Here is an 86,932-nt window from a genome sequence, read left to right on the forward strand (position 1 = left end):
ACGTATCCTCAGGCCCGGCGGGCGAGTCGTGCTGGGCTTCCTTCCCAAGGCGCATATGGATCGGATGAACATGCCAGCAGATATCTTCACCCCGCGAGAGCCGGAGGAGGTCCTTGCTGCGTTACAAGACGGTGGCTTCAGCGACACCGATGTCCGCAGCCGAACTCGGAAAGGGCATGGCTCATTGCGACAGGTTCGCGAAGATGAGCCCGGCCGGCCTGAGCCAGCGAGCGCATCGTCTGCCATCTCGGCCTTATTGATGTAACCCAAAGGTTTAAGCACGACGATACCTTGTCACAAATGGTCGATGTGAACCCCAATGTTACGACCGGTGATGTCGGCGGAGTTACATCAGCTTGGAGTATACCCTGATGCGACGGCATCTTCCACGATTTCGTGGGGATCGGCCGCTGCACGACATGGTCGATGTAATCTGAAGAAAATGTCCGAATTCGTGGTCTGCACAGGCACCTTGCAATCGGCCGCCTCGTGTCCTTTCTGAAAGTCAAAGTCGCCTTTTCGACAAACAGAAATAGTGCCTTCTGTTACCTTGCATGCCCTGAGAATGGAGGTCGGACATGAAACTCGCTGTTGTCGCCGCGACGATGGTTTTCTGCTGCGGTTCTTCCTTTGCTGCCGATGTGAAGGTCATCGATCCTGATGCCAGGTTTCCCGAGGGGCCTTTCGTCGAGAACGGGGTGCTCTACTATGCTCAATACGGCGCAGGAGAGATCGACAAATGGGATGGCAGTCAGCGGACTGTCGTCTGGCAGAAGGAAGGTTCGGGCGCCAATGCGGTCCAGCGATTTGGTGACGGCTTTATCATCGCAGGCTACGACAATGGCACCATTGTGCTGACCGATGCCGCAGGCAAGACCAAGACGGTTCTCGCTCAAGACGATGAGGGCCAGAAGCTACTCGGACCAAACGACATCGCGCTCGACGGCAAAGGCGGCGCCTACGTGTCCCTGTCTGGTCCTTGGGAAAGCGGCCCGATCGTGGGAAAGATCGTCCATGTCGCGGCGGACGGCAAGATCCGTGTCCTTGCTAAGGATATACACTACGCCAATGGGTTGGTCGTCTCCAAGGACGGTCAAACGCTCTACGTGAACGAGTCCGAGGCGGGCCGCGTTATCCAGTTCAAAATCGCCGGCGATGGATCTCTTTCGGATCGGCGGCTCTACCTGCGTCTCTACGAGCTAGGGGAACCCGCAGCGGCGTATCCGGATGGCATCAAGCTCGGACCGGACGGCAACTTGTACATCGGCGAGTATAGTGCCGGTCGAATTCTGGTGGTCGATCCGGCAACAAAGAAGCTGCTCAAAACCATAGATGTCCCCTCAGCCGCCGCTCCCAACCTAGCATTCAGTGCCGATGGCAAAACAATCTTTGTCACTGCCGTGGACGATAAATCCGCAGCGCCTTATGCGGGCAAGGTCTACGCCGTCACGAATTTTTAAGCATGGCGGCCATGCCTGCAGCCTGCCGTGGTTTGCGGCGCCAATTATGCCGCCGCGCTCAGCGCTGGCAAAGTCGATAGGGCTTGGCCGCACGCCAGTCCTTCCGCGCCAGCCAAGAAGGTGAAAATAACGATCTGGGGCGTGTTGAAACTTCGTCATCGCTGCTTTCGCACATACTGTCGGTTTTGCCTGCCGAGAAACACAGCACCAACGACTGAGGTGCTGTGTTTCTCGGCAGGCGTCTTCGGCTAGCGAAACCACACCTTCAAGGAACCATGCGTCGAAATCGATCGCAAATCCCGCATCAATTGGGTTCGGGCAACGAAGTTGCTGAGTTCCCAATCGGTCAATTCGCAAAGTGGAAAAGCTCGCCCTCGTTACCTGAATGACCTCGGATATCGAGTTACTCGGTCTGCCGAGCGTCAATAAGCTGCCGGATGCTTGGCGAACGTCCGACAGGGTAGGCGTCTGCGCGAGCGCAGGCATCTCCGCCCTACGAATGGAGCTGCGGCGCTACGCCATCGGCTGAGTTTGTGTCGAAGGCCACCGGTACGCCGTGAACGAGGGATAGGGTCGCCAGCAACTCCNATGGAGAGGAACCGAGCCTTGCCTCTTGAAAGAACATAGGCCTCGGTAGCTCTTTCAACCGTGATGGAGTGAAAAAAGTTGGTCATCGAGAATTCCTCCCTGAACCCTGACCAACTTGGTTTACGGCAGGACTTTGGTGGTCTCAGCCCTATGTCCGATTCCAGACGATCAGGCAGCCTCTATGCTGAACTGATGTTGCTCCCCTTCGCCATATGCACCATCCGTGAGTTTTATCATTCCGGTGCGGTCGACGATCGTGATCTCGCCGCGCTTGGCATGAACCAGCCCCCGATATTCGAGCGTTTGGAGGGCGGTGGTAACGCCCGGCCGGATCGTGTCCCGCAGCGTGGTGTAGCTGACGGCATTCGTCGCCGTGCTCTCCGGCATGGGCCGGGCTGATCAGCGCGCCACAGCTGGCAGGCTGATGAGGGGATCATCGCTCATCTGGCTGACCGTTCCAGCGTCATGTATCTTGCCCTCTGCACTGCCCATTCATCGTTCTGTTCGAGCAGATCGCGCCGACGAGGCGCACGATCGCATCGTCATTGGGGAAGATTCCGACGACCTCGGTGCGCCACTTGATCTCGCCGTTGAGACGCTCGATCGGATTCGTCGAGTGGATAGGTCATATAGGCCAGCACGTCGGGCTCGGCGTCGTCCATGATTGTCGCCAGCTTCGTCACCTTCGGCCGGATCTGGTCGGCAACGGCGCGCCATTGTACGGACGCGGCCTCGGGTCTCCTAGACGAAGGCGGTGGCGATGAAGGCCGAAACGACGCGGCGGCCGCTCTTGCCGGCGTGGGCCAGCACGTTTCTGATGAAGTGGACGCGGCAACGCTGCCATGTCGCCGACAGAACCTTGGTGACGGCGCTCTTTAGACCCTCGTGCGCGTCAGAGACGACGAGCTTCACCCCGCGCAGGCCGCGGCGTGTCAGCTTGCGCAGGAACTCCGTCCAGATCGGCTCGGCCTCCGACGTGCCAATCTCCATGCCCAGGACCTCGCGCCGGCCGTCCGCATGCACGCCAATCCGCGACGATGACGGCGATTCGCTGGCCCAGAGCCTCAGAAAAAAAACGGCGCGGCGAGACCAGCACGACATTGTCATCGCATCCCTCCGGGTCGTTGATGGTAAGCCCGCCCGGCTGAAGCCCTAATTCAAAGCGGTCGCCATGGGCGCCAGTTGTTGGTCAAACTTAACTGGTGGTAAGCGCGTGGCTGTGGCCCATCTCCAAAGCCAATGCTGCTCCAGGGCGCATTGCCGCTGTTCTGAGAATTGTCGCCTGTTCGCGCAGCTCCCCCGAGCGCTGCTCGTACTCTCTCGCGCTGTAGGTTTGTCCGGCCTGGGTGGCTTGCATAGCCATCTTTTCAAGAAGCACGACACGCTCCTCTATAATCCGTAGCGCAGTGCGGATCGCTTCGTCGACGGACGGCTCCTGTTCTTCGGCCAGGACCTCGGCAGTGAATGCATGGCCAACCTGGCACCGAAAGCGGAGAGGAGGACCGCTGCGCATCTGAGACAAGACGCCGCCGCACGAAGGGCAGGATATTGGCGTGACATCGGCGATGGTGGAAATCGTGGAGGAATCGGATCGTCTCCCCAGCGCGATGCGAACCTCCAGCTCCAGATCAGCGGGCACCTCGAACGATGTCTCGACGTCTTGCGTAACGAGCTCCGTTAGCACCGTCGCGAGATCGGCTGCTGATCCACGATAATCGACGTCCGTCCCGTAGAGCGCGCCAAGCGGCATATCGGAAGCTTTTGAGTCAGCCGGATTTTGTACCGCGGTTGCCCCGCCACACCGCGCGATTGCCGCTAGGCCAGCCGCCCCGTCGTTTAGAAGCCCACTGAGAATGACCCCTACCGCCCGCGGGCCATAGGAGATTGCGACTGATCGCAACAAAGGATCAACCGCAGGACGGGCCAAGTTCTCGCGAGGGCCCTTGCCCAGCCTGATTACCCCATCGACGACGATCAGATGATGGTCAGCTGCCGCAACGTAGACATGGCCCTGCTCCAGCATATCGCCATCCACGGCGGTGGTGACTGGAAGCCGCGAGTTGGGCTCAAACATTGCTGCCAAGTGGTTTAGCCCCCGTGCACCAACATGGATGACCATCAGCACGGCAGCAGGGAAGTCGTCAGGCAGCCCCGCGAGGAGATCCTTCGCAGCTTCGATCGCGCCCATCGAACCGCCGATCGCGATGATGTCTCGCTTCGTCATATACAGTCCTGCTCCTGTGCGGTTGGACCCGCAACGCGGGAGTCTCGCGATAGCGGCTGACGCTTGTTCAGCTTCGCCGTTCCTCACAAAAAAGTCCAACTCTTCGCTGGCAACGTTTTCACTTGACCGATCAGACGCGGCCGGCTCGCGTTTGTCGTCGCCCTTAATCGGTGTGGGGACCTTTCGTCTGGCCGACCATCTTCGCCAGTTCTGAAAACAATGGGACGTCGGTTTCGCCTTGCGAATGCTTCGCCATCAGCAGGAGCCGGATGGGAAAGGAAATGGCGTCACGGTTGGCTGGCAACATATCGGCGAAGGTTCGCTCCTCGTTCGTTATTGATTTTCCGCTTTCCTCAGCGCAGTGTCGATGTCGTCAATCGATAGCAGGCGCTATGAACCAGCACATTGTTGATTGATGCGATCGCCATCATCCACCCTTCCATAGCGACGTTCTTAGCCGACCTCTTTGCCTGCCCGGCGGGTTTTCCGACTGGTGGATCTTAGGCGTCACAGCTGGGCGACTCTGCGATAATCTTCATCTCCAGACATCCTGCGATCCTCCGTTAGTCCAGGAAAACATCCGGCTGCGCCGCGAGTTCCGTGACCTCGGACGATATCTCCGTGGCATTGGGAATGCGTGCCGCCGCCGCGTGCAGCAGGTTTGGGTGAGGCACCGCGGGCGACCTCGTGGCTGAGCGGGAGGAAGCCGGAAGGCGGAGTTCGCCTACCGCGAATTTCTTGCCGCCGAGCAGAGGCGTCGCTCGGAGGAACACCGTCGACCTGACGAACAGTCGGTTCGAGAGAGGGAGGAGCATGTCGGCCAAACAATGAAAGGCGTTAGCTCTCAAGGCGACAACTCGCCCGCATTTTCTGGGAGCGTACAATCCACCGGATTTCTATAACCAAGGCATGGCCATAATCATTTGACACCAGCTGCAGGTTGAGCCGATACACACGTCGCCCGGCGGAGCTTTGCTATCGAATAGGCAGCCATAGTTCCTGTAAGGAGTGTACCTCGCATCCAATCCTCTCGCGATTTCTATCCACATTGCCGGACGAGTGAACCGGGAGCCGACGCCGTATAGCGGCGCCGTTTAGGCGAAAATCTGCCTTAAACAGCCTCGCTCCATGAAAATCAGACAGCACGTCTAGAGCCGCGCCAACCGGCCGCCATCCACGTTGAGCGCCGCGCCGTTGACAAAGGCGGCGTCGTCTGAAGCCAGGAAAGCGGCGGCCGCGGCAATCTGCTCCGGCTTACCGACATCTTCCGGGCTGATGGTTTCGACGCCGGACTTAATGTTCGGATTTTCCCAAAGCATCGGTGTGTCGATGGCCCCTGGCAGGATAGCATTGGCGCGTATGCCACACGCCCGGCCTTCGATCGCTGTGGACCGGGTGAGCGACAGCAGCGCGGCTTTCGCCGCTGCGTAGGGAGCGACATGCGGCGTCGTTTCGAGCGCGTGCACGCTCGAGATGTTCACGATCGACCCGCCATGGGCCATGTGCGCGAAAGCCTCACGCGTGAAATGGACTGCCCCCAGCAAGTCCACACTCAGCACCTTCAGCCAGTCCGCGCTGGTGAACGCCTCGAGGGGCTTGAACATTATCAGGCCGGCGTTGTTGACGACGATGTCCAACCTGCCAAATCGCGCGAGGGCCAGTCGACAGCACTGCCCGACGGCAATCTCGTCTGAAACGTCGCAAACCGAGACGGCGGTGTCCGGCGCGCCGGCTTTTCGGACCGCCTGTGCGGCCGCCTGCGCACGGCCTCCATCGAGGTCGGCGATGATAACCCGGGCGCCTTCGGCGCCCAAGCGGGCCGCGATGGCCAGCCCAATGCCACTTGCGGCGCCAGTCACAATCGCGCTCTTGTCAGCCAGGCGCATCGGGTTTCACCTTGTCCTTGGAGGGTTCCAGCGGTTCGGCCCCAGCTTCGGCGATCCGGTCCACATGCAAAAGGCCCCGCGCATAGTCCTGCTGCGCGCGAACACTTGGGTCGTCCTGCTCGGACGGCAAAAAGACGGGCAAAGCGAGGCAGACACTTTGGGTGGCGAGTAGCTTGTTCCAGTTGGCGATGAGCGCCTTGTATGCGGTTCCCACCGCCCTGGGGTTGCGATCCAGGTCATAGAGGCCGACCGCATTGACCCTTCCGTTGTTCTCGCGCAGGGCGCTATCCCAGTCCACCTGATCGGTGAGCGAGTACCAAGTGAAGCCCACGATAGGTATGCCGTCGTTGCGGATCCTAAGCACGTTGGCCCACTCCTTCCACAACCAGTAAACGGCTTCGTCCCCGTTCGGCCCTTCCCGGATGTTTGTCTCTGTATGCATCACAGGCAGGCGATAACGGTTGAAATACTGGCGCGTAATCTCGTCATAGCCGAACACCTCGCCGGAAGCCGACGTGGTCCCGTCCGCCCAGACCCGGTGCTCGTTGGTCTGGTAATAGTCGGTGCCCATCACGCAATGCCTGCGCAAATGGTTTTCCAGGAAGAAGCTGTACTCCTGCCCGGTCATCCCGTTTTCGAGCAGGTAGCGATAAGTGCGCGCGTCGACGTCATGCCCGTAATTGAGGTCGAGCGATAGGAAGCGCTGGCTATTGAAACGCTCCGCCTTGCCGACGGCCTCCGGGGAGTCGGCGTGGAAGTATTCCGAGGATTCGCTTTGAATGAAGATAGCGTCGGGCCTCACTTGCAGGATTGCCCGCATCGCCACCACGTTGCCCTTCACGATATGCTTGAGGGCGGTGACGAAGGCGGTATCGGTGCTCAGTTGCTCGTTCCACCAACCCCAGCGCGCTGAAAACGTGGCGCAGATGAACATCTCATTGACGGGCGTGTAGAGCTGGATCCAAGGAAAGCGGGTCGCGAAGTCGTGCGCGTAACGTTCAAACAGCAGCGGAAAATCCGGGTTCTGGAAATTGCCCACCCAGTCTGGAACGCCGAAATGGCAGAGGTCGACGATCGGAAGAACATCCCTGGCCTTCAGGTCAGCGAAGGTCTCATCGGCGAAGGTCCAGTCGTAGTGTCCGTCGCCCAGCCAGGTCTTGTGAATTGGAGGCCCGTAGCGGAGAAAGCGAAGACCCAGTTCCTGGAGCAGTTCGAAGTCGGTGCGCCATTGCTGGTAGAAGCGACATTTCTCCATTTCGTCGACCCGCTCCCGTCCTCCCCTGATCGTGGGAGCGCTGTTTTCAATGCCGGTAGCAAAGACGAAATTGAACATGAAGGGACCTAGGCCAGCCAAGCTGCTAACGTCCAGCTTGCAGCGCAGTTCCGGCTAATCGGCTGCCCCAAACCCTAACCGTGTCGGCCGGAGGACGAGCGGACCGCTGGCGGATCATCGAAGCTGAGCTGTGGGATCGCGGCTCAGCTGTCACCCGCCGCGATAATGGTTGTGGAAGACGAATTGTTCATTCGCATTGACATCGCAGACACCCTCCGGGGCTTCCCTGGCCTCGAAGTCATCGAGGCAAGCACGGCCGACGAAGCCTGGAGCTACCTGAGGTCGAATGGCCCGCTAGATGTTCTGTTTACCGATCACCGGATGCCGGGTTCAATGACCGGGTCCCAGCTGGCGGTAATAGTGCAGCGAGAATATCCGGAGTGACGAAGGATCATCCATCACTGGGAAGCCAAACGAAGGGAGAACTCAAAAGTGTTGGCTCCAAGTCATCTGCATTGAAGGGGCTGGAAATGGACGAGAGCTTAAAGCCGGACCACCAAGGCGCACCACAAGGGGAATGGGGGGACTTAAGCTTTTCGTTGCCCGCCGCGCGGCTCAACATGTGGGCACCCGATGCCGCCACTAAGTAGTCACTCGCTCGTTTGGCCTTTGCGCACCATGTCCTAGCCTTCGCGTTTAGCCCAAGCAGGTCGACACCCCGGAAGGTGTGATGGGTGCTCCCCGAAAAGTTTCGTCTTGATGGTGACAATTGCCGCGACCGCTTTGCGAGCCACTCCACTTCCCGCCGTCTCCAGCTTCTCTCCGATTCCGCAGCACGGCCCCGAAGATCTCGGGTAGGCGTGCAACTCTGTGCGGATGTCAGGCCCGGTGGGTTAAGCATCTCCCAGCTTCTATGCGTGCCGCTTGCGAGCCGGTGAATGGCCTTCGCGGCCTGCACGATTTTGAATTCCTGGGTGCGGTGAGCGCCAAGGTCGTCTTCGATCAACGCACAATGGCCCAAATAGATGGCCAGCAAGCGGCGGGGCTCAATGCCGGCCTTGCGCAGCCGGGCGAACGCAACACGCGCTCTGTAGCCCGCTGGCTGGCCGCGCAGGTTCGCCTGCAAGAACGGAGGCTAGCTCCTGAATGGCTAAGGCAACTGCACCCTGTTGCGGGCATTCCGCGAGCCAAGCAGACGCTACGACGATATACGGAGCTCTGACGCGCGATATGTTTTGCACCAGGCGTGTGACGTCGAATGGCTGCGCCGGTCGTGTCCATGCTTCTCCAACTAGCCTGTCGTCTGCGCGCGCACATGTCCAAGTGTTGCGCAGCCCGAACTTGTTGGTCTCTGTTGACCATGGCTGTGTCGGACGGCGGAATGAGAGTCACTGGGCGGGCCTGTTCCGTTGGAGGCAACCATTTTGGTAGGCTGGCCGTGACGGTCGTGCGAATAGCCTCTAAAAAGCATTCCAGTTCAGTTTTCCGTGCTCAAGTGCGAGAGTGGACAGCGACCGGGAGACCGGCGCCGGCAGACTAGCGGTTTGATCCAGTGCTTGCAGCATATCCGCCTTTCCGGCAGCCCAGCGTTCGCGGATTGAGCCCGTTGTGAAGTCGAGCATCTTCAGCGCTGTTTCGTGCCGGCCTCCATTATAGGCTAGGTAGAGCAGTACCGTTGTCGCCAACTCTGCCTGGGGACTGATGCTCTGACGAAGGTCATACTCTCTGGTCAATGACTGGATTGCGTGGCGGGATTGACAGCTGAAAACAATATCCTGAGCGCGTCGCGCGGCGGCTCCGGTTGAGTCAGGCCGGTCGCCTTTAGCTGACAGCAGATCGAGTGCAATGCAGAATGCGTCTGAATTCGGCGGTTCTCCCAGGGCGAGACGGACCGGCAAATTGGCCGACAACCCACCATCGACAAGCCAGCGCCCACCGATCTCTATCGGGTTAAAGAGAACGGGCATGGCGGCGCTGGCGCGCAGGCAGTCAGGACCGATCGCCTCGTGCATCGTGTCGAAAACCACGTCCGAGCCTTTCTCGACGTCTACAGCCAATATCGTCAACCGTGGGTCTGCTTCGTTCAGAAGGTCGAAGTCGACCAGTTCGCAAAGGGTCTCGCGTGTGGCACAGGTCTCGAGAATGCTGACCTTTCGCCGTACTGGGCCGGAGATCGGCCACGCGGCAAACAGTTCGGGGCCGAAGAGCCCAGGCCTCCCGCTCACGATAGTCTGCAATGCCGCGAATGACTTTTCCAAGCGCTGCCACGACGGGTTAACCCACACGCCAGCTTGCGAACCGACAGTCGTCTGTTCGGCTTTTGCCCAAAAGGCATGAAGGCGGTTCAGTCGATCTTCTGGCCGGTTGCCGGCGATGATCGCGCCGGTAATTGCTCCAATCGAGGTGCCGACGACGTGCTTCGGCTGGTGGCCCTTCTCAACAAGCGCTTCGTACGCTCCGGCATGATAGGGGCCCAGCGCATTACCCCCTGACAGCACAAGAACGAGATTGTCTGATATGTTCATAAAGCAGGCCTGTCATGCTGGTGGGCGGATCGACTTTGTCCTTGCATATCCGGGTGCGGCCCATCGTTCTTTTTGTTATCGCTGTGCATCTCAGCATGCACGAAGCGGCCGCGCGACTACTATGCTGCGCGGACGATCTCAAAGCTGGTCTCTTCGAGATCAAGATCGAAGGCTACTAATCGACCACGCCTGACCGCAATTGCCGCCGCCAACTCCCCAAGCTCGTCATCCGTGTGCTCGCAAAAAGCTGCCACGTTCCTGACAAAGGTAACCGCATCCCGGGTCGACACGACGGAGAACCGCCTGCGGGAATTCACGAAGGCTTCAGCGACCTCGGCGACGGATGAAGCTCGGTCCAAGTTAACTAGCATGCTTGCACCTCTGCACCGACGCCACGCCAAAGCTCGGCCCGCGCAAATTGTTCCCGTTGGCTCACAATGCCGCCTTCCTTTCAAATGGTAATGCTGAGGCGGGGGCCAGGAACATGGCGGGCGCCGTCTGCCACCAAGAGTCGGTCGAGAATTCGTGTTCGACCGGACAAAGCTCACCTCATCCGCGAGGGATGGACACGACTATGGCTCGACGCCTGGAAGCGTGATCCGAAGATCGAACGCTGCCACGGCAAAGGGAGCAATCTGCATTCTTTCATCGTCATCACCCTGATTTCGCGCACGCGCTTCAGCAGCGCGCGGCACAGCGATCGCGCCTGTCGCCCTTAGCCACCAAATCGAGCAAAGCGATCCGTCGGGTGGAAACTGGCACGATGCGTGGCGATCGCGGCGCGATGTCAGGCAGCCAAAGCAGTCGCCTTACTAAACGATCTCGCCTGAATGATCGAAATGGATCGCGAGCCCACAAGCGACGGCTCGCTCCGCGATCATATTGACGAGATGGCTATCGCCTACCGACGGTGCCGGAAAGACCTGTTTCAGAGCCATGAGAGCATGCTGTGTGGACAACAGGCCCCTTCCCTTTCGGCTGCTCACATATTGGTCGATCACGGATTCCAGTGGCATTCGCCTGCTCTCCACATCTCACAGGATTTGCTTAGCTTAGCTGGCCAGCTGCAGCATTCACATTCGTTAAGGCGTTCCTCATTTCGGCGAACAACGTCGGACGTTCCGTCTCGGCGGAACACTACGTCCAGCGCCACTCATCGGGAGCGGAACATCGGCGCTTCTACACTATTCTATGTTGGTGGATGTTCCAGTCGACGATTGTGACAGCATTTGAATTCGTCTGTTTTTCTCGCCTGCCGGGGAGTCATCTCGTAGCGGTGTCCTCTTTTTTGGTGCTGCTGCGTGCTCTACAACGATATGGCAGCGGATCGCCCGCACCGGTGAGCGCGGGAACGCAAGACTTAGCCGCTAAATCGGCCAGAGCCGGGAGGCGATCCACGTTCGGAGTCGTGAGGCCGCTCTCGAATTCGGATGAACCCTTACTTTTACTCCCTGCGGTGTTCCCGCTGACCCGCTGGCTCTGGCCGGCGGCCTTTCCCGCCGAGGTGTCGCATGCAGCTCATTCTGTTTCCGACCGCGGTTCTGGTCTTCATGGTCGCTGGGACTGCGCCAGCTATGGTGGCGGCTCCAATGCTAGGGCCCAGTACTCCAGACTTGCTTCGCCGGTCCTGTCTTGGCATGGGCGGCCGGAACATCTGCGAGAGACCAGTGTTCGGAGGCAGGCCCGTCTACTCCCGGGCGGTCCTTCCCATGTGAACTGCCCGCTGGCCCAGGCCGGCGGGCTTTTTTTGCCTTGACCACCTCGGTCGGTGCCGCAGGACCTGCATGGAGGGCACGCCTGGGGGCGCCCATGAAGAAGATGTCCAGAGACCCGTTCTGAGCAAGCGTGCACGGCCTCCCGCTCATCGAGCCGATTGGCGGGCTTTGTGTTTGGCCGGGAATTTCCTTGCGAAGAGCAAATTGAGCCACGGCGGTCGGGTCCCCATCGGAATCTGCCGCCGACCAAAGCGAAGAAGGCTCGGCCAAGGCCGTGCGATTTACACTCGACGCCTTCATCTTTTCGACGAGGGTTCAAGACGAGCCGGAAGCGCTCAGCCGAGTGCGTTGCCTTTTGCAAAAAATTCGGGCTTCAGTGGGCCGTAAGACATGTTGTCGTGTGCCAGATGAGCTGTCTGACGTCGCGCCTGTCCACCGGCTGGCGACATCGCGCGCGCAGGGTCGTGGCCCTTCAGTGTTCCGGCGGGTACCTTGCCAATGCACCTGGCAAGCAGCTTACTCTGCGGCGTCCAGTGAGAGGCCTTCTGCCTGCAGCCTCCACATGCGGGCGAACAAGCCGCCATGGGCCCTGAGCTCCGCGGCGTTGCCATCTTCGAGCACGCGACCACCGTTCATAACCAGAATGCGATCGAAGCTGGAAAGGGTCGAGAGGCGATGCGCGACCGCGATCACGGTGCGATCTCGAAACATCTTGACCAAGGACGCCTGAATCATCAGTTCGGATTCCGTATCCAGAGCGGACGTCGCCTCGTCTAGAACGATCACCGGAGCAGCCTTGAGGAACGCCCGGGCAATCCCGATCCTTTGCCGCTGCCCTCCAGATAACTTCACGCCCCGTTCGCCGACTAGTGTATCATAGCCCTCCGACAGCCGCGAAATGAAAGCTTCGCAGTGGGCGGCGCGGGCGGCGGCGTAGACTTCGTCGTCGCTGGCCTCGGGGCGGGCGAACCGAATGTTCTCCATGACGGTTCGGTGAAACAGCAGGATCTCCTGCGGCACGACGGCCAGCGCTTCGCGCAGGCTGTCCTGCGTCACCGAGGCGATGGGCTGCCCGTCGATCAGGATCTGGCCGCCTTGGACGTCGTAGAGCCGCTGCACGAGGTGGACGAAGGTCGACTTTCCCGCTCCGGAAGGACCGACGATCCCGACTTTCTGGCCCGCCGGGATCGACAGGTCGAGATTGTGGATGGCGTCGATTTCGGTGCCGTAGGTGAACGAGACCTTGCGGAATTCGATCGCCCCGCCTCGGGGACGAATGGCCGGCGCCTGCGGCATGTCGACCACGGTCTGCGGCTGGCCGATGATGCGCAAAGTGTCTTCGATGAAGCCGAAATGCTGAACCATGTCGACGAGCGACAGCGCCATGTCGCGAGAGCCGTGCAGGATGCGGAATGTCAGGGCGCTGACCAAGACCACATCGCCGGGCGTGATTTCCCCTCGGCTCCATTGCCGGACCGCCCAGGCGAGCATGCCGCCGGCCATCACCCAAAGCGCGATGTCGTGGATGAGGCGGGCCTTTTCCGTATACATCCAGCTGTCGCGCTGCGCATCTGCTTCGGTTCGAAAACTCGCCGCGAGCCTGGCGTGCTCGCGCGCTCGGGCTGAAAAAGCCTTCACGGACCACATGTTGGTGATGACGTCGATGAGGCTGCCGCCCACCTCGTTGGCATAAGATGCGTAGGTGCGGTGCAGGTGCCTGCCCCGCTCGCCGAACGCAAGCAGGCCGCCCATGATGACGACGACAGCGGAAGCCAGCGCGACGGCCATGCGCCAGTCGACGACCGTAAACACGATGACGGTGCCGATAAAGTCGACGGCCGGCGGCGCAATCCGCCAGATGACAATGTTAGTCAGGGCGCCGAAATTGCCCGCCGTCGCGGTAACCCGCTGGCCAAGCGAGCCGGCGAGGTTCTCAGCAAAGTACTTCATCGGCTGGCCGTTCAGGAAATCGAACAGGTCGAGCCGCATCTGAACGCCGATCGCGAGGGTCGCCTTGCAGCCGAGCCAGCCGCAGAGACGCCAAAGGATGCTCTCCACCGCGATGAGGCTGATGAAAATGGCGAGAGCCGTCTGCGCGGCAGAGCTGTCGCGAGGGCCGGCCATGGCGTCGACCAGCACCTTCATCACGTACTGGATGGCGACGGCGCAGGACGCGGCGGAGATCACCAGCACGGTCAGGAGGATGAACTGTGGCAGCTGCCTGTGGACATAGTGCTTTATAAATGCAGCCGACCCCTCCAGAAACGGAGGCAGCGGGCTACTTGCCTGTGGCTTCAGATACCGCATAAGTCCCTCCGGCATATGGCCCTGGCATCAGTTCACGCTGAAGCGTTTGCAGTTTGCGGTTCTGCTCGATCAATTCGTCCGCCATGCGCTGGCACACGGGGCGGCGACCATGCTCCCCGATCGGACCGAGCAGGCCGACGTCGCACATCCGTCCATTGTCCCATCCGGGGTAGTCGATAATCGGATAGAGACAAATTCCCTCTATCTGGACGCCCCGCTGCATGGCCTCGAGGACTTCGGCGACGACATAGTGCAACCAGGAAGGCCTTGCCGTCCGCTCGGCGCCCGTTTCGGAAATCGCGACCGGGCGATCGTAGCGTTGGGCGACTTCGACGAGCATGTCGGCAAGCGGCTTATAGGCATGATGGCCAAAGGGAATTGTCGGGCCGTGCAGGAGCCATTGATTGTCGGGATAGAAGTTTACGCCGACAATATCGAGGTATTCGGGCCGTCCCCCCAATTCGGGCTCCTGCAGCCCGGCAAGCATGTCGAGTGCTTCGAACTGAGAGAGCCGGTAGCGCTCGGCCTCGAGTTGATGCTCGACGTCGTGAGCATAGCCGGCGACGTGTATCAGCGGTTCCGCGGTGATGAAGCGGGCCCGGGGATCGACTCGCCGGATCGCGTCGATGGCGGCGATGGCGGCTCTAACCAGGATGCGCTTCAACGCGCCTCCGAGACCGTTCGCGCACGGGTTGATCCGGCCGGTATCACCACCCGCCCACGACCAATAGGAGATCTCGTTCACTGGACAGAAATACGGCACCGAACCGATTTCATCGTGGATCACCCTTGCGGCGGCCTCCGCAAAATTGGCGAAGCGCTCCACGAAATCGGGCAAGAAGATGTCTATGTCGTCGGGCCATCCATAATGGCAGAGATCCCAAACGACCTGTGTGCCGGTGGCGTCGGCGGCGCGCAGCATCGGCAGAAAGCTAGACCAGTCATAATTACCGGGCTCTCTCTCGATAAGGTGCCAACGCAGGCCGTCACGGACGGTGCGGATATCGCGACGCTGGAGTTCACGGTAATCCGTCTCTGATGCTTCATCGTGACAGGTGGCGCGAAGCAGGTCGAGGCGGACGCCATCTACGCGCCGATGGCTCGAGCACTCGAAGCCACCAAGGAAAAAGCTGTTAAACGCGGTCGGTTCTCTCATCTTGGCCTCTAGGATTTTAGGTCGCTTACTCAGCTGCCCAAGGCAGCGGAGGTCTTGTTCCAGCGAACATCACGCTCACGCAGGAAGCGGCCCAGGCCGCTTGCCAGGGGAGGCATGAGTTGACCCCGTTCGCTGGCCAGTGCGGCGGGCGCGAGGGCCCCGCCGCCATGATCGGGCAGCACAAGGCTCGCATCGAGACCGACCGAATGGGCGACCTCTCTTGCCCATTCGTACCAACTGACCGCGCCGTCATTGGCGAGGTGCCATAGTCCCGTCTCGCCATCGATCAAGAGGTCGAGGGCGGCGTGGGCCAGGTCTGGAGCGTAAGTAGGTGAGCATACTGCGTCCGCCGGCAGTCGGAGGGCACAGTCGGCAGCGATTTCATCCAGGATCTGCGAAAGCATGTCGCCGGTGTCCCACGGTCCGAAGACGGCGCTGGTGCGGATTATGAGCGCACCGGAGCAATGCTTCATCACCATCGCTTCGGCTGCCGCGTTAAGGTTCCGGATGCCCGACGCCGGGGTGACTGGGCTGCTCTCGACCAAACCACCGGACAGGGTTTTGCCGACCAGTACATCCGACGACACCGTCATCAACGCCACGCCGGCCGCAGCACAGATGGACGCCAGCACAGCTCCGTTGGCCGGATCTTCCGCAGGCGCGTGCTGCCCATCGAAAAGGCCGTCGGCGCGTTGCGCGCTAGCCGCGTGGATGAATGCCCATGGCCGATGCTTGAGCAGCACGCGGCGCACGGAATGCGGCTCCGTGATGTCGAGCTGGTTGGCGGCAAGAGCAATGAACTCCAGGCCCCGGTGGGCAGCGATGCGGCAGAAGGCACCACCCAGTGCCGCGTCCTTGCTCAGGATGAGCACCTTGCGGGCGGTGCCTTCGGCACCGCGTTCAGCCGTCGTTTCCAGAGGCGGCTGGAAGAACCGCGTGTCCCTGCGCCACCAGCCGGGGCTGTCGAGAACCGGATGCGCCGGGCTCGCGCCAGACGCGATCTGCCGCACCGCGCTTCCCAGCGCGGTCAACCGCGGCGATGGGCTGCGGACGTCGAAAGCTCCTGCTTCGTAGGCAAAGTCCTCGCGCAACAGCAGACTGTTCCAGTCGACGCATCCCAACAGAGCCCAGACCGTGACGGCGGCGATGTTCTTTCCCTCGCCGGCCAGGCGATTGGCCGCGCTCCAGACCTCGTTCAGCCAGCGAAGCTGCTCATCCCGGCTGCACCCATGGTGAACCTCGGTGACGGCCACGGGCCGGTCATACCGGTCATAGACCTCGCGCAGACGCGGCTCGGGCCCTACCGACCCAAGCGGAAGATGCATTCGCACCGCGTCGAGATCCGCATAATGGTGCCGCCCATTGCCGCCGACCAGAGCCCCGGCGGGAAGCTCGGAACGCCGATGATCAAGGAAGCGCTCGCTGGTCGGATAGTAATTGACTCCGATAATATCGGGAGGACAGGGCTCATCGACGAAGGCCTGGAGTTCCTGCTCCGGAATCCCGTGATCGACGAGGCGCGAAAACCAGGCGTGGCTGCGGTCGACGCGGCCGAACAGCAGGTCGAACGTCAGCCAGCGGCGTTCGTTCTCATAATCTGCTTGGTAACCAAGCAGCGGAGTGCTGAACGTCTTGCCGATATCCTCGGTCTGGACGAGGGCAGCGTGTGGCGTCACTTCACGGATTGCCCGCATCGCAAGTACCACGCCGCGGCACTGGTTGATCAGCGCCCGCGCGAAATCCGGCAACCGGCGGCAGTGGGGATACCAATGTCCGTACAGGGCGCTGAACCGGGCGGTGGTCAGCGGCTCGTTCACCGGGGTGAAGCGGCAGACCTCCGGATAGCGCTCCGCGACGCGCCGGGCGTGCCGCGCCAGCAACTCGGGAAAGCCCGTATCGAGCAGATTGGTGTAGCGGGGGCCGCTTCCGTGGTGAAGCAGTCCGGCAATGACGTCGACGCCGAGTTCGCCCAGTTTCGCCATCCGCTCGTCGTGCCAGGAAAAGTCGGCGGTTTCGATGTCGTCCGGCGAGATCGACTCCCAGAGCAATGGGTAGCGGAGCGTTCGGATGCCCAGATCTCGGATCCGGTCCAGGTCGGCCAGCCTGCCGGCATGGCCCGTTTCGACAGTCTCGTCACGCCATCTGTTCCTCAGCCGAATGATGCTGCATTCGACTCCTCCCCAGATTTCAGGCGTTGCTTGCATGGTTTCGGTCTTCATGGTGCCAGCCGTCATTGAGTTGCTTGCAGAATGCCGCTCATCTTGGACACCGCCGTCTCAAGAGGAGCGCGGTTGGCACCGGGGACCGAGGCTTCTATTCTCCGGAATGTGGCTAAGGCCTGGCCGACGACCTGGTCCATGTTGTAATAGCGGTAGGTCGCCAGTCTGCCGACGAACCAGACGTCCTCCGTCGTCCGCGCCAGCGCCTCGTACTTCCTATAGCGATCCGCATTCTCGGCGGTTGGCACGGGGTAATAGGGATCGCCTTCCGCCGTCGGGTATTCGTAAGTCAAGCTGGTGCAGGGGTGCTGCTGGCCAGTGAGGTGCTTGTATTCGGTCACCCGCGTATAGTCGTGCTCCATCGGGAAGTTGACGACGCCAACCGGCTGATGCCACTCCTGCTCCAGCGTCTTGTGTTCGAAGCGCAGAGAGCGATAGGGCAGCCGGCCGTAACAGTAGCCGAAATACTCGTCGACCGGCCCCGTGAAGATCAGCCGCTTGTAGCCGAACTCTTCGCGCATCTGCGAATAATCGGTTTTGAGCATGACCTGGATGTTCGGGTGGTCGAGCATGCGCTCGAACATACGGGTGTAGCCCGCGGCGGGCATATACTGAAGCTTGTCTGTGAAATAGCGATCGTCGTGATTGGTCCGGGTCGGGACGCGCGCGGTGACGGATTTGTCAAGTTCGGACGGGTCCACTCCCCATTGCTTGCGGGTGTAGCCCCGGAAGAACTTCTCGTAGAGTTCACGCCCGACACGGCTCACCACCACGTCTTCGGACGTGAGGATATCCTCGACCGGCTCGGCGCGCGCGGCGAACCAGTCTTCGAGCTGCTCCGACGTAAGATCCAGTCCGTACAGCGTGTTGATCGTGTGGAGATTGATCGGCACCGGCACCAGCGTCTTGTCGACTTCGGCCAGGACCCTGTGTTCATACGGACGCCATTCCGTGAATTGCGACAAATGATCGAAGACCTGCTCGGAATTGGTGTGGAAGATGTGGGGTCCATATTTGTGGATCAGCAGGCCTGCCTCATTGTAGCAGTCATACGCGTTCCCGCCGACATGCGGCCGCCGGTCGACAACAAGGACCCGGTCTCCACGCTGGGAGGCGAGCCGCTCGGCGAGCACGCTCCCGGCAAAGCCGGCGCCGACAACCAGCCAATCAAACATAGCTGCTCTCCGACGCATTAATCGCGTGCTGACTAGATGTGTGCCGCTCTCGCGTTTCGGCGATCAGCGACAGCATTCCTTCCCAGGTGGATATCCAGGACATGCCGGCCAGGTGTCGATCCACCTTTCGCAGCCAGTCGTCCTTCGGGCGAGCCAGCAAATGTTCGGCCCGTGCTATGAATTTCTCCGCATCGTCCGCGATTTCAACCAAGCCGAGCTGTCCGTAGGGCCGCACCACATCCCGGATCGAGGTGGATATCACCGGCACGCCTGCGGCAAGAAATTCCGGGGTCTTGGTCGGGCTGATGAATTTCGTCGCTTCATTCTTGGCGAATGGCATGATGCCGACATCCCATCCGGCCAGATAGCTGGGAAGCTGCTTGTAGTCCCTGCCCCCCAGCCAATGAATATTCGGCCGGCGTGGAAGGCCTGCCGCGTCGATCTTCACCACCGGTCCGATCATCACGAACTGCCAATCCGGCCGCAACGCGGCCATCCGGTCCACAAGGTTCAGGTCCATGCGCTCGTCTATCACGCCGAAGAAGCCCAGCCTGGGGCCAGCGATCTCGTCCTGATCGGGAGACGGCGAATGTAAATGACGGGCCTTGCCGAAATGGGCCTTGTCGATGCTGCTTGGGAATGGGTGGATGTTGCGATGACGATGCTGCTTGGCTTCATAAAGGCTTTGGCCACCGGTGAAGACGACATCGGCCCGCCTGAGCAGTTCGCGCTCTAGCGCCATCAAACGAGGTGGAGCGCCGCGGAAGCTCGAAAGCTCATCCATGTTATCGTAGATGCAGAGCTCTGCGGAAAGATGCCTGCTGAAAGGCAGGGCCATAGGCGTATAATACCACAGCAGTGCCGGCGTTCCATCGAGGCCGTCTACCAGGCCGTCGACCAGCTTGCGTTGCGCGCGCGTGATCTGCGGCCCGTTGGAATGTCCTGGGATGTGCGGCGTTACGACTGTTATCCCGTCGGCGGTCGTGTAGCTTTTGAGGTATGGCGAGTTTTCTCCGATCAATATAGGCTCTTCGATGAAAAACACATCGTAGTACCGACTAGCTTGGGTTAGTATGTGCTGCGGCCTCTGGAAGACAAAATTCCACCTCAGATGCGAGAAACACACCAAGCTTCTACGCGTTTTCGGCCTGTAAACGTTTTCATTCTCTACAATGGCTTTCATTTTCGGATCCTGATGGATACATGGGAAACGTAAACTTGACACGATCCTAACCTGGCCATTTCGGGATTGTTCCGTGACAACGCGGAAAACGATAACCGATTAAATGACGGCTGCTGATGCCCGCGCATCGGCAGCTGGGTGTCGCCGAGCAAGCACCCGCTCTTCTCGGCGACGAATGCGGACCATATGCAGGAATGGACCGAGACTGCGGCCAACTGACAACTGATCAAAAGATGCTATGCATTCGGCAGTCCAGAGACTGGTCCGGCAGCTAAACCCCCACACCACTCATACGGCACTTACTAGCGTGTCGGCCCTCCAGGAACCTGGTAGCGTCGGCCTTAGCCTGACGATTGGGAACAGTCTTCCTGACGCCTCGCCCGAGGGTCGACTGCGGTTGCCGGGCACTGCAGGCTGGCGGTCGGTGCACATCGGAAGGAACATCTGCATCCCTCACTTGTTGGGCCGATATCGACGAAGCAATTCCCAACGTAGAGGCCGACCATGCAGACGGAACCTGACAGCACGCGCTTGGAAAATCCGTTGCCCAAGCAGCAACAGGACATGCCCGGCTCTACGGACGAGATGACGCCCCGGCCCGACCATGGCGAGGAAAGCTATCGAGGGAGCGGGAAGCTCGAGGGCATGGCGGCAGTCATAACCGGCGGGGATTCGGGCATCGGCCGAGCCGTCGCTATTGCCTTTGCGCGGGAAGGGGCGGACGTGCTGATCGCATATCTCAACGAAGACGACGATGCGCGCGAGACGGCGCGCTGGGTTGAGAAGGCCGGCCGCAAGGCGTTGCTCGTGCCTGGCGACGTCTCCGAGGAGGCACATTGCCGCGAGATCATCGACCGCGTCATTTCCGAATTCGGCCGCCTCGACATCTTGGTGAACAACGCCGCGCACCAAGCCACGATCGACCGCATCGAGGACCTCAGTGCAGAAGAATGGGACATAACTTTCCGAACCAACATCTACAGCCAGTTCTACCTCAGCAAGGCGGCTATCCCCCACATGGAGAAGGGCGCGAGCATCATCAACACCGCTTCGATCCAGGCCACCAAGCCGTCGCCGCAGCTGCTTGCCTATGCAACCACCAAGGGCGCGATTGTCAATTTCACGATCGGCCTTGCGCAGATGGTTGCGGAGCGCGGAATCCGGGTCAATGCCGTCGCCCCAGGGCCAATCTGGACGCCGCTGATCCCATCGACGATGCCGCAGGAAAAGGTGGAGCAGTTCGGGAAGAATACGCCGCTCGGCAGACCCGGCAATCCGGCCGAGCTTGCTGGCGCCTATGTGCTGCTCGCCTCGCGGGAGGGAAGCTACATTACCGGCGCTGCCATTCCGGTGACCGGCGGCAACCCCCTATAGCCGGCGCTCCGGCCTGCTGGCGATCGGCACGCCGCCTATGGGCAGCTACTGGCATGGGCATCAGCAAGATCGATTGCATCTCATGTAAGCGGCCGCCACTTGATCTCCAGCGGTGCCGGCGCTGATCTTCTTATTCTGCGGACGCACCGGAGACTTCAAAAAGCCCAGCGCTGGCCTTCGTAGGTGGAGCCAAACTGGGTGCCACGGTGTTGCTCATCCCCCAGCGCGGATCAGAATCGAGAAGCTGGTCGCCCCCACACGAGGCGTCAGACGGGCTGGACTGTATAGTCCCAGCCCGGCCGGCAGCGCGCCGATACGGTTGACTGCCGAACCAACTGGCCGGCTGGCCGGAAGGACGCGCCCCGGTCGAGTAATTCGTCTTTATTGTACGCCCGCCTCGAACCGTCTGACGGGAGATTTACTCGCCAAAGTGTCGAACACGCACATCAACAGGTCGAGTGCGACAAGATAGACGCTCCTGGGGTCATATTATAGTAGACGGCCGAACAGATGGGCGGGCGATACCGGTCTGTTCAGATGGCGATCAACGCTAAAGACGATCCCAATTTTCTCATCTCGTGCTCGCGAGGGTTCGATCCTTTGCAGAGCGGCGGGCTCAAAGCTCGGTGCTGCTTCGGCCCCTTTCGAAAACAGGGATGCTTTCCTCGTCCTCGTCGTCACTGGTCGGTAGGTCCTCGGCGTAGCTGCGGGTCAGCTCCTCCGTCTCGCCCAAGCCGTCAATCGTCTCATTGGCGCCTGCCCCTTCATCATGTCGGCCAGTGATCTCACTGCGCGGTCTGGCACCTATGGGCTGGTCGACATCGTCGGCTCCGACAAAGCCGGGATCGGCGCCCTGCCTATCCTCATGGCCCGCGGGGCTGTCCAATACCGCGGCATCCTCCCGGCGGATGGGCTCATCGTTGGCGAAGTCGCTAGGTTTCGAATTCGGGGTCTCGGTCGTGCTGGGCATCTAAGGCACTCCTGTTGGCCTGGGCACCTCCTGTTGGAAGGCCAACGTCCGCCGACGGCGGAAGTTGCACATGCACCGGGTCTATGCACCTGCACAACCGACCCGTAGGCAGGTCACCTGCCGGCGGCGATTGTCCTCGGTCAGGTCCTGCCCAGTTGCTGGGCGCATCTTTGGCTTCGCCATTCTTCGCACAGGAGGTCATGAGCATCAGAGCTTTTTGGTGCGCTGCCAGCTGGGCCTGGGCGTAGACTTCGTGAAATGCATGACTGCTGTTGTCACTCAGAGCTTTCAACTGGGGGGCAGGCTTGCTCGCGATCAGGCGCCACCGCGACGTCGTCCTTCTTTGCCACCGCCATGAGCTGCTTGAAAAACGTCGTATCCCTGATCATCACACGGGCGGATTGCTTTACGGCCGATGTCTGCGATTTCGGCAGCCTCAATTACTCGAGCGGATCTCGAAGAGCTCTGAACTCGCGGCAGCCGCGACACATTCCTGCGGGGACTTCGTTGCGGTCTGAGCCATCGCAAACGAGCTCAGACCGATGGTGATCGCAGCTACGAGCGTTTCCACGAAATGCATGTTGTTCTCCTTCGACGGTTCAGTTGACTGGGCCGAACCTCGCCGGTTGTCGGCGAAAGAGGGAAAGAGCCGCCCTATTTCTTGGTACGCGGCCCCCCATTCGACAGCGCCCGTAACTGCTTTGCAGCCGACAGCAAAGCTGCGCGGTCTCTTCCGGTAGCCTTGATTAGCTCGCGAACCTGTTCTGCTGTGACGTCGCTTTGTCTGGCCATGTCTTCGATCTCGTCTTCATCATCCGACAACATCCGCTTGCTTTTGTCATCTACCATTTTCTTTCTCCTTCGCTCGGGAGCAACGCACGATCAGCCCTCTCGTTGCGGGTTTCTAGGCAAAGCGGAATGTTTGGGCAGACCGGCAGAGAGATAACCGAAACAATCGGCCCGTTGTTTGCACCCATGGGATGAGGAAGGATTTTCGCGCATCCAAGCTTCCGAATCGCGATTGCGCTCCCCAGTACGCTGTCAGCGGTGCTATTGCTCGTCAGGACCTGCAGCTGTCTTCGACCTGGTCTGCGCAGTTTGCGCAGCTGTGCGTTCAGCCCCAGGAGCCGCCTCAGGAAATAAACGCTCGTGCGTTAATGCGAACTAGCAGCTGAAAGCGTGTCGGTTCTCCCATTCACTCAGGTTCGCCGGGGCTTTCCTGTTTGCGAGATCGACAGCAGGCGGCGCTCATACAGCTGCTGCCGGTATGGGTCATCGATAGCGAAACCTCTCGGCGAGACGGAGCCCAAGGGCTAAGATCGTCAGGGTGGGATTGGCCTGGCTAGATGTGGCCAGAACCGAGCCACCTGCGATGTGCAGGTTCGTCAGCCCATGGACTCGGCATTCAGCGTCAACAACTCCGTCATAGGGGCTGGCAGACATTCGCGTGGTGCCGAGATGATGACCATTCATGGCTCCTGATTTTCTTGCCATCTCGACCACATTGTCAGGCTCAAATCCAGAAATTGTGCCTCCGATCTTCTCCAACTTGCAACCCAGCAGCCGATAGGCGCGCGCAATGCTCTGGAGATCGTTGTCCGTGATTTTCCAATCGACCCGCAGCTTCGGCATACCCAATCGGTCGCGTTCGGTCGTCAACGTCAACCTACTTGCGTGGTTCGGCTCCTGCTCCGAATGGAACTCAAGGTTGACCAAATTGGAACGCGGCTCCAAAACCACAGAGGGTACTTTTCGGCGTGCGAATGTTCGATTCGCCATCCAGCCCGCACCGAAGCGCCCGAGACGCAATGGCGAAGAAACGACGTTCTGGATGTGCGCGAACTTTTCCTCCAGTGTCACTGAATTTTGCTGCTGACCTCTCAGGTGTTTTGGGAGAAATGTCCTCTTAACGAGATACATCGCGGAGAGGATCGGGTCATTATGGCTGGGGTCGGCAGGGTCCGGTCGATGGGTGCGAAAGATCTGGTTGAGCAACCCATGCTCCCGCTGCGCTTCGTCCGTGAGCGCCAGCCGCCTTCGGCAATAGATTCCGGCCGCGTCCCGCTCGTACCCAAAAGCAATTGCCTGAATGGCGTTCGGCAACCTTAGAGTTCCGACAGTGCCTCCGAGATGGGCCATATAGTAACGGCCAAGCTGGTCTCGGGCGTTGCCGATGCCAGTCTGCATCACATCATTCGAGGCGAGCAACAACCGGGTAGTCTCGAAGCCCCCGGCGGCTAATATGTAATGGCACGCTGTGACCTGACGTTTTGTGCCCTTCAGGTCAACAATATCGACGTGGTGGACGGAGCGCCCGTTTGGCGCCAGGCGAATTCCCGTTACCGCGGCGTTTAACCAGATGTGGATGTGCTGTGAGCACCGCAGCAACCTTGAAAATCGCTTCCACATGTTGGTTGGTGGGCTAAACCGCTCCAAGCGCGTTCTAAACGAATGGCCGTCGACACCTTGGACGAGTTCAGATGGAGAACCTGGTAGCGCACTTGTTGGATCGTAGTCGTATGGCCCAGCCTCGATCACCTCGTTTGCCCGACGATAGTAGGGCAGCAGGGTTTCGTAAGTGATTGGCCAGCCCGATTGCTTCACCCATTCGCGCTTCTGAAAGTCAATGCTATCGAAGGGCACGCAGCGGCCCCCCCAGGCTCGGCTCGAGCCACCCAGAGCGCGTATCCGGAAACTCTGGAGCGACGGGTGGACGTGGGGATCTGCAACAATGCCGTCATAGAACTCTTGCGACCGCTTGGTCTGCCACCTTCCGCCCGCTTCCAGAACGCAAATTCGAAGCTTCGTGTTTTCGAGAGCCGAGGCAATGGCCAGTCCGACAGTGCCACCTCCGATAATGCAGATATCATAGGTAAGTCCGTCACCCGCTGTGGTGAATTGAGCGATCAACCTTCACTCCGTCGCGAAGCAAGGGATTTGCGTGAAGCAGGACGGTGCGCTCCGAACGCCAAGCGCGCTCGAAACACACCCTAGTCAGGCTTGGGGAAGCACGTAGGGCGCGAAGGATCTGTGGGCAACTCCCAACTCGGTCGCATCTGAAATCCGCGATCCAAAGATGTTGTCCTGAGGTTTGCTGGGCTAGTCGGTATCACTAAGAACCCCGGTTATTTGCGCCGGCGGCATCCCGCTCTGTCCAGTTGCTCGTCGGGCCAGCCGCCAAGGACAGCTCAAGCAGGCCCGGTAACTTGCGGCCGTTCGTTCTGGCGCCGCGCGAAACGGTGCTGCGATTGCGATCGCGCATTTCGGGCTGGGAGGTACCCACGGCCGGCGCTCTTTCTGTCCACTTTACGCGCCCCGAACGTGCAAGAGGGCCGGGAAACATAGACGCATTAGGTGCCGCAGAATGTCTGTACGACGCGCTCATCCGGCCGGGGCGGTTCGGCGTAGCGCTCCATTCCCGGTTGCTCGTCGAAAGGCCGACCGACGACGCTCAAAAGCTCATCGAACGGTTGGAAGTCGCCGCCCAGCGCCGCCTGGATCATCTCCTCGATGCGATGGTTTCGAGGAATGAATTTGGGGTTCATGGAATGCATGGCAGAACGGCGCGAGGCCGTGTCGGCTGATTCGCTTGCGATCCGTTCGTGCCACCGGGCCGACCAAGCATCGAATGCGCCTGAATCCTGAAATAGCTGCCGCGCCGTGAGCTGACCTTGCGCCGCGTCAAGGTCGTCGGCCAGGCGACGGAAGCCGAGCGTAAAGTCCACTTCGCCGCGAGCCAGCACATCCAGAAAATCGGCCGCGAGCTGCAAGTCGCCTTCCGCCTCGGTCAGCAACCCGAGCTTTCTGCGGAAACCGCGCTGCAAAACAGCCTCATAGCAGGACTGAAACGACCTCAGCACATCTTCGGCTTCAGAAACTGCCTCATTCTCGTCCGTGTTCATGAGGGGCAGCAGCGTCTCGGCAAAGCGCGCAAGGTTCCATGTGGCGACACGAGGCTGGTTGGCGTAGGCATAACGACCGCCGCGGTCGATCGAACTGAACACCGCGCTGGGGTCATAGGCGTCCATGAAGGCGCATGGGCCATAGTCGATCGTCTCGCCCGACACCGCCATGTTGTCGGTGTTCATGACGCCATGGATGAAGCCGACCAGCATCCAGCGTGCCACCAGATCAGCCTGTGCGACGACAACGGCCTCGAGCAAAGCGCCGTACGGCCGTGCTTGCCCCGCCAACTGCGGGAAGTGACGCTGAATGGCATAGTCAGCGAGGATCTTGACCGCCTCGGTATCGTTGCGCGCGGCGAAATACTGGAAGGTTCCTATCCGAATATGGCTTGCCGCCACTCGTGTCAGAACGGCGCCGGGCAACCGGACCTCGCGATAGACCGGGTCGCCGGTGAGCACCGCCGCCAGGCTCCGCGTCGTAGGAATGCCCAGCGCGGCCATTGCTTCGCTGACGACATATTCGCGCAGGACAGGGCCAAGGGCTGCGCGGCCGTCACCGTTGCGCGAGAACCGCGTCGGTCCCGATCCCTTCAACTGGATGTCGCGCCGAATGCCGTTGACGTCCACCACTTCGCCAAGCAGCAGAGCGCGTCCGTCGCCGAGTTGGGGCACGAAATTTCCGAACTGGTGGCCAGCATAGGCCAGGGCGACTGGTTGCAAGCCTTCCGGAAATCTATTGCCGGCAAGCATCGCCACTCCGTCCGGGCTGGTAAGCTGATCGGGATCGAGTCCGAGTTCCTCGGCGAGTGGCCGGTTGAACCGGATCAGCCGGGGTTCGGACACCGGCTTCGGATCTGTTTGCGCGAAGAAGCGCTCCGGCAATTGTGCATAGCTGTTGCGCAACGCGGGAAGCTTCTGAGTTGCTCGGGATAGTTCAGCGGTCGCAGGTGTCGTCATGAAAATCTGGCTCTGAAGCGGAGGTGCCGGGCGGCTCACATTCGACAAGCCTGTGTTTCATATAGGGATGGAACGTCGCTGGTGCCATGCGGACATCAGGTAGGCACCGGAAAAGCTAGGAACCACCTGCTTCCATTGCCGGGCGGACTACCCGCGCGACCACGCAGGCAAGGTGTTTCGCCCTACAGGCGCAAACGAGACCAGGGAGCCTATGCCCGTACGATCATCCGGCACTGAACTGGCAAGGCCGGGCTACTGGCGGAACTCCGTCGCCGCGCTGCTCCTGTCTGTNCGTACGATCATCCGGCACTGAACTGGCAAGGCCGGGCTACTGGCGGAACTCCGTCGCCGCGCTGCTCCTGTCTGTCAGTCTCGCCCAAACCTGGGCAGCGCTTGCGGGGGACACGAACGCCGCGCCGCTACGTGGGCGCCGATGAGTCCATTGCTGGCTGTGTCCGTGCACTTGAGCAGGACTATGCCCACTCGATCCGGCGGAAGCTGTTCTGTAGACAGATCAGGTCGCCAGTCGAGGCACGACCGGCCTGGCGGAGGTCGGACCAGGACAGGTTTGCGGCTCATCTTCGCCGTTCAGGTCCCTGTTCAGTTTCCCTCTGTGCGCGCGGACAATCGGCCGCACGGCGAACGGAACCGATCTGGACCTCAACAATCCCGAGACCACGCCGCGGACCGGTGTGTTGCCCGAAATCGGCCCGGCGGTCACCCGAATAATGCAGCCGAGCAGCTGAAACCTGACGCTCAGGTGCAGACCGGCCTTTGTTCATCGCGGCGGGGAACACGCCCCAGCTTCCAGGTGTGGCGCGGCGGGCATCTTCCAGTGCCACGCTAGGATGCTGGCTTCACAACAGCATTCCCGGCCCGCCTCGGTGTCCCCTCCCCGAGGCGGCTTTTGATTGGGCAGTCGGTCGGGAGCGCTGTAGGCACACATCGGTCACGGTAATTAGGATCATTGTCACACAGACGGCCAAATGTGCGCGTTTGCTGGCAGGATCGCCAAGGAACTTAGCAGCGAGGTTACAGTTCGGCTCAGGACTTTGAAGCCCTACAGGCGCAAACGAGACCAGGGAGCCTATGCCCGTACGATCATCCGGCACTGAACTGGCAAGGCCGGGCTACTGGCGGAACTCCGTCGCCGCGCTGCTCCTGTTATCCTTCAGTCTCGCCCAAACCTGGGGGGCGCTTGCGGGGGATACCAACACCGCCCTGGTCAACTGGGCTAAGGCGAAGACGCTTTTTATCGAGCAGCTCGACCAGTCGCCCCGAACTGTGGATACGCGGTTCAATGAGCCGACCCTGATCCGTCGTCCGGCGCCGTTGATCGTGGCGCTATCAGACGACGAGCGAGAGAGGAATGCGGCGACCGTCGACCTATACTCGCAAACCTTTGGTGAGCCATCGCTAAGGAGCTTCCTGTGGACGGGTATAGAATCCGGCAACCCCTTGACCCGCGACGAAAGTTACCGATGGGATTCCCTGGACGACCAGGGCCTTTTTGATCACCAGCGGCGACGTCTCCTTGCTGCCCGCCTGATCGATCTCGGCATCCTAAATGTCAGGCTGGGCCTCTCGAATCACCTGATCGATCTCAAGCGGGAGGAGACCTGGCGGGCGCACGACCGGCTAATCGATGACCTCGACGGCTTGGGCCTGCGGGTCAGCCTTGATCTGCACCATTTCGGCATCGAGGACCGGTTCCGTGTCGTCGGACCGGACGGTCGCACCAAGGGACCCGCCAGCTACTACCTTAACCACGACTGGCCCGGCTACTTCGCTGCCTTTGCACGCGCGGCGATCAAGCGCTACGGCCTGAAGGTCAAGGCAGTGACCTTAATCAACGAGCCGGAAACGACCATTGGCTTCAACAGCGAAATGTGGCACGGCGCGTTTCCGCGTTGGCAAAGCCCGTTGCACACCACCTATTATATCGAACGTGCCGTGCAGGTGGCCAAGGCCGCGGTGAGCGCGCGGCTTGCCATCGAGAAGGATCTGGCGCCAAGCAGGCGGCGCATGCTTTACATCCATCCCGAAGCGGCGGTCTTCAAGCCGGAGTGGGACGAGTTCAACCGGCACATACGTTTTTTCGGCAGCGACCTGATTCTGGGAGAAGACTGGCTGCTGGATGCGGATTTCGACAGGCTGGCGCTGATGACGCCGGCCGAGCACCTCGCGAAATGGGATGCGACCCCGCCTGCGTCGCGCACCTCCCTGGACTGGGCCATCAAGCGCTATCTCGACGGCAGCCACGCGACCGGCCGGTCGCTGCCGGACAGCCTCCAAAGGGTCCTGCACATGCTGAAGGAAGTCCAGGCGCTGCATCAGGAACTGAACAGGGCATTCAAGGTAACGATGAAGACGGACACGGTCTTCGGTATCGACTACTACGCTCACAACGAGGATTTCGCCACCAATGGGAAACACCTCAGCTCGGAGCCCCAAAATTACGTTGGTGAGGTCAATTCGGGCGCGCGGGCGGGTCTCCAGGCGGTGATCGTCGGCTACTATAATCGGTATCGCCTGCCGATGATGATCACCGAAACGGGGACGCCCTATTTCCACTACGGCGCGCGATGGCATCAGGAGATGCTGCTCGAGTGCGCCGCGGCCGCATCGGCCGGCGTGCCGCTGCTCGCGTATTCCATCTACCCGCTGCTTGACAGCTGGGGGTGGGAGACGGCGTTGTCGGTGCCACGGCCACAAACCCTCCTGAACCCCAGCGGTATCTTCACACTGGCTCTTGAGCCACGTCCCTTTGTCCGGAGACTCCTGGATTCGCTCAAGCCTGGTTTCCAGCCCTTACGCAGCTGGGCGAGCCCTGAATGATCCCACGATATGTCCTCAGCGAGCGCGGGCTATGGTGGGGAGGACCCCTGGCTGCGGCGGGGCGCTTCGCTCGGGCTGGAAGTTCGGGAGCGGGCGACGACGGTGAACGCAGCTCGACCCGTTCCTCGGCTATCAGCCTGGCGCCGCGTTCACATGTCAGGTAGCGCCAAAGCCACTGGATCGAGACCTGGACGCGGTGCAGAAAACCGACGAGCAGGTAAACATGGATAATCGCCCAAGCAGACCAAGCGAGCCAGCCTTTCAGCTTCAGCCTGCCGGACTCGAAAACGGCGGCGTGGCGGCCGGCAATCGCCGTGTTGCCGCGATTGCCGAAGGCGAAAGCCGGCAGATTGTCGCCGGTGTCTATCCGGCGTGCGAGAGCCTTGCCGAGATGCTCGCCCTGCTGCTTGGCGACCTGCGCAAGACCCGGCAATGATTGGCCGCTCTCATCGTTGAACAGGGCGACGTCGCCAAGCGCGAAGATGTCGGGATGGCCGACGACCTGCAGATCGGATCCGACCTTCACCGGGCCGCTGCGGTCGACTCCGACACCAAGCTGGGCAGCCAGGGGGGGAAGCCGCCACCCCAGCGGCCCAAAGCGTCAAAGCTACCGGGATGACGCTGGCCGCCGACCGTGATTTGATGCGCTTCGATCGCCTCGACCCGGTTGCCGAGCGCGATTTCGACGCCGAGCCTTACCAGGCGCATCCGTGCATACTCGGAAAGCTCCGGGGCGAAACCGGCGAGTAGACGGTTGCCGGCGTCGACAAGTATGATCCTTGTCTTCTCGGGCCGGATGTTGCGAAAGTCCCGCGCCAGCGTGTACCGGCTGAGTTCGGCGATCGACGGTGCGAGTTCGACGCCGTCGACCCGCCGCCGATGATGGCGATCGTCATCAGCCGGGATTGCTCGACGGGATCGGTGGTGCGTTCCGCGTGCTCGAATGGCAGCAGCAGCCGTGAGCGGATCGTGCGGGCGTCCTCGATGGTCTTCAAGCCCGGACAACCCCCCCAGCTCTCCTGGCCGAAATAGAAAGGCTGCGAGCCGGTCGCCAGAGCCAGGAGGTCGTATTGGACCGTGGTCCCATTGGCCAGCATCAGGATCCTGGCCCTGGTATCGATCTCGCTGACGTCGCCGAAGAGGACGTGAACCGACGGATAGCGGCCCAGTATCTTGCGGATCGGCTCGGCTATGTCAGGCGCGACGAAGCGCGGTATCAGGCTACGGCTGTGGCTGCTCTCGATGGCGAGCTTCATGCTTCATCCTCGCCTGTCCGGCATGGAAGTCAAAGCCTGACAGGTATGGCTTGCTGCGGGTTGGGGTTGTTGTCCGCTCCGGCGGTATCGGTCCAGGCGAGGCATCCGGCAATGACAGGCGTCGTGCCGACGATCAAGGCCCCGCGCGCGTGCAGGGCGACCAGGCCGCGCCGAGGAGACCCGGTCGACCGCCCAGATGGTTCCGCTGGCGTCGACCCATTTAAGGCGGACGTCGGCGGCTTGAACGGCCCGCATCATCGCCGCCGGTTCCATGCCCGAACGAAAGACGATGACGGAAGTGGCGGCACCGTTGAAAAGCGGGCTGGCGCCCGCTGCTAGTCCGGCAAGCAGGACGATGCCGGTCAGCGCTGCCGAAGCACCGCGTGCCGGTCCACCGCGGTTGGGGAGCACCAGCACCAGCAGCAGCGGCACGATGCCGAACATGACAAGCCACACAAGATCCCAGGCGAGCGGCATGTCGCTGTTCATCTTGACCCGGTGCAAGCCGAGCAGCCAATGGAACACAATGGCGTCCGCAAGATGCCAGACGCCGAAGCCGGTCAGGGCGAGCCGCAGGATCTCGGTCGTTGTTCCGGGCCGCGCGCCGGCCGCCCTCGCGGCCACCAGCATCACCGTGGGCGACAGCCAGCACATACATGAAGAGGTGGAAAAGGCCGTCGGCCATGATTTGGAAGCGCAGGTCGGAACCCGCCGGGTCGGCGAGACCCGAGAGAAGATGGTGCCATTGCAGGATCTGATGCAGGACGATGCCGTCGAGGAAACCGCCCAGCGCGAAGCCGAGCAGCAGCCAGCCGGCTCGCGTTGTCGGATCGAGTGTCGCGGTAGTCGCGTCCATGTCAGGACCATCGCCGCCAGGCTGAAGTGTCAAACTGCTGCACAGGGGCCGACATGTCCGGACTGGGGTCATGGAGACCATGACTCGACTCTATCCAAAAGGCAGATATCAGCCCACCAACCACCGTCACCAGAACCAGTGTCGCAGCAATCATCGCAAGCATGGATGGCAATCCTCAGCGCAGGTTCGGCCCCGCGGAACCTAACGGCGGCTTCCATCGAATGTTCCTCAACCGTGTCGGTTCTGCGGAGGGAACAATCAAGGTCCAGCACGGTTCGATGCTGGTTGACAGACGCCTCGAGCGGAGAACGGTTATGAGTGAATTTGCGGCAGCAGGTCCGGGCAGTCGCGAGGAGCACAAGCCGAGCGGCATCACCCGCTGGCTGTTTTCGACCAATCACAAGGACATTGGCACGCTCTACCTGATCTTCGCTTTTATGGCGGGACTCATCGGCATGCTCTTGTCGGTCTGCATGCGAATCGAACTGCAGCAACCCGGGATCCAGTTTTTCCCTGGACTGGCCTCGATGATCTACGGCTACCAAGGCGACGCGGCCATCGATGCCGGCAAGCAACTTTATAACGTATTCACTACGGCGCATGCCCTGATCATGATCTTCTTCACCATCATGCCCGCGCTGATCGGCGGGTTCGCCAACTGGATGGTTCCGATCATGATCGGCGCCCCCGACATGGCCTTCCCGCGCATGAACAACATATCGTTCTGGCTGCTGCCGCCGGCATTGATGCTGCTTTCGTTGTCGATCTTCATGCCCAGCGTCCCCGGCGGCTACGGTGCCGGGACCGGCTGGTTCCTTTACCCACCACTGTCGACCTCGGGCCACCCCGGTCCCGCGGTCGATCTGGTCATTCTGTCTCTGCATATTGCCGGCGCTTCCTCTATTCTTGGGGCCATCAATTTCATCACGACAATCTTCAACATGCGCGCACCAGGCATGACGTTGCACAAGATGCCCCTGTTCGTGTGGTCGATCCTTGTCACCGGGTTCCTGCTGCTGCTGGCCCTGCCGGTGCTGGCCGGCGCCATCACCATGTTACTGACGGATCGCAATTTCGGAACCACTTTCTTCGCGCCGGACGGCGGAGGCGACCCGCTGCTATACCAGCATCTCTTCTGGTTTTTCGGCCACCCGGAAGTGTACATTATGATCCTGCCGGCCTTCGGCATTGTTAGCCAGGTGATCTCAACCTTCTCGCGAAAGCCGATTTTTGGGTATCTCGGTATGGTGTACGCAATTGTGGCGATCGGGGCGATCGGTTTCGTGGTCTGGGCACACCACATGTATACCAGCGGAATAGGCCTCGACACGCAGCGCTACTTCACCTTCGCTACAATGGTGATCGCAGTGCCGACCGGGGTAAAAGTGTTCTCCTGGATTGCAACGATGTGGGGCGGTTCGGTCAGCCTGCGAGCGCCGATGCTCTGGGCGCTCGGCTTTATATTCCTGTTCACCGTGGGTGGCGTGACCGGTGTTCAACTTGCAAATGCCAGCCTCGACCGTGAATTGCATGATACCTACTATGTCGTCGCACACTTCCACTACATACTGTCGCTCGGAGCGATCTTCGGCATCTTCGCGGGCTGGTATTACTGGTTTCCGAAAATGACGGGATATCTGTACAATCCGGTTTTGGCCGGAATCCATTTCTGGACGACCTTCGTCGGTGTGAACCTCATCTTCTTCCCCCATCACTTCCTTGGAATGGCTGGTATGCCGCGTCGCTATGTCGACTATCCCGACGCATTCGCCGGCTGGAACCTGGTGTCCTCGTATGGATCGTATCTGTCCGCCGCGAGCGTGCTGTTCTTCCTCGTCGGCGTCATCGAGGCCTTCTACCGGCGGAGGGCGGCCGGCTCGAACCCCTGGGGGCCGGGAGCCACCACTTTGGAATGGGAACTGGCATCTCCGCCACCATTCCATCAATGGGACAGGCTGCCGAAGATCAGATGAGTTCGCGGGCGGCGCGACAGCCTGTCGGTCGAAATTGGGCGAACCGCTGTTCGCGGTTCGTGAATGGAGACCTATCGGAAGCTGATGGCCAGGACGGCGAAGAAGCTGAAGAGGGCCACTGCCCAGCAAAACAGCCAGTTCGCGATCATCAGAAACGATTTCAGGACGGTGGCGTGGCAGTAATCTTCAATGATCGATTGCATGCCCAGCCGCATGTGTATGCAGTTGACGAAGATGAAGGCGATCAGCGCCGGCGCGACATAGATCGACCCGATCGCGCCGAGGATGACGTCGCGAGGTTCTCCGACCAGCCGGATGACGATCGCGACGATGTAGATGGCGAGGATCAGCAGTGCGACGGACGTCAGCCGTTCCAGCATGAACGTCTCGGTTCCGTGTTTCGCCGATCCGAGCCTCCGCACACGGGAAGCCGGGGTTCTGATCGAGTGCTCGGAGCGGCCTGCCATGTTTCTCTCCCAAATCTCCCGCGTAGCGCGTGGCTTAATTTCGGCGCGCAGCGCGTGGCATTAAGGCTGCTCCTGCAACCGCAGGCCTGTCGGTGCCGATAGACGGTTCGCGAGTACAGTTTCCAGCCGGGCAAGGCGCACTTTCTGCGCGGTCAGCTGATATCCGCAAGGCCAGGAATTCCGGTCGGGTCCGCGTTCCCTGCATAGCCCGTGCTGAAGCCGAGAGATGCTGTGCCGCACAGCGTCGATCTCCTTGACAAGGGCGGCCTTCACGGACTGCCGACTTTGCATAAACTGACTTTCCGGGAACCAGGTGGTGCCCAACCCCAGGCAAGTCGAAAAGTTCCCAGTCCGCCCGACATGTCAGAGATTTAGTGGGTGTTCGCATGGCGAAGGCCGCCTGACGGTTGGCAAGCCAGTCGTGGATCCCAAGCGCACGAGCAGCCGAATGCCTGGCATCTCGAGAGGTAAGTAGTTATCCAGGCCGTTATTGCTTGCACCTAGCCGAAGGTGATCCCTGTCTGTCGACCAACATTTGTTAATGTTTTTCTTTATTTGTTGTCCGGAACACAGATTTATATTGCAGAGCTGGAACTGATCGATTCTCCAGAAGTTGCGGGGTCAGTCAGGAGAACGTACTATGTCGGGCAACGAAGTTCATCGAGACACCTCGCCTCTACCAAGGATCCGCGTTGTGGATGTTCGCGCGTTCCGCGGACCGCATCTCTACAGCATGACGCCAATGGTCCAGATCCGGATCGATCTCGGGGCTCTTGAGGCGTTCCCAACAGACAAGTTGCCCGGATTTTCCGAACAGGTCGTCCGCCTGTTGCCCGGCCTCGCTGCCCATGGCTGCAGCTACGGCGTCCCCGGCGGCTTCGTCCGCCGCATGCAGGAAGGAACCTGGCTCGGCCACGTCGTCGAGCACGCGGCCCTGGAACTGCAGAGCATGCTCGGCCACCGGGTGACACGCGGAAAGACACGGTCGGTCAAAGGCAGTCCGGGCACCTACAACGTCATGTTCGCCTACAAGGATGAGGTGGTGGGCCTGCTCGCCGGACGAGTTGCGCTCGAGCTGGTGGACAGCCTGTTGCCCGCCAATCTGAATGGCGTAGAGGGGCTCGGCGACATTGCCGAAGCGCAGGGGCAATTCGAGTTCGCGGCGAGGTTGCAGCAGCTCAGGGCACTTGCAGCCGAGCGTGCCTTGGGGCCAACGACCGCCTCCCTGGTGCGTGAGGCCGAGCGACGGGGCATTCCCGCGGCGCGAATGGATGACACCAGCCTCGTGCTACTTGGCCACGGCAAGCACCAGAAGCGGATCCGCGCGAGCTGCAGCGATCTCACCTCTGAGATCGCGACCGAGATCGCCTCCGACAAAGACCTCACCAAGTTCCTGCTGGAGCAGGCCGGGCTGCCGGTGCCACGCGGCCAACTGGTGCGGTCGGCACAGGACGCTATCGCGGCGGCGGCACGACTCGGCTATCCCGTCGTCACCAAACCACTCGACGGCAATCACGGAAACGGCGTCAACATTCGTCTCGGCACTGAAGACGAGGTTCGCTGGGGCTTCGAACAGGCGCGGGAACACGGCCGCAGCGTCATCGTCGAGCAACACTTCGTCGGCTCGGACCATAGAATCCTGGTGATCGGCGGAAAGGTGGTGGCGCTTGCCGAGAGGGTCCCAGCACATGTCGTCGGCGATGGCAGGAGCTCTGTCGCCGAGCTCGTCGAGGAGACGAACCGCGACCCGCGAAGGGGAGAGGGCCATTCCTCGGTATTGACCCGCATCGAAATCGACGAATGCGTCGAGCATTTCCTGTCGAAGTCGCAGCTCACCATTTCGAGCGTTCCAGCGCCAGGTCAAATGGTATTCTTGCGGCCCACCGCCAATTTGTCCACCGGCGGGACGGCAATCGACCGGACAGAAGAAATCCATCCGGAAAACACGTTGATTGCAAGGCGGGCGGCACATATCGTCGGTCTCGACATTGCCGGCATCGATTTCGTCTGCCCCGACATCTCCAGGCCGGTCAGCGAGACCGGCGGCGGCATCATAGAGGTGAACGCCGGTCCCGGCTTCCGCATGCATCTCGAACCCTCCTCGGGGCGCGCCCGAAACGTCGCACGGCCAGTGCTCGACCTCCTCTTCAGGGGCAGCAAGGACGGCCGGATTCCGATTTTCGCCATTACCGGGACCAACGGCAAGTCGACCACCGCCCGAATGCTGGCGCACATCCTGCAGGCGAATGGCGCAACCGTCGGCCTCACCTCGACCACAGGCGTCTACCTGAACGGCGAGCGGATCATGACAGGCGATTGCTCGGGTCCGCAAAGCGCCAGGATTGTGCTGCGCGAACCGGGTGTGGACGTCGCCGTGCTGGAATGTGCGCGTGGGGGGATCCTGCGCGAAGGGCTTGCCTTCGATACGTGCGACATTGGCGCGGTGCTGAACGTCCATGGCGATCATCTCGGGCTGAGGGGCATCGACACCATCGAGGATCTGGCCGAAGTGAAGTCGGTCGTCGTCGAGTCCGTCCGCCGCGGCGGATGGAGCATCCTCAACGCCGACGACGTGCACACGTCAGCAATGTCGTGCGATGCTGGAGGCAGTATCTGCTACTTCTCGCTGGCGAACAGGAGTGAGTGGCCCGGTTTCCTGCGCAGCCACCTGGCGGATGGTGGCCGCGCCGTGACGCGCGAGCGCAGCCGGGACGGCTGGGACATCTTTATCCACGAGGATGGGGAATCGATATTCCTGATGAGCGTTGACGAAATCCCCGCGACTTTCGAGGGATCGGCCGAATTCAACGTTGCCAACAGCCTAGCCGCTATTGCGATGGCGCATTGCCACGGTATCCCCGCGGCGACGATCCGGGCGGCACTGGCCGACTTCACCACCTCGTTCGAGCAATCTCCCGGTCGCCTCAATGTCTTCGACGGGCACGGTTTCCGCACCATCGTCGATTACGCGCACAATCCCGAAGGGCTGAAAGCGCTCGGAAACCTTGTTTCCCATATGAGGCGCGGCTATCAGCGCACGATCGGCCTTGTCGCGATACCAGGTGACCGCCGCGATTGCGACATACGCGAGATGGGTGCGGTGGCTTCGCGGATATTCGATGTCATTGTATTCAAGGAGGATGAGCAGGAGTTGCGCGGCCGCGCCCACGGCGCGATCGCGCGCTTGCTGCGGGAGGGGGCCTTGAACGCCGGCTGCGCCCCAGGCCGCATTCAAGCCGTCTGTCCCGAAAAGGAGGCAGTCGAGGTGTGCCTGCAGCTTGCTCGGGAAAACGACCTTGTCGTGCTCACCGTTGACAACATCGAGGCTGTTTGGCGGCAGGTGACGGGCTTCGTGAGCGGGGCGCCTTCGCGGCGAGGGCCTGATGAAACCCAAGTGCCTCATCTGAGGGCCGGCTGATGTGGTCACTCATCCTGCATGGCGGCGCCAAGGAGATCGATCCGGACGAAGAGGAGGCGCATCGCAACGGGTGCATCAGGGCCATCGAGGCCGGCCGCGCCGTCCTGGCCGGAGGCGGAACAGCGGTCAATGCGGTGGAAGCCGCCGGTCGTGTCCTCGAAGCCGACCCTACGTTCAATGCGGGCTATGGCGCCGCTCTGAATTCGGACGGTGAGGTGGAAATGTGCGCCGCCGTGATGGAGGGCAAGGAGTTCAATGTGGGTGCCGTTGCCGTTATCAAGGGCGTGTGGCATCCGATCAGTGTTGCCAGGGCCATGCTGCATGAGGAGCCGATGCTGCTGGCGTCGGACGGCGCCCGGCGTTTCGCCGCTGACAAGGGGCTGGAGCTTTGCGATCCGGCGGACTTGATCCCGCCGCAGCAAGGCAAGGCCTCCACCAAGTCGAGGGCGACGGATACGATCGGCATCGTTGCCTTGGACCAGTACGGGGATCTCGCAGTGGGCACTTCGACTGGCGGACTGGAGGGTTGTGCTCCGGGCCGCGTCGGCGATTCCCCGCAGCCCGGCTGCGGCTACTACGCCGACAACCAGCTTGGAGCAGTGGCCTTCTCCGGGGACGGCGAGCATATCGCGCGAAAGGTTCTCGCTGCCCGCGTCATGCAGGCACTCTCCTCGGGACAGGCAGCAGCGGCCGGCGCGGAGGAGGTGCTGGAGCCTTCGCTCAGGGAGGTGGAGGCGATCGGCGGCGAAGCAGGCGGCATCGTGCTTACGTCTGCCGGCAGGTCCGGCTGGGCGCACAACAGCAGGGACTTCGCGGTCGCGTTCATGACCAGCGAGGACAACAACCCGCATGTTTTCATGCGCAAGAAAGACGAGGGCAAATGACTGACAAGAAGAAAAGGCGACCCTCAAACGGCAAAGCCGGAACTCTCATCATCATCGGAGGCCACGAGGATCACGATGGCGATCGCGTCATCTTGAAGGAGGTCGCCAGCCTCGTGCCGAATGGCCGACTCGTGCTTGCCACGATAGCCTCGCATGAGCCGGATGGTTATCTCGAGAAGTATCAGAAGTCCTTCGGCGCGCTGGGTATCAAGGATGTTATCGAGCTCTACGTCAACGACCGTCTCGAGGCGGCATATGAGGACAAGATACGGGCGCTGGAAAACGTGAGTGCCGTCNGTCTTCTTCTCCGGCGGCGACCAGCTCCGGATCACCAGCCAGATCGGCGACACGCCAATCGACGTGCGCGTGCACGAAATCTATGAAGGCGGGGGCATTATCGCCGGGACCTCAGCAGGCGCATCGGTCATGAGCGACACGATGATGGTGAAGGGTCCGAACGCCGCGTCCTTTCGGATCGGCCATATTCGCATGGCGCCGGGACTTGGCCTGCTGCCCAACGTGATCATCGACCAGCACTTTGCGGAGCGTGGCCGCATCGGGCGGCTCATCGGGGCGGTGTCGCAGAACCCGCGCGTACTCGGCATCGGCATCGATGAAGACACGGCGATCGTGGTGAAGGGCGGGATGTTCAAGGTCATTGGCAGCGGCGCTGTATATCTGGTCGATGCAGCCGGCGTGACGCATTCTAACATTGCAGAGGCTGAAGCTGATGCGGCCCTGTCTATCCATGACTTGAAGGTTCACGTGCTGAGCTCCGGCAATGGGTTCGATCTTGCCAATCGACGCCCAGTGGGAGTTCCCGAAGAGTTCGCCACTGTTAGGGCAAAATCAGCGGCAGGGTCCGCGTGACCGCCTTAAAGCAGCGCCGATGCAGATGTGCACACCGAAAAAGCCGCTCGATTCCGGTAGCGTCCTGCGCTCTTAGGTGGAGTCCAGCAGGATCTCAAACCGAACAAAGCTTCACGCTGCTTGCGGCAACCGCGTCCCTGGCAGCATACAGTCAGGCGTGCGCTAGGAAAGCCTAGCCCAGGGCTGGACTGGAGGACAGACACCACGATTGAGGGGGGGTGAATGTTGGCGTCGCCGACAAGGGCAGAACCGACAGTGGCAGAGATCCGGCAAGGCTGCCCTCGATGGGTCATTGCTTGGAGTGGTTCACGCTCGCCCGCCGAAGGGCCAATCATGGCAGGGCCATCGTTGTTGCCGATGATCAGGTGCTTGCACCCGAGATGCCAGACCTCTCGGCCAACGGTTGGCTCCAAACGCAAGCCAGCGCCTGGTGATGCCGGGCCAAAGAGGCGATGTGACCTCGCTCGAGTCGCAGAACGTGCATAGAAATGTGTGTTGGAGATGAAAATGACCATGCGCAGTAGGCGCGCTGCGATGAGCAATTGGCGAGCGCCGCTAATTCAGGTTGCCGGAGCGCCCTTCGCCTTATCATCCATCCCGATGGGAGCTTCACTGAGCATCTTGAGTGCCTCGTCCATGGTGAGCCCACACTTGCGGGCGAAGTAGAGCGCCTCGATCCGCTTTTCACGATCGGTCCGGTACTCCGTCTTCTGNGGTGAGCCCACACTTGCGGGCGAAGTAGAGCGCCTCGATCCGCTTTTCACGATCGGTCCGGTACTCCGTCTTCTGCTTGGCCTTCGTGCCCATCAGTCCTATCGCCTACTAACGACGGTGCGAAGAGCCCGCGCCGTGGGAGGGAACCGGCGCGGGCGATCGGGTCACCGATCTTGCAGCTTGACTGCCGCGTGCCCCGAACTGTGTTGTGACGCGTTTGTTCCGAGCGTCGCAGACGTTCCCGACGGAAGCACATAACGGTTCGGCAGAACCGGTCATCCTCTGGTCGCACTTACGGGAGGCTGGTCGCCTCCCCCTGCGGCGGATCGTGGTCATCTGGCGGCAGATGCCAGCCTCAGGAGCTTTTCGCCATTCTCATACTTTACTTCGGCGATCAATGCTGTCCATCTGGAGTCCTTAAGGGCATGCCTCGTCAGGTCTTCAGCCCTTGCTGCCGGCGAGGCGCGCCTGTTCCACCACGTAATTGGCCAGTCCAGGGCATGCACCCATGTGCCCGATGTGGCGATCAGCCCCTTCCGGCGCAGTTCCTGGAGCATGCTGTTCACGTGCACCGTCGAGGGGTCCAAAGCGTCGCCAAACGCTGCCTGGGCGATCGGAATATCGGCGACGTGGTCCTCAATACGTCCGAGTTACAGGAGTTATATGGCGTATCCACAGCGAGCATCCGGGCGTTCACTCTCCATTCGACCTTAGCGCAATATTCTGCACAGCTCTTGCCGGAACAGCTTCGCGAGCTGATCAAGGCGACCGGAAGAGATCGCGGCGCCTTGGTAGCGGCTGCAGCGCACGGGCGCTATCGAATGGAGGGCCGCTTACCCAGGACTAGAAGCGAAGTCGACCATGAAGACGGCGGTATTCGGGGAATGGCGCAACGTGCTTGGAAGCGCTCCAGAGTCGTTCACCACTCACAGCGGCCTCGGTAGCTCGCCTTCGACAGATTCTTCCGAGGTGCGGGTCTGGAATGGCGCCAAAATTGTCTCGAGCTCCCGGAACATCGGTCCGCCCCTGTGGTTCGAGAAGCAGCGGCACAGTCGAACCAACCAGGCGTCGGACCGCTTAGGATAGGCGCGAGGTCCCTACCCACAGATCTTGCGAAAATAGGAGCAACCTATGCGAGCGTTGGTCTGGCACGGCAAGGAGGACATACGCTGCGATCAGGTTTCGGACCCGGAAATTGAGGATGAACGTGACGCGATCATCAGGGTGACGAGTTGCGCCATATGTGGCTCCGACCTTCACCTCTACCACAACTATCTGCCAGCCATGCTGCCTGGCGACATCATGGGCCACGAGATGATGGGAGAGGTCGTCGAGGTCGGCAAGGGCGTCGACGGCGCTCTGAAGAAGGGAGACCGCATCGTCGTACCGTTTACCATCATCTGCGGCCAGTGCGACCAGTGCAAGCGACAGAACTTTTCGGTTTGCGAACGCACGAACCGCAAGAAGAATCTCGGTGACAAGGTGTTCGGGCATACCACCGCGGGTCTGTTCGGCTACACTCATTTGACTGGCGGCTATCCCGGGGGACAGGCGGAATACGTGCGTGTGCCGTTCGCTGATGCCACGCACGTAAAGGTGCCTGACAGCCTTACCGACGAACAGGTTCTCTTCCTCGGCGACATTTTTCCTACCGGATGGCAAGCAGCGGTACAGTGCGACATTGAGCCTACCGATACAGTTGCGGTGTGGGGCTGCGGCCCAGTCGGGCAGATGGCTATACGCAGCGCCCTGCTGCTCGGCGCGAAACAGGTGGTGGCGATCGATTGCCTGCCGGAACGGCTTTCCATGGCTGCGGCCGGCGGCGCCATCGCAATCAATTTCGCCCAGGAAAGTGTCGCCGAACGACTGAAGGAACTGACCGGCGGAAAGGGCCCGGAGAAGTGCATCGATTGCGTCGGCATGGAGAGCCATGTTTCGCTGGCCCAGCCCGATACCGTCTACGATCGAGCAAAGCAGTTAATGCTGATGGAAAATGATCGACCGCACGTTTTGCGTGAGATGATCTATGTCTGCCGCCCGGCGGGCGTGATCTCGATACCCGGCGTCTACAGCGGGCTGGTCGACAAAATTCCGATGGGACAGGCAATGAACAAGGGGCTCACCTTCCGAATGGGACAGACCCATGTCAACCGTTGGACCGAGGATCTGTTGCGCCGCATCGAAGATGGCCAGATCGACCCGTCCTTCGTCATCACCCATACCGTCGGGCTTGAGCAGGGACCGGAAATGTACAAGGTGTTCCGCGACAAGCAGGACAGCTGCATCAAGGTCGTATTGAAACCGTAGGAACCGTCATGAACGTGGTTGCGAAGCTTACCAACATCACCCGATCGCCTGGCGATCCCAAAGTACTGAAGGCTGGGCCGAGTGTGGCCGGCGCCTCCGACAAACTTGCCCGCAAGCTCGGCTGGTTCAGCATCGCGCTAGGTGTGGCCGAGCTTCTCGGCGCCGAGCGGATCGCCCGAGCGCTCGGCATGAGCGGCAAGGAAGATCTGATCCGTGCTTATGGGGCGCGGGAGATAGGCAGCGGCATACTCTCACTTTCAGTGGATAAGCAGGCCGGGCTGTGGAGCCGGGTCGCTGGCGACGGCCTGGACATCGCAACGTTGGTGACAGCGTATCGGCATCACAATCCCAAGCGCGACAATGTGGGCCTTGCGCTTGCCATGGTCGCCGGCATCACATTGCTCGACATCATTGGTGCGAAGGGCGTGACGGCGCGACACTCTCGCAGCGGTGCCAGGCCGCGCGACTACGGCGATCGAAGCGGCTTCCCCAGAGGCACTGCCGCAGCCCGCGACTTTGCCCGGTCGCAGCGTAGCCAGGACCCCGGCGCGGCCTGACAGAGGGTCCTTAGCGAGATGCGACTTGCGACAGGTCGCATCTCGCCAGGCCACAACGCATTGGGTAGTTGCCTGGTGTCGGAAAGAGCCGAGCCATCTTGGTATCACCGCCGCGCACGGTTTGTGGCGGGGCGTGGTAGCACGAAGAAGCAGCGATACGGCCCCGGGTGGAGCGTTCCATGTCTGCCCGGTAGGTCCTTATGCCGAGCCGCATTCGGGCAGCTCGGTCTGTTCCGCAACCTCTTTTTGCAGGTTTCGGCGCGAGCGTTCCGCTGCGTCGGAATTCTTTTCGTCGCCTGTCCGCTCGAGTTCGCGATCGATGGTCTCGCGAGACCCCTCTACCGGATCCTGTTGCGGAGATGTTTTCGGGCCGGTTTCGATCTTGCCTTCGCCGGGAACGGCGCGGTCGGGAGATTTCGACATTTTCAGCTTCCCTTCGTCAGTGGTCACACCTCGACATTTGGAATGAGTATGGTGGCACCCCCCGCCCAACAGGATCGTGGATGATTTGTTCCGAGGCAGGACCCCGCAGGTTCGTTTGGCCCGCCCGCATTGGTTGCGATTCGCTCCCGGGCCCGGAACATTCGAGGCAATTGAAAGTTCGGCTCAGTGTCCCCAACCTCACCCTCGGAAGCCCTCATTCGCAAGCTGCAGAGAATCTCTGAGCTGCGGGAGTCCGATCTGGCGGTCCTGAGAGGAATCCCCATCCAGGAGAAGGAATTTCAGGCCAATCATGACCTTGTCCGTGAGGGCGACCGGCCTTCCCATTCGTTTGTCCTCATCGACGGCCTGGTCGGCTCCACCAAGTATACCGGGGAGGGTAAGCGGCAGATCACATCATTCTTCGTGACCGGCGACATTCCAGATCTGCACGGACTACATCTTTCGGTGATGGACTGCACCTTCTCGACCCTGGCGCCATCGCGTGTCGGCTTCATGCGGCACGACACGCTGCGCGCCATGTGCGAACAGCACCCTAGCATCGCCACAGCGTTCTGGCGGTCGACGCTGATCGACGCCGCCATCTACAGGGAATGGGTCACCAACGTCGGACGCCGTGAGGCCCTTTCGCGCATGGCTCACATGTTGTGTGAGCTGATCTACCGGCTGCGTTCGGTCCGGCGCATCAAGGACCACGTGGCGGAAATTCCCATCACGCAGGCAGCGCTTGGCGACGCCCTGGGCCTGTCGACCGTACATGTGAACAGAATGCTGCAGGAGTTGCGCCGCAAGGGCCTGATTGCCACATCAGGAGCCCGGATGCATGTCCTGAATTGGCCAGATCTCGTCCACGCAGGGGATTTCGACACGATTTACCTGCACCAGAGGAACCCCGAAGCCGGGCAGTGACGGAAGCTCTCCGATGGCAAGATATTTCTTTGACGGTGGTGACTCGAACCATGTGGTCGAGGATGAGGTGGGTATTGATTGCGCGGGGCTGGAAGAGGCGCGCCGCGCGGGCCTGGAAGGCTTGAAAGACCTGGCGAGAGACGCGCTGAAAGATTCCGATGGACAGCTATTGTTCATCGAGGTCAGGGATGAAAGCGGCGAAAAACTGCTAAAGCTCTGCATTTGTCTACAGGTTACCGCGATGGGATGACAGGCCGTGAAAAGCCACTGCCCAGTTCGGTACCGGGCATCTCTTGCGAGTTTGCGGGCACGAAACAATCGCGCCTAACCGCAGTTCGAGCCAGTCAGCGGATCTGCCTGACCAGATCCCTCCGTCGGCCCTCCCACGGCACGGGTGCTCGATCGCCAGGAGGCGATAAAATGGGGGCGATAGCATCGATGGGCAAGAAGGCCAAGCAGAACACCGAGTCTCGGGCGGATCGCGAACGGGCATCGAAGCGGACTACTTTGACCGAAAGTGCGGCATCACCGAAGACGAGGCACTCAAGATTCTCAAGAATGCCGGTCGCAGCATCGATGAAGAAGCGAAACGGCGGTCAGGCGACCGGTAGAAGCAACCGTCGATTGATCGTCGCAACCGATCGCGGCGCATGATCTATCTCGACACCTTTTCAACAATCCGTTCATGCCGCGGGCCGGACCCCGGTTAGACCGACAGAGGCAGCTGAGAGACCATTGCGGCATGCGGCCGAGGCCACCTTGCTGTCGAGCGGAATGCATGGATTCCGTCGGGCGCCGAAGGTGAAACGTGCCTTCACGGATGGGAATGCTGCGATCCATCGCTTCCACTGTACCGATATGTGAGGAGCCGAAAAGCAGCGCGATCTGGTCTCTCAAGAGCTTGCCCCACCAGGCTCTGAAGAGGTCGTTCCAGCGCCGCCGCCCCGACCGCCGTCTCGTCAACATGATCGCCGAAAGCGCTGTGCTGTGGGCCTGCAATCACTTCGATCGCTCAGGCGAGAACGCCGGTTAAGGCGCAGCAGGCGCCTCGGCGACCTTTTGCTGCAAATTCTTGCAGGCTCTGCTGCGGATCCGTCGCCGGCGTGACCCGACGCTTCAGGAGGTGGTTCTCGGCCGCTTGTGTCGGGCGAAATCGGAATCTTTTGTAGGCTCCCAGCCTGCGGGCAATGGGCGACGCTCGGCGAACCGGCTGGGCGCAAGCACCCTGCCCTGCCCCAGGCTGCCCTAGTCGATGATGGTCAACGTGCAGCTGGCGAGAGCGCGTCGCTGCTGTCTCCGTCTTTTGGTGGACGAGGCATACAGGTGAATTTGTCGATCATTTCGGAGCACCGCCTGCGGGCTGCTGTGATGAGCCATGTGCCCGGACTTCGCGATTAATTCAATCAGTGACCTGAAACGTCGGCATGCAAGCATTCCGCTTCACGCCGGGCAGCTCGCTGCTGATTTTCTGGATCCGGCGAAGCGGACTTAACGCTCGGCTTTCGGCGCCTGGCGATGACCTCGACGCGGCGGAAGGTCAGGGCACGGCGCGGCAGCTGTTTCAGGACCACGGCGCATTCGATGTTTGGTCGGCACGGTGGCGTGAGCGCATCGCCAGCAAAGCAGCCGACACGACCGCGCGCCGGGTCGCTATGCATTCCATCAGTCCCAAATTCATCCCGCGCAACCATCGCATCGAGGCGATGATCCAGGCGCGCTGGGCGGGGACTATCGAACAGCCTGTCCCCTGCTCCAGCGACAATTCCGGTCGACTTGCCTTCACACCTTTCGAGGAGATTCTAGAGGTCGTCAGGCCGGCCCTTCGATGAGCAGCCAGACATGAGAGATATGCTGACCCGCCACGCCCGGACGAACGCGTCATACAGACGTTCTACGGTGCATGAGACATTGGTGATGTCCGTTTAACATGTGCAAATGCGGCAGACCCTTTGGCAAGCTATCGTCTTGAGTAATTTTCGGAAGGTCTGACCTATGACGATTGTAGAATTAGCATTCGAATTGCTGGCACGGAAGCTTGTAGACTACACTGGAATATCCGACGAAGATGCTCGTGAGCTTGTCGCCGCCATGGGCGCCGACTGGTCATCGCTCGTGCGAGCAGCGAGGGTGATCAAAGAGACTTAGGTCTTTCGACAATTAGCCGCAGGCAGATCGGACCAGACGCTGCTGCCGGGCGGCCCCGATGGGGTAGCCGACCTTGGACTGCCATTCCGGCCACTTACAAAAATCGCGCTGCCCGACCAAACCCGAGTGCTCGGTTTTCGGCAGCCGGATCCGCGTATGCGATCTGCACTTGCCAGGCGGNGCTGCCCGACCAAACCCGAGTGCTCGGTTTTCGGCAGCCGGATCCGCGTATGCGATCTGCACTTGCCAGGCGGTTGCAGCGACGGATGTGGGCTCGTCGTAATCAGGCCGCCTGGCTGACCCCAATCTCGCGGCCACGGAGCTTCGGAACACTCGTGCGCCGACGTCGAGCCCGGTTTCTCTCGGCGTCCAGCAATTTATCTTCCCCAGTTAAGCCGTTCATGAATAGCTTGAGCGAGTGTGCAGCCAAGCGCTCCCGCTCTGGCGATTAGGCGCGACACTTCGCTCGCTACTAATTGGCTCAGCAACTCGGGCAAGCATTGCGATTTCGTTCGGCTCCAAAAAATGACCCGGTACAACATGCCGCTCTCCTGAAAAGCCTCTGCATCCAAGCACGCAGGTCGCCGGAGGCTGGTAATTAACTTCGATAACGCCCATTTCAGATTGGATGCCGCCTTTGCTGCTCAGTGATTGGAACTTGACACCTAAAAGCCTGCTCCGGCCGCAATTGGCGCAACAGAGCGGCAAAGCGCCAGCTCGGGCAGGAGGTCCCCCAAAAAGTTGAAAGCAAGCAGAAGCGTCGTGGACCTCTAAGGCTGCCTAGACCAATGCCATCGGTAGATAGCGAATGATGATCTCGTCCTGCCGGAAACGGCGCTCCAGCTCCGCTCGGCGCCTTTGCCAATCGGGCAGATCGACTTCGTCCGTCATCACCTCGAAGATGACGATTTCATCGGTGTCGGACTGCTTTCCCGGCTTCCAAACCCCTTCCGCAGGTGTCCGAAAATACGCGGTAACACCTTTGAACGTAGCGGCGAGTTCGTCCTTCACACGATCGAAGTCGTCGTTGGCGAAGGGCTCTCCAGCGTTGTCGGAACGAGGAAGCAGTATCTGGACAAGGTGCATGCGCGCCTCCAAGATCTTTCAACGGCAAGACGGGCAAGATGTTCCTTCGGCTGGCGCGATGCGTGGGCTCGTCGTTGGCAGCGCCTCGCAGCCCAGCGGATCAGCGTTCCCGCAAGCAAGCTCTACGGCCGGATCCACATCGCACCCCACTGCGACCGCAGTGGCGGCCGATTGAAGGCACCGTCCGTTTTCAACGGGTTGCTGAGGGTCTTGTCGATTTGCCATCCACCGCAAAGTCGGCGGGGTGTGGAACTAATGAAAAACTCGACCGTTACGGTGCTCTCTATCAGAGCGTGAGGGCAACTTTGGAAAGAGACGATGCTTCACCTGTAGCGACCGGCATTCAAGGCCTCGATTATATCCTGCGAGGAGGCTATGCAAAATTCCGGTCCCATTTGGTGGAGGGCCGCCCAGGGTCGGGCAAGACGACACTCGGCCTTCAGTTCCTGATCAATGGCATCCAAAATGGCGAAAAATGCCTGTACATCACTCTTTCCGAGAGCAAGCGTGAGCTCCAGTCTGTAGCTTATCGACATGGCTTGTCGCTGGACGGCATCGAGATCCTGGAACTGGTTCCCCCTGAACTTAGCTTGGATCCGTCACAACTCCAGACACTGGTGCATTCGTCCGACCTCGAGCTCGGCGAAACGGTTCAAACTGCGATTGCCGAAGTCGACCGGCTCAAGCCTGACCGCGTGGTGTTCGACTCCCTGTCCGAGATCCGCTTGCTGTCCCAAGGCTCCTTGCGCTATCGCCGGCAGGTTCTGGCCTTGAAGAGCTTCTTTCTCCTCCACAACGTTACCGTGCTCCTCCTCGACGACCTGACCGCTGAACATGACGATCTGAATCTGCACTCCATCAGCCATGGAGTGATCAGGATGGAACAGCTGTCGCCTGTTTACGGAGGTGAACGCCGCCGCTTGCGTGTCATTAAGATGCGAGGCGTAGAGCTGCGGGGCGGGTTCCATGACTTTGTGATCCGCCCAGGCGGGGTCAAGGTTTTTCCGCGGCTGGTCGCAGCTGAACATTATGACGGTGAGCACGGGCCGCCGGCACTGAGTGGCACTTCTCTGGATGCTCTCCTGGGAGGCGGCTTGGCACGCGGTACGAGTACGCTCTTGATGGGCCCCTCCGGTATCGGCAAATCCACCATCGCATCGACCTTCTGCCACGCTGCGCTTCAACGTGGTGAAACTGCCCTGATTCTATTGTTCGACGAGACGACGAGGATCTTTCTCGCGCGAGCCAAAGGACTGGGCCTGGAGTTAGAACCCTTCGTCGAGAGTGGCCTGCTCCTGCTCGAAAAAATAGAGCCCGCCGAGCTGTCACCCGGTGAATTGTCGTCACGTATTCAAGCTGCGATAGACGGCGCGGATGCTCGGCTTGTGGTGATCGACAGCCTGACCGGCTACTTGAATGCAATGGCGGAAGAACAGCATCTCGTCCTCCAAATGCATGAGATCCTTACCTACCTTAACCAGAAAGGCGTCGTCACAATCTTGCTGTTGGCGAACCATGGGCTGCTGGGGCAAATGGCGGCGCCAGTGGACATGACCTACCTCTGCGATTCCGTAATGCTATTGCGCTTTTTCGAGAACGGTGGACGTTTGAGGCGGGCGATCTCCGTGGTCAAGAAGCGGGTTGGCTCGCACGAGGACACTATTCGCGAATTTAAGATTAGCGAGGGCGGTGTGGCGGTAGGGGAGCCCCTAGTTCAGTTCCGAGGTATCCTGACGGGAGTGCCTTCATTCGAGGGCAAGCGGAGCGACCTCCTTCAAGACCAGACATCGTGATGTCAGCCGACAACGGAGTTCTGATCCTCGCCCCGCTCGGGCGCGATGCGAAGATTGCGGCGTCTATCCTCACGGCGAAAGGCATCGCGACGAGAATCTGTGGCGATTTGCAGGAGGCTGTCTCCCTTCTCGATACCGCGCAGTGCCTCGTGGTCGCCGAAGAAGCCTTGACCCATTCCGATCGAAAGCTGTTTGCCGCGTGGATCGATGGCCAGCCAGCGTGGTCGGACTTACCCATCGTTCTCCTGACAATGCGTGAGACTGAACTTGATGATCGACTTAGATTTCTTGATCACTACGTTATCGTGCTTGAGCGGCCGCTTCTGGCTTCAAGTCTCTTAAACTCCGTGCGCTCGGCCCTGCGCGCCCGCGCGCGACAGTTGGAGGTCAAATCCTTGCTCGAACAGCAGGAGGAAGTGGCCCAGCGACAGAGGCTTTTGATCCGGGAGCTTCATCATCGTGTGAAAAACACCCTAGCCAACGTTCGGGCGATGATGGGAGCAACTGCCAGGTCGAGTGAAAGCATCGACCATTTGGTCAGGGACTTTTCGTCCAGGCTAGTTTCGCTGGCCGAAACGCACTCGATGTTGACGGACGACTACTGGCAGACAGCTTTATTGCACAAGCTGCTGGAAACAGAACTCCGGCCCTACGGTACCCTCGAGCCCTCGCGCATTTCGATGCAGGGTCCTGATGTTTCGCTCGTGGCGGATCTCGCCATACCCATCGGCATGGCTTTTCACGAATTGGCCTCAAATTCTTCGAAATACGGCGCGCTGTCCAAGCCTGAGGGAAGGCTTGAAATCCGATGGTCAGTCGATTTGCCCGCAGGTGCGAGGAAGCTCGACTTTTTCTGGCGGGAGCGCGATGGCCCCAAGATAGAACCTCCTGAACGGCGTGGATTTGGCACGACCTTGCTGGAGAAGGTTGTCGCCGTACAATGCCAGGCCGAGATTGATCTGAAGTATCACCCTGACGGTCTGCAATTCGCCATGACACTGCCGCTCCGCAACACCAGGCTCGTTCCGCCATATTAACGACGTGCCCAAAGGTATCGAAGGCTGATGTCGATGCGTAGCCATCGTCCACGACTGGGGTGGCACGGGGCACGTTGTTGCGTTCATAGCCGAGTTACACCCTTTCGACGACCCAACCCACCGCCTCAAGTATATCCCTAGACTAGCAGCGCGCGGTCCGCTCGAAATAGAACACCTGGTGCCGCTTTGAGGCCTTATTGATAAACGTGTTGGAACGTTGATGAACCAATTCTTGCCAACATGAAGGTCGCTGTTCACATTCCCAAGGTTTGATCGGGCTCCAGATGAAGGAAAGCTGCGAGTGAGCGACGAGCAGCGTCGTGGGCAGGCTGATCGTGGGTTGAACGAAACTGCGCCAACGCGTGCTCCACTCCACTCACCGCCCTGCGTTAGCTGCATCTGATGCAAGACTTGGTGGGTGATCATTGCGAGCCTGGCTTCGCGGTGCAGCGCGCTGTGTTCACCCTTCCGGCATCGAAGTCTCAGATCCACATGATCGGTTCCTCCGACATTGTAACGACACCAAGCAAATGCTGGCGTCGGCGTTGGTTCCGACGGCCAGAAAATCGCTAGATTTATCGGCGGGAATTCGCGCCCGCCCGAGGCCGTTCATCGTGGCTCAACTCGGGTGCCGATACCGGTGGTCATGCTGCACCGAAACCTCGTGCCTGAGAAAGCGGATGGCACTCAGTCGGTATAAACGGGCATGTTCAGACCGCCCTGCTCTTCGAAGCTGACGGCGGGAAGAGGACGGCGACGGCAACCCTCCTCGGCCCCGCGTTTAATTGCATGCTGGCGGAACTCAACTCTATCGACATTGTTGGGGGCGTGTAGGTGCTTCGACACAAGTGAGGAGATCTTTGCAGGCCCGCCCCGAGATCCCGAAGACCCTGATTGCCACTCCCGCGTCGGGTGGCGGCGAGCCGCCAGGGTCGCGGTCATGCCGAGACTCCGCCTCAATTTTCGCCGGTAAGCTCAATCCCGACGCCGGCTCCCACCCCTCACCCGGCCAAGGCAAGCCAATAGCTGGCAACGTCAAGGATCGTGCTGATAATCGCAATGTTTACGACTTCTTGAAGGTTTGCTCCGGCACCCCCCGCCCAGGCGAAATTGACGCGCTGCGGGTGCTGGAATGTCGAGGTTTTGCAGAGGCCAAGTGCAGCGCCATCGGTCGCGATGTTGCGGTGTCAAATCCAGCGACCAAGCAATGCGGATTGGACTTTATCTCCATGCCAGGTTGCGCCCTATGAAGGTCCTCGTAGCGGGCGCAACTGGTCTGATTGGCACTGCGGTATGCTCGCGGCTTATCCAGGAAGGACACGAGGTTTATCGGGTGGTTCGCCCCGGCCGATCGCGTCGTTGTGCAGGCAGTCGCGAGATCGTCTTGGATGTCGCGCGAGCTTTGGATCCGGCAGACTGGCATTCGCATCTGTCAGGGATCGATGCTGTCGTCAACTGCGTCGGCGTGCTTCAAGACGGCCTGCAGGATGACCCGCGTGCGGTTCACTACAGCGCGGCAGAAGCGTTGTTCAAGGCATGCGCGCAGACTGGCGTCGCGAAAGTCATCCATTTTTCCGCAATTGGGGTAGACCGACTACAACCCTCTCCGTTTTCGTCCAGCAAACTAGCGGGCGATGAAGCGCTAACAGCCCTTGATCTTGACTGGGTCATCCTGCGTCCCTCAGTCGTACTTGGACGGCCCGTCTACGGCGCGAGCGCGCTGTTTCGCGGGTTAGCCGCTCTACCACTCCTTCCCGTGATGCCAAATACGGGCCACCTCCAGGTTGTCCAACTGGACGACGTCGTCGCCACGGTCGTATTTTTTCTCCACCCCGACAGTCCTTCTCGCCTGGCGCTGGAGATGGCCGGACCCGAAGCGCTCTTGATGAGCGACGTTATCGACCAGTATCGTTGCTGGTTCGGGTGGAGAAAGGCTCGAGAATTTGTCGTCCCGGGCTGGGCGGCCAGATTGCTCTACCGAGCGGGCGATCTGGCAGGCATGCTCGGATGGCGGCCAGCGATGCGGACGAACGCCGCGAAGGAGATCACGCGAGGTGCGACGGGCGATCCTCAGCCTTGGATAAGGACTACTGGGCTCCAGCCCTCGAGCCTGTCGAGCGCACTGGCGGCCAACCCCGCTACGGTACAGGAACGGTGGTTTGCTCGCCTCTATTTCATTAAGCCAGCGATTTTCGTCGTGCTTTCTTTCTTCTGGATTACGACTGGCATCATCTCCCTCACCAGCGGCTGGCGTAGCGGCGTCGACCTTCTGATCAATACAGCACTGAGCGCACTGGCCGAGCCAGCAGTCGTGGCAGGCGCGCTTGCCGACATTGCGGTCGGCACACTGATTGCCTGGCGACCAACTGCCAGGCTGGGACTTTGGGGCGCCATCGGCATCTCCTTATTCTATGCGGTCTGTGGCACGATCTTGCGTCCGGACCTTTGGAACGAGCCGCTCGGGCCGCTGATGAAGATCCTGCCAATCCTTGTCGTGCACTTTGTTGCGGCGGCGATACTGGAGGAGCGCTGATGGTCTATTTCCTGCTGAAGTTCCTCCACATCGTCGGGGCCGCCGTGCTACTCGGCACGGGCGCTGGTATCGCTTTCTTCATGCTGCTCGCGCACCGGACAGGCAACGCGGCGACAATTGCCGCAGTAGCCCGCATCGTCGTCGTCGCGGATTTTCTGTTCACCGCCACGGCCGTTGTTGCGCAGCCTATGACAGGAGCCGCGCTCGCCTGGGTGGCTGGTTACTCGCTGTGGGACGGCTGGATCGTCCTGTCGATTCTGCTCTACATCCTGACGGGTCTTTTCTGGCTTCCAGTCGTCTGGATGCAGATGACGATGCGCAATCTGGCGTGTGAGGCGGCGGCGGCTGGCCAGCCTCCACCCGAGCGCTACAATCAATTGTTTCGGCTGTGGTTCATCTTCGGCTTCCCAGCATTCGCAGCGGTGACCGCTATCTACTGGTTGATGATTACGCGACCCGCCATCGAATGGATCTGACGTCACGGCCGGTTTGGCCTTGGGAAGTCGCGCTTTTAGATGCCGTTTGCTGGAGGTTGTGCGGCCGCAAAAGTCAGGCTTTCGGTGGCGCGCTCTATCGAAGGCTGTTCGGACACAACTTTTTTCGGCGCCTTCTGGCCAGGAACTGAGAGGCGCCCACTTAACTTTCCGTGCCCTCGACACGTTCCCTCCAGGACACGGAGAAGCCCGCTGGCCCGAGCCAGCAGGCAGTCATGCGCGGGAAGCTGTGGCACCCGGCAATGCTCCGGCCAAACTGGCCTTGGCCTTCAGGGCATCGTTCCAATGTCCACACAGTGTGCGCTAATCTGGTCGCGATCCCCACACGGCCTCGCCTAATCCGTTTGCCCGTACTTGATCGTGTGACCCTGGTCATGTCGCCTGTCGCCTGTCGCCTGTCGCTGTCGGCGCACGGCGGACCTGCAGGCTGCCATGGCTGGCGCGGTAGAGGAACTCCGTTGGGCGCCCTAGCATCCACCTAGCGTTTTCTTCGTTGGCTCGCCATTTGCATCCAAGACGGAATGCTGTCCCAGCCGATCGGCCCTCGGGCGAGCCGTTTTCGCTCGCGTGCTTTACGCTCCGCATCGATGACGACCCGAGATTCCCGGTCAGTCGTTCGTGTCTTAGCTTGTCGACTTTGCGACGCATTCGGTCCTTGAAAATCGTCACCCGCGCTCCGGCGCCCAGCCAGCTTTGGTGGTTTAGGTTGCAAACGATGGCGCCGAACACGCCTTTGCCGATCGCAGTGGGCCCGCCTCACTGGCGAGGGAAGCGGGCCCGGCCAGGTATTGGGGACCTGACCAGCAGCACGGGAGCTGCCGCCTCTCGAACCAGCCGACGAATATCAGGTTCCCATAACTTTGCATAAAAGGCGGCGGGCTGAGCCAGCGGGCCAGATGACAAGGAGGGAAGCGCCGAAACAGAAATATGCTGTCTGGCTCCCGAACCTCTGGCCTGTCACATTCCGGTTGGTGACAGCGGGGGAGCACTTATGAAGAAGGCTGACCAGGAGTCAGTTTCGAACCAGCGCGAACGCGCCAGTGCATGACTCCGCCTGGACCTAGACTCTAGTCGGCTTGGAAGCGCGAAGGCGAAACGGCTAGTGGCCGTCGCCGCACAGTTGCAGTACCTTTTGGCTGCACCGACTGCGGGTGAACGTCGTGACAGTCTTGACCTTTGCAGTTCCGACATTTCTGGGCGCCCAGCCAACAAACCTCTGCTTGCAGATTGCCCCATCGGCGGGGCTGGGCGGCTTCGCACGGCTATCGATCCACGTCGCCCAAAACAATGTCCAGTGAACCTAAAATGGCCGTGACATCGGCTAACATATGGCCACGGCAGAGCCGGTCCATTGCTTGGAGATGAGCGAAGCTCGGCGGACGCAGCTTGCATCGGTAAGGCTTGTTCGTGCCGTCGGCCACGAGGTAGACGCCAAATTCCCCCTTCGGCGCTTCCACCGCCGCGTAAACCTCGCCGGCCGGCACACGAAAGCCCTCCGTATAGAGCTTGAAATGATGGATCAAAGCCTCCATCGAACGCTTCATGGCCGCACGTCTGGGCGGGACGACCTTGCCGTCTGTATTGGAAACCGGCCCAGGTCCCTCGCTTGCGAGCAGGTCGATACACTGCCGCATGATCTTGGCCGACTGGCGCATCTCCTCCATACGCACCAGGTACCGGTCGAAACAATCGCCGTTCCTGCCGACGGGTATATCGAAGTCCATCTCGGCATAGCACTCGTATGGCTGGGCCTTTCGCAAGTCCCAGGCGGCACCTGATCCCCGCACCATCACACCTGAAAAACCCCACGCCCAAGCGTCACTTTGCGAGATCTGCCCGATGTCCACGTTGCGAAGTTTGAAGATGCGGTTGTCCGTCAGCAGCCTGTCCAGATCGTCCACGGTTTTGCGGAAGGGTTCGATCCAATTGCCGATGTCTGTGATCAAGTCTGGCGGCAGATCCTGATGAACGCCGCCGGGACGGAAATACGCGGCATGCATCCGAGAGCCGCTGGCCCGCTCGTAGAAGACCATCAGTTTCTCGCGTTCGACAAACCCCCACAAGGGCGGGGTCAGTGCTCCCACGTCCATGGCTTGGGTGGTGACATTGAGCAGGTGAGAAAGTATCCGCGAAATCTCGCTGAACAGAACCCGGATCAGCTGGCCACGCCGCGGCACGGCTAGACCCATCAGCTTCTCGATTGCAAGGCACCAAGCATGTTCCTGGCTCATGGGTGCCACATAATCGAGACGATCGAAATACGGCAGCGCCTGGAGATAAGTCTTGGTTTCGATCAGTTTCTCGGTGCCGCGATGAAGCAGGCCGATATGAGGGTCGACACGATCGACGACCTCGCCGTCGAGCTCAAGAACCAGCCGTAGCACGCCGTGCGCCGCAGGATGCTGTGGACCGAAATTGATGTTGAAATTTCGGACGGAATTCTCTGCCATCTAGCGGCTCCTTCGAGAGGCCCGCCTAACTTCCCTCCAAGCAGGAGGTTCCATCCGTACGCCCCGCCGGCATTGTTCCACCAGGCTCTGCCGCTCCAAACTTCGGCTCGTGCTCAACCGCTTCCGCCAACTGACTGAGGAAATTCACCAGAGCAGCTTGCGGATCATCGAGTTCACCGACCACCGCTGAAATACCCCAACTGCCGAGCACCGCCTCCTCCACAGGGTTTCGGCTGGTCATGAAGATGAAAGAAGGAGGGCGATCTTTTTCATAGCCGGATCGATGCCAGGTTTGCCAGAGGCGATGCAACAGCAACCGGATGTTCGGGTCGGAGAGGCTATAGCCTATGAAGAGGATCGTGCTGCCAAGTGCATCGGAACGAAACCGCACATCGAGAGGGGAATTAAAGGAAAGCCGGTCTAGGTAATCCGTTTCGGTCAGTACAAGGGAAGAATCCTCATCGAAGTCGCCGTGGAATTTTATGATATGGGTGACCCCCTGGCGGGCTTGCGCTACATCGCGTGCATTGGCCACCTTGACGTATCGCCGACCGTATATTTCGAAAGCCAGTTCCAGGTTCCGGTCGTAATTCGTGGTATAGATGATGGGGAAGTTGAGCATCACGATGAGGCGATGCAACTCCGATTTCTCGATCCGATCCTTGGCGACCGACCAGTTTCTGTCCATCCAACTGCGCAGTGGTCCGATGCTGCCATGCCTTATCCGATAGTACTCGGCAAGAGTCTGAAAACGGTCGCGTCGCGTCGAAAACTCGTCATCAATCCCAAGTTCTTTTGCCATCTGCTCGATGAGTTTTTCCCAAGACGGAAGCCCAACGCTGATCGACACACCCGCCCCGACGAAGAGGATCGCGCTACCGCGGCCGATAGCTTTTGCCAGCGATGCGAGCCCGTCGTTCATGGATAGGTGCCGGTGCTGAATGAGGCGCTCCAAAAAGTTGCGGCCGTGGCAGAGGGCATCAGGGTTCTCTTTCGCGTCACTGGCATTGTTGTCGACCAAACCAAGAGAGCCGCGCTGTGTTCCCGTGGCGGTGTCCGAAACCTGCGTCAGTGCCGAATGCTTCGCTTCTGATCGAATTGGCAACGCTCATTGCCAGAGCTGCGATCGATGGAGGACAGTTTGTCGAGTTCGACCTCAATGAGCCTGCGCGGGCGGCCAAGGCGGCCATCCGCTCTCGGGTCGTCACCGGGAGAATGCCGCAGGCCGGTCGGCGAACTGTACCTGGGTTCGAATCCCACTCGCTCCGCCATCGGGCATTGATTGCATTGTGTAATTTTAGACTTAGCGGAGCTTACCCGCCATCATGCCCATCATTCAGAATGACATTGCTTGATTTCAATTGCGACAATTGCATGCCTCGTTCACGGGTTAGGAGAGCACGAAGTTACTTTGTTTTTCCTCCGCATATGCACCCCCCGTCACCTTGATCAAACCGGCCAGGTCGACGATGGTGATTTCGCGGCGCTTAGCATGGATCAGCCCCCGTTCCAGCATTTGAAGGGCAACTGTGACGCGGGGCCTCCGGGCGCCGAGCATTGTCGCTAGGAACTCATGCGTCAGGTCGATCAGGTCTCCGTCGGCCCGGTCGTGACTCTGCCGACCAGATCGCCCACGAGATCATTCGAAGGGTAGTGTCTTAGTTTGAAATTTGCCAGCGAGCCTCAATCGAGCTTCTGGATACGCCCCTTTTCGAGACGAAACGTCCCGTGCGTTCCGCCTTGACGCTCGAAGTCGCTCTGTAGTTCGTCCCATGTGCCAAGATACTCGCGGCAACCGGCGCAATTGATCGGCGTGCGAGGTTAGACGTCTTTGGGAATCTGCAGTCGGATAATGCCGCAATAGGGGCATTCCAAAAGATGGTCCAGATACTTGCCGGCCCTAGTTTCAATGGTCGTGTCGACTTCCTCGCCCGTCACAATGACATCCTCAACGTTGCCGATCACGTGAGCGGGTCGCTTGGGTCCGGTGGGCATACCTGGAAAGTCCTTGAAGACAGTGCACGGGCAAGCGGGCCAACCGCAGCGACAATCTCAGCCGTTGGGATATGCGCCTCAATTGCAGCAGCAGTAAGGTTGAACACATGGGACGCGATCCCGATGCCTTTGAGGTCAGGATGGTTGAGGCTGTTAGCCACGTAGCTGTCGAACAGTTGTCGGGCGCGGATCGACACGTGTCCTCTCCATGCTTTCCGCGAACCATATAGGAACTTGACACGCGGCGACAATGGCGTTCGCGACGGCGCGACGCACACTTGAGAGATCCGAGAAATGGAACCTGAGCCTGTCCAACTCGTTAAAATGGTGGCGGTCGATTCCTCTGGATGTAGCCGCGCCTAATGAAAAGCCCGCCACGGTACCGACCCAGGGTGGGCTTTTCAGCGCTACCAGCCGTAGCTCGGGAAGCCGTGACAGGCCCACTAAGTGGTCGGTTCGCTTCGTGGTGTCGGATGTTGCTGATTTAGCAGCGTAGCCAAGGCCATGATGATCTGGGGCATCGCGAACGGCTTCGAGATCATAATGCTTCCCGGAACACCCTCTACGCCCCAGTGAATCGCGCTATCCCCGCTGATGTACACCACAGGAAAGGCGGGATTGGTCCCTCGCAGGTGCTTGGCTAGATCCCATCCGGTCTTTCCCCGACCTAGTCGAATGTCAGTAACCAGGCTGCTAAAGCTTTCCGGCTTGTCGCTAAACGCCTCAATGGCCGCTTCAGCATTGCGAGCTGCCACAACTCGAAACCCGGCCTCTTCCAAGGCNAGTCGAATGTCGGTAACCAGGCTGCTGAAACTTCCCGGCTTCTCGCTAAACGCCTCAATGGCCGCTTCAGCATTGCGAGCTGCCACAACTCGAAACCCGGCCTCTTCCAAGGCCGTTCCGATATCGAGTAAGATCAACGGCTCGTCTTCAACGACCAGAACTAAACTGTTTTCCATGCTGGATGACCCCCATAAGCCGGCAGCCACAACGCGCACTTTAGTTTCTTCTAATGGATCAAGCAGTTGTGATACGGTAGGGCATGCAATCGTTTATCCCATTTACCAAATTTGATTTGGCCGAAGGGTTGATCGAGATCGAGCTAGCGCGAGCGATACGTGTCAGCCTTGCGCACCAGCGTGCGCGAATGTTTGCTCTACTTTCCGACCTTGCAGACCTCCGCGTGGACCTCATAGACTCAGCCGCAATCCGCGCTCATATGCGAGCGGGCGCTACCCAGCCGTAGGGGCGGTGCCGTGCGCTCCGGGGCATCTCAACCGGCGGCCGCAGTCAGTTGATAGGCCTTATCACTGTAATCGGGGCCGAATTTTGTATCGAGAAATGAGAACATCGTGCGCGCCGCCGTCGAGTCGCGTATCGGTTTGATCGTATAGCGTTCACTCCGCCGCAGGACGCACAGCTCCGGTGGTATTCCACTGGATGAACTCGACTTCCTTTCCGGTCACCTCACGCACCGCCTTCAACAGCGCCTCGTGCAGGATCCGGGTTGAGCGGTAATGCTCGCAGTGTGGCGAGATGAACGGCTTGATGATGCTCTTGTGCAGAGCCTCTGCGGCCGTCAGGAAGCGCTCGATTTCAGCCTGCGAGAGTTGCTTTGATGGTTTGGACCTGGCCATTGGCGGATCTCCGTTTGAGAGGTACGCCGCAACGAGAGGATTATATTCCTCACCAGGGTCCGCTTGCAAGAAGGTGCGTAAGAATGCCCGCTATTTTTCCCGAAAATCCTTGAGAGAGGCGTGACGTAGCTTCTCTTCGCCCTTCAGGAACCGCACGCGGCCGACCAGACCAGGCTTTAGCCATTCTGCCTTTGCCTTGGCCAAGCCTATCGGAACGGGTCCGCCGACTTTCCCCTGCACGCGGTCCCATAGCGCTTGCCGTTTGTGAGCCTTAAACGTGACGAAGGCGCCACCGGCATAGTGGCCCTTGTCCGCCATCAGGACCATCGCGGGTTTCCCGGCCTCACGCTGGACGCCAATGATGTCCATTTCCTTTTCGGTATAGCACTTGATCTTGCGCCAGTTCATGGTCGGCCCGCTGCGATAGGTGCTGCCCTTGCGCTTTGAAACCATTCCCTCAAGGCCGGCTTTGTCGACAAGGTGATAGACGGCATCGCCGGTTCCCGGCATTGCTTCGCTGAACTGGATGCGGCCACCAGTCGGGATCAATGCCTGGAGAATGTCGCGGCGGTCTTCCACCGGCATGTCGCGTAAATCGCGCCCGTTGAGGTGCAGGAGGTCGAATGCCACCAGATAGAGGTCGCGCGATGGCTTGCGGCTGGTGACGGCTGATTGCAGTGCATGGAAGTCGGACAGGCCGGCTTCGTTGATGCTGATCGCCTCGCCGTCGATGGTGAAGTCTTTCGCTTCGATCGCCGCTGCTTCGCCGGCAAGCTGGATATAGCGGCCGGTCCAGTCATAGCCGTTCTTGGTTATCAACCGAATTCCGTCGTCATCCTTGATGACCTGGGTCCTGTACCCATCGAACTTGATCTCGTGGGTCCACTCATCGCCTTGNAATTCCGTCGTCATCCTTGATGACCTGGGTCCTGTACCCATCGAACTTGATCTCGTGGGTCCACTCATCGCCTTGCGGCGGGGTGTCGACCAGCTCGGGCTCCATCGGCTTAATGAACTTCAGACGCATCAACTCACTCACGACACCGTCCGATACAATAACCTTTAGCTAAAATAGTTCCGGAACATTTAGCATGGCCGGATGTTGCAGCCCGCATGACAAAGCTATCTGATCTTGGCCCGTCTGATGTGGGCCGCACCCGGTCCCCCTTCGTGCCAAACTACGTTGAATCCGCTTGATGCTCGCTCCCGAAAGACATAAATTGCAGCCTTATAGGCTATTGGAAGGTAGCTATGTTCGAACGCCACACAGACATGGCGCGGGCGGCTATTGAAACCAGCTTCCTGCTACGGCAAAGGTCCATCGCTGGTAGGGCCGCATTTCGCGGCGAAATCGACCAGTCCCGGCGTGCGATCGCGGCATCGCGCGAGCTTCTAAAGCGGTTTCGGCAGCGCAAAATAGACGAGGCGCTCAGGGAGGATGAGCAACACCGCGTGTCCTCGTTCGATGCAGACATTCTCCGGAAGGTGTTTCAGGATTTGGTGTTGGAGATGCAGGCACCGGAGTGTCAATGGCGCGAGCTCGCCCAGAACCTGGTTTGCGAGTTTACCGGGTCCGAGCGGGTTGAAGCTGCCTTGGTGGATTGGATCATCAGGAAGTAAGGCGGACCATCCGCGCGGGTGCAGCTCGGCATAGCATGTCTGCGAGATAGCGGCTCGGCGATTAAGGGGCACGCGGGGCAGAACCGCCGAGCATGGCTGGCAGCGACGCCAGCCCTAAAACCAAGCTAACATTTTGGCTGCCGAGCTGGCGTCATTCGAATAAACGAGCCGGGCAAGTCTCAGCGCACCTCCCCAGACAGCCACGCCGCGGCGCGCCCACAAGGCACACCGTCAAGCACAGGCTCATTGATCGGTTGGGTCGCGTGGCCGGCGCGGTAGCTCTCAGGCGCTAATGATCTACGGGACTTCCCCAAGCTGGCGTCTACACCCGCGTGTAGCTATCCAGCCCTAGGCTTAGCCGCCGCCCGCCTAATGCTTGATGCCGTGCCCAAGCGCTGTCGCTGCCTCCCGGTTGAAGAGTGAGCCTCTTCTCCGGTATTGAAGGGGCGCTGGCTGTGCCATCTGGTTTTAGGATGACGGCCAGGAAGAGGAAACCCTTCGCAGGTGGACCATACACGATGAACGCCGGTTCTTTGCTCTGCCCGGTTGTAGCACCTTAATGGGCGCTAACCGCCATTGCTTTTGCGAGGCACTGGTCTGCCTCGAAGATCCCATCTCGGCAAGATATTGTCATCTACAAGGCGGTCTTCGGTGGATAGGCTCGGCGGCGTTAAATGGGCGGTCGCGCCGATCTCGCCGAGCCCTTCATCATAGCTGGAGTTCATTTGAGCTTTCAAATCGTCCGGCTGGTTTATCCCGGATCGAAATAGGATCATGAGCCGCCGTCTGAACTGCTCTTTTGCGGGGTGCCATGCAGGGATACCAGCCTCGTTGCAGTAGTTGCTGAGAACCCTGGCGAGCATCGAAAGTTGCGCGTCCGATTACCGGTAAATCTCGCGGGCGACCAGGGCACCGTACGCCCTATTGAGGCAGATAGCGAATCTACCTAGCCACCACTCCTTCGGATTTGTGAGCGCGTGGCGGACCTGAAGGCCGCTTGGCCGGCGGTGTAGCTAGAGCGTCGGCCGACCCTCCACCCCAGTCAAGTTATTTGTTGCCAGAAATACTAACAAACATATGCTCGCGTCGTCGCCCGCCGTTCCGGCATACGGACGCTTGGAAGTCAACTCAGGTGCTTTTCCCAAAACAGGGATGAGAGCTATGTCTGAATACTCCAAGAGCCTTCGGTCGTTCGAGCACACTATCGATCGCGACTGGTCGGAAGCCACCGACCCTCGGCTGATCGCCGCGATTAGACTCTTGGCCGCTCCTACCAGGCCCAGTCGGCGGCGGCCGACGATTTAGTCGCACTGACGCTGGAAACAGCCATCAAAGAAGCGGACAGCCGACCAGCACAGATCAGCCTCCTCAAATGGCTACGTAGCATCATGGCGCGGTATCAATTAACGCCTCGCGGCCCAACAACATGAACAGGGAGCGAGTAATGTTGCTGGCTGGTCATGATAACATAGGGCAACCGCTATCTCGTGGTTGCGAGCAAAAGGAGCGGCTACTGCAACCAATTTGAGCCTGAAAAGTTGGGAACCTCATCACCGTCAAGGAGGGTCTGACCTTGAGCGCTTTCCTGCCTGTGAAGATTAGATTTATGAACCTCCAAACGACGACGGCCATCTCGTCGGTGGCCGAAGCCAGAGCGGCAATGAATGGCGAATGGAAGAACAAGNTCATCATCGTCGAGGAGGGTCTGACCTTGAGCGCTTTCCTGCCTGTGCGGATTGCATTTATGAACCTCCAAACGACGACGGCCATCTCGTCGGTGGCCGAAGCCAGAGCGGCAATGAATGGCGAATGGAAGAACAAGAACTTGCATTCTTATCGACAGGCATTGCGTTTGCTGGAGGAGGCTCAGGCAGGAACCTGCCGGCAATCCGTCGCGTTTGCAGCCTTTGTCAAAGCCGCGAGAGATCAGGACATGGTTGTTTCAGATCAGCCGAGTGAGGCGCTCAAGCGCCTAGACGTGCTGGCACGCTGCATCTATGCCCAGGATCGCCAGTTGCCGCGCTCGGTTTGAGCGCGCGCCCTGCGACCCGGAAGTCCGCGCCCCTCGGCAGAAAAGCGCGGGCCGACCAAGGGGTCATGCCGAAGTTGGCCAGCAGCCGGCCGCTGAAGAACCGGCCGCGCGCTACACAATTAGCTGCGCTGAAACAGTTCCCGAACGCAAGAAGGCGTCACCCCCGAAGGAGTGACGGCTAATTCCTCGATGCTTAGCCAGCCGTCTTCGAAATCACCGTGAGGGCTGTTACAGTTCCGAGCCTCGCACGCCTTACTAGCGTCGGCTTCTCGTAAATCTTTTTCATCGCTCTCCCCTTTGCAACAACATCTGCCGACCATTACCAAGCCGCCGCTAAAATGAAAAGGCCCGCCACCGTGAGGCAGCGGGGCAAGGTCCGGAGTGCTGGGATCAACCAGCATGGCCTAGGGTGGCTTAGGGGACATAGGGACACTGGAGACCTCCTCAATCCCGATCTCGTAGGATGACTCCCTCCTTCTCGGCAGCCAGCCTAAAGAGCTTTCGGACCTCCTCGGGTGATCAATCAGAGCGGCCATGCAAACGCTCACCGCACGGTTCCAGTGGGGTCCGCGGTTGCCACTTCAGCAGTTCCGAGTAGGCAGCCTCAACGTTGTTGAGGTGGAGCTGAACCCTGGCCTGGGTGGTCCTTATGGGGACCGGTGGAAGGACCAATGGAGGGCGATGGTGTCATTCTTTTGGTGGCAAGTTCATGGGCGATCTCAGCCTTGTCAAGGTTCTCTAGCCGGGCCACCCAAGGATCAGGCAGAGTTAGCTCCACGCCCAGGCCTAGGACTCTCGGGAGCTGTGTCCGAAAGTCCCTCGACCTGAGGAGCCGCAACCAGGCGTAATGCTCTGTTGAAACCATGAGGAAGCCCCCGACGAACCCGCGCCCCCAACGTTTAGTCGCCAAAAGGGTTCCACAGCGGGTGACCAGATGGCCGGCACTATGCGGCACAGCACGCGGAAGCCATAGGGTGGGAAGAAGAGCCCCTTGCTCAGCAGCAGCCTCGCGGAAGGCGTCTCGGAGGACCTCGGGTCTGACCTTATGATCCAGCGCGTCGAGGCAGAGGTCCGCAGCTATCTGCCACTTACGGCCGCGTTTGGACCACTTCAGGAGTTCCGTGATGGCTCCCTGGACATTGTTGCAATTGTAGCGATGCCCGGCCTCCGTCCTAACAGGGACGTTGGGGCTGGACCAAAGGAGCGACATCTAGTTTCCCCTGTGCCGAGGCAGCCAAAAGGAATGCTCTCCCGGCATCCTGAGCTGACGCCCTATCCGCCTAACGCAAACCCTTGTGATGCAAGGCATAGGACTAGATACGTTGTCCGATCCTGCCACCAGCGGGGACCATGAAGGCCGGCCAAAGGGTCACGCTAGGGCTCACACTGGGGTTGATGGAATGTTCCGTTCCAATCTGGAATTTTTATTCCCTTGTCGCCCTTGCAACACCCTCAGTCCGCCTTCAGGTCTCACGCTAGGTCACGCCTTGCCCAGTCTTTAGCTCCGCGCGCAAACATAGGGGCCAGCCTGGAGCCGCACTTGGCGCGGCGCTCCTCGTCGGGATAGCGAGCCGGCCAGATGCGGCAGACGTAGCCACGGTCGGGCAGGAGGTTGTAGATCGACTGCTCGGTCTGCACCACCCTGATCCTCGATCACTGGGATGATCTGCTTCATTTGGCGGCATCAATCACCACCCGTGCCATTGTGCCCTCGACGATCTCGAAGAAGCTCTCGGCATCACCGAAGGAAAGCCAACTGGCCAAGGCTCTTCGGGAATTCGGCCGCATCGAGCGATCGCTTTTCATGATCGAATGGTACTCGAGCTCGACACTGCGCCGCCGCTGCCAAGCCGGCCTCAACAAGGGCGAAGCAGCGCACAAACTCAAACGCGCAGTCTTGTTCCATGGGCGTGGCGAACTCCGCGACCGGTCGTTCAAAAGTCAGGCATTCCGCCATTGGGCCTCAATCTTGTCGTCAGCGCGATCGTCCACTGGAACACTGTTTATCCCGACCGCGCGGTCACAGAGCTCAAACGAGCGGGAAGGAACATCCCAGATAAGCTGTTGAAGCATTCTCGCCGCTGAGTTGGGAGCATATTAACCTGACGGGCATCTACACCCGGGACGGCGAGCAGCATCTCCCGGAAGGCTTCAGGTCGCTCCGCCTCCCGGCAGGGCTACTATGTGCCGCATAACGTTCCTGCTCCGTTCGACCTTAGCGTACGATTTCGAACTGCTCTCGTTCCGACCCCGAGATGCTCAAGGGACATGTCACAGCCGAGCGTTCTTCGAGCAAGTCAGCATCGACTTCGTCAAGAGGCATCGTCCGACCTCCATCCGGCGGCCGCCAACCGTCGAGGAGGTCGCGAACTTTCATCGCGAACCAAGATCCGGGGCGATTTCGTTTGGGGTCACCGATCCAGGACCGATTTTCCAGAAAATCATTCTTCGCTCTTGAAGAACTGCCAATTGGCAGTATATTAGCTGCCAAATCACAGGAGGTCGGAATGGCTGTTGCCCACGCTGCGCGTGACTTCGGAACGATAAAGCCACCGGCCAATCTTGCGGATGCCGCTTCACGGCAACGGCTTACACCCGCTGCGGTGACCGGCGTCGTCCGCCTGGCAGATTTGTGGCGGCTCACAAGCACAGAAATTTGCTCCCTCATCGGTGATGTTTCGGAGCGAACCTGGTTTCGGATGAAGAAGGGAGAATGGGACGGAGTCCTGTCTCAGGATTCCTTGACGCGGATCAGTGCTCTTGTTGGTATCTTTAAGGGATTGCGGCTGCTGTTCTCGGAACAGCTGGCTGATGAATGGATACGGCTGCCCAACAAGGGTCCACTCTATGGCGGCCGGCGTCCTCTCGATATAATGATCGAAGGGGGCATCCCCAAACTGCTGCAGGTCCGCCGTCATATCGATGCATTGCGTGGTGGACTTTGAATGAGACTTCCGCCACGCGCTGACATTTCTCAGCGTGACACCGTCAGACTGATCTCAACTGGCCGACTCAAGGAGCCTGTCGTGCTTCCTCTGGCAGAAAACCACGGCGCCATGGAGGATCTGGCCGAGCTAGAAGGCGCCACCAGCGGTCGCCTGCAGGCCCAGGAAGGTGGGCTGCCCGACCTTGACCCGCGCGAACTGGTATTCGGGCGGCCAGGGCACACTTTTATCAATGCGGCATTCGCCTATACGAGGCCGGGCGGCAACCGCTTCAATGATGACGACCGCGGCGCCTGGTATTGTGCCTTTGACGCGAAGACGGCATTGGGCGAGGTCTCGTTCCACTTGACGCGCGAGCTGCAGGCGATCGATCGGTTCGACAATGTCACCGACTATGCGGAGCTGGTTGCTGATTTTGTCGGGTCGTTTCACGATTTGCGCGGGCCAGACTCTCATACCGATGCGGTGCTGCATTCAGATCCGGCCACAGCGTATCCGGCGGGACAGGCTCTGGCAAAGCGCCTCCGAAAAGACGAACAGGGGATTGGAATCGTCTACCCGTCGGTGAGACATCAGAGCGGCACCTGCCTCGCAGCCTTCTATCCCGATCTCGTTCAAAATCTCAGACGGGGTGGCATTTGGCGCCTTCGATGGCAGGGGTCGCCCACACCCACGATTGCCAGCCTATGAACCCGGACGCAGGTGTCGTTCAAAAAGTCCGTCTGCGTCCGGTCCATCATCGTCGGAATTGCCCGCTCCAACGAGGGCGAGCATGATGTCACCGTCAGCAGCTTTTGGCGGACAATGGCGGGCCTCACGAGGCTGTCGTGACATTTGCGCCAGGACGTCGATCAAAGATTAGTTGGTTGCGTATTCATTGGCCTCGAAAACATGATGATGCACGCGGCCGGTGAACATCTTCAGCAGTTCGCCGGTTACGTCGCGGCTCTGGAACCTCACCTCGGACTGTAGGGCGCGGTTGCAGCTATCCATGTCAGGATAGCGGATGGCGAGCGCCATGGCGTAGGCGGGGGCGCCCTCGTCCCGCGCCGTTCCGTCCAGGACGCGCACCTCTTCCGCGCCCGGAAACTGCGTCCACAGCGGCACCAACCGCTCCCTCACGAAATGCCGGAACTCACTCTCCCGTCCGGGGTGTATCTCACCTTCGAAGAGAGCGTAGCGAATGATCATGACGATGGTTCCTGATTTTCTTGCGCTTGGACATTGGAGATCCGCCTCTGCGAACCCATGTCGCGGATGCCGGCTTGCGGGCGCATCGCGTGATGCGCCCGCGTTGGAGAATCCCTATTTGCCCCAGATTTTCTTGTACCCGTCGCGGTAGCCGTTGCCGGGGTCGAACGCGTTCTTCGGGCCGCCGTCGAACTCGACATTGTCGGCCGTCACCACATGCAGTGGCGACTGATAGCCCGACCATTTTTCTCCGGCGATGGCGCGGTTCAATTCGTCGACCAGTTGCCAGCCCTGCAGGTTGAGCGGCTCGGCCACCGTCACCTTCTGGAACTGGCCGGCGCGAATGCGCTGATAGGCCGATTCCGAACCGTCGCCAGCGGCGACATTGATCGGCGCGTCGGTGCCAGCCTTGCCGGCCGCGGCAAGTGAAGGGCCCATGAAGTCGAAATAGAGATCGTTGATCGCCAGCGAATGCGTCCAGGCATCGCCGTATTTCTGCAAGAGCGAGGTGGTGAGCTGCGGCATGCGCTGCGAAGTCTCGGCGATCGGCGTGTCGACATATTCGAGCACCTTGCCGCCCAGCCGCTCGATCTCCGCCTTCATCTTGTCGGCCTTGGCGATGGCGATGGCGTAGGTCGAATCGGTGAAGATGACGACGCCGGGTTTGCCCTTTGCATCGGCATAGGCCCAGTCGGCCGCAGCCGTCGAGACCTGCATGGCGTCGGTCGAGACGTTGGCGAAGACGCCGCTCTTTTCGTCGGGGCCGATCACCGGTCCGGCATGCCAGGAAACCAGCGGGATGCCGGCGGCCTTAGCCTGTTCCAGCGCCGGCGCCTGCTCGACAGCGTCAAAGCCGTTGATGACGATGCCATTCGGCTTCAGCGCCATCGCCTGGCCGAAGGCTGCGGTGCGGCCGCCGATCGAACCGGCGCCGTCAATCACCTTGACCTCCCAGCCGATCGCCTTGGCCGCTTCCTCGACGCCGGTGGTGACGCCGAGAATGCCGCCATTCTTGAGATCGCCGGCGAGCACGACGATCGTCTTGCCCGGCTGCGCCTTCGGACCGGTGGTCGGGCCGTCCCAGGCCGTGACTTTCTGCGCATATTTTTCGACTACCGCCATGGCGTCGGCCATCGCGTCCGCCCGTGCCTGGCCGGCGAACAGGACCGGAGCAGCGATGGTCATGGCCATCAAGGCGACGGATGATTTTAGAAATGTTCTGCGTTGCATGTTGGTACCTCCCTTGGTTTCAAAAAATAGTCTGGTCTTCCGGAACTCGACTTCGGGCGCCAGGTCACTGACTGACATGCCCAGCGACCGGGCCCAAACCGGCTGGATGCGCGTTGACATAGATGGAATAAAGCGACGTCTGCGCGGTGATGTAGAGCCGGTTGCGCTTCGGACCGCCGAAGCACAAATTGGAGACGATTTCGGGGACCAGGATGCGCCCGATCAGCGTCCCGTCCGGCGCGTAGACGCGAACCGCATCGGCACTGGAGGCCCACATGTTGCCATCGCGATCGACGCGGAACCCGTCGAAAAATCCTGCCTCGCATTCGGCGAGCGTGCCGTGCGACCGCAGCGAGCGTCCGTCCGCGGCGACATCATAGGTCTTGATCGCCCGCGGCAGGCCCTGAACATGGCTTGCGCCGGTATCCGACACAAAGAGGATGCTCTCGTCGGGTGAAAAGGCCAGCCCGTTCGGCTGCACCAGATCGGTAATGACGGCTGCCACGTCGCCGGTTGCTTCGTCGAATCGGTAAACATGCGACGCGCCGATCTCCGGCCGAGCAATCATGCCTTCATAGTGGCTGTCGATGCCGTAGACCGGGTCGGTGAACCAGATCGTCCCATCGGATTTGACCACCACATCGTTCGGCGAATTGAACCGCTTGCCATTGATCGCTTCGACAAGCGGCTGCCAGCGCCCGTCATGCTCGAGCCGGGAGATGCGCCGGCCACGATGTTCGCAGGCGACGACGCGGCCTTCGCCATCAAGCGTGTGGCCGTTCTGGTTGTTGCAAGGGGTTTCGAAGACACTGACCGAGCCGTCGCTCTCGTCGTAGCGCAACAACCGGTCGTTAGGGATATCCGACCACAGCAAATGCTTTGCTGAGGGAACGTAGACCGGCCCCTCCGCCCAGCGGCTGCCGGTCCACAGCCGTTCGAGCTTGGCATGCCCGATCGTCAGCTTTCGGAAGCGGTCGTCCAGAATCTCGTAGTCGCTCATGTCATGAACCCGGGATGGTTCGGCTGGTCAGTTCGAGGACTGCGCCACGGTCTTGGTCCTGGCCCGGTGCGCGGCGCCGCGCTTGCGCTGGGCGTAGCCGGCGATGCCGATGGCGACGAGCAGCGTCACGCCGTTGAACAGCGGTTCGACGAAGAACGAGCCGCCGAACTGCTGGATGCCGGAAATGCCGACCGCCAGGATGACGACGCCCGTCATCGTGCCCCAGACATTGACGCGTCCCGGCTTGATGGTGGTCGACCCGAGAAAGGCGCCGACCAGGGCCGGCAGCAGATATTCCAACCCGACGCTGGCCTGGCCGATACGCAGCTTGGAGGCAAGCAGCACGCCTGTCAGCGCCGTCAGGAAACCCGATGAGATGAAGGCGCCGATGACGAAGCGGCGCACCGGAATGCCGTTCAGCGCCGCGGCCTTCGGATTGGCGCCGATAGCATAGACGTAGCGCCCGATCGGCAGATATTCGAGGATGGTCCACAGCGCGACGGCAATCGCCAAAACATAGAGGCCGGTGATCGGCAGCCCGAACACCATCGTGCCATTGAGCGCGTAGAACCCGTTCGGCAGCACGCCGACAACCTGCCGGCCGCCAGTGTGCCATAGCGCCAGCGCGTAGAGCACTGTGCCAGTGCCGAGCGTGGCGATGAACGAGTCGATACGGGCGATTTCGACCAGCAGTCCGTTGAGGAAGCCGGTCGCAGCACCCAGAAGCAGCACGATGATCACCGCCAGCGGCCACGGAACGCCGAACATGGTCTGCAGGCTGATGGCGAGGATGTGCCACAGCACGATGCCGTAGCCGACGGTGAGGTCGATGCGCCCGGACGCCATCGGGATCATCGCCGCCAGCGACAGCAGCGCGATGATCGCCTTGTCGGATATGATCGAGCGCAAATTGAGCAGCGTCGGAAAGGTGTTCGGCAGCAGGATCGAAAACAAAAGGATCAGCAGCGCCATCAGGATCACCAACCCGTAGACCGGCAGCAGCCGGGTGATCTTCTGCCCCAACGATAAACCCGCCATTTCGCCGCGGGTCGGTTCGAGTGCGCTGGATTCGATCGATTGCATGGGTTCGCTCCCAGAAAAATCAGGCGGCTTCGGAAGCCGATGCCGCGGTGATCACGGCGGATGTGGTCAGGTTGTCGCCGGTGAGTTCGCGCACGATCTGTCCGCGCGAAAACACCAGGGCGCGGTGGCAGATATGGGCAATCTCCTCGAAATCGGTCGACACCACGACAACGGCGAGGCCGGCTTCAAGCGCGCGGCCGATCAGCCGATAGATCTCGGCCTTGGCGCCGACATCGACGCCGGCGGTCGGATCTTCTGCGATCAGCAATGTACGCCCGGTGTGGAGCCAGCGGCCGACGACCACCTTCTGCTGGTTGCCGCCAGACAGGGCCTCGATCGGCAGGTTCGGATCGTTGGGGCGCAAACCAACCGAGGCACCGATGGCTTGAGCGAGTGCTGCTTCCTTGTGCGTCGCCAAGAAGGAAAACAGGCTGCGCTTGCCGGCGCCGGGATTGAGGAAACTGTTTTCGCGGATCGACAAGGAGGCCGCGATCGATTCCTCCGTCCGGTCGCGTGCGATGAGGCCGACGCCGGCCGACATCGCAGCGATCGGGCTCGACAGATCGGGCGTAACGCCATTGATCGTCACCGAGCCGGAAAAGGCCTGGCAACCGAAGAGCGTCCGGCCGACCAGCTCCTGCCCGGCGCCACGCAGTCCGACCAGGCCGAGCAACTCGCCCTTGCGCACGTCGAACGACACCGGGCCGGCTCCGGCGCAGACCAGGTCACGGACAGTGCAGACCGTCTCGCCGGCCTGCGTCTGAGCCTTGCTGAAAACCTGGCTGACCGGACGGCCGACGATCATCTCGACCAGCTCGTCGGGTCTGGTGTCGGCGACCTTCTTCTCCCCGACCAGCCTGCCATCGCGCAGCACGGCGACGCGGTCGGCGATGCGGAAAATCTCGTCGAGGCGGTGCGAGACATAGATCATGCCGACGCCGCGTTGCTTGAGCGGACGGATGGCGTCGAACAGGCGGTCGACCTCGTCGGCCGGCAGGCTGGCGGTCGGCTCATCGAGCACCAGCACATCGGCCTCGGTGGCAAGAGCGCGGGCGATGGCGACCAGCGATTTCTCGGTGCGGGTCAGATCCTGAACGCGGGTCGTCGGATCGAAATCGCAACCGACCAGCTTCAGCGCCTCGTGCGCCCGCTTTTCGGTGGAGCGCCAGTCGATGAGGCCAGAGCGCAGCGAAAATCCCTGGGCGAGACCGACATTTTCGCCGACGGTCATCCATTCGATCAGACCGAGATCCTGGTGAATGAAGGCGACGGACTGGCGCTGGTTCGGCCGCGGCGGGCGGTGGTGATAGGGCTCGCCGCGAAACAGGATGCTGCCGCCATCGGGGCGGTAGATGCCGGCCAGCGTCTTGATGAGCGTCGACTTGCCGGCGCCATTCTCGCCGAGCAGTGCCAGGATCTCGCCGTTGTGCAGATCGAGCGACACGTCGGAGAGCGCGCGGGTGCCGCCGAACTCCTTCGTAATCGACTTGAACTCGATCAGTTTTTCTTCAGTCACGGAGCGTTCCTCCCGAGATCGCCAGAGAATGTTATCGATAACATTTCTGAGCGTCAAGCGACAAAATCAGGCATCGCCGCTTAGCTGGTCTTGCCGTCGAGCAGGCGCATCATTTCGGCCGAATCCCTTGGCCCCAGTCCAGCGGCGCAGAGCAGGCGGTGGATCTCGACTACCTGCGCGGTCATCGGCATCGGCGTCTTGGTTTTCAGCGCAAAGGCCTGCAGCGAATCCAGGTCCTTCAGCATGTTGTCGATGCGACCGGTGGCTGAAAAATCGCGAGCGGCGAATTTTTCCATGAACTCCTGCATGATGCTGGAATCGGCACGCCCGCCCTTGAGTGCGGCCGGAATTGCCTTCGGATCGACGCCGCCGGCTTCGGCGAGTTTCACCGCCTCGGCAACGGCCTGGAACAGCACCGCACAGAACAGCTGGTTGATCAACTTGGTCGTCTGCCCTGCCCCGCTCGGCCCCATCAGCGTGTAGTTGGCGCAGAGATGTTGCATCACCGTGCGTGCGCGTTCGAAATCTGCGGCGTCACCGCCCGCCATGACCGTCAGCCGGCCGGCCAGCGCGCCGGGAACGCCGCCCGACAGCGGGCAGTCGAGCCATTTCATACCGGTCTCGGCCGCGAGCTTCTTCGCCATTTGCGCAGTGTCGGCCGGGTCGATCGATGACATGTCGATCAGCAGTTTGTCGGATGATGCCGCAGCCGCGACACCGGCATCGCCGAACACCCCCGAACGCACGATATCGGCATGGTTGAGACTGAGGATGACGAACTCGTTCGCTCGTGTTGCCTCGGCGACCGACGCCACGGCAGCCGCGCCCTTCGCGGTCAGGGCGGCGACCTTGGCCTCGTCCAGATCGAACACCGTGACCGCCTGCCTGGCCTCGATCAGGCGGGTGGCGATTGCCGACCCCATGATGCCGGCGCCGACTACGGCGACTTTTGCAGCTTGCATCATCTTAACGAGCCTCTTTCCTTGATCCTGGCGGTGGCGATCCCAAAGGCGCCCAGCCCTTGCAATGTGGCATCGGCAATCCTGTCGATGGTGGCGTCGATGTCCACTGTAACCACCAGCTTTTCGTCGCCAGGATATTCCAGCGCCGCGAACTGGCTGTCGAGCAGCGCCGGCGGGAAGAAGTGGTCGCGACGCGCGGCGAGCCTGGCTTGCAGCAGCGAGCGTGATCCCTCCAGGAATACAAAAAAGAGCGGCCCGCCCGCCACATGGCGAAGTCGATCGCGATAGGACTTCTTCAACGCCGAGCAAGAGACGACGAGCCCGCGGCCCTCCTCACGCGCCTGGCGCAAGGCCGCGCCGACCAGGTCCAGCCACGGCCAGCGATCGTCGTCGGCAAGCGGTATGCCCGCCGACATTTTTTCGACATTGCCGCGCGGATGCAGCGTATCGCCTTCGACGAAGGCGATACCAAGCCGCGCGGCGATCTCGACGCCAACTTCGGTCTTGCCGCAGCCACTGACGCCCATCACGACAATGAGCGCGGGTTCAAAGACAGGTCGTGATGCCACCGTCGACATAGAGCGTGTGTCCATTGACAAAGGATGAGGCCGGTCCGGCCAGAAACACCGCCGCCCCGACCAGTTCGCCGACGTCGCCCCAGCGTCCTGCTGGCGTGCGGTTGGTCAGCCAGGCTGAAAATTCGGGATTGTCAACCAGCGCTTGGTTGAGCGGCGTCTTGAAGTAGCCCGGCGCGATGGAATTGATCTGCAAGCCATGCTTGGCCCAGTCGGCGCACATGCCGCGCGTCAGGTTGCGCACCGCGCCTTTCGTGGCCGTATAGGGCGCGATGTTGGTCCGCGCCAGCTCGCTTTGCACCGAGGCGATGTTGATGATCTTGCCGCGCTTGCGCGGGATCATGTGCCGCGCCACCGCTTGCCCGACAAAGAACACGCTGGAGATGTTGGTGCGCAGCAATTCGTCCCATTTGTCAGCGGGAAAATCCTCAAGCGGCATGCGGAACTGCATGCCGGCATTGTTGATGAGGATGTCGATGGCGCCGATCGTCGCCTCGATCTCGGCAACGCCATTGGCCACCGCCGCGTGATCGGTGACGTCGAAGACTGCGCTATGGGCCTTGTATCCCTTCGCCGCCAGCGCATCCGCGGCTGCTCTGACCTTTTCGCCGCTGCGGCCGTTGAGCACGATTTCGGCGCCGTGCTGCGCCAGCCCCTCCGCCAAGGCCAGCCCGATGCCCTGCCCCGAACCGGTGACCAGCGCCCGCATGCCGGTCAAATCGAACAACGAACTGCTCACGTGCTCCTCCCGAGGAATGTCCCTGAAGCGGGATACGATTTCCGCCGTGCCGCCGCCAGTGCCTATTGACATGAATGTTATCGATAACATAGTCAATGGAAAAATGCAGTTGCGCGGGAGACGATGCCGTGACCGACATATTGATGACCGGTCCCTATCCGGACTGGGACATGGCAGACCTCGAAGCGAAATATCGCGTCCACAAGCTTTGGCAGGCTGACGACAAGGGCGCACTGATCTCAAGCCATGCCGGCGCCATCCGCGCCATTGCGACGCGCGGCGAGCTTGGCGCCAGTGCCGCGCTGATGGCGAAATTGCCGAAGCTCGAAATCGTCTCCTGCTACGGCATGGGCACCGACGCCATCGACCTTGCCTACGCCAGGGGAAACGGCATCCGCGTCACCAACACCCCCGACGTGCTGACCGAGGATGTGGCCGATATCGGCATCGGCCTGCTGCTCGCCGTGGCGCGCCAGATTCCGCAGGCCGATGCCTATGTGCGCGATGGCAGCTGGCGCCAGGCCAACATGCCGCTGGTGACGCGCGTTTACGGAAAAAGGCTGGGCATTGTCGGCATGGGCCGCATCGGCATGGCCGTGGCCCGGCGCGCGGCTGCCTTCGACTGCGAGATCGCCTATTTCAGCACCCGCAGACACGACGACCTGCCTTACGACTTCGTCGGCGATCTGGTTGAGATGGCACGCCAGAGTGAGTTCCTGATCGTGACCCTGGCCGGTGGCGAAGGCACCAAGAACATCGTCGATGCACAGGTTCTGGCAGCGCTCGGGCCGGACGGCATCTTGATCAACATATCGCGCGGCAGCACCGTCGACGAGACCGCGCTGCTTGCCGCGCTGGAATGCGGTGCGATCAAGGGCGCCGGGCTCGACGTGTTCTGGAACGAACCGAGGATCGACGAGCGCTTCGGAAAGCTCTCCAACGTTGTGCTGCAACCGCACCATGGCAGCGGCACGGTGGAGACCCGCAAGGCCATGGGTCAGCTGGTTCGCGACAATCTCGCGGCCCATTTCAGTGGGCAGACCTTGCTGACGCCGGTCGTCTGAGAAAGGATCACCCTATGAAGTCGATCGTCATCCACGCCGCAAAGGACCTGAGGATCGAAGAGACCGATCCAGGCGTCCTCGGCGATGGGCAGGTCGAAATCGCTGTCGAAGCCGGCGGCATCTGCGGCTCGGATCTGCACTACTACAACCATGGCGGCTTCGGCGCGATCCGCCTGCGCGAGCCGATGATCCTCGGCCACGAGGTTGCCGGCACGGTGAAGGCCATCGGCGGCGGCGTTTCCGCGCTTGCCATCGGCGACCGCGTCGCCGTCTCGCCCAGCCGCCCCTGCAATGCCTGCCGCTTCTGCCTGCAAGGAATGCAGAACCAGTGCCTGAACATGCGCTTCTACGGCAGCGCCATGCCGATGCCGCACATCCAGGGGGCGTTCCGCCAGCGCCTGGTAGCCGAGGCGTGGCAGTGCCACAGAATAGCTGACCATGTCTCCATCAACGAAGCCGCTTTCGCCGAGCCCTTTGCGGTGACGCTGCATGCCATGAATCGTGCTGGCTCGCTGCTCGGCAAGCGCGTTCTGGTTACCGGCTGCGGTCCGATCGGCGCGCTTTGCATCCTGGCAGCCAGGGCCCACGGCGCGCGTGAAATCGTCGCCACTGATGTCGTGGACGGCGTGCTGACAAAGGCCGTGGAGATCGGCGCTGACCGCACGATCAATGTCGCGACCGACGTCGAAAAGCTCGCGGCCTACAATGTCGACAAGGGCAGTTTCGACGTCATGTTCGAAGCCTCCGGCAACGAACGCGCCATGCGGTCCGGCCTCGATGTCCTGAAGCCGCGCGGCGTGCTGATGCAGCTCGGCCTCGGCGGCGACGTGTCGATCCCGCAGAACCTGATCGTCGCCAAAGAGATCGAGATGCGCGGTAGCTTCCGCTTCCACGACGAGTTCGCGCTCGCCGTCGATCTGATCAACCGTCGCCGGGTGGATGTCAAACTGCTGCTGACCGGCATTTATCCTCTCGATGAGGCGGTTGCGGCTTTCGAGATCGCCGGTGACCGAAACAAGTCGATGAAGGTCCAGATCGCTTTCAATTAGAGCATGATCCGCAGAAGTGGGAACTGGTTTTCGGAACAGAAGACCCTCAGGTGCTTTCGCGCTCGACAACGCGATAGCCGGTCAGGACGATCTCTTGGCCGTTGCGTTTCTCGTCGCCGCGGATCACCTTGATCAATCTTCGGGTAGCCTGTTGCCCGATGCCGTAGCAGTCCACATTCACGGTGGTGATGCCGGGATAGCAGAAAGCGGCGACCTCATAGTCGCCGAAGCCGGCAATCGCGATGTCCTGCGGCACTCGCATGCCCCGGCGCTTGCATTCCATAAGCGCACCGAAGGCCGAAAGATCGGAGACGCAAAGCACGGCCTCGGTGTCCGGCCAGCGTTCCAGCATGCTGACGACAGCCTGGCCGCCTTGCTCGATGGAGATCGGCGGCACGCCGAAGGAAACGAGCCGGCCGGTCGGCAGGCCAAGTTCCTCGATGGCCCTGACGAAGCCTTCGCGCCGCTGGCTGCCGCGCGTGTCGCGCGAGGTCGTGCCGCCGATATAACCGAACTTCCGGTAGCCCTTTTTTGCGAGCGTCTTGACCAGCAGCCCCATCGCCTCTTCGTTAGAGAACCCGACCACCTGATCGATGGGCTTTGCCGGCAACTCCCAGGTTTCGACCACGGGAATGCCGGCGCTTTTCAGAAGGCGGCGGGCGCGGTCTGTATGCGCCCCGCCCGTCAGGATGATGCCTTCGGGCCGCCGGCGCAGCATCGCCTCGATCAGTTGTTCCTCCTTCTCGACCGTATAGTCGGTGTAGCCGAGCAAGAGCTGGAGCCCAGTGCTTTCAAGCTCGTCCGTGATGCCGCGCGCCGTGTCGGCGAAGTTGGAATTGTTGATCGAAGGGACGATCGCGGCGACGAACCCCGTCTTGCGCGAGGACAGACTGCCGGCCGACTGGTCGAGCACGTAGCCCAGGTCGTTGACCGCCGCCATGATCTTTTCGCGCGTGGCATTGGAAACCCGGCTGCCTTCCTTCAAGGCGCGCGACACCGTCATGGTCGACACACCGGCCCGCAGCGCCACGTCGACCATCGTCGGGGTGTGGCTTTCTATTGACCCCGAGGATGCCGCCTTGGCCATCACACTGCTCCACAGTACATCCCAGCCATCTAACATTCGCTAGACCCAGCGACTTGCGCCCCATGTTATCGATATCAGATAGCGATCACAAGAAGGTTTGGAGCCACTTCCCTTGGGAAACAGTCCAGCTTTAGAGCCTGCGGCTATGGCCTTTGTCGCGAAGTCCGGCAGCGGATCATCGCGCTTTCGTCCTCACACGACCTTCTGGTATCGGCCGATTGGAAGGGCGCCAACCTTTTCGAATTGCTGATGGCGGTGCCGCATTGCAGCTTCGCCGTATTCGCCGCTACCTTGATATGGAGCATTTGCGCGAGCACAAGAAGGAGAGGCTGAGTGCATTGGCCGTTTCTTCACGGCGTGCATAGAGCGCAAACTTTCCAGCGTCGACGCCAATCTGCTCAGCAACGTACTTTAACATTGCGCGAGGCGGAGTTTCATCGGCCGCTAACACCCTGCCCGGATATCGCATCAGGCAGAGCTGAACGGCAAATCCGAGCTGATTGTGTTCTCGTCTGAAAGTCCAATCTCAAGCCTGTCAGCCGACAACAACGAATAGTGTCGGATGAGCGCGCTGCGTGAGGCACTTGGTGTTGCCCTGGCGGGAGGCTCTCAGAGATAGTTCCTGCTATTGCTGCTGCAGGCCAGTGATCATGGCAATGATCTCGTTCTTATCGGTCTTCGCGGTCTCGCGAATTCCAATCTGCTTGCCACGCCTCAGCACGCAGATGCGATCCGAGAGCTTGAAGACCTGGTCGAGGCTGTGGCTGATGATCAGGATGCCGACATTGCGCTGCTTCAGCGACTGGACGATAGCCTCCACCCGGGCGGTTTCGGCAACGCCCAGCGCCGCTGTCGGCTCATCCAGCAGGATCAGCTTGCTTGCCCAATGCGTGGCGCGCGCGATCGCAACGCCCTGGCGCTGGCCGCCGGAGAGATCACGAATAGTGGCGTGGGCGGAGGGGATGCGCACGTCCAGTTCCTTCACCAGTTTCTCGGTCTCGTCGATCATGCGGCGGCGGTCGAGCAGACCGAGGCGGTTCAGCGGCTCGCGGCCGAGGAACATGTTCATGTAGACCGTCTGCTGGTCGGCCAGCGCCAGGTCCTGGTAGACGACCTCGATTCCGTGCGAGCGCCCCATGGTGGCGTTCGACATCGTCACCGGTTTTCCTTCGATGATGATGGTGCCGGAAGAAGGCGGGTGGACGCCCGAGATGATCTTGACCAGCGTCGACTTGCCGGCGCCGTTGTCGCCGACAAGTGCAACGATCTCGCCCGGGAAAACCTGGAGCGAGAAGCTCTCGATCGCGGTGATGCCGCCGAAATTCTTGCGAATGTCCTGCAGCTGAAGGATGGGCGCGCTCAAGGTCATGTGTTTCTCCTAGACGGGCCAGGCATAGGGTTCACCGAACCCGTTCTCGATGGTTTCCACTTTCGGATTGCCCGTCGAAATGCCCGAGATGCCGACAATATGGGCGCGGGTGACGAAGGCCTGGCCACGGAAGCCGAACACGGCGCTGTCGCCAGGCTTTGGCGCGTTCGCGCCGGCGGCATCAATCATGGCGTAATAGTCGATCGCCGAGGGCGGCGGCACCTCGACGCTGCGCAGTGCCGAGCCTGCCGTCGTCGGCTCGGCCGAGACGATTGCCTTGACGTCATAGTCGGGGAAGATCGGGTCGATGTAGAAGCCGCCGCCAAGGCAATAGGCCTTGCCGCCCGAGAGATGCGAGACCTCGGTGAGATAGAGCACCGCCGGCAGCTCCGGCAAATCTTCCATGACATGCAGCGCCGTGGTGCCATGCAGTCCATTGCCGGGCTCGCACTGGGTCGCGCCTGCTTCGGCGAGTGCCGCCAGCATAACGCTCGAGGTGGTGCCCGGCGCGTTGATCTCGATGCCCTTGCGGCCTGTCTTGGCCAGCGCTTCGGCCGCGTTGGCGAGCGTCGCCAGATTGGGGGTTGGCAGCACTTTTCGCGAGGCATGGTCGAACAGCAAAGCAGGGAAAGTGGTGATGCCGGCGAAGCGGCCGCCGGCCAGTGCATCGAGGCGGTCGGCGACATCGACGATGTCGGCGGCGTCGAAGCCGCCTTCATGGCCGCGGTAGAAAATGTCGCCTTCCGCCGCTATGCGAGCCAGCAGCTCCTGCACATAGCCGGCCGCCTTGGCGCCTGCCGCCGCTTCCCCAGCCTTGGCATCGTTGAACACGGTCCAGTAGTCCGGCTTGAAGGTTTTCGCCGCAGCCGCCGCTTCGAATTTTGCGACCTGCTGGAGATGGCCGAGATGGCCAAGCTTCATGCCTGCCTTGTGGGTGGCACGGGCGCAGGCCATGTCAACGGCGACCGCGCGGTCGATGCCGCCGCGCGTCACCGCCCGGCAGAACGACGAGGAGCGGCCGACCTGCTTGGTCATGGCGAAGATCTTCAGGCCGTTGCGGCTGGCTTCGTCCTTGAGAATCCGCGCATTGGCCTCAACCGTGTCTAGATCCAGCACATAAGCATTGGCCGGCAGCTTACCTTGCTGGTGCAACCGCATAGCTGCTTCAATGAAAGCGGGGTTGCGGCGGCGCAGAACGTCGAGAAACATGGATGGCTTCCTTCAGCGGGATTTTTCGCGCAGCGACACGGCGACGGCGGTCAGGATAATGAGGCCGCGCACGATCATCTGGTCGGAGACCGACAGGCCCATCAGGATCAGGCCGTTGTTGAGCATGCCCATCATCAGCGAGCCGACCAGCGCGCCGACCACGGATCCCTTGCCGCCATTGAGCAGCGTGCCGCCGACGATGACGGCGGCGATGACCGTCATCAGGTCGGTTTCGCCGAGCGTATATTTCGCCGCCTGCAGGCGACCAGCATAGAGCAGGCCGGCAAGGCCGGCCAGCCCGCCGCTGATGGTCAGCACGGCGAGCCTGATCCTGGGCACGCTAATGCCCGACACGCTTGCGGCGCGGGCATTGTCACCGGTCGCCAGCACATGCGCGCCGAAACGGGTTTCGCGGAACACCAAGTGGCCGATGGTGACGGCAATTACCGACCACCAGACCAGTGAGGGGATACCGAGGAGCGAGCCGGAACCGAAGAAGCCGGTGAAGGCTTCGTTGGTCACCGAGATCGAGCGCAGGTCTGTCATCGATCGGGAAACGCCGGCGAACAGGCCAAGCGTCGCCAGCGTCACCAGGAAGGAGGGCAGCCTGGCATAGGCGACGAGGACGCCGTTGATGACGCCGATAAGCAGGCCGGCGCCGAGGCCGGCGACGATGCCTGCCGGCATGCCGTAAGCGTTGATGGTGACGGCGGCTGCAAGGGCCGCCACCGCCACGATCGAGCCGATCGACAAATCGATTTCACCGGCCGACATGACGAAGACGAGGCCGATGGCCATGATCGTCACCGGCGTCGTCTGCAACACGATGTTCGATAAATTGCGGACGGTCAGGAAGCCGCTGTCTCTCAGCACAATGGCGAAGAACAGGAAGATCGCCAGGAAACCGAGGTAGACGACATATTGCTGCAGATTGAAGCGGCTGGCGAAGCTGCCACCGGCACTGGTGTTGGCACTGGACATTTTATCCCTCCGGTGAGAGCGCTTCGCCTTGAGCCTATTTCATTGCGTCCGCGATGGCCGCTGGTACGTCCCTGTTGAGGGACTTCTTCCAACCGTCCTTCACCGTGTCCTTGGTGACGGCGATGGAATCAACGGCATAGAATGGCTCGGCCTTGTTGCCGACCAGCGAGCCTGCCGAGGCGCGCGCCAGCGTCACGCCGATGCTGTAGGCCTCGTCGGCGACAAGGGCCGCGATGTTGCCGCCCTTGACCATGTCGAGCGCGGCAGGCTCGTTGAGGTCGAGTGTTACGATCTTGGTGTGGCTATTGCCGGCGCCGCGCAAGGCCGAGAGCACGCTCAGCGCCGGTTCGGCCCAGGTGACATAGACGCCGTCTAGGTCCGGATGCTGGGTGATCATCGCCTGGGCAATGTCTTCGCTGCGCGCCGGGTCGGCCATGCCGGCCTCGGCCTCGATCTTCATATCAGGATAGTCCTGCTGGATGGTCTTCTTGAAGGCCTGGTCGCGCTGGTTGGTGACGTAGAAATCGGCATCGTGGAAGATGTAGCCGACCTTGCCCTTCTTGCCGAGCGCCTCGGCCATAGCGATGCCGGCCTTGTTGCCCATCTGGAAGAGATCGTCGGAAACGATGGTGACGTAATCCGTGCCCTGCTTGTAGCCGGCCGGGCAATTGTCGACGAAGCCGAGCTTGACGCCGGCGTGGCGGGCCGGATCGTACACCGAAGCTGCGGTTGCCGGGTCGACGGGAAGCGACAGGATGATCGACGGCTTTTTGGCCATCACCGTCTCGAGATCGGCCTTCTGTCGCGCGGCGTCGAAACCGGCATCGGTCTGCGCGACCACCTCGATGCCGAGGCGCTTGAACTCGTCACGGGCGCCGGCGTTGACGGCGTTGGTGTATTCGCTCATCTCGTGCCAGACGAGGGCGGCCGTAAACTTGCCGTCCTTGATCTGCTGCTCTTGGGCCTCCGTCAGCGTAAGACTTCTCGCTGGCACCGGCTTTTCACCATTCGGCCCTGTGGTGACCCCTTCAGCGGCGAAGGCGTGCATGGCAAACAGGCTCGCCACGGCAGTCATGATTACAGATGCTTTGCGCATGTCAGTTCCCTTTTTGTTGGGTCGAAGAAAAGCTCCGTGCGGCGGGCCGTACCGGAGCGAGAGCCTTACTTTGCTGCGTCGAGCACCGGCTGCGGCGCCTCGCGGTTGAGTGAGTCCTTCCAGCCCTGCGCGACATTCTCCTTGGTCACGGTCAGCGCCGGAGCGACGACGAAGGCTGGTGTCGACTGGCCGAGCAGCGACTTCATGCCGGCAGCAGCCATGGCGCGGCCGAGTTCATAGGCTTTGTCGGCGACGAGTGCTGCGACATTGCCGCCCTTGACCATGTCGAGCGCCACCGGCTCGGCGAGGTCGAGCGTGACGATCTTCGTCTTGGTGTTGCCGGCGCCACGCAGCGCCGAAAGCACGCCGTCGGCCGGCTCGGCCCAGGTCACGTAGACGCCGTCGAGATCGGGATGCTGCAGCAGCATGGCATTGGCCAGTTCCTCGGCGCGGGCCGGATCGGAAATGCCCTGTTCGGCGACGATCTTGATATCAGGGTAGTCCTTCTCGATGGTGGTCTTGAAGGCCTTGTCGCGCTGGTTGGTGACGTAATAGCTGGCATCGTGGAAGATGTAGCCGACCTGGCCCTTGCCGCCGATGGCCTTGGCCATCGCATCTGCCGCCTGCTTGCCCATCTGGAACAGATCGTCCGTGACGATCGAGGCGTAGTCTGTGCCTTGCTTGTAGTCCTTGGGCAGGTTGGACAGGAACACCAGCTTGGTGCCGTCCTTGACCGCCTGTCGGAAAGCTTCGGCCGAGGTGGCCGGGTCGAGCGGCAGCGCCAGGATGACGTTCGGCTTGGCGGCCAAAGCCGTCTCGATGTCGCTGCGCTGGCGGGCAGCGTCGAACTGGGCATCCGTCTTCACCGCAATGGTGATGCCGGCGCGAGCGAACTCGTCGGTGGCGCCTGATGTCACCGCATTGGTGAAGTCGGAGGAGGTATGCCAGAGCAGCGCCGCCTTGTAGCCCTTGTCCTTGAGGGCGGCGATGTCGGCATCGCTCAGCGTCACGTCGGCGCTTGGCGTGGCGGCTTCGCCCTGCGGGCCGACCGTCTGCGCAACGACCGGGTTGGCGGCCAGCAACAGTCCGCCGGCAAAGACGGCGGCGACCAGTTTCTTCATCAGCATGTCAGTTCTCCCATTTTTGCTTCGGTGGTTGATCACTTGGCCACCCCGCAGTAGCGGGCCATGAAGGCGGCGAAGCCGACGATGCCGGCGAGATATTCCTCGACATCGACGTGCTCCTCGAATGTGTGGCAATTCCTGATATCACCCGGCGCGCAATAGACGGCGGGAATGCCGAGCCGGTTGACGAAGAACGGGGACTCCGACCAGAACGGCGCCCCCTCGATGCCGCCGCGTCCGCTCATCGCGCCGGCCATCGCATCGGAGAGCATGGCGACTTCTGCGCGGGTTTCATCGATCTCGGCGGCGGTGCCGCCCAGCCTATGGTCGCGGCCGGCCGGATAGGCGAACTCGATCGACATCTCCGCATCGGTGATCGCGCCGCGCACCGTGGCCTCGATCTCGGCGGCGGCGGTGTCGAGGTCCTCGCCCGGCAGCAGCTTGCGGATCAGCGATAGCGTGCAACGCTCGGGCACGGCGATATAGCCGCCCCCTGTCAGGCCGGTGATGAGCAGGAAGCCGCGCCCGACCAGCTTGTGCTCGGCGCGAGCGGCGATTTCGTCGGAGTGTTTCCACAGCGCCGTCATCGCGGCATGGCTGGCGCGAAGCGCATCCTTGCCGAGTTCAGGCACGCCGAAATAGGCGGACCTTCCCGTAATCGTGATGTCAGTGATGAAGAAACCGATCTGAGCCGCATAGACGGCAAGGCGGGTCGGTTCGACATAGACGGTGAAATCGGGGGCGGCGACCTCGCCTGCCTCGATGCGGCCGACGAAGTGCTTGATCCCGGCGGAAATGCCGGTGCCGGGCTGGCCGCTCTCCTCATCGCCGACGAAAGCAAAGGCGACGTCGCCCTTGAGGCGAATGCCGGCCTTGTCGAGCAGCGCGAGTGCAGCAAGCGAAGCAGTGATGCCGGCCTTGAGGTCGCCGGAGCCGCGGCCCCAGACAGCGCCGTCAATGATGGGGGCGGCGAACGGTTCCTCACGCTCGGTGCCTGCCCAATGCTCACGCCAGCCGTCGACATGGACGGTGTCGGTATGGCCGATGAACAGCAGGCGCTTGCCCCGGTCGGCTCCTTGGCCCGCGCCTTTGCGCTCGCCCCAGATGTTCGGCCGGCCGGAAAGGAATTCCGTCCTGGTCAGGCCGCTGAGGTCAAGATCGCGCATCCTGGCTTCGAGGAAGTCGACGAAGTTGGCTTCGTTGCCGGTGATGCTCTCGCGGGCGATGGCACCGCGAAACAGCATTAGCGCATCGTCACGGTCGAGCGCTGCCTGCAGCCGGCCGGTGATATCGTCAGTCATATCGCGGCCTCCTTCAGGGCGGCGGCCTGGGCAGGCGGCAGGGAAATCCGGCCATCCGGCGCGTCAACGCCGAAGAGCGTGTTGTGCAACTGGCCAAGCCCGATTGCCGCCGCGCCAATGAGGGCTGCGCGTGCGCCGAGTTCGCTCGCCTCGACCGTGACCGGATAGGGAAAGCATAGCGGCAGAAGCGCCTTCACCCTGGACAGCATTTCGGGCCGCAGCCCAATCGCGCCGCCAAGGATGATTTTTTCGGGATTGGCGATCGCCGCAATTGCCGCAACGCCTTGCGCCAGATGCCGGGCAGTATCATCGAGCACGGCGAGCGCGTCCTTGTCGCCACGCGCGGCATTCTCGAATATTGCCGGCACGGAGACCTGCCTGCCGGCGAGGGCGTGGTAGCGATCAGTCATGGCGTGGGTGGCCACGGCGCGTTCGAAGGCGCCGGTGCGTAGCGATTCCTCCGCGAAGGGATCAGCACCAATCGGCATGAAGCCGATCTCGCCGGCGGCATGCGCAGCACCGCGCACCAGATGGCCGCCCAGCATCAGCCCGCTCCCGACGCCGGTGCCGAGCGCGATATAGGCGAGATTGTCGATACCCTGGCCCCGACCGAGCCAGTTCTCGCCAAGCACCGCAAGGTTGACGTCGTTTTCGATCATCACCGCGACGCCCAGCGCCTTTTCGAAGGCATCCAGCACATTCATCGTGGCGAAGCCGGCAATGTTCGGCGCCAGTAGAATGCGGCCGGTAGCAGGGTCCGGAGCGCCAGGCGCGCCGATCACGGCGAGGCGTATCTTCTTGCGCGCGACGCGCTGTCTGGCGGCGGCATCGAAGGCCAGCGCGGCAATCTGGTCGACGACGAACTGGCCACCGCGCGGATCGGTCGGCGTGGCGGCTTCGGCAAAGATCTGGCAGGCAAGGTCGGTCAGCGCGACCCGCACTTTGGTGCCGCCAAGGTCGACTGCGATGATATAGGCGGCGTCGTGGACCAGTTCGTAGGTGACGGCGGTGCGCCCGACATGGCCGCTGGTGCGGCCGGTTTCCTGGACCCAGCCTTCCTGCTCGAGCCCGCGCATGATTTCAGAGATGGTCTGCTTCGACAGGCCGGTCAGCTTGGCGATCGAGGCGCGCGAGATCGGCCCGCCCTGGACGATCGCTTCCATCACGGAGCGCTGTGAGAATTGACGGGATATGCGCGGAAGGTCAGTCAATCGAGCCCTCTCGATTAATTCGTTCTATGACCGAACTTATTAATCGAAATTGAACTTGTCAATGTATCGGACGCGTCTCGGATCGTATCGGTCATGTCGTTTGCCGTCCAAGCGCGGTCTCGTCGCCAACTGGCACCGTGCGGAAGGCGGGCAGTTTGTGTGTCGCTTGGTAGGCAAGTTGCGAGCGCAATAATTCCGTGCCTGTGGATTTTGGGCGGCGGCAATGGGGCCGGGACCAGTAAGTCCGCTTGTGGCCAGTTAAGAACGATAGCGGACCTTCAGCCGATGTCGTGACTTGACCCACACCCGCCATGCGGCAACATCCGGTTCGCACAAGGCTAACCCATGTGGGCAATGTCTTCAAAAACGGCGTGGTTGCATTATCCAGCCCAGTAAGCCAACCACGCTCGCATTCGAAACGCCAGTCGAATACGCTCAGCGAAGCTTTGAGCTAGGGAGGCAGGACACCCGCACATGGAGCGAAGGCTTACCGCGATCCTTGCTGCCGACGTGGTTGGCTATAGCCGTCTCATGGGCGAGGACGAGGTAGGCACGCTCGAACGATTGAAGGGTTGCCGTCGCGAGTTGATCAACCCTGCGATCGAGGAATTCCGCGGCCGCATGGTCAAACTCATGGGCGACGGGGCACTGGTAGAATTCGCGAGTGTCGTCGATGCCGTCCAGTGCGCCGCCGCGATTCAGCGCCGGATGGCTGTCCGAGACCAGGGCCCCTCCGACGCCCGCCACATCCAATTTCGCATCGGCGTCAATCTCGGCGACGTCATCGTCGAGGAAAATGACATCTACGGCGATGGCGTGAACATCGCTGCTCGCCTTGAGGCGATGGCCGAGCCAGGCGGGGTCTGCATCTCCGGAACCGCGTTCGATCATGCCGTCCACAAGGTGGACGTCGGCTTTGCCAGTCTTGGCGAGCAGCGCCTCAAGAACATCGCCGATCCGATTCGCGCGTA

At 60.9% G+C, this 86,932-nt stretch carries 70 protein-coding genes and 5 pseudogenes; 26 read left to right on the top strand and 49 right to left on the bottom strand.

The genetic code is table 11. The features are described 5' to 3' along the window. Positions 1–578 precede the first annotated feature (578 nt). Entirely contained in the window at positions 579–1,460 is an 882-nt protein-coding gene (locus X739_RS140630; RefSeq protein ID WP_023795855.1) for an SMP-30/gluconolactonase/LRE family protein, read from the top strand. Between the two features lie 756 nt (positions 1,461–2,216). Here the strand turns inward: X739_RS140630 and X739_RS140625 are convergent. The 5 genes and pseudogenes from X739_RS140625 to X739_RS140605 form a co-directional block, all read right to left on the bottom strand. Continuing rightward, positions 2,217–2,435: a hypothetical protein gene (locus X739_RS140625; RefSeq protein WP_023795857.1), complete on the bottom strand. Its 219-nt coding sequence runs from the start codon at positions 2,433–2,435 to the stop codon at positions 2,217–2,219. A gap of 12 nt (positions 2,436–2,447) precedes the next feature. After that, positions 2,448–3,077, bottom strand: a pseudogene (locus X739_RS01000000166575) (transposase); the annotation flags it as partial. 166 nt (positions 3,078–3,243) lie between these two features. Further along, positions 3,244–4,272: a chemotaxis protein CheB gene (locus tag X739_RS140620; RefSeq protein ID WP_023795859.1), complete on the bottom strand. Its 1,029-nt coding sequence runs from the start codon at positions 4,270–4,272 to the stop codon at positions 3,244–3,246. Between the two features lie 1,148 nt (positions 4,273–5,420). Further along, positions 5,421–6,158 carry an SDR family oxidoreductase gene (locus tag X739_RS140610; protein WP_023795861.1) on the bottom strand — a complete coding sequence of 246 codons (738 nt, stop codon included), beginning with the start codon at positions 6,156–6,158 and terminating at the stop codon, positions 5,421–5,423. Further along, the gene (locus tag X739_RS140605; RefSeq protein ID WP_031252367.1) at positions 6,145–7,491 is read right to left on the bottom strand and encodes a family 1 glycosylhydrolase; all 1,347 of its coding nucleotides are present in this window, start codon (positions 7,489–7,491) and stop codon (positions 6,145–6,147) included. The genes X739_RS140610 and X739_RS140605 overlap by 14 nt, the downstream gene beginning before the upstream one ends. An 874-nt stretch (positions 7,492–8,365) precedes the next feature. On the opposite strand from X739_RS140605, the gene X739_RS140600 reads away from it, so the two are divergent. Next, positions 8,366–8,653 carry a hypothetical protein gene (locus tag X739_RS140600; RefSeq protein WP_156939976.1) on the top strand — a complete coding sequence of 96 codons (288 nt, stop codon included), beginning with the start codon at positions 8,366–8,368 and terminating at the stop codon, positions 8,651–8,653. 238 nt (positions 8,654–8,891) lie between these two features. On the opposite strand, the gene X739_RS140595 is transcribed toward X739_RS140600, so the two are convergent. The 6 genes from X739_RS140595 to X739_RS140570 all read right to left on the bottom strand — a co-directional run bounded on the left by X739_RS140595 (position 8,892) and on the right by X739_RS140570 (position 19,711). Beyond that, positions 8,892–9,956 (bottom strand): patatin-like phospholipase family protein, encoded by a 1,065-nt coding sequence (locus X739_RS140595; protein WP_023795866.1) that lies wholly within the window; start codon positions 9,954–9,956, stop codon positions 8,892–8,894. Between the two features lie 2,231 nt (positions 9,957–12,187). After that, entirely contained in the window at positions 12,188–13,978 is a 1,791-nt protein-coding gene (locus X739_RS140585; protein WP_023795869.1) for an ABC transporter ATP-binding protein, read from the bottom strand. Then, a complete protein-coding gene (locus X739_RS0135480) occupies positions 13,950–15,134 on the bottom strand; it encodes a beta-glucosidase (protein WP_031252370.1) in 1,185 nt (394 codons plus the stop codon). The genes X739_RS140585 and X739_RS0135480 overlap by 29 nt, the downstream gene beginning before the upstream one ends. A 29-nt stretch (positions 15,135–15,163) precedes the next feature. Then, on the bottom strand, positions 15,164–17,353 hold the full coding sequence (locus X739_RS140580) for a sugar nucleotide-binding protein (RefSeq protein ID WP_031252371.1): 2,190 nt from the start codon (positions 17,351–17,353) through the stop codon (positions 15,164–15,166). Positions 17,354–17,364: 11 nt separating this feature from the next. Next, positions 17,365–18,528 (bottom strand): UDP-galactopyranose mutase, encoded by a 1,164-nt coding sequence (gene glf / locus X739_RS140575; protein WP_023795872.1) that lies wholly within the window; start codon positions 18,526–18,528, stop codon positions 17,365–17,367. Further along, the gene (locus X739_RS140570) at positions 18,521–19,711 is read right to left on the bottom strand and encodes a glycosyltransferase family 1 protein (RefSeq protein WP_031252372.1); all 1,191 of its coding nucleotides are present in this window, start codon (positions 19,709–19,711) and stop codon (positions 18,521–18,523) included. The genes glf and X739_RS140570 overlap by 8 nt, the downstream gene beginning before the upstream one ends. A 504-nt stretch (positions 19,712–20,215) precedes the next feature. Here X739_RS140570 and X739_RS140565 point away from each other — a divergent pair. Further along, positions 20,216–21,085: an SDR family oxidoreductase gene (locus X739_RS140565; RefSeq protein WP_031252374.1), complete on the top strand. Its 870-nt coding sequence runs from the start codon at positions 20,216–20,218 to the stop codon at positions 21,083–21,085. 616 nt (positions 21,086–21,701) lie between these two features. Here X739_RS140565 and X739_RS140560 read toward each other — a convergent pair. The 5 genes from X739_RS140560 to X739_RS140545 all read right to left on the bottom strand — a co-directional run bounded on the left by X739_RS140560 (position 21,702) and on the right by X739_RS140545 (position 26,917). Continuing rightward, positions 21,702–22,055 (bottom strand): hypothetical protein, encoded by a 354-nt coding sequence (locus tag X739_RS140560; RefSeq protein WP_023795875.1) that lies wholly within the window; start codon positions 22,053–22,055, stop codon positions 21,702–21,704. Between the two features lie 436 nt (positions 22,056–22,491). Further along, the gene (locus tag X739_RS1000000169565) at positions 22,492–22,635 is read right to left on the bottom strand and encodes a hypothetical protein (protein WP_023795877.1); all 144 of its coding nucleotides are present in this window, start codon (positions 22,633–22,635) and stop codon (positions 22,492–22,494) included. A 74-nt stretch (positions 22,636–22,709) separates the two neighbouring features. Next, positions 22,710–22,904 carry a DUF3606 domain-containing protein gene (locus tag X739_RS140555; protein WP_023795878.1) on the bottom strand — a complete coding sequence of 65 codons (195 nt, stop codon included), beginning with the start codon at positions 22,902–22,904 and terminating at the stop codon, positions 22,710–22,712. Between the two features lie 423 nt (positions 22,905–23,327). Next, positions 23,328–24,965, bottom strand: a complete 1,638-nt coding sequence (locus tag X739_RS140550; RefSeq protein ID WP_023795879.1) for a GMC family oxidoreductase — start codon at positions 24,963–24,965, stop codon at positions 23,328–23,330. Between the two features lie 440 nt (positions 24,966–25,405). Beyond that, positions 25,406–26,917, bottom strand: coding sequence for a protein adenylyltransferase SelO (locus X739_RS140545; RefSeq protein ID WP_051410634.1), 1,512 nt, complete (start codon positions 26,915–26,917; stop codon positions 25,406–25,408). Positions 26,918–28,006: 1,089 nt separating this feature from the next. Here X739_RS140545 and X739_RS140540 point away from each other — a divergent pair. Next, a complete protein-coding gene (locus X739_RS140540) occupies positions 28,007–29,755 on the top strand; it encodes a hypothetical protein (RefSeq protein WP_156939978.1) in 1,749 nt (582 codons plus the stop codon). Here X739_RS140540 and X739_RS1000000170760 read toward each other — a convergent pair. From X739_RS1000000170760 to X739_RS1000000170775, 5 genes and pseudogenes are all read right to left on the bottom strand, one after another. Further along, on the bottom strand, positions 29,709–30,281 hold the full coding sequence (locus tag X739_RS1000000170760; RefSeq protein WP_023795882.1) for a hypothetical protein: 573 nt from the start codon (positions 30,279–30,281) through the stop codon (positions 29,709–29,711). The genes X739_RS140540 and X739_RS1000000170760 overlap by 47 nt on opposite strands. After that, complete coding sequence (locus tag X739_RS1000000170765; RefSeq protein WP_023795883.1) at positions 30,278–30,463, bottom strand: hypothetical protein; 186 nt, start codon at positions 30,461–30,463, stop codon at positions 30,278–30,280. Before X739_RS1000000170765 ends, X739_RS1000000170760 begins: the two co-directional genes overlap by 4 nt. After that, positions 30,451–31,011 carry an FAD-dependent oxidoreductase gene (locus tag X739_RS1000000170770; RefSeq protein ID WP_023795884.1) on the bottom strand — a complete coding sequence of 187 codons (561 nt, stop codon included), beginning with the start codon at positions 31,009–31,011 and terminating at the stop codon, positions 30,451–30,453. Before X739_RS1000000170770 ends, X739_RS1000000170765 begins: the two co-directional genes overlap by 13 nt. Before the next feature lie 3 nt (positions 31,012–31,014). Further along, positions 31,015–31,641, bottom strand: coding sequence for a DUF2243 domain-containing protein (locus X739_RS01000000166590; RefSeq protein WP_245273949.1), 627 nt, complete (start codon positions 31,639–31,641; stop codon positions 31,015–31,017). Between the two features lie 67 nt (positions 31,642–31,708). Next, positions 31,709–31,948: pseudogene (locus tag X739_RS1000000170775) on the bottom strand (DUF2243 domain-containing protein); the annotation flags it as partial. Between the two features lie 233 nt (positions 31,949–32,181). On the opposite strand from X739_RS1000000170775, the gene ctaD reads away from it, so the two are divergent. Continuing rightward, positions 32,182–33,840: a cytochrome c oxidase subunit I gene (ctaD, locus tag X739_RS140535; RefSeq protein WP_023795886.1), complete on the top strand. Its 1,659-nt coding sequence runs from the start codon at positions 32,182–32,184 to the stop codon at positions 33,838–33,840. A 71-nt stretch (positions 33,841–33,911) separates the two neighbouring features. On the opposite strand, the gene sdhD is transcribed toward ctaD, so the two are convergent. Continuing rightward, positions 33,912–34,307, bottom strand: coding sequence for a succinate dehydrogenase, hydrophobic membrane anchor protein (sdhD, locus tag X739_RS0135500; RefSeq protein ID WP_031252375.1), 396 nt, complete (start codon positions 34,305–34,307; stop codon positions 33,912–33,914). 694 nt (positions 34,308–35,001) lie between these two features. Between sdhD and cphA the strand changes: the two genes are divergently transcribed. The 5 genes from cphA (at position 35,002) to X739_RS140505 (ending at position 43,057) form a co-directional block, all read left to right on the top strand. Beyond that, the gene (cphA, locus tag X739_RS140530) at positions 35,002–37,725 is read left to right on the top strand and encodes a cyanophycin synthetase (protein WP_032924436.1); all 2,724 of its coding nucleotides are present in this window, start codon (positions 35,002–35,004) and stop codon (positions 37,723–37,725) included. Beyond that, positions 37,725–38,609, top strand: a complete 885-nt coding sequence (locus X739_RS140525; RefSeq protein ID WP_023795890.1) for an isoaspartyl peptidase/L-asparaginase family protein — start codon at positions 37,725–37,727, stop codon at positions 38,607–38,609. Before cphA ends, X739_RS140525 begins: the two co-directional genes overlap by 1 nt. Positions 38,610–38,897: 288 nt before the next feature. Beyond that, positions 38,898–39,479, top strand: coding sequence for a cyanophycinase (locus X739_RS01000000166595; RefSeq protein ID WP_023795892.1), 582 nt, complete (start codon positions 38,898–38,900; stop codon positions 39,477–39,479). Positions 39,480–41,324: 1,845 nt separating this feature from the next. Further along, entirely contained in the window at positions 41,325–42,500 is a 1,176-nt protein-coding gene (locus X739_RS140510; RefSeq protein WP_023795896.1) for a zinc-dependent alcohol dehydrogenase, read from the top strand. Positions 42,501–42,508: 8 nt separating this feature from the next. Then, positions 42,509–43,057, top strand: coding sequence for a hypothetical protein (locus X739_RS140505; RefSeq protein ID WP_023795897.1), 549 nt, complete (start codon positions 42,509–42,511; stop codon positions 43,055–43,057). Between the two features lie 198 nt (positions 43,058–43,255). On the opposite strand, the gene X739_RS140500 is transcribed toward X739_RS140505, so the two are convergent. Continuing rightward, a complete protein-coding gene (locus X739_RS140500; protein WP_023795898.1) occupies positions 43,256–43,480 on the bottom strand; it encodes a hypothetical protein in 225 nt (74 codons plus the stop codon). Between the two features lie 186 nt (positions 43,481–43,666). Between X739_RS140500 and X739_RS140495 the strand changes: the two genes are divergently transcribed. The 3 genes from X739_RS140495 to X739_RS140480 all read left to right on the top strand — a co-directional run bounded on the left by X739_RS140495 (position 43,667) and on the right by X739_RS140480 (position 46,236). Next, complete coding sequence (locus X739_RS140495; RefSeq protein ID WP_023795899.1) at positions 43,667–44,407, top strand: Crp/Fnr family transcriptional regulator; 741 nt, start codon at positions 43,667–43,669, stop codon at positions 44,405–44,407. Positions 44,408–44,420: 13 nt separating this feature from the next. Further along, entirely contained in the window at positions 44,421–44,657 is a 237-nt protein-coding gene (locus X739_RS140490; protein WP_023795900.1) for a hypothetical protein, read from the top strand. A 1,174-nt stretch (positions 44,658–45,831) separates the two neighbouring features. After that, the gene (locus X739_RS140480) at positions 45,832–46,236 is read left to right on the top strand and encodes a hypothetical protein (protein WP_023795902.1); all 405 of its coding nucleotides are present in this window, start codon (positions 45,832–45,834) and stop codon (positions 46,234–46,236) included. A gap of 1,096 nt (positions 46,237–47,332) precedes the next feature. Here X739_RS140480 and X739_RS140475 read toward each other — a convergent pair. Then, positions 47,333–47,650 (bottom strand): hypothetical protein, encoded by a 318-nt coding sequence (locus X739_RS140475; RefSeq protein WP_245273944.1) that lies wholly within the window; start codon positions 47,648–47,650, stop codon positions 47,333–47,335. Positions 47,651–47,943: 293 nt separating this feature from the next. Here X739_RS140475 and X739_RS140470 point away from each other — a divergent pair, with 293 nt between their 5' ends. The 4 genes from X739_RS140470 (at position 47,944) to X739_RS140455 (ending at position 53,477) form a co-directional block, all read left to right on the top strand. Further along, a complete protein-coding gene (locus tag X739_RS140470; RefSeq protein WP_031252377.1) occupies positions 47,944–49,431 on the top strand; it encodes an ATPase domain-containing protein in 1,488 nt (495 codons plus the stop codon). Next, positions 49,431–50,468, top strand: a complete 1,038-nt coding sequence (locus X739_RS140465; protein WP_023795906.1) for a sensor histidine kinase — start codon at positions 49,431–49,433, stop codon at positions 50,466–50,468. The genes X739_RS140470 and X739_RS140465 overlap by 1 nt, the downstream gene beginning before the upstream one ends. Before the next feature lie 1,246 nt (positions 50,469–51,714). Beyond that, a complete protein-coding gene (locus X739_RS140460) occupies positions 51,715–53,001 on the top strand; it encodes an SDR family oxidoreductase (RefSeq protein ID WP_031252379.1) in 1,287 nt (428 codons plus the stop codon). Continuing rightward, complete coding sequence (locus tag X739_RS140455) at positions 53,001–53,477, top strand: DUF2269 family protein (protein ID WP_023795908.1); 477 nt, start codon at positions 53,001–53,003, stop codon at positions 53,475–53,477. The genes X739_RS140460 and X739_RS140455 overlap by 1 nt, the downstream gene beginning before the upstream one ends. Before the next feature lie 1,280 nt (positions 53,478–54,757). Here the strand turns inward: X739_RS140455 and X739_RS140450 are convergent. The 7 genes and pseudogenes from X739_RS140450 to X739_RS03975 form a co-directional block, all read right to left on the bottom strand. Continuing rightward, positions 54,758–55,945 (bottom strand): NADH-quinone oxidoreductase subunit D, encoded by a 1,188-nt coding sequence (locus X739_RS140450; RefSeq protein ID WP_023795909.1) that lies wholly within the window; start codon positions 55,943–55,945, stop codon positions 54,758–54,760. Positions 55,946–55,970: 25 nt separating this feature from the next. After that, positions 55,971–56,867, bottom strand: coding sequence for an SIR2 family protein (locus tag X739_RS0135515; RefSeq protein WP_051410640.1), 897 nt, complete (start codon positions 56,865–56,867; stop codon positions 55,971–55,973). Between the two features lie 468 nt (positions 56,868–57,335). Then, the gene (locus X739_RS1000000168550; RefSeq protein WP_348625778.1) at positions 57,336–57,536 is read right to left on the bottom strand and encodes a helix-turn-helix domain-containing protein; all 201 of its coding nucleotides are present in this window, start codon (positions 57,534–57,536) and stop codon (positions 57,336–57,338) included. Positions 57,537–57,906: 370 nt separating this feature from the next. Beyond that, a complete protein-coding gene (locus X739_RS1000000169580; RefSeq protein WP_023795914.1) occupies positions 57,907–58,137 on the bottom strand; it encodes a hypothetical protein in 231 nt (76 codons plus the stop codon). Between the two features lie 246 nt (positions 58,138–58,383). Beyond that, entirely contained in the window at positions 58,384–58,899 is a 516-nt protein-coding gene (locus X739_RS140440; protein ID WP_051410635.1) for a response regulator, read from the bottom strand. Between the two features lie 438 nt (positions 58,900–59,337). Then, positions 59,338–59,577 (bottom strand): hypothetical protein, encoded by a 240-nt coding sequence (locus X739_RS140430; protein ID WP_023795917.1) that lies wholly within the window; start codon positions 59,575–59,577, stop codon positions 59,338–59,340. Between the two features lie 90 nt (positions 59,578–59,667). Continuing rightward, positions 59,668–60,604, bottom strand: a pseudogene (locus X739_RS03975) (ATP-dependent DNA ligase). 224 nt (positions 60,605–60,828) lie between these two features. Between X739_RS03975 and X739_RS140425 the strand changes: the two are divergent. Next, positions 60,829–61,197: a hypothetical protein gene (locus X739_RS140425; RefSeq protein WP_023795920.1), complete on the top strand. Its 369-nt coding sequence runs from the start codon at positions 60,829–60,831 to the stop codon at positions 61,195–61,197. Between the two features lie 1,573 nt (positions 61,198–62,770). Continuing rightward, a complete protein-coding gene (locus X739_RS140420) occupies positions 62,771–63,229 on the top strand; it encodes a DUF982 domain-containing protein (protein ID WP_156939982.1) in 459 nt (152 codons plus the stop codon). 1,470 nt (positions 63,230–64,699) lie between these two features. On the opposite strand, the gene X739_RS1000000170075 is transcribed toward X739_RS140420, so the two are convergent. Continuing rightward, a complete protein-coding gene (locus tag X739_RS1000000170075; protein ID WP_198026168.1) occupies positions 64,700–64,867 on the bottom strand; it encodes a hypothetical protein in 168 nt (55 codons plus the stop codon). Position 64,868: 1 nt separating this feature from the next. Here X739_RS1000000170075 and X739_RS1000000168560 point away from each other — a divergent pair. From X739_RS1000000168560 to X739_RS140405, 3 genes and pseudogenes are all read left to right on the top strand, one after another. Beyond that, positions 64,869–65,424, top strand: a pseudogene (locus tag X739_RS1000000168560) (Tn3 family transposase); the annotation flags it as partial. Positions 65,425–65,736: 312 nt separating this feature from the next. Then, positions 65,737–66,174, top strand: a complete 438-nt coding sequence (locus tag X739_RS140410; protein ID WP_023795925.1) for an antitoxin Xre-like helix-turn-helix domain-containing protein — start codon at positions 65,737–65,739, stop codon at positions 66,172–66,174. An 81-nt stretch (positions 66,175–66,255) separates the two neighbouring features. After that, positions 66,256–66,864 carry an RES family NAD+ phosphorylase gene (locus tag X739_RS140405; RefSeq protein ID WP_245273945.1) on the top strand — a complete coding sequence of 203 codons (609 nt, stop codon included), beginning with the start codon at positions 66,256–66,258 and terminating at the stop codon, positions 66,862–66,864. A gap of 168 nt (positions 66,865–67,032) precedes the next feature. Here X739_RS140405 and X739_RS140400 read toward each other — a convergent pair whose 3' ends face one another. The 8 genes from X739_RS140400 to X739_RS140365 form a co-directional block, all read right to left on the bottom strand. After that, complete coding sequence (locus X739_RS140400) at positions 67,033–67,365, bottom strand: hypothetical protein (RefSeq protein ID WP_023784760.1); 333 nt, start codon at positions 67,363–67,365, stop codon at positions 67,033–67,035. Between the two features lie 114 nt (positions 67,366–67,479). Beyond that, the gene (locus X739_RS140395) at positions 67,480–68,595 is read right to left on the bottom strand and encodes a substrate-binding domain-containing protein (RefSeq protein ID WP_031252391.1); all 1,116 of its coding nucleotides are present in this window, start codon (positions 68,593–68,595) and stop codon (positions 67,480–67,482) included. A 64-nt stretch (positions 68,596–68,659) separates the two neighbouring features. After that, on the bottom strand, positions 68,660–69,595 hold the full coding sequence (locus tag X739_RS140390; protein WP_023795928.1) for an SMP-30/gluconolactonase/LRE family protein: 936 nt from the start codon (positions 69,593–69,595) through the stop codon (positions 68,660–68,662). Positions 69,596–69,622: 27 nt separating this feature from the next. Then, the gene (locus tag X739_RS140385) at positions 69,623–70,678 is read right to left on the bottom strand and encodes an ABC transporter permease (protein WP_023795929.1); all 1,056 of its coding nucleotides are present in this window, start codon (positions 70,676–70,678) and stop codon (positions 69,623–69,625) included. A gap of 19 nt (positions 70,679–70,697) precedes the next feature. Beyond that, entirely contained in the window at positions 70,698–72,194 is a 1,497-nt protein-coding gene (locus X739_RS140380) for a sugar ABC transporter ATP-binding protein (RefSeq protein WP_023795930.1), read from the bottom strand. Positions 72,195–72,274: 80 nt separating this feature from the next. Beyond that, positions 72,275–73,156, bottom strand: a complete 882-nt coding sequence (locus X739_RS140375) for an NAD(P)-dependent oxidoreductase (RefSeq protein WP_031252393.1) — start codon at positions 73,154–73,156, stop codon at positions 72,275–72,277. Next, a complete protein-coding gene (locus X739_RS140370) occupies positions 73,156–73,734 on the bottom strand; it encodes a gluconokinase (RefSeq protein WP_031252394.1) in 579 nt (192 codons plus the stop codon). Before X739_RS140370 ends, X739_RS140375 begins: the two co-directional genes overlap by 1 nt. Further along, positions 73,703–74,440, bottom strand: coding sequence for an SDR family oxidoreductase (locus tag X739_RS140365; RefSeq protein WP_031252396.1), 738 nt, complete (start codon positions 74,438–74,440; stop codon positions 73,703–73,705). Before X739_RS140365 ends, X739_RS140370 begins: the two co-directional genes overlap by 32 nt. A 125-nt stretch (positions 74,441–74,565) precedes the next feature. Here X739_RS140365 and X739_RS140360 point away from each other — a divergent pair, with 125 nt between their 5' ends. Next, on the top strand, positions 74,566–75,534 hold the full coding sequence (locus X739_RS140360) for a 2-hydroxyacid dehydrogenase (RefSeq protein ID WP_051410636.1): 969 nt from the start codon (positions 74,566–74,568) through the stop codon (positions 75,532–75,534). Between the two features lie 14 nt (positions 75,535–75,548). Next, the gene (locus X739_RS140355) at positions 75,549–76,583 is read left to right on the top strand and encodes an L-idonate 5-dehydrogenase (RefSeq protein WP_023795935.1); all 1,035 of its coding nucleotides are present in this window, start codon (positions 75,549–75,551) and stop codon (positions 76,581–76,583) included. A 46-nt stretch (positions 76,584–76,629) separates the two neighbouring features. Here the strand turns inward: X739_RS140355 and X739_RS140350 are convergent, their stop codons facing one another. Continuing rightward, positions 76,630–77,670: a LacI family DNA-binding transcriptional regulator gene (locus X739_RS140350; RefSeq protein WP_023795936.1), complete on the bottom strand. Its 1,041-nt coding sequence runs from the start codon at positions 77,668–77,670 to the stop codon at positions 76,630–76,632. A gap of 84 nt (positions 77,671–77,754) precedes the next feature. Here X739_RS140350 and X739_RS1000000171410 point away from each other — a divergent pair, with 84 nt between their 5' ends. Continuing rightward, positions 77,755–78,003: an HWE histidine kinase domain-containing protein gene (locus X739_RS1000000171410; RefSeq protein ID WP_348625779.1), complete on the top strand. Its 249-nt coding sequence runs from the start codon at positions 77,755–77,757 to the stop codon at positions 78,001–78,003. Positions 78,004–78,013: 10 nt separating this feature from the next. Here X739_RS1000000171410 and X739_RS1000000168570 read toward each other — a convergent pair. From X739_RS1000000168570 to X739_RS140315, 8 genes and pseudogenes are all read right to left on the bottom strand, one after another. Next, a pseudogene (locus X739_RS1000000168570) lies at positions 78,014–78,240 on the bottom strand (DUF4158 domain-containing protein); the annotation flags it as partial. Positions 78,241–78,295: 55 nt separating this feature from the next. Next, positions 78,296–79,039, bottom strand: a complete 744-nt coding sequence (locus tag X739_RS140345) for an ATP-binding cassette domain-containing protein (RefSeq protein WP_023795937.1) — start codon at positions 79,037–79,039, stop codon at positions 78,296–78,298. Positions 79,040–79,048: 9 nt separating this feature from the next. Further along, positions 79,049–80,248 carry an alanine racemase gene (locus tag X739_RS140340; RefSeq protein ID WP_023795938.1) on the bottom strand — a complete coding sequence of 400 codons (1,200 nt, stop codon included), beginning with the start codon at positions 80,246–80,248 and terminating at the stop codon, positions 79,049–79,051. A gap of 12 nt (positions 80,249–80,260) precedes the next feature. Beyond that, positions 80,261–81,229, bottom strand: a complete 969-nt coding sequence (locus X739_RS140335; RefSeq protein ID WP_023795939.1) for an ABC transporter permease — start codon at positions 81,227–81,229, stop codon at positions 80,261–80,263. A 34-nt stretch (positions 81,230–81,263) separates the two neighbouring features. Further along, positions 81,264–82,325 (bottom strand): substrate-binding domain-containing protein, encoded by a 1,062-nt coding sequence (locus X739_RS140330; RefSeq protein ID WP_031252399.1) that lies wholly within the window; start codon positions 82,323–82,325, stop codon positions 81,264–81,266. Positions 82,326–82,390: 65 nt separating this feature from the next. Beyond that, complete coding sequence (locus X739_RS140325; RefSeq protein ID WP_023795941.1) at positions 82,391–83,452, bottom strand: substrate-binding domain-containing protein; 1,062 nt, start codon at positions 83,450–83,452, stop codon at positions 82,391–82,393. Positions 83,453–83,484: 32 nt separating this feature from the next. Beyond that, entirely contained in the window at positions 83,485–84,750 is a 1,266-nt protein-coding gene (locus tag X739_RS140320; protein WP_023795942.1) for a M20/M25/M40 family metallo-hydrolase, read from the bottom strand. Beyond that, entirely contained in the window at positions 84,747–85,961 is a 1,215-nt protein-coding gene (locus X739_RS140315; RefSeq protein ID WP_031252401.1) for an ROK family transcriptional regulator, read from the bottom strand. The genes X739_RS140320 and X739_RS140315 overlap by 4 nt, the downstream gene beginning before the upstream one ends. A 474-nt stretch (positions 85,962–86,435) precedes the next feature. Here X739_RS140315 and X739_RS0135545 point away from each other — a divergent pair. Beyond that, on the top strand, positions 86,436–86,932 hold a 497-nt coding region (locus X739_RS0135545), incomplete at its 3' end, for an adenylate/guanylate cyclase domain-containing protein (RefSeq protein WP_031252402.1).

This window comes from Mesorhizobium sp. LNHC209A00 (assembly GCF_000502915.1).
In the GTDB taxonomy this organism is placed as follows: Bacteria; Pseudomonadota; Alphaproteobacteria; order Rhizobiales; family Rhizobiaceae; genus Mesorhizobium.

Excerpts from the sequence above, each read along its gene's own strand:
- X739_RS140355 (WP_023795935.1), top strand. The coding sequence starts at position 75,549 with ATGAAGTCGATCGTCATCCACGCCGCAAAGGACCTGAGGATCGAAGAG.
- X739_RS140610 (WP_023795861.1), bottom strand. The coding sequence starts at position 6,158 with ATGCGCCTGGCTGACAAGAGCGCGATTGTGACTGGCGCCGCAAGTGGC.
- X739_RS140385 (WP_023795929.1), bottom strand. The coding sequence starts at position 70,678 with ATGCAATCGATCGAATCCAGCGCACTCGAACCGACCCGCGGCGAAATG.
- X739_RS140425 (WP_023795920.1), top strand. The coding sequence starts at position 60,829 with ATGTTCGAACGCCACACAGACATGGCGCGGGCGGCTATTGAAACCAGC.
- X739_RS1000000170770 (WP_023795884.1), bottom strand. The coding sequence starts at position 31,011 with ATGAAGCTCGCCATCGAGAGCAGCCACAGCCGTAGCCTGATACCGCGC.
- X739_RS140460 (WP_031252379.1), top strand. The coding sequence starts at position 51,715 with ATGAAGGTCCTCGTAGCGGGCGCAACTGGTCTGATTGGCACTGCGGTA.
- X739_RS140340 (WP_023795938.1), bottom strand. The coding sequence starts at position 80,248 with ATGTTTCTCGACGTTCTGCGCCGCCGCAACCCCGCTTTCATTGAAGCA.
- X739_RS140375 (WP_031252393.1), bottom strand. The coding sequence starts at position 73,156 with ATGCAAGCTGCAAAAGTCGCCGTAGTCGGCGCCGGCATCATGGGGTCG.
- X739_RS140560 (WP_023795875.1), bottom strand. The coding sequence starts at position 22,055 with ATGCCCAGCACGACCGAGACCCCGAATTCGAAACCTAGCGACTTCGCC.
- ctaD (WP_023795886.1), top strand. The coding sequence starts at position 32,182 with ATGAGTGAATTTGCGGCAGCAGGTCCGGGCAGTCGCGAGGAGCACAAG.
- X739_RS140490 (WP_023795900.1), top strand. The coding sequence starts at position 44,421 with ATGGCAAGATATTTCTTTGACGGTGGTGACTCGAACCATGTGGTCGAG.
- X739_RS1000000170765 (WP_023795883.1), bottom strand. The coding sequence starts at position 30,463 with ATGCGCCTGGTAAGGCTCGGCGTCGAAATCGCGCTCGGCAACCGGGTC.
- X739_RS140430 (WP_023795917.1), bottom strand. The coding sequence starts at position 59,577 with ATGGCCAGGTCCAAACCATCAAAGCAACTCTCGCAGGCTGAAATCGAG.
- X739_RS140580 (WP_031252371.1), bottom strand. The coding sequence starts at position 17,353 with ATGAAGACCGAAACCATGCAAGCAACGCCTGAAATCTGGGGAGGAGTC.
- X739_RS140480 (WP_023795902.1), top strand. The coding sequence starts at position 45,832 with ATGCAAGCATTCCGCTTCACGCCGGGCAGCTCGCTGCTGATTTTCTGG.
- X739_RS01000000166590 (WP_245273949.1), bottom strand. The coding sequence starts at position 31,641 with ATGCTGGTGGCCGCGAGGGCGGCCGGCGCGCGGCCCGGAACAACGACC.
- X739_RS140335 (WP_023795939.1), bottom strand. The coding sequence starts at position 81,229 with ATGTCCAGTGCCAACACCAGTGCCGGTGGCAGCTTCGCCAGCCGCTTC.
- X739_RS140605 (WP_031252367.1), bottom strand. The coding sequence starts at position 7,491 with ATGTTCAATTTCGTCTTTGCTACCGGCATTGAAAACAGCGCTCCCACG.
- glf (WP_023795872.1), bottom strand. The coding sequence starts at position 18,528 with ATGTTTGATTGGCTGGTTGTCGGCGCCGGCTTTGCCGGGAGCGTGCTC.
- X739_RS140565 (WP_031252374.1), top strand. The coding sequence starts at position 20,216 with ATGCAGACGGAACCTGACAGCACGCGCTTGGAAAATCCGTTGCCCAAG.
- X739_RS140595 (WP_023795866.1), bottom strand. The coding sequence starts at position 9,956 with ATGAACATATCAGACAATCTCGTTCTTGTGCTGTCAGGGGGTAATGCG.
- sdhD (WP_031252375.1), bottom strand. The coding sequence starts at position 34,307 with ATGGCAGGCCGCTCCGAGCACTCGATCAGAACCCCGGCTTCCCGTGTG.
- X739_RS0135515 (WP_051410640.1), bottom strand. The coding sequence starts at position 56,867 with ATGAACGACGGGCTCGCATCGCTGGCAAAAGCTATCGGCCGCGGTAGC.
- X739_RS140410 (WP_023795925.1), top strand. The coding sequence starts at position 65,737 with ATGGCTGTTGCCCACGCTGCGCGTGACTTCGGAACGATAAAGCCACCG.
- X739_RS140350 (WP_023795936.1), bottom strand. The coding sequence starts at position 77,670 with ATGGCCAAGGCGGCATCCTCGGGGTCAATAGAAAGCCACACCCCGACG.
- X739_RS140450 (WP_023795909.1), bottom strand. The coding sequence starts at position 55,945 with ATGGCAGAGAATTCCGTCCGAAATTTCAACATCAATTTCGGTCCACAG.
- X739_RS140540 (WP_156939978.1), top strand. The coding sequence starts at position 28,007 with ATGCCCGTACGATCATCCGGCACTGAACTGGCAAGGCCGGGCTACTGG.
- X739_RS140390 (WP_023795928.1), bottom strand. The coding sequence starts at position 69,595 with ATGAGCGACTACGAGATTCTGGACGACCGCTTCCGAAAGCTGACGATC.
- X739_RS140395 (WP_031252391.1), bottom strand. The coding sequence starts at position 68,595 with ATGCAACGCAGAACATTTCTAAAATCATCCGTCGCCTTGATGGCCATG.
- X739_RS140525 (WP_023795890.1), top strand. The coding sequence starts at position 37,725 with ATGTGGTCACTCATCCTGCATGGCGGCGCCAAGGAGATCGATCCGGAC.
- X739_RS140400 (WP_023784760.1), bottom strand. The coding sequence starts at position 67,365 with ATGATCATTCGCTACGCTCTCTTCGAAGGTGAGATACACCCCGGACGG.
- X739_RS140365 (WP_031252396.1), bottom strand. The coding sequence starts at position 74,440 with ATGCGGGCGCTGGTCACCGGTTCGGGGCAGGGCATCGGGCTGGCCTTG.
- X739_RS140570 (WP_031252372.1), bottom strand. The coding sequence starts at position 19,711 with ATGAAAGCCATTGTAGAGAATGAAAACGTTTACAGGCCGAAAACGCGT.
- X739_RS1000000169565 (WP_023795877.1), bottom strand. The coding sequence starts at position 22,635 with ATGCATTTCGTGGAAACGCTCGTAGCTGCGATCACCATCGGTCTGAGC.
- X739_RS140620 (WP_023795859.1), bottom strand. The coding sequence starts at position 4,272 with ATGACGAAGCGAGACATCATCGCGATCGGCGGTTCGATGGGCGCGATC.
- X739_RS140360 (WP_051410636.1), top strand. The coding sequence starts at position 74,566 with ATGGAAAAATGCAGTTGCGCGGGAGACGATGCCGTGACCGACATATTG.
- X739_RS140320 (WP_023795942.1), bottom strand. The coding sequence starts at position 84,750 with ATGACTGACGATATCACCGGCCGGCTGCAGGCAGCGCTCGACCGTGAC.
- X739_RS0135480 (WP_031252370.1), bottom strand. The coding sequence starts at position 15,134 with ATGAGAGAACCGACCGCGTTTAACAGCTTTTTCCTTGGTGGCTTCGAG.
- X739_RS140505 (WP_023795897.1), top strand. The coding sequence starts at position 42,509 with ATGAACGTGGTTGCGAAGCTTACCAACATCACCCGATCGCCTGGCGAT.
- X739_RS140545 (WP_051410634.1), bottom strand. The coding sequence starts at position 26,917 with ATGACGACACCTGCGACCGCTGAACTATCCCGAGCAACTCAGAAGCTT.
- X739_RS140500 (WP_023795898.1), bottom strand. The coding sequence starts at position 43,480 with ATGTCGAAATCTCCCGACCGCGCCGTTCCCGGCGAAGGCAAGATCGAA.
- X739_RS140510 (WP_023795896.1), top strand. The coding sequence starts at position 41,325 with ATGCGAGCGTTGGTCTGGCACGGCAAGGAGGACATACGCTGCGATCAG.
- X739_RS140370 (WP_031252394.1), bottom strand. The coding sequence starts at position 73,734 with ATGTCGACGGTGGCATCACGACCTGTCTTTGAACCCGCGCTCATTGTC.
- X739_RS140330 (WP_031252399.1), bottom strand. The coding sequence starts at position 82,325 with ATGCGCAAAGCATCTGTAATCATGACTGCCGTGGCGAGCCTGTTTGCC.
- X739_RS140625 (WP_023795857.1), bottom strand. The coding sequence starts at position 2,435 with ATGCCGGAGAGCACGGCGACGAATGCCGTCAGCTACACCACGCTGCGG.
- X739_RS140555 (WP_023795878.1), bottom strand. The coding sequence starts at position 22,904 with ATGGTAGATGACAAAAGCAAGCGGATGTTGTCGGATGATGAAGACGAG.
- X739_RS140585 (WP_023795869.1), bottom strand. The coding sequence starts at position 13,978 with ATGCGGTATCTGAAGCCACAGGCAAGTAGCCCGCTGCCTCCGTTTCTG.
- X739_RS140630 (WP_023795855.1), top strand. The coding sequence starts at position 579 with ATGAAACTCGCTGTTGTCGCCGCGACGATGGTTTTCTGCTGCGGTTCT.
- X739_RS140455 (WP_023795908.1), top strand. The coding sequence starts at position 53,001 with ATGGTCTATTTCCTGCTGAAGTTCCTCCACATCGTCGGGGCCGCCGTG.
- X739_RS140465 (WP_023795906.1), top strand. The coding sequence starts at position 49,431 with ATGTCAGCCGACAACGGAGTTCTGATCCTCGCCCCGCTCGGGCGCGAT.
- X739_RS140325 (WP_023795941.1), bottom strand. The coding sequence starts at position 83,452 with ATGCTGATGAAGAAACTGGTCGCCGCCGTCTTTGCCGGCGGACTGTTG.
- X739_RS140345 (WP_023795937.1), bottom strand. The coding sequence starts at position 79,039 with ATGACCTTGAGCGCGCCCATCCTTCAGCTGCAGGACATTCGCAAGAAT.